A 92,234-nucleotide genomic window follows, 5' to 3' on the forward strand; every position below is an offset into this window, starting at 1 on the left:
GGACACGGTGCTGGCGAATACCGGAACATCTGGTTTGAGGTTTTCCTCTTTCTCCTTCAAACCGTAGAATTGCATTCTCAATTCGACTCGGCGGCTTGCCTCGTTGGTGTCTTTTGCGTTGTTGAAAGAAACACCACCCGCCAGGAACATCGATCTGATCTGCTGTTGCCTCTCAGCGGAAAGGCCAATTTGCAGAGGACTGCGACTATCAAGCAAGCTGCACATGACCCACTCGGATCGCTGCAATGATAGGTGCAGGTTGTACAAGTATGAGCCAACGGTATCGGTAAACCCCTCAATAACGACCTGTTTGAACCACTTGCGACCCTCTTCGCTATCTGCCGCATCAAGGATGAGCGGCACTACGCCCTGAAGGGCACTTTGACCCTCGTCGCTCAGTGAGTACTGGTTGTGCCCAAAACGTCCCGCCTCACCGAAACTGATGCGGTTGTCCTTGCAGTCGACAACGATGGTTGCATTCGAGCCCTTAGCCTTGAGCTGCAAATGCTCGCAAAGCTGGCTAATGTCGCGACTGCGCTGTTTCTCGCCTTGCTCCGCCTGATTGATTCTCTGGGTGACCGAACTCAGGGCCGCGACCATCACTACGAGAAACAGGATCATCATGGCCGTCATCAGGTCGGCAAAAGAAATCCAGAACGGTTTCTCCGCTTCATCCTTGGCTCGGGCCACCGAAGGCATTTGCTTACCAAACATATGTCAGCCTCCGTTACTGCCTAATTCGTTCCATGATGTCGCCGAAGTCTTCAATGCTTTCCTTCACACCGTCGACGCCGCCAGCCAGACTTTTAACAGCTTTATCCAGCTCCGTATCCAGACTACCCAACGTCTGCCGGAGTACCCTGTCCATGCCGTCACCAAACTCTTTGAAACCATCACCCAAAACACCACTGATGTTTTCCAGGTACTCATGAACCTCGCGATTGAGCGACTGCATGCGTTCCGATTGTTGCTTCAGATCCTGGAGGTATTGAGCACGTCCGCTGGCCTCAACTTGCGCGCTAGCCACCACACCTTCGATGACGGTTAGTGTTTTGCTCAACGATTCACGGTTGTTGCGATAGTCCGCGACGACGCTGTTCAACTCTCGTGAGGCCTGAGCAAGCTCGGTACCAGCCCCTTGAACAGTGCCCAACAAACTAGCCGTCGATTCACTGGCCTTCGATACACTCAGTCCAGCATTTTCAAAGCGCTCAGCTGCGGCTCTCATTTTGTCTGCACCTAGTTGCATGCTTTGCAGATGCTGTTCGGTTTGCGCGCTTAATGCCTTGACGTTGTCTTGAGAGGCTTTATTTTGTTCAGCGACAGACTGCAGCAGCGTTTTGACCTGCTCGTCCAACCCACCCACCAACTCGCGAGTGCCGTGATGAAGCTCAGCTTGTGCAACGCGAGTGGACTGATCCATTTGCTCGCGCCCACTTTCCAGTTTTTTGAAAACAGTAGATAACTGCTCGCCGAGCACTTCTACAGAGCCTGCAATCTTGGCCATGGTTTCTTGCTGACCTTGGCCCATGTTTTTTTGGATTGACTCGACAAACAACTGAAGACTCTCGGCCATCGCCAGCTGGCGCGCCTCGCTGTCGGCGAACATTTTTTCCAACTGCTGTGCCATACGAGCGCCAGCGTCTTCGCCCTCACTGCCGATGCGGGCGATGGACGACTGCAGATTTGTCAGCATCTCGTTCATACCAGCCTGCATGGCACTTTGGCCGGTCTGCATGTCGGTAAGCAGCTGTGCAATCATTGCTGAGCTGCTCTGATTCGAGTTTTCGCTAGCCGAGCGCATGTCTTGAATGAGGCTGGAGAATCCTTGCTGCATTGAATGCATGGCAGCGACGGACTGGCCCATCATTTCGTTCAGGCCGTTGAATTGCTGGCCGAAGGTGCCTTCCAGCTTGTTCATGAAAGCAACCAGAACATCCTGAAGCAGGTTCTGCACTTGGCCGGATTGATCGCCGCTCGCAGCCTGTACCGCCCCAGCAATCGCCTCCAATGGCGACTTCAAGCTGTTTTCAATGGCACTGCTGACCTGATCCGCTAACATCTGCCCGGAGTCACGATAGGTCGTAGATAACGTGTCTGCCAACTTGAGGCTTTCGCGGACCTGCGTATCGACCAGATTTTGCAGCATTTCCCGAAGATCCGTAACCAGACTGTCTTTCAGCTGGCGAGTCTGGACCGAATTTTCAGCACTGGACCTTACGAGCGCAGCAAGATATTCCTCACCAACTCCACTGTCGAATAGGCTATCGATCGCCTCATTCAGCGATTCAAGGTGCTTGTAACAGCGCCCCAATCGCCACTTTTCCGAGACAGTGACGATGATCGACGCCATGATGGAAAGGAATGAGCCGATAAAGGCAAAGAGTACGTCCTTCAGGAGTTTGTCGACGCTTGAGTTAACCAGCTCCGGAGTGCTTGGATCAAAGTGTTGCAACCCTAGCATCAGGCCAAAGAAGGTTCCCACAATGCCGACACCCGTCAGGATGCCCGGCAGGTGCTTGAAGAACTCAGTAGCCAGCGGTGTATCGACAATACTCTGACCGGTAAAAAAATTTGCCGCGACAGTGGTCGCACGGGAGCGCACCAGGCGCTCCTCGCCTTCGTGATATTCGAACTGATTGTGAAGGGTCTCTGAATACTCTTTCCAAAGATGCTTAAGTTTTGTCGCATTGAATACTTTCGACAGCTCTGCTTGAAGCTGATCAGGCGACTTTGCCTTGATAGTAGTAATGCTACTCGTAAGCGACTTGAGCCTTCTGCTCAATACGAACGATGGGATGAAATATCTTCCGATGTACCAAAGACACAAGACCGCCACGGCCACCATGACTACACGCGGAGCTATTAGCTGAGCAGTGCTGGCGTCGCCCCACAATTTCAATAATGTCGAAAAGTCCACACTTTGGCCTTAAAATTTATCTTTTACGCGCTAACAAGCGCTTACGCAGGAAGAAACGCGTGACTTGACGGCACGCTTGTTCCAACGATATTTTTTTGGATGTCTGGATGCCTGACCCTTCAGCAGAATGCTAAGGATATGCAGCGAAGAGATGGGCGCTTAGAGAAGAAACGTCATCCTGGCGAGGCAAATATCTATCCATGTCCTTTTGCCAGCACGATACGCTTCATTCCTCCATACGGTAAAGCCATATGCGAACGTCAGCCGACCAAGCGTGTCGCCTATAAGCACATGAAAACGAAATCCAACTCTAAGGGTCCCCGTGCCCGAGCGCGAATCACGCGACCACCCGAAGTCGAACTCACACCCCATTCAACATCTATCGAACACTTCTGTCTGCGCACTCAGCCCTATTAAGTCCAAGCGAGAGTCTTGTTCGCGACTTTCAGAGCAACGATTAACTGTTCGAGAACGGACAGCTCTGCGTAAACGTGCGTTCGGCCTGAAGGTCTGACTGGACGCATTGACGTGCTGCTTGTGCCTTCCGGGACAAACTCTGGCCTTTGTATCAGCTGAGGATTCCACCTAGAGCCAGTGGTTTTGTAGGGGTAAAAACGATGACAAATAAAAAGGGGTCGCGAGATAAAATCTCGCAACCCCTTGAAAAATATGGTCGGGACGGAGTGATTCGAACACTCGACCCCTAGCACCCCATGCTAGTGCGCTACCGGACTGCGCTACGCCCCGACTAGGCGTGTTACTGGGTTTGCTTCATAACGAAGCGACCCGAAATATACCGCAAGCTTTTGAAATGTGGAAGTATTTTAAAAGCTTGAATCACTTCTTCAAAACCACCAGCACATCTTCAAGCTCAGCGATCATCTGGCGGATCATTTGCTTGTATTGGGTGGTGTCGTCTTTGGCTTCATCACCGGACATACGCTGGCGCGCACCGCTGATGGTGAACCCCTGGTCATACAGCAACGCGCGGATCTGTCGGATCATCAGCACGTCCTGGCGCTGATAATACCGACGGTTCCCGGTGCGTTTGACGGGGTTGAGTTGAGGAAACTCCTGCTCCCAATAGCGCAGCACGTGCGGTTTTACCGCACAGAGCTCGCTGACTTCACCAATGGTGAAGTAGCGTTTGCCTGGGATGACGGGTAGCTCGTCGTTATGACTTGGTTCCAGCATAAGCCTCAACTCGGGCCTTCAACTTCTGCCCTGGACGAAAGGTGACCACACGGCGAGCCGTGATCGGGATTTCTTCTCCCGTTTTTGGATTGCGGCCAGGCCGCTGGCGTTTGTCCCGCAGGTCAAAATTGCCGAAACCGGACAATTTGACCTGCTCGTTGTCTTCCAGAGCGTGTCTGATTTCTTCAAAAAACAGCTCGACCAATTCCTTGGCCTCGCGCTTGTTCAGACCCAGCTCTTCGTACAGACGTTCCGCCATCTCAGCTTTCGTCAAAGCCCCCATACGTCACTTCCTTAACGTGGCGTTCAACCTTTGTTCGAGCGAGGTGAGGATATTTTGTGTCGTGGTATTCACCTCATCGTCATTAAGAGTGCGCGATGGATGCTGCCAGGTCAAGCCAACTGCGAGGCTTTTTCTATGCGGATCAATACCTTTACCCTGATAGACGTCAAATAGCCTGAGGTCCGTCAGCCATTCCCCTGCATTTTCACGGATTACATCCAGAACCGCAGTAGCGGCCACTTCACGGTCGGCGATCAAGGCCAGGTCGCGGCGCACTTCCGGGAAGCGCGACAGCTCGCTGAACTTCGGCATCTTGCCCGAGGCCACTTCCGCCAGGACCAGCTCGAACACGAACACCGGACGGTCAAGACCGAGGGTTTTCGACAGTTCCGGGTGGATGGCACCCACGAAACCAACCAGACGCCCCTCACGCTCGATGCGCGCAGTCTGGCCCGGGTGCAACGCCGGGTGGCTGCCTGGCAGGAAGGTGAAGGCATCCAGTGCACCGGCGAAACCCAGTACCGCTTCCACGTCAGCCTTGACGTCGAAGAAGTCCACGGCATCACGGCCCTGCGCCCAGCCTTCCGGCAGACGGCTACCGCACACCACCCCAGCCAACATCGGCTCTTGCTTCAGACCATCCAGCTGACCGACAAAACGCAGGCCGCTTTCGAACATGCGCACGCGGTCTTGCTGACGGTTCAGGTTGTGGGAAAGTGCTTTCACCAGGCCTGGCCACAGAGACGAACGCATGGCCGCCATGTCGTTGGAAATCGGGTTGGCCAACAACAGCGGCTCGACGCCCGGGTTGAACAGTTCGAACTGCTTCGGATCGATGAAGCTGTAGGTCACCGCTTCCTGGTAACCACGGGCTACCAGCAGGCGACGCAGCTCAGGCAGATGCGCACGCGCCTCGGCCTTCGGTTGTGGCGCCAGGCGCGCTTGCGGGTAACGAACCGGCAGGCGGTTGTAGCCGTACAGGCGCGCCAGCTCTTCGATCAGGTCAACTTCGAGACTGATGTCGAAACGATGGCTTGGCACTTCAACGTGCCACTGCCCTTCCCCACTGACGGAGATAGCCAGGCCCAGGGCCGACAACAGTTGCTCGATTTCCGCCGGCTCGATCACCAGGCCCAGCATCTGCTCGACGCTTTTGGCACGCAGGGTGATCGGCGCAACGGACGGCAAGTACTGCTCGCTGACGGTTTCGGTGATCGGGCCGGCTTCGCCGCCGGTGATTTCCAGCAGCAGGCCGGTGGCGCGCTCCATGGCTTCACGGGCCAGCTGCCAGTCCACGCCACGCTCGTAGCGGTGCGAAGCATCGGTGTGCAGGCCATAGGAACGGGCCTTGCCAGCGATAGCGATCTGGTCGAAGAACGCGCTTTCAAGGAAAACGTCGCGAGTGGTCGCGGACACACCGCTGTGCTCGCCACCCATCACACCGGCGATTGCCAGGGCGCGGGAGTGGTCGGCGATGACCAGGGTGTCGGCACGCAGGCTGACTTCCTGGCCGTCGAGCAGCACAAGCTTCTCGCCTTCTTCAGCCATGCGTACGCGGATGCCACCGTTGATCTCGGCGAGATCGAAGGCGTGCAGCGGTTGACCCAGCTCCAGCATCACGTAGTTGGTGATATCGACGGCAGCGTCGATGCTGCGTACGTCGGCGCGACGCAGACGCTCAACCATCCACAGCGGCGTTGGCTTGGACAGGTCAACGTTACGGATCACACGACCCAGGTAACGCGGGCAGGCATGTGGCGCCAGCACTTCAATCGGGCGCACTTCGTCGTGCACAGCTGGCACCGTGGCAACCACTGGACGGGTGACCGACGCGTTGTACAGCGCACCCACTTCACGGGCCAGACCGGCCAGGGACAGGCAGTCGCCGCGGTTCGGGGTCAGGTCGACCTCGATGCTCGCGTCTTCCAGTTCCAGGTAAACGCGGATGTCCTGGCCCACTGGCGCGTCGGCCGGCAGTTCCATCAGGCCATCGTTGCCCTCGCCTACTTGCAGTTCGGCTTGGGAGCACAGCATGCCGTTGGACTCGACGCCACGCAGCTTGGCCTTCTTGATCTTGAAGTCGCCCGGCAGCTCAGCGCCGATCATCGCGAACGGGATCTTCAGGCCCGGGCGCACATTGGGCGCTCCGCACACGACCTGGAAGGTTTCCGCGCCATTGCTGACCTGGCACACACGCAATTTGTCGGCATCCGGGTGCTGCTCGGTGCTCAGCACCTCGCCCACGACCACGCCGCTGAAAACACCGGCGGCCGGCGTAACGCTATCGACCTCAAGACCGGCCATCGACAGACGGGCAACCAGCTCGTCGCGACCTACCTGCGGGCTTACCCAGCCACGCAGCCATTGTTCACTGAATTTCATCCTGCTCTCCTAAAGATTCGTTACGACTAGCGAAATTGCGCGAGGAACCGCAAGTCGTTGTCGAAGAACAGACGCAAGTCGTTCACGCCGTAACGCAGCATGGCCAGACGCTCAACGCCCATGCCGAAGGCAAAGCCCGAGAATTCTTCCGGGTCGATCCCGGACATGCGCAGCACGTTGGGGTGAACCATGCCGCAGCCCATCACTTCCAGCCAGCCGGTCTGCTTGCACACGCGGCAGCCTTTGCCGCTGCACATCACGCATTCCATGTCGACTTCAGCGGACGGCTCGGTGAACGGGAAGAACGATGGACGGAAACGCACCGCCAGTTCTTTCTCGAAGAACACACGAAGGAACTCTTCGATGGTGCCCTTGAGGTCGGCGAAGTTGATATCGCGATCAACCAGCAGGCCTTCGACCTGGTGGAACATCGGCGAGTGGGTGATATCGGAGTCGCTACGGTACACACGGCCTGGGCAGACGATGCGGATCGGCGGCTTGTTCGCTTCCATGGTGCGGACCTGTACCGGCGAGGTATGGGTGCGCAACAGCATGTTCGCGTTGAAATAGAAGGTGTCGTGCATCGACCGGGCCGGGTGGTGGCCTGGGATGTTGAGCGCCTCGAAGTTGTGATAGTCGTCTTCGACCTCAGGGCCTTCGGCAATGCCGTAGCCGATATGGGTGAAGAACTGCTCGATACGTTCCAGAGTCCGGGTGATCGGATGCAGGCCGCCCGAGGCCTGGCCACGGCCAGGCAAGGTTACGTCAATGGATTCGGCGGCGAGTTTGGCCGCAAGATCGGCCTCCTCCATCGTCGCCTTGCGCGCATTGAGCACCTCTGTAACACGCTCCTTGGCGACGTTGATCAGCGCACCGACTTGCGGACGCTCTTCAGCCGGCAAATTCCCCAGGGTCTTCATCACCTGAGTCAATTCACCCTTTTTGCCAAGGTAGTGAACCCGGATTTGCTCCAGGGCATTGATATCTTCAGCGCTTTGCACAGCCTCAAGAGCTTGAGCGACGAGCGCGTCCAGGTTTTCCATGTACAGACTCCAGATACAAAATAGGGGAAGAGCTTGAAGGCTCTTCCCCTATTTAAGACGTTTACCACCTTGGGCTGCAGGAGCAACCCAGGGTGATTGTCGGGGGTACTTAAGCCAGAGTGGCTTTAGCTTTCTCGACAATCGCAGCAAACACCGCTTTTTCGTTCACTGCCAGTTCGGCCAGAACCTTACGGTCGATCTCGATGGAAGCTTTTTTCAGGCCAGCGATGAAACGGCTGTAGGACAGACCGTTAACACGTGCACCAGCGTTGATACGAGCGATCCACAGAGCGCGGAACTGACGTTTTTTCTGACGACGGTCGCGGTAGGCGTATTGGCCTGCCTTGATTACCGCTTGCTTGGCAACACGGAATACGCGTGAACGCGCGCCGTAGTAGCCTTTAGCAAGTTTCAGAATTTTTTTGTGACGTTTACGGGCAATGACGCCACGCTTTACACGAGCCATGAGTTACTTCCTCTAGTCTTGATCCAAAAATTAACGAAGGCGCAGCATGCGCTCGACTTTTGCCACGTCAGACGGATGCAGCAAGCTGCTACCGCGCAGTTGACGCTTACGCTTGGTCGACATTTTGGTCAGGATGTGGCTCTTGAAAGCGTGCTTGTGCTTGATACCGTTAGCAGTTTTCAGAAACCGCTTAGCAGCACCACTTTTAGTCTTCATCTTTGGCATGTTCGGATACTCCGCATTCAGTTGATAAACATAATCAGAAGGCCTGCCGTGCCCTGTTGATTACTTCTTCTTTTTCGGGGCGATGACCATGATCAGTTGGCGTCCTTCCATCTTAGGATGCTGTTCGACCGAACCGTACTCGAGCAGGTCAGCTTCAACCCGCTTGAGGAGTTCCATCCCCAGCTCCTGGTGGGCCATCTCACGGCCGCGGAATCGCAAGGATACCTTGGCCCTGTCCCCATCACTCAGGAAACGTACCAGGTTGCGCAGTTTTACCTGGTAATCCCCTTCCTCCGTCCCTGGACGAAACTTGATTTCTTTTACTTGAATCTGCTTTTGGTTCTTCTTCGCCGCAGCAATCTGCTTCTTCTTTTCGAAGATCGATTTGCCGTAGTCCATCACCCGGCAAACAGGCGGGACTGCGTCGGCGGAGATTTCCACCAGGTCCAATTTGGACTCTTCAGCGATACGAAGCGCTTCATCAATCGAGACGATGCCAATCTGCTCGCCGTCAGCGCCAATTAACCGAACCTCGCGTGCCGAGATATTCTCGTTGATCGGGGCTTTCGGTGCAGCTCGTTTATCTTGTCTCATTTCACGCTTAATAATAATTACTCCGAATCTGGGCGACCACGCCGGGAAACCGCTTGCGCGAGGAACTCAGCGAACTGGGCGACGGGCATCGAGCCCAGGTCAGCACCTTCACGAGTACGCACAGCGACAGTCTGCATCTCGACTTCCCGATCTCCGATAACCAAAAGATAGGGAACCTTGAGCAAAGTATGCTCGCGGATTTTAAAGCCGATCTTTTCATTTCTCAAGTCGGACTTGGCACGAAATCCGCTTTCGTTGAGAGTTTTTTCAACTTCAGCCGCAAAATCTGCCTGTTTATCAGTGATATTCATGATCACTGCCTGGGTCGGCGCCAGCCACGCAGGGAATGCACCCTCGTAGTGCTCGATCAGGATCCCGACGAACCGTTCGAACGAGCCGAGGATCGCCCGGTGCAGCATAACCGGGTGTTTACGGCTGTTGTCTTCGGAGACGTATTCGGCTCCCAGACGGATCGGCAGGTTAAAATCGAGCTGCAGGGTACCACACTGCCAGACGCGGCCAAGGCAATCTTTCAGCGAGAACTCGATCTTCGGGCCGTAGAAGGCACCCTCGCCCGGCTGCAGATCGTACGCAAGGCCCGCACTGTCTAGCGCTGCGGCCAGTGCAGCTTCGGCGCGATCCCACAACTCGTCGGAACCGACGCGTTTTTCTGGACGAGTGGACAGTTTCATCTCGACGTCGGTGAAACCGAAATCGCGATAGACATCCATGGTCAGCTTGATGAACGCGGCGGATTCAGCCTGCATCTGCTCTTCGGTGCAGAAGATATGGGCGTCGTCCTGGGTAAAGCCGCGTACACGCATGATGCCGTGCAACGCACCCGATGGCTCGTTACGGTGGCAGGCACCGAACTCGGCCAGGCGCATCGGCAACTCGCGGTAGCTCTTCAGGCCCTGGTTGAACACCTGCACGTGGCACGGGCAGTTCATTGGCTTGATGGCGTAGTCGCGGTTTTCCGACTGGGTGGTGAACATGTTGTCGGCGTAGTTGGCCCAGTGCCCGGATTTTTCCCACAGGCTGCGGTCAACGACCTGCGGAGTCTTGATCTCCAGGTAGCCGTTGTCGCGTTGTACTTTGCGCATGTACTGCTCAAGCACTTGGTACAGGGTCCAGCCATTCGGGTGCCAGAACACCATGCCCGGCGCTTCTTCCTGGAGGTGGAAGAGGTTCAGGCGCTTGCCGATCTTGCGGTGGTCGCGTTTTTCGGCTTCTTCGATGCGCTGGATGTAGGCGGCCAGCTGCTTCTTGTCAGCCCAGGCAGTGCCGTAGATCCGCTGCAGTTGCTCGTTCTTTGCGTCGCCGCGCCAGTAGGCACCGGACAGCTTGGTCAGCTTGAACGACTTCAGGAAGCGCGTGTTCGGCACGTGCGGGCCACGGCACATGTCGACATATTCTTCGTGGTAGTACAGGCCCATGGCCTGCTCTTCCGGCATGTCTTCCACCAGACGCAGCTTGTAGTCTTCGCCACGGGCGGTGAACACGTCGATCACTTCGGCGCGCGGCGTGACCTTCTTGATCACGTCGTAATCTTTTTCGATCAGCGCGTGCATACGCTGCTCGATCGCAGCCAGGTCGTCCGGAGTGAAAGGACGCTCATAGGCGATGTCGTAATAGAAGCCTTCGTCGATGACCGGGCCGATCACCATTTTCGCCGTCGGGTACAGCTGCTTGACCGCGTGGCCAATCAGGTGAGCACAAGAGTGGCGAATGATCTCCAGCCCTTCTTGATCCTTGGGGGTGATGATTTGCAGGCTGGCATCGGCGGTGATCAGGTCACTGGCATCAACCAGTTTGCCGTCGACCTTGCCGGCCACGGTGGCCTTGGCCAGGCCTGCACCAATGGATGCGGCGACCTCGGCTACGGAAACCGGATGATCGAATGAACGTTGACTGCCGTCGGGAAGAGTAATAGTTGGCATGGCGCCTCCTCTCCTAGTGGTGACCCCTACCAAAGGTCACGTGGGTTGGGATGAGCCAGTACAAGATCCAACACCAGGCCGTTCAGTGATGAACGCCTGCCTTACAGCGGCAGGAGCCTTTCGGCCAACCGATAATCGAACCAGAGTGACTGGAGTGAGCTAAAAAGAACATGGCAAGGCGGCAAATGGCGCACCTGGAAATAGCCAGGGCTGCGATGCTAGCACAGATGAACGGTCATCGCGCCGACGCCATGCCAGGTAATGACAAATTCCAGGCTTTGTCGCTGCAAAACGGAACTTGAGCTGTACGCAATGCCTCAAACCCACTGAGAATCGCCGTTCGTCCCCGACCCAAAGGAGCATCCCATGATGCGTTTCACCTCGACCCTCGCTCTCGCTGCCTCCCTGACCCTCCTGTCCCTCGGTGCACAGGCAGCGGCCCCGTCGAACTGGCCGGCCGGCGCCCGCGACAGCTTCGTCAACGACTGCAGCGCCGCCGCCAGCCAGAACGTAGATGCCAAAACCGCCAAAGACCACTGCGAATGCGGCGCTGACAAGATCAACGCCGAATTGACCACTGCAGAAATCACCGAGCTGATGAAAAACCCGAACGCCAAGCCTGAGCTTAAAAACAAAGCGGTCGCGGCTATTTCGTCGTGCAAAGTCGTGAAGAAAAAGTAAGAACGACCATAGATCAGGCGAGCGTTTCGCTAGAAAAACAGTCCAAAAACTGCCATTTCGCACAAATTACGCAGCTTTTACGGCTTTTTTTACCAGCTGATATTTCGCACCAAAGCCCCGTAAATCGGGGCTTTCAGCGAAGACAGGCACTAAACGCAACGCTATTGATTAGCAAACAATGCCTTGGGGGGGCTCCCAAGCCGAACATTTCGACTATGATAGCCCGGTGTGCCCAGTTGGCCTGAGCAGCACAGCACTACTGAAAATATATGTTTCTTGGAGATACACCATGTCTAATCGCCAAACCGGCACCGTTAAATGGTTCAACGATGAAAAAGGCTTCGGCTTCATCACTCCTCAAGGTGGCGGTGACGACCTGTTCGTACACTTCAAAGCTATCGAAAGCGACGGTTTCAAAAGCCTGAAAGAAGGCCAAACCGTTTCCTTCGTGGCTGAGAAAGGCCAAAAGGGTATGCAAGCTGCACAGGTTCGCGGCGAGTAATTCTCCGCTGAGCTAAAAAAACCCCGTCCATGTGACGGGGTTTTTTATGGGCACTGCAAAAGCTCGATACGATCAGCCGCAGTTGACGCGCGTGATCACCAGGTTGTCATCGGTGTTCAGGTTCAGGCGGTCGGAGCGGTACTCCAGGGTGATCATGTCGTTGGACTTGAGAATCCGCGCGTTCTGCGCGCCGGCGCGGGTGCGGGCCTGCTCCAGCAACTGAGGCGAGGCTTTCTGGCCGATCGTGAACTCTGCGGCCTTCGATTCGCAGCGGGTATGACCAGCATCGGCCATGGCGGCGTCTTTGGCTGGCTCAGAGGCACCCGGGGTGCTGCAACCCGCCAACGCGAGTGCTGCCAACAAAGTACCGAATGATGCGAGCTTCCAAGGCATGAAGCCTCCTATGATAAAAATGGACAGAGATCGTGCGACAGCGGTGAGGCGGATTGGTTTCAAGACGTAAACCGCCGGAGGGCAAGTCTGCCTGACTCTCGACCGGCATTCGCCCGATCAATCGTCACCAGATATGAACGTACTCAGTAGACGTCGATGTAGTCAAACGGCGGCTTCGGCCAGTTCTGCTTCAGCGCATTGAAGATCTGCATGACCCAGACTTCGTCACTGGCGGCCACATTGCCGACATAGCCCGCCCCCTTGGCCCAGGTCTCAAGGCGAAACAACAAGCCGTCTATGTCCACGCCCCCCACTGCTTTCCCGCAAGAGATATAGGCTATACCGGCCTTGGTGACCCGCAATTGGGTGTGTTCGTCGTCGCTGGCGCTGGCAATCAGTTGGCGCACGGCGGCCAAGGTCAGGTTCTCGGGGTTGTTCAAATCGATCTGCACGCGGTGTTCCCCGGCAATTAGACAGGCGGACAGTGTCGCACAGCGCTCGCCTCATCCCGAAGCGCCTTATGCCTAAGTATCAGTGCCAAAGTCGATACAAAATGGTTAACTGCCGGCGTAAGAAACGCGCTCCGGCGCACTGCCCAGCATTTCAGCCCCGTGAGACCTTCATGACCACCGTAACGCTGCAAGCCGACATCAAAGCCAAGTGGCCCCAAGGGCAAAGTTCCTACAGCCCCGGTAGCACGGAGGAGTTGGCGATCATCGGTATCGACCTGCTGGTCAAGGAGCTGGGCACCCAGGCAGCGCAAGCGTTCATCGCCCAGGTATTTGCAAAATACCCGGCCGATCACATGGGCGCGCACAACCCCGAGCGCGAATAAGAACCGGCCGGCGAACGCCGACCGGCAAGGGTTTTACTTCAGACGCGCGAGGCGCTCAGTCAGCAGATCGAAGAAGCCCTGGGCGTCGCCGTTCTCAACCCAGAACACATTCTTTTCCTGCTTGAGGCCATCGTACCAATCGACGATGGTCTGGCCGAAGGTCGGGCCTTCGCGGCTGTCCACCACCATATTGGCCTGACGACCGCTGAACAGCGAAGGCTTGAGCAAGTAGGCGATGACGGTGGCGTCATGCACCGGGCCGCCTGGGATGCCGTAGTGCTCCATGTCGCCCTTGACGTATTCGTTGAGGATATTGCTCACAACCTTGCTGGCGTTGCTGTTCAGGTCGGCAATCTGTTTCAGGCGCGCGTCACTGGTCAGTACCTTGTGGGTCACGTCCAGCGGCAAGTAGGTCAACTTCACGCCGCTCTTGAGCACGATCTCTGCCGCCGCCGGGTCGGCAAACAGGTTGAACTCCGCCACCGGCGTGATATTGCCGCCGTTGAAGTGTGCACCGCCCATCACCACCACTTCCTTGATGCCCTGGGTGATTTCCGGGGCCTGGGTCAATGCCAGCGCCAGGTTGGTCTGCGGGCCCAGCATGGCGATCGTGATGCTGTGGGGTTTGGCGGTGCTCAAGGTCTTGATCAGATAGTCAACGGCATTGCCGGCAGCCAGGCCTTTTTTCGGCTCATGCACGGTAACGCCGGAGATACCCTCCTTGCCATGGATGTTCTCGGCATAGATCGGCGTGCGCAGCAGCGGCTTGGGCGCGCCGGCGTAAACCGGAATATCCTCGCGCCCTGCCCACTCGCGGGCCAGGCGCGCGTTGCGCGAAGTCTTGTCCAGACGTACGTTGCCCGCAACGGTGGTCAGCGCACGAATATTCAACTCGTCCGGGGAGGCCATGGCGAACAGCAACGCCACCACATCGTCGGCACCAGGATCGGTATCAATGATCAGGTCGATTTTTTCCGCCGCGTGGGCGCTTGCTGCAGTGAGTGCGGACAAGAGCAGGACACTCCGAAACAGATTTCTCAGGGTTGGAAGACCACGTTGCATAAAACACTCCTTGTTGTTGGGACACTCTAGAAGGTTACGCCGGACACCAGCGCGATATTGCAATAGGGCTGGCACTCACCCGTACGCACCACGGCACGCGCCTTTCGGCTGAGATGCTTGAACTCTTCGTGGCTGAGCAGACGCCGCTCACCAAGCGCCGCCTGCTCGGCAAGCGCGTTCAGCTCAGCCAGCGCCGGCGGTTGCTTGTGCAGGATTTCTTGCGCCAACACGTGGCTTTCCACCTGCATTTCACTGAGCACAATGCGCAAGGTGCTGATGAAATCAGGAATGCCCTGGGTCAGCGCCAGGTCGATCAGCTCGACACCCGGCGGCACGGGCAAACCGGCATCGCCGATGACCAGGATGTCGCCGTGGCCCAGGGAGGCGATCACGCGCGACAGGGCGATGTTGAGCAATGGCGTCTTTTTCATGAGGGCACAAAACCTTGCACGTCGTGCAGCGTAGGAATGGAGGGTTGTGCACCGGCGCGGGTCACCGACAGCGCGGCTGCGACCTGGCCGAAACGGATGGCCTCGGCTTCACTTTTGCCGTTGGCCAGGGCGGCGGCAAAACCACCGACGAAGGTGTCGCCCGCCGCCGTGGTATCCACCGCCTTGACCTTGGGCGCCAGAAGATGCTCAAACGCCTGGCCGTCGGCAAACAGCGCGCCCTCGGAACCCAAGGTGATGATGACTTTGCCGGCACCCGCCTTGATCAGATGCGTCGCGGCCAGCTTGGCGCTGTCGAGGGAGTCGACAGTCACACCGCTCAGCGCCGTGGCCTCACTTTCATTGGGGATCAGGTAATCGATCAAGGCATACCACTCGGCGGGCAATGGGCCACTGGCTGGCGCGGGATTGAGGATCACGGTCTTGCCCAGCTCACGACCCCGCTTGAGTGTGTAGCCCACGGTCTCCATCGGTACTTCGAGCTGGCAGATGATCACGTCGGCCGCCTGCAACACCGTGTCAGCCGCCTGCAACGAGGCGGGTGTCAATTCGCCGTTGCTGCCAGCAACGATCACAATCGCATTCTGGCTGCTGTCATCCACCACGATCAACGCCACGCCGCTGGAGCCGTCCACACGGCTGACGGCCTGGCAGTCAATGCCCTCCACCAGCAGCGCATCACGCAACTGGACGCCATAGGCATCGCTGCCGACGCAGCCAACCATCGCCACCTCGGCGCCCAGCCGCGCGGACGCCACCGCCTGGTTGGCGCCCTTGCCGCCAGGCACTGTGGAGAACGCCTGGCCAACCAGGGTTTCTCCAGCGCGGGGCAACCGGCTGGCGCGGGTGACCAGGTCCATGTTCAAGCTGCCTACTACCACTACGTTTGCGCACATACATCAATACTCATCAATTCGGTTCAGCGGTATTGGGCAAACACACCGGCGACGGGGGCCGTGGACTCGCGCAACACAATGCTCGGCGTCACGATGCGTTGATCGATCGGCAGTTGGGGTGTCGCAATTCGTCGCAATAAAAGCTCCGCCGCCGTCTCGCCCAGCTGCACGATCGACTGCCCGACCGTGGTCAGCGCCGGGTACACGTAGCGGCCCATCTGAATATCATCGAAACCAATCACCGACAGCTCGCCAGGCACACGGATATTGCGCTCGGCGGCTGCACGCAACACGCCGAAGCCAATCATGTCGTTGCTGGCGAAAATTGCGCTGGGCGGATTGTGCGCCAGTAATTGCACAGCGGCAGCATAACCGCCGGTACTGGTGAAATCGCTTTCCTCGGTGCGATCGGCGGCCACCTCCACGCCCGCCTCACGCAGCGCACGGTGATAGCCCGCCAGGCGCATCTGCGCGACGCGGGTGTGAGCCGGGCCGCCGATGCAGGCGATGTCACGGTGACCCAGTTCAAGCAAGTGCCGGGTCGCCAGGTAACCGCCCTCCTCGTGATCGATGCGCACCAGATCGACATCGATGCCGTCCAGCGCCCGGTCGACAATGACCATCGGCGTGCGCACGGCGCTCAAGCCAGCCGCAAGGCCACTGTCATCGCCACCTACCGAGGTGACGATCAAGCCGTCGATGCGCTTTTCCAGCAGTACCCGCAAATAGTTCCGCTGTTTTTCCGCATTATCGTCGGAGTTGCACAGGATCACGCAGTAGCCGTTACGCTCGCAATAATCCTCGATGCCCCTGGCCAGCTCCGCAAAATACGGGTTGAGGCTGTTGGGCACCAGCAGGCCAATCGTGGCCGTGGTCTTGGCCTTGAGCGAGCGCGCGACAGCACTGGGCACGTAGTCGAGCTGCTTGATCGCCGCTTCGACCTTGATCCTTACTGGCTCACTCACGGGGCGCGTCTTGTTCACCACATGTGACACCGTGGTATAGGAAATGCCTGCAAGCGCTGCCACATCCTTGATCGTTGCCATGGTTCAGCCCCGCCGACTGGCGCGCTGGCTGCGGTAGGTATCGAGGACCACCGCAATCACAATCACCGCACCGGTGATGATGCGCTTGGTCGGTTCCGTAGCACCGATCTGCGCCAAGCCAGCGGCCAATACCGAAATAATCAACACACCAAAAAACGTGCTGATCACCGAACCGCGCCCACCCATCAAGCTAGTCCCGCCGATAACCACCGCCGCGATCACTTGCAGCTCCAGGCCGGAACCCGCGTTCGGGTCAGCCGCTTCCAATCGCGAGATCTGGAACAGCGCCGCCACACCCGCCAGCAGCCCCATCAGGCTGAACACCAGGATCTTGTAGGGTTTTGGATTGATACCTGCCAGACGCACCGCTTCTTCGTTGGTACCGATACCGATCAGGTAGCGACCGAACACCGTGCGGGTCAACACCAATTGCGCCGCGATGATGACCAGCAACGCAATGATGAACGACGGCGAAATACCAAAGGCCACCGGGTTGGACAGCCAGGCAAAAGAATCACCGATGTAGGCCGTGCGCGAACCGGTCATCTGGTACGCCACGCCACGGGCCATTTCGAGCACGCCGAGGGACACGATGAACGACGGGATCCGCCAAGCCACGGTGATCGATCCGGTGATCGTGCCCGCGAGCGCGGCACAGGCCATGCCGAGTATGGCGGCTGGCACAACGCTCCAGCCCCACCCCAGGATCGCCACGCTGACCGCCGACGCGGCCAATGCCAGCACCGAACCCACCGACAAATCGATACCGCCGATGATCAGGATAAAGGTCATGCCGACCGCGAGCACCATCAGGTCCGGGATCTGGTTGGCCAGGGTGCTGAAGGTGTCGTAGGACAGAAAGTGATCGCTGAGTACGGAGAACAGCGCGATCATCGCCAACAAGGCGCCCGCCAGGCCCAGGTAGGTGCCAAGCCCGTAGAAGTTGCCGCCCGCTTTACCGGGGGTAGTTGTGGTTTTCATGGGGTATCCCTAAGCACTGCGTCATTGAGCAGCGCATCACGTTTCTGATAGCCAGCAAAGGCGGCGGCAAGCAATTCGTCCTGGGTCCAGCTATCGCGTTCGAAGGTCTCGATCAGGCGCCCGGCAGACAACACACCGATGCGGTCGCAGATCAGCATCAGCTCACGCAGGTCGCTGGACACTACAACCAGCGCCTTGCCCTGGCGGGTCAAGTCGCCCAGCAAGGCATAAATGTCGAACTTGGCCCCTACATCGATGCCGCGCGTTGGCTCATCGAACAGCATCACCGCGCAGTCGCGCTCCAGCCAGCGGCCAATCACCACTTTCTGCTGGTTGCCGCCAGACAATTCGGACACCAACTGCGCGGGGCTGGAACTGCGGATGCGCATGGCGTCGATCTGACGCTTGGCCAAAGCGGTTTCATCACGACCGTTGACTACGCCACCGCCGGAAATTTCTGGCATGTTGCCCAGGGCGATATTGGCGCTGATGGATTGCGTCAGCAGCAGGCCCTCACCCTTGCGGTCCTCAGTGATCAAGGCAATGCCGTGGCCAACCGCGTCAACCGGCGAGCGGATGCTCACCACCTGGGCCGGCGAGCCGAGTGCCACGGTGCCACTGTCGGCGAGATCAGCGCCGAAGATCAGGCGCAGCAGTTCGGTACGGCCGGCGCCAATCAGGCCGGAGATGCCGTAGATCTCGCCGGCCCGCACTTCAAAGGACACATCGCGCACCTTGTCCGAGCGCGTCAGGCCTTTTACCGTCAGCGCAGGCGCGCCAAGGGTCCGTGGGCCCAGGTCGATCTGCTCACCCAGCTCGCGGCCGACCATCAAGGTCACCAGTTGCTCGCTGTTGTAGTTGGCCATCGGCTCGACGCACACCAGCTTGCCGTCACGCAGTACCGCAATGCGCTGGGCAACCCGGGCCAGTTCTTCCAACCGGTGCGAAATGTAAATGATCGCCACGCCCCGAGCCTGCAGGCGGGTGATCTGTTCAAAGAGCATCTCGACTTCACGGGCGGTCAACATCGCCGTCGGTTCGTCGAGGATCAGTACATGGCAATCGCCGATCAGGTTGCGCGCGATCTCGACCATTTGCTGATGGCCAATGCCCAGGCTGCCAACCAGTGTGTCCGGGTCGATGGCGTCCAGGCCGACTTGGGCCATGGCTTCGATAGCCGCCTTGCGCAGTTGCTTACGGCTGATCCAGCCACAGTGGCTGGGCAGGTTATCCAGGAACAGGTTTTCGGCCACGGTGAGCGTTGGCAGCAGGTTGAGCTCCTGCATGACCATGCGCACACCCAGCTCTTCAGCCTGGGTGCGACTGCCCGGGCGATAGTCGTGCCCGTTGAATTGCATGTGCCCGGTGGTCGGCGTGACCAGGCCGCCGATGATCTTCGACAAGGTACTTTTACCTGCACCGTTCTCACCGGTCAGCGCCAACACTTCACCGCGATTGAGCGTCAGGGTGATGTCGGACAGAACCGGTTGGGCATAGGTCTTGCCGATACCGCTGACCGAGAGGACAGCGTTCGGGGCGGAAGATGACATAGGAAAATCTCCAGGCGCCCGCTCACGATGAGCGGGCGCTGTTGGGTGCTGCCAGGATTACTTCTTGAGGACGAGTTCGACCGGGGTTTCGATCACGCCATCTTTGGCATCGACTTTCTCACCCTTGACCAGCTTCAGCGCGTTCTGGATACCGAACACAGCTTGCTGGGCCGCAGCCTGGTCGGCGGTCGCCAGGACACGGCCGTCTTGCAGCATCGGCTTGATGGCTTCGATGTTGTCATAGCCAACGACCAACACTTTGCCGGCCTTGCCTGCGGCGCGGACAGCCGAGACTGCACCCAGGGCCATATTGTCGTTACCGGCCAGCAGGGCCTTGATGTCCGGTGTCTCGCTCAGCATCGCCGCAGCGATCTTGTTGCCCTGGTCGATTTCCCAGTTACCGGATTGGGTGGAAACGATCTTCATGCCGGCCGCGTCCATCGCATCCTTGAAGCCTGCGGTGCGCTGCTGGGCGTTGGTGGTAGTCGGTACACCTTCAATGATGCCGACCTTGTCGCCCGCTGCCAGTTGCTTGGCCAGGTAGTCACCCACCAATTTGGAGCCTTTGCGGTTGTCGGGGCCGACGAAGGGAATATCGAGGTTTTTGCTTTTCAACACATCCGGATCGAGGCGGTTGTCGATGTTCACGACCTTGATACCGGCGTCGGAGGCTTTCTTCAGCACAGTGACCAGCGCCTTGGAGTCGGCGGGGGCGATGACGATGGCGTTAACTTTGGCGAGGATCATCTGATTGACGATGTCGATCTGCGCGGCGGTATCGGTTTCGTTCTTGATACCGTTGGTGATCATGTCGAAATCGGCGGCGTGGGACTTCTGATAGTCCTTTGCACCGTCCTGCATGGTGACGAAAAATTCGTTGGCGAGGGACTTCATCACCAGGCCAACCTTCGGTTTGGCGGCGTCATCGGCAAATGCAGAGGAGAGAGGTAAAGCAGCGGATGCGGCAGCAAGCACAGCGACAGCAAGAAGACGTCCAGCGAATGGCAGCTTCATGGGTTCACTCCGATCTTATGATTATTGTAAGCAACGCCTGCAACGAAACATCTCGCAAACGTTTGCGTTATTCAAACTATGAGAACCTTGTCGGGATTTGTCAACGGTCTCCAGCACGCTTTCATGCGCGCCCTCTGACCTCTGTCTTCACGTGCGCCCTTAAACATCGCCAATGCCTGGTCGTTCTCTAAAACGACAGGCCGCGAGGCTGTGTCGCACACACCCGGAGGAGAGATTCGATAATTTTTTCGGACAACCGAACGCGCTACCGCCCAATTGTTCGGAAAGTCGGACAACGTATCGCTGACGAAACTCAAAAAGACGGGTTTATTCCTTATAAATCAACATCTTATTTTATGGTTAAAAAATTGCTCCGGCTGGTACAGATCCTGCTCATTCCCTGCACCTCGCGGCGTTCAGAACCGCCCGGGCGCTCTAGATGAACCTGCACCAGCACTCATCAAAAACCAGAGAGAAAAATAATGAAATCTGCATTGAAGAACATTGTTCCGGGCGCGCTGGCCCTCCTGCTGCTGTTCCCCGTTGCCGCCCAGGCAAAGGAAGTTGAAACCAAGACCAAACTCTCCAACGTGGTGATCCTCGCCACCGGCGGCACCATCGCCGGCGCTGGCGCCAGCTCGGCCAACAGTGCCACCTACCAGGCAGCCAAGGTCGGTATCGAACAACTGATTGCTGGTATTCCTGAGCTTAGCCAGATCGCCAACGTGCGCGGCGAACAAGTGATGCAAATTGCATCCGAGAGCATCAACAACGACAACCTGCTGCAACTGGGCCGCCGCGTCGCCGAACTGGCCGACAGCAAGGACGTGGACGGCATCGTGATCACCCACGGCACCGACACCCTGGAAGAGACCGCCTACTTCCTGAACCTGGTGGAAAAAACCGACAAGCCAATCATCGTGGTCGGCTCCATGCGCCCAGGCACTGCCATGTCGGCAGACGGCATGCTCAACCTGTACAACGCCGTGGCCGTGGCCGGCAGCAAAGATGCACGCGGCAAGGGCGTGCTGGTAACCATGAACGACGAAATCCAATCGGGTCGCGACGTGAGCAAGATGGTCAACATCAAGACCGAAGCATTCAAGAGCCCATGGGGTCCACTGGGTATGGTGGTTGAAGGCAAATCCTACTGGTTCCGCCTGCCAGCCAAGCGCCACACCATGGACTCGGAGTTCGATATCAAGAACATCAAGAGCCTGCCTGACGTTGAAATCGCCTACGGCTACGGCAACGTGAGCGACACGGCCTACAAGGCCCTGGCCCAGGCTGGCGCCAAAGCCATCATCCATGCCGGCACCGGTAATGGCTCGGTGTCTTCCAAGGTTGTCCCTGCCCTGCAGGAACTGCGCAAACAAGGCGTGCAGATCATTCGCTCGTCCCACGTGAATGCTGGCGGTTTTGTTCTGCGCAACGCCGAACAACCTGACGACAAGTACGACTGGGTGGTTGCCCATGACCTGAACCCGCAAAAAGCCCGCATCCTCGCGATGGTCGCCCTGACCAAGACCCAGGACAGCAAAGAGCTGCAACGGATGTTCTGGGAATACTGATTCCTGGTGACACCCCGGCAGGGGCGACCTACCCGCCCCTGCCTCCCCTCGCAAATGCCCACCATTAGAACCGCCCCTTCCTACCTCAAACCGCGCAAGTCGGTATCAGAAGAACTTCCTGAATTTTAAGCAGTTGCGAAATTGCTCGCAGTTAAATACTGTATGCACGTACAGCTTATCTAAGGAGTCCCCCGTGGCAAAGTCCTCTTCCGCAGCACAAACCCCACCTGGTGCTTACGAACGCCTGGCCATTCGTGTGCAAAAGATCATCAATTCGACCAATGCCCAGAAAGCCAAGGCAGCCTTGATCTTCCGCCTGCCGGATGAGCCCGAGGATGAGTGGCAGCGCCTGCTGGAGGAAATCGCAGAGAACGACAACGTCACCCTCGCCTACCGGGATGATGGCGGCGTGCAGATTTTCTGGGTTGTGCCGAAGGAAGATTGATTCAATGAGTGCCCGCTTTATTGCTGTGTGTTGCCTGTTTCTTTCCATCACCGCCCACGCGCAAGCGCCTCGCACGTTCAGCGAAGCCAAGAAAGTCGCCTGGACACTCTACGCGCCGCAATCCACCGAGTTTTACTGTGGCTGCAAATACACTGGCAACCGTGTGGACCTGAAAGCCTGTGGCTACATCCCCCGCAAAAACGCCAGCCGCGCTGCCCGTATCGAGTGGGAGCATATTGTCCCAGCCTGGCAGATCGGGCATCAGCGCCAATGCTGGCAAAACGGCGGGCGCAAAAACTGCACGCGCCATGACGATGTATTCAAGCGCGCCGAGGCCGACCTGCACAACCTGGTGCCAAGCATCGGCGAGGTCAACGGGGACCGTAACAACTTCAGTTTTGGTTGGCTGCCCGTGCAACGCGGGCAGTACGGATCATGCCTGACCCAGGTGGACTTCAAGGCCAAGAAGGTCATGCCGCGCCCATCAGTTCGCGGGATGATTGCGCGCACTTATTTCTACATGAGCAAGCAATACGGTTTGCGCCTGTCGAAACAGGATCGCCAACTGTACGAAGCCTGGAACAAGACCTACCCGGTGCAAACCTGGGAGCGTCAGCGTAACCAGACGGTGGCCTGCGTGATGGGGCGCGGAAATGAATTTGTCGGCCCGGTAAACCTCAAGGCCTGTAGTTGAACGTGGGCGGGACTCCCGCCCAACCAGCCCTTATTGCGCAGCCTGGTGCTCGACAACCTGTGATTCGGTATCGGTTTTCTTGGCGCGGGCCATCTTCTCGTTGAGCAAGGCCTGCTTGGCCTCAGCCTCGGCCTTGCTTGCGAAAGGCCCCAGAAACACTTCGTCCTTGCCGTCGACCTTCACGATATAAAAATTGAAACCATGTTCCAGCAACCACGCGGTCAGGTCGGTAATCGCCTGCAACTTGTGGTCCGGCGGGCCTACGCGTACATCCCACTCCTGGGCGGCAATCGTACCGGCTTGAGGCTGGCTTTCGGTCACGGCAGGCTTGGCCTTGGGGGCATCGACACGTTTGCCTTCACCGCAACCGGCCAATGCCAACACCGCAATTGCCATCGCTACTTTACGCACTGCCCTGCTCCTTTAAAGGATAAAGAGGCAACTTTATCATTCACTGTCTATTCTGGCCGTCATAAACGTTGGCTTAAACAATGCGAATCATGTATCGCAGACCTGTATGATGCCGCCATGGGAATTAATGTCGCCTCTATGCGTCCTAAAAGAGGCAGTCACAGGGAAGCGCTTAGCAGTAAGCTACACACATCCGACACCTGCCCTGTCTGAAACATGTGTCCTTAAAAGTAATCAAGGAGAAGTCCATGCTTATACTCACCCGCAAAGTCGGTGAAAGCATAAACATCGGTGATGACATCACGATCACCATCCTGGGCGTTAGCGGCCAGCAAGTACGAATCGGCATCAACGCACCAAAGGACGTTGCCGTGCATCGCGAGGAGATTTACCAACGCATCCAGGCTGGGCTGACCGCGCCAGACAAAAACCAGACGCCTTGAAGCGCACTCAGTAGCCAGCCTTTTCGTTCACTGTAACGGCTGGCGAAAACCCCGAGTCCTGCTTGGGTTTTCCGTAAGTTCACATGCCGCGCCTGGTCATCCCTGCAAAGATGAAACTGTGCAGGCGCCTGGAACTTGTCGGCCAATACACAGCCGAATCTCCTGACCCTTTCCCCGCCATCAGAGTGCAGTCAGGAGCACGTCGATGAGGCGCACTGCAACGCAACCCTTTGCCACCCGTGCCTGGATAATCGCCCTGTTGATTGGGCTTGCCTTCGCAGGTCTGGAATATGGCCTGAGTCTGGAAGCCGAACAAGCCGCCAGCCCTGAAACCCGCTCATGGCTGGAACTTGGCTTATTCCTGTGTGCCTATCTGTTCGCGTTCTGCCTCAAGCCCATCCAGGCCACCGTCCAGCGCAGGCTATACCGCAGCGCGACCCAACAGCTGCAACGCAAAACGGCACGCTGATGACCTTCGTATCATTCGTCCCTGCCCTGCACGCACAGCAAGCCGTCGGCGCTGCGCCGGACTTGTAGTTTTTCATATCCGCTTATCGACGGATGCTTTGTCACCATGGGCTTGAGGTGTGTCGAGGTCACGACCATCACATCTGCACCCGCAGCCTCGCCCGCCCGAATGCCCACTGTTGCATCCTCGAACACCAGGCACTCCTGAACCGGCACACCCAGTCGCCGCGCACCCAAAACGTAGCAGGCGGGATCAGGCTTGCCGGTGACGACATCTTCGGCGGTCACCAACACAGCTGGTGGAGTAATTCCCGCAGCCTGCAGACGACGCAACGCCAACGTCCGAGGGGCAGACGTGACCAGCGCCCATTGATCGCCCGGCAAGTCGTTCAGGAAAGCAACGGCGCCAGGTATCGCGACAACACCTTCGACGTCGTTGATCTCGGCTTCGGTAATCCACTGCGCCTCGACCTCTGGATCGACGCCGGGCAATGCCTGGCGCGTGATCGTGTCAATCGCACGGGCGCCGTGAATGGTGGTCAGGAACGCCGCTACGTCCAGACCATGACGTTGCGCCCAAATGCTCCACACCCGCTCGGCAGCGGCGATGGAGTTGAGCAGGGTCCCGTCCATATCGAACAGAAAGGCGCGGTAATGTTGAGCTGCTGGGATGGACACTGCGTGGCTTCCTCATGGGCGGTAACAAATGATCGGCCCGAAGCAATCTACGGATGCCATCGATGCTTGTAAACGCTGGCTGCTCACCGAGCCGGGGGACTGAAAACCACAACCCAGAGCCACGGTGTTATTTTGCAAAAATTTGCCTGCCCCTGCTGGCTCGCACTCCTACTATTCTTGGTTCCGAAGCACTCACTCACATTGTTTGAAACGGATGTCACGCAGTGGAAAAAAGACAACATCAGCTCGGTGACGCGAACACCCTGAATGCTCTGGCTCAAGGCAGAATCGCTGGAGGTAACGACGGAGGTTCCGGCCTGGAAAAACGCTTGGGCTTACTGGAAAAGGGGTTAACAGAAATGAAAGAGAAGCTATTAACTGTTTCGAACAAGGCTGACTCCATTGAAAAACACTTCGCCACCCGGGCAGACCTGGCGACGACGGAGATGAACATCATCAAATGCTTCGTCGCTACCACGCTCGCAATGGCTGGACTTGCATGCGCTATCGCCTTCGGATTGATCCGATTGCATTCCAGCTAAGGCCAAGCGGACAGGTCAACTGACCTGTCCGCCGGCCTCCACCACATCCATGGGTGTACGCCACGCCGCCCGTACCGCAACCTGCAAGCCTTCAACCAGCATCGCCAAAGCCATCGAAGGCTGACCCGATCCAACCACCTGCTCCGGCATGGCGGGCACATGAATAAACCCACTGCGCACAGCTGTCCCGGCCAGCAGGTGCTGCAACCGATAAAACACCTGGTTGCATACAAACGTACCTGCGGTCTGCGAAACCGAGGCCGCGAGCCCTGCCTCGCGCACGGCCTTGACCATCGCCTTGATCGGCAGCGTGGTGAAGTAGGCTGCGGGACCACCCACAACCACCGCTGTGTCGATAGGTTGCGCGCCCAAGTTATCGGGGATGCGCGCATCGTTGACGTTGATCGCCACCCGCTCGATGGAAATATCGCTGCGCCCCGGACCGAGGCCAGTGGCAATGACCATCACCGGGGACAGCTCCGCGATCAATTGGGCCAGGTAGTCGCCCGCCGTGGCAAACGCGCAAGGCAACCGTCGCGCAACAATCCGCACATCGTCGTCCAGTTGCATGCCGTCCAGCTGGCGCACCGCCTCCCAGGATGGATTCACCAGGTCTCGATCAAAAGGTTCAAATCCTGTCAGTAGTATCGTTTCCATCTTGATCTCACATCAGCAGGTAAAGCAGGACGATATTGACCACCAACATCATCAACGCCGTAGGCAGTTGTGCCTTGATCACCGCGTTCTTGTCCGGCAGCTCCAGCAGCGCTGCCGGTACGATATTGAAGTTTGCCGCCATCGGCGTCATCAACGTACCGCAGTAGCCGGAGAACATGCCAATGGCCGCCATCACCGCCGGGTTGCCACCGTAGATCCCCACCAGTACCGGCACGCCGACACCACCGGTCATCACCGGGAAGGCCGCAAAACCGTTGCCCATGATCACTGTGAACAACGCCATGCCCAACACATAGACCATCACCGCCACCAACTTGTAATCCAGGTTGATATAGGTAGTGGTGACGTGGGCGACGGCCGTACCGACACCCGCCTCATTGAACAACAACCCAAGCATCGCCAGCATTTGCGGGAGCACCATGGCCCAGCCCAAGGCTTCTGTGAGGCGCCGGGATTCGCGCAGGGCTTGCACCGGCGTATCGCGAGTCAGCCAGCAGGCCAGGCCGAGGGCGATCAGGCAGCCGATGCCAAGGGACACAAAGGTGGTGTTTTTCGGGTCCAGCAGCGGTACGCCGCCGATCTCGGTGTGCTTGAGCAATACCGAGCCAATCACCGTGGTCAGCGGAATGGCCAGTGCAGGAATAAACAGCTTGTGCCCCAAGCGACCGGCGCTGGCGCGAGAGGCCTTGTCATGGAGTTCAGCGTGTTGGCCACGGCCAACACCGCCCATCCCGGCGATCAATGCCATCACCACGACCCCGGCACCGATAACTACCGACGGCAAGCGCTCACCAACCAGAAAGGGGATGGCAAACAGCAGCCAGAACAACGCGCTGGACCAGCGCTTGGGGTGGCTGCGATCCAGCACGATCATGCCTGCGGTGATCAGCAGCAGCACACCGGCCAACCAGTACAGATATTGAATAGAGATAATCATTGCACGGCCTCCACAGACGTAGCGGCCGGCGTCAGCTCGCGGGTGAGCCTGCGGTCAAACCGATGCAAACGGATCGCGTGGACGATAAAGGCGCAGATCGCCGTGGGAATGCCCCACACCGCAATGTGCAGTGGCTCCACATCAATGCCCGAGCCGAGCAGGAAAGTGTGCATCAGTGCAATCGCGCCAAAGGCGACAAAGATGTCCTCACCAAAAAACAACCCCACGTTGTCAGTCGCCGCACACATCGCCAGCACCTTGTGTCGTACCTTGTCCGGCAACTTGCCGTAGCGCTTTTCCGCCGCCCCTTCGGCCATCGGCGCCAACAGCGGACGCACCATCTGCGGATGCCCGCCCAGGCTGGTCAAGCCCATGGCCGCCGTGGATTCACGCACAAACAGATAGATGATCAACAAGCGCCCAACCGTCGCTCGCTCAAACCGTGCAATCCAGTTCTGCGCATGCAGGCGCAAACCATGGCGCTCCAGCAAGCCGATGACAGCCAGGGGCAACAAAAGGATCAATTGCAGGGCGCGGGTCTGAAGGAAACCATCCCCCATGGTGGCGAGGATTTTTTCCAAGGGGAAATGGGCAGCAAGCCCGGTGGCGATGGCGGCGGCGGTGACCACCAACAGTGGATTGAAGCGCAAGACAAAGCCAACCACGATGACAAGTACGCCGATCAACGGCCATAGGTTCACAACAGTTTGCATGACGGTGAAGTCCTTAAATGCGCGCTGCGGCGCCATTACAGCAGGATGTGAACAAAGGGTTCACAGCAAGAAGTGGCGTGCAGTCGGCTCGGTTTTTTATTGTTGACCCGGAAGGTCGAGCGTCAGTGGCGGCAACTTTGCTGCCTGGGGCGGGAGGTGTCCAACAAGAAAAATTGTTGCTGCAAACCAATAAATTTTGTGAGTGATTGGAGGCTGCGCTGAAGCCCGCTGGCGGTCATCAGCGCCCAGGGTTCTACGCGAAACGCTTCTGAAAAAAGAAGCGCTGATGACCCGGCGGGTAGTCGGCAACGTGACCAAACTCACTGAAACCCAGTTTTCGATAAAACCCGGGCGCCTGAAAGCTGAACGTATCCAGCCAGATCCCGACACAACCTCTTTGGCGCGCCAAGTCCTCAGCGGTACGCATCAACCGCGTGCCCGTGCCTTGGGTGCGCATCCGGTCCGGGATACTCAACAATTCAACGAACAGCCAACCGTAGGAAATCTTCCCGTAGAGCCCCCAACAACTTCTTGGCTGTCGGGGTCACGCAGTAAAATCCCGACGGTTTCGAAAGGCATTTCTCCGGTAACACTGAGGTTGTAAGCGCGCAGCGGCTTGAGGATTGCCTCGCGCTCCTGTTCAGATACGTTGAACGACACTTCCATTGCCAATTCCATTGCAACCTCCTGCATGAGACGAAAACGTCGCTCAGTATGGCGCCAACGATGAAAAAAGGGCCAACCGCCGGGTTGACCCCAATACTGCTCGTCGCGCCTGGTCGGCGTAACGATGAAGAATCTCACACAGCACCTATACTCATTCGTGCGGTAGCGCATTTCTGTGCATCGCTTAGCTGACAAAGAGGTAGTCCACTATGTACGCCGGACAAATGGGTATGGCGACAACAAATGGTGAGATTCGCTGCCAGATGGTTGTACAGATCATCTGCCTGCTATCGGTGGCTCAGCTTTTTTGCTGATTGATCAATACGCCCAGGCTATATGGATTCACCGCTGGAGTCGTTTTGACTCCACTTTCGTTTGCCCAGGATTTCCCCAACACCCAAAAAGGATTTTGTGGATGCCGTTTTCACCGGAAGAAAGATTTCTGCTGCTTGCGCTCAAGGGCGTAGGGCCGACCGTGATTGCTCGACTTGAACAGATGGGCATCGAATCCCTGGCCGAGCTCGGAGAATCGAACGTCAGTGACATTCTGGCGCAAGCCTCAGCCGCAGTAGGTTCGACCTGTTGGAAAAACAGCCCACAAGCCCGGGCCGCCATTACCGCGGCGGTTGGCCTTGCGAGAAGCACTATTGCGCGAGATCCAGCCTGACCAGTGGATTCGCACGCACAACGCCTGGTGCCAGGCTGCGGCCACGTGTAAATCCAGACAACAAAAAAAGGCCCACCTTTCGGTGAGCCTTTCTAGACCGCCCAGCAGAGCGGATTTTGTTTGGTAGGCGCGATTGGACTCGAACCAACGACCCCCACCATGTCAAGGTGGTGCTCTAACCAACTGAGCTACGTGCCTGCTGTGAGACGGCATTCTACGGAATTCCGGAGGGGTGTCAACATCTTTTTTGCAGCTAACCCTATGAATATGCGAATTATTTATTTGAGCTGGGGATACCCGTGGTTTTCGGGTGGCTGGCAGGCAATTTTCAACTCAGGTAGGATCGGGGCACTCGTAAAAAATATAAAACAGAGGTTCCAGGATGGCGAACACCCCCTACCCCCAGTCGTATTACGCCGCGTCCGCGAATGCGGTTCCGCCCCGCCCGGTGCTGCAAGGTGATGTCGAAACCGATGTGTGCGTGATTGGCGCCGGCTACACCGGCCTCTCCAGCGCGCTGTTCCTGCTGGAGAACGGTTTTCGCGTGACGGTGCTGGAAGCCGCCAAGGTAGGGTTTGGCGCGTCAGGCCGTAACGGTGGGCAGATCGTCAACAGCTATAGCCGAGATATTGATGTCATCGAGCGCAGCGTCGGCCCCCAGCAGGCGCAATTGCTCGGGCAGATGGCGTTTGAGGGCGGCCGGATCGTCCGCGAGCGGGTTGCCAAATATCAGATCCAGTGCGACCTGAAGGACGGCGGTGTGTTCGCCGCACTCAACAGCAAGCACATGGGCCACCTGGAGTCGCAGAAGCGCCTGTGGGAGCGCTACGGCCATACACAGCTGGAACTGCTGGACGAGCGCCGCATCCGCGAAGTCGTGGCGTGTGACAACTATGTGGGCGGCCTGCTGGACATGAGCGGCGGTCACATCCACCCACTCAACCTGGCCCTGGGTGAAGCGGCGGCAGTGGAGTCCCTGGGCGGCACGATCTACGAACAGTCGCCGGCGCTACGTATCGAGCGTGGCGCCAATCCGGTGGTGTACACCGCCGAGGGCAAGGTCAGGGCCAAGTTCATCATCGTCGCGGGCAACGCCTACCTGGGGAACCTGGTGCCGGAACTGGCGGCCAAGTCGATGCCATGCGGTACCCAGGTCATCACCACCGCACCGCTGGGCGACGAGCTGGCGAAGACATTGCTACCACAGGATTACTGCGTCGAAGACTGCAACTACCTGCTCGACTACTACCGCCTCACCAGCGACAAACGCCTGATCTTCGGCGGTGGCGTGGTGTACGGCGCGCGCGACCCGGCGAACATCGAAGCAATCATCCGCCCGAAGATGCTCAAGGCCTTCCCGCAGCTCAAGGACGTGAAGATCGACTACGCCTGGACCGGCAACTTCCTGCTGACCCTGTCGCGCCTGCCGCAGGTAGGCCGCCTGGGCGACAATATCTATTACTCACAGGGCTGCAGCGGCCATGGCGTGACGTACACGCACCTGGCGGGCAACGTACTGGCGGAGGCATTGCGAGGACAGGCAGAGCGTTTTGACGCGTTTGCCGACCTGCCGCACTACCCGTTCCCGGGCGGGCAATTGTTGCGTACACCGTTTGCGGCGCTGGGGGCTTGGTATTACGGGCTGCGAGACAAGCTAGGGTTCTGACCACAATCCAACTGTGGGAGCGGGCTTGCCCGCGATGGCGCCGGATCAGTCAACAAACTCACCAACTGATATACCGCTATCGCGGGCAAGCCCGCTCCCACACTTTTGACCTGTTGGTGTCACTGGACCAAATCGCAGGCACAAAAAACCCCGGTCTTTCGACCAGGGTCTTTGCTATCGGATCAAAGTAGCCAGAGGCTTTCTTTGTGCTTCAAGGCGTTCAGTGGGCCCTGGAGCAGATATGGCGCAGCGGACGGGACTCGAACCCGCGACCCCCGGCGTGACAGGCCGGTATTCTAACCGACTGAACTACCGCTGCGTATCGCTTGACTGGCTGGGTATAAACCCCCAACCGTCTTTAAACATCTGATCAACCAGCCTTGGCTGTTCGATCTCAAGCCTGACAGATCAGACCTGGAAAATATGGCGCAGCGGACGGGACTCGAACCCGCGACCCCCGGCGTGACAGGCCGGTATTCTAACCGACTGAACTACCGCTGCGCGTCGGTGCAACCTTTAACGTTGCGTCTTGCCCTAAGGCAAAACTCTCAAGAAGTGGTGGGTGATGACGGGATCGAACCGCCGACCCTCTGCTTGTAAGGCAGATGCTCTCCCAGCTGAGCTAATCACCCTTTGCTTCGTTGAGGCCGCGAAATTTACGCAGGTAACGGACCTAAGTCAATAGCCTGCTTGAAGTTTTTCTGAAAAAGACAAAAATGCTTCAAGACAGCTACCCGCCCTACTCGCTGTAAATCATCTTCTTGCTCATGCCACCGTCCACGACAAACTCTTGCCCGGTGACAAACCCAGCCTGGCGCGACAACAACCACGCCACCATTGCCGCCACATCCTCCACCGTACCGACCCTGCCCGCAGGATGCTGGGCATGGTCGACATCCGTCAAAGGCTCGGCACGCCGCGCAGCCGGATCACGCGCATCGATCCAGCCAGGGCTTACAGCGTTGACCCGCACTTCCGGGCCAAGGCTCATGGCCAGCGCGTGGGTGAGCGCCAGCAAACCACCCTTGCTCGCCGCATAGGCTTCGGTGTCCGGCTCGGACTGACGAGCGCGGGTTGAAGCCAGGTTGACGATGGCACCGCCATGGGCACGCAGGTACGGCGCACAGTGCTTGGCCAACAACATCGGCCCACTGAGATTCACCGCGAGCACACGGTTCCAGTAGGCCAGGTCGAGGCTTTCCAGGGTGATATTGCGCGGATCAGCCACCGCCGCATTGCACACTAAGGCATCCAGGCGCCCAAATTGCCCAAGCACCTCGGCAACGCCCTGGGCGACCTGCTTCTCATCGGCCACATCCATGGTGATAAACCAGGCGTTTTCCCCCAGCACCTTGGACACCTTGGAACCCCGCTCGCGGTCCAGGTCGGTCAACACCACCTGCCAGCCTTCACTGATCAGCCATGCGGCAATCCCGAGGCCGATACCACGGGCAGCACCCGTCACCAACGCGACGCGGCCGTTAGTGGCCGCCGCGCCCTCCTGGGACCATTCGATCACAAGGCCGCCAGCCCGCGAGCCAGGTCAGCCTGCAAGTCGGCCACATCTTCCAGGCCCACCGCGATACGGATCAGGCTGTCACGGATGCCCGCCGCCTCACGCTCTTGCGGCGCCAGGCGCCCGTGAGATGTGGTGCTCGGATGGGTGATGGTGGTCTTGCTGTCGCCCAGGTTGGCGGTGATGGAAATCAGGCGCGTGGCATCGATAAAGCGCCAGGCGCCGTCTTTGCCGCCCTTCACTTCAAAGCTCACCACTGCACCGAAACCACGCTGCTGGCGCTGGGCCAACTCGTGTTGCGGGTGGCTCTTGAGGCCGGCGTAGTGCACCTTCTCGATACCATCCTGCTGCTCCAGCCACTCGGCCAGTGCCTGCGCGTTGGCGCAATGGGCTTTCATGCGCAGGCTGAGGGTTTCCAGGCCTTTGAGGAAGATCCAGGCGTTGAACGGGCTCAAGGTCGGGCCAGCGGTGCGCAGGAAGCCGACGATTTCCTTCATCTGCTCGCCGCGACCAGCAACCACGCCGCCCATGCAACGACCCTGGCCGTCGATGAACTTGGTGGCCGAGTGCACAACGATGTCCGCGCCCAACTTCAGCGGCTGCTGCAATGCCGGCGTGCAGAAGCAGTTATCCACCACCAGCATCGCGCCCTTGGCGTGAGCCACTTCGGACAACGCGGCGATATCCACCAACTCGGCGAGCGGGTTGGACGGCGACTCGACGAACAACAGCTTGGTATTGGCCTTGATCGCTGCGTCCCAACCGGAAAGATCCGCCAGCGGCACGTAGTCCACTTCGATACCGAAGCGTTTGAAATACTTCTCGAACAGACTGATGGTCGAGCCGAACACACTGCGCGACACCAACACGTGGTCGCCGGCGCTGCACAGGCTCATCACCACCGCCAGGATCGCCGCCATGCCGGTCGCCGTGGCTACCGCCTGCTCAGCGCCTTCCAGGGCCGCGATACGCTCTTCGAACGCACGCACGGTCGGGTTGGTGTAGCGCGAATAGACGTTGCCCGGCACTTCGCCAGCAAAGCGCGCAGCCGCATCACCGGCAGTACGGAATACATAGCTGGACGTGAAGAACATCGGATCACCGTGCTCACCTTCCGGCGTGCGGTGCTGACCGGCGCGCACAGCCAGGGTATCGAAAGCTACGCCATCGAGGTCGCTGTCCAACCGACCGGCATCCCATTCCTGACTCATGCTGCCACTCCTTACTCGATTCTTTATTTAAGATACAAAACCGGCCCCTCAGGGCCGGTGTCTACTCAGTTGTTGTACAGATCGATGATCGCGCTGACCGCCTGGGTCTTGATCTTCGACGAGTCGTTGCGCGCCTGCTCGATCTTGTTCAGGTAGGCCTCATCGACATCACCGGTCACGTACTTGCCGTCGAACACGGCGCAGTCGAACTGCTCGATCTTGATCTTGCCACCACCCACGGCTTCGATCAGGTCCGGCAGGTCCTGATAGATCAGCCAATCGGCGCCGATCAGGTCGGCAACGTCCTGGGTCGTGCGGTTGTGGGCGATCAGCTCGTGGGCGCTCGGCATGTCGATGCCGTACACGTTCGGGTAACGCACAGCTGGGGCTGCGGAGCAGAAGTACACGTTCTTCGCACCGGCTTCGCGGGCCATCTGGATGATCTGCTTGCAGGTGGTGCCACGCACGATGGAGTCATCCACCAGCATCACGTTCTTGCCACGGAACTCCAGCTCGATGGCGTTGAGCTTCTGGCGCACCGACTTCTTGCGTGCTGCCTGACCCGGCATGATGAAGGTACGGCCGATGTAGCGGTTCTTCACGAAGCCTTCGCGGAACTTCACGCCCAGGTGGTTGGCCAGCTCCAGTGCAGCGGTACGACTGGTGTCCGGGATCGGAATCACTACGTCGATGTCGTGCTCAGGACGCTCGCGCAGGATCTTCTCGGCCAGCTTCTCGCCCATGCGCAGGCGCGCCTTGTACACCGAAACGCCATCGATGATCGAATCCGGGCGCGCCAGGTAGACGTGCTCGAAAATGCATGGGGTCAGTTTCGGTGCCACGGCGCACTGGCGGGTGTGCAGCTTGCCATCTTCGGTGATGTACACCGCTTCGCCCGGCGCGAGGTCGCGGATCAGGGTGAAGCCCAGCACGTCCAGGGACACGCTTTCGGACGCGATCATGTACTCGACGCCTTCGTCGGTGTGACGCTGGCCGAACACGATCGGACGGATGCCATGGGGGTCACGGAAGCCAACGATGCCGTAACCGGTCACCATCGCTACGACCGCGTAGCCACCGACACAACGGTTGTGCACGTCAGTGACGGCAGCGAACACGTCTTCTTCGGTCGGCTGCAGCTTGCCGCGCTGGGCCAGCTCGTGAGCGAACACGTTCAGCAGCACTTCCGAATCGGAGCTGGTGTTGACGTGGCGCAGGTCAGATTCGTAAATCTCCTTGGCCAGCTGTTCAACGTTGGTCAGGTTGCCGTTATGCGCCAGGGTGATGCCGTAAGGCGAGTTGACGTAAAACGGTTGAGCTTCGGCCGAAGTCGAGCTACCGGCAGTCGGGTAACGCACATGGCCAATGCCCATGTGCCCGACGAGGCGCTGCATGTGACGCTGATGAAACACGTCACGTACCAGGCCATTGTCCTTGCGCAGGAATAACCGGCCGTCGTGGCTGGTCACAATACCGGCAGCGTCCTGGCCGCGGTGCTGGAGGACGGTTAGCGCGTCATACAGCGCCTGATTGACGTTCGACTTACCGACGATACCGACGATGCCACACATGCGACGCAACCCCTACTTAATGAATCTTGACTGAACACAGCTTACTGCGGCGTTTTGGCCGGCAAGAGGTGTTCCTTGAACGGAAGATCAGCGGGTACGCTGATTCCGCTGGCCAGCCACTGACTGCTCCACCCCAGAATGAGGTTCTTGGACCAATCGGCAACCAATAGAAATTTTGGCACGAGTACCGACTCCTGCCACCACGAATCCTGCTGTACTGGCCCCAGGCTCAACAGCCCGACCGCCACAACCACCAGCAACGCGCCACGCGCGGCACCAAAGGCCATGCCGAGAAATCGATCGGTACCGGAGAGGCCGGTGACACGTATCAACTCGCCAATAAGATAATTGACCATTGCCCCCACCAGCAGCGTGGCGATGAACATGATGGCGCAGCCCGCGATGACGCGAGCCGAAGGTGTCTCGATGTATCCGGCCAGGTAGACCGACAGTGAACCACCGAACATCCAGGCTACGACTCCTGCGATGATCCAGGTCAGCAACGACAGAGCTTCTTTTACGAAGCCGCGGCTTAGACTGATCAAAGCGGAGATGGCGACGATTGCAACGATCGCCCAATCAACCCAGGTAAATGGCACAGTGCAGCCTACAGACAGATAAGGCGGCGCATTTTAGCAGAGCGCTGGGCTATCGGTAAGCGGTGATTGTGCGTGCTTTGCAAATCAGTAGTTTGTGATGGATTGATGCCATTTCAACCCCACCCCAAAAACAATGTGGGAGCTGGCTTGCCTGCGATGAGGCCGGCACATTCAACATCACTGTTGACTGCCCACCGCTATCGCAGGCAAGCCAGCTCCCACACTTGGCCTGCATTTCACTCGGAAACTGGCGGTAATCAGCCGCGTTCAGGCTGGAAACGCACCACAAAACCATTGAGGTTCTGCTGGCGCCCCAGCAAATCGCGCAGGCGATCCGCCTCGGCACGCTCGATCAGCGGCCCGATAAACACCCGGTTCTTGCCGTCGGCACTGCGGATGTAGGCGTTATAGCCCTGAGCACGCAGCTTTTTCTGCAAGGCGTCGGCGCTCTCGCGATTGGCCAGGCTGGCCAGCTGGATCGACCAACTGATCGGCAGGCCATTCGGATCGATACGGCTCTGTCCCACATCCGGCTTGCCCGGCGCGGCCGGTTGCGGCGCTACAGGCTTGGGCGCAGGAGCCGGCGCAGCAGGTTTGGCCGCCACAACGGGCGCCGGCGCTGGCTTGACCACCGGCACACTTGGCTGCACAGGCATCGACGGTGCGGTTTGCGCGGCGATTTCAGCATCGCTCGGCACCGGCTCTTCCTCAGGCAAGGCCTGCGGCTCTGGCACCACCACCGGCTCTACCTGCACCTGAGGCACCACAGGCATCTGCGGCGCAGCGGGCGCTTCAACCACGACCTGGCGTTGCTCATCCTGGCGGGAAAACAGCATCGGCAGGAAAATCACCGCCAACGCCACCAGAACCAGAGCTCCGACCATTCGCTGCTTGTATGCGCTATCCAGTAATGCCATGTGCAGCTTCCTCCGTGGAGCGCCGGGCCAACCACTCAAGCGCCTCGGCAACACAATAAAATGATCCGAACAACAGAATTTCGTCGTCAGGCGTGGCAACCGCGCACTGCGCCTCAAGGGCTGCAGTGACACTTGCATACGACGCCACGGACGCACCAAGGTTCTGCAACGCCGCCGCCAGCTCAACAGCCGGACGGCTGCGCGGCGAATCCAGCGGCGCGACCGCCCAGGCCTGGACATCATCCAGCAATGGCGCCACCACGCCGTCCAGATCCTTATCGGCCAGCAAGCCGAATACCGCAAGACGACGACCGACCGGCGGCGTACGCGACAGGCGCCGCGCCAGGTATTGCGCCGCATGCGGGTTATGCCCCACATCCAGCAGCAGGTTCAGGCGCTTGCCTTCCCACTCGAACGCACGGCGATCCAGGCGCCCCACCACCCGAGTGGCCTGCAGGGTCGCCGCAATCTGCCCGGCATCCCACGGCAGATCCAGCAACAGGTAAGCCTGCAACGCCAGTGCGGCGTTTTCCATCGGCAGGTTCAGCAGCGGCAGGTCGTGCAACTCCACCACCTGACCACGCGCATCACGCCCGCGCCATTGCCAGTGCTGCTCACCGACTTCAAGATTGAATTCGCGGCCCCGCAAGTAGAACGGGCAGCCCAGCTCGCGCACCTTGTCCAGCAAGGTATGCGGCGGGTCAATGTCACCACACAGCGCAGGCCTGCCCTGACGGAAGATCCCGGCCTTTTCATAGGCCACGGACTCACGGGTATCGCCAAGATAATCCGCATGGTCCACGCCAATACTGGTCACCAGCGCCAGGTCGGCATCCACCACGTTGACCGTATCCAGGCGCCCGCCCAAACCCACTTCCAGCACGACCACGTCCAGCTGCGCACGCTCGAACAGCCAGAACGCCGCCAGGGTGCCCATCTCGAAGTAAGTCAGGGAAATCTCGCCACGCCCGGCGTCGAGCGCGGCGAAGGCTTCGCAGAGTTGCTCATCCGTGGCTTCGACGCCATTGAGCTGCACCCGCTCGTTGTAGCGCAGCAGGTGCGGGGAATTGTACACGCCGACCTTCAGCCCTTGGGCTTGCAGCAGCGCGGCGACAAAGGCACAGGTAGAGCCTTTGCCGTTGGTGCCGGTCACCGTGATCACGCGCGGTGCCGGCCGGCCCAACCCGAGGCGGGCCGCTACCTGTTGCGAGCGCTCCAGGCCCATGTCGATGGCGGACGGATGCAACTGCTCAAGGTAGGCGAGCCATTCGCCCAGGGTACGTTGGGTCATAGGTTTGCTGGCACCGGCGGCACGACAATCGGTTCAACTTTAGGCGCGACGTACACGGGTGTCGGCAGGCCCATCATTTGTGCCAGCAGGTTGCCCAGGCGTGGACGCAGTTCACCGCGCGGGATGATCAGGTCGATTGCACCGTGCTCCAGCAGGAACTCACTGCGCTGGAAGCCTTCCGGCAGTTTTTCGCGCACGGTCTGCTCGATCACGCGCGGGCCGGCAAAGCCGATCAGGGCCTTGGGTTCGCCGACGATCACGTCACCCAACATCGCCAGGCTGGCGGAAACGCCGCCGTAGACCGGGTCGGTCAGTACGGAGATGAACGGGATGCCTTCTTCACGCAGACGCGCCAGCACCGCGGAGGTCTTGGCCATTTGCATCAGGGAGATCAGCGCTTCCTGCATGCGCGCACCACCAGAGGCGGCGAAGCAGATCATCGGGCAACGGTTTTCCAGGGCATAGTTGGCAGCGCGTACAAAACGCTCGCCAACGATGGCGCCCATGGAGCCGCCCATGAAGGAGAACTCGAACGCCGAGACCACAACGGGCATGCCCAGCAGCTTGCCGCTGACGGAGATCAGCGCGTCTTTCTCGCCGGTCTGCTTTTGCGCGCCGGTCAGGCGGTCCTTGTACTTCTTGCTGTCGCGGAACTTGAGACGGTCAACCGGCTCCAGGTCAGCGCCCAGTTCGGCACGGCCGTCGGCATCCAGAAAGATGTCGATACGGGCGCGGGCGCCGATACGCATGTGGTGGTTGCACTTGGGGCAAACGTCCAGGGTCTTTTCCAGCTCCGGGCGGTACAGCACCGCGTCGCAGGATGGGCACTTGTGCCACAGACCTTCAGGAACCGAGCTTTTCTTCACCTCGGAACGCATGATCGAAGGGATCAGTTTGTCTACTAACCAGTTGCTCATGCTTTCTTTCTCCAGTACCGGTGGCTTGAACACAGCCCCGCGTATGCCCTTGAGCTAAATTCATATGTGGCGATGACACATGCTGGACGGGGTCAGGCGTTCGACCAGCCATTTCCCGCATGCATCCTCAGCCTTCCAGACAACCTGCCAGTGCAGGGTTGCCACTTCATTTCCGGGCCACCCACAGGCGGCACCGGGCTGTTTTACACAGTGGTAGTTATGGACGGCGGCAGACTGCCAGCCGTCACATCCCGCGCACAGCCTGCATGAATGCGCGAATCTTGCTGTGATCCTTGATGCCCTTGCCCTGCTCCACGCCACCACTGACGTCCACCGCATAGGGGCGCACTTGCTCGATGGCTGCCGCGACATTCGCGGGGTTGAGCCCACCCGCCAGGATGATCGGCTTGCTCAGCCCTTCGGGAATCAGCGTCCAGTCGAACGCCTCGCCCGTACCACCCGGTACGCCTTCGACGTAGGTGTCCAGCAAGATCCCGCGAGCGCCCACATAGGCAGCGCAGGCGGCGGCGATATCGTCCCCTGCCTTGACCCGCAACGCCTTGATATACGGGCGCTGGTAGCTTTCGCATTCGTCAGGGCTTTCGTCACCATGGAACTGCAGCATGTCCAACGGTACGGCATCCAGGGTTTCGTTGAGTTCGCAGCGGCTGGCGTTGACGAACAGCCCCACAGTAGTGACGAACGGCGGCAGTGCGGCGATGATCGCCCGCGCCTGCAGCACGTTCACCGCCCGTGGGCTCTTGGCATAAAACACAAAACCAATGGCATCCGCCCCCGCCTCGACTGCCGCCAGCGCGTCTTCTATGCGGGTAATCCCGCAAATCTTGCTGCGAACGGCTGACATGTCGTGGAAACCTCAGGGTTGGGCCGAGAAAGTCCCGGATGGTAACAAAAGCTTTTCCGGGCGTCAGCCGCCAAGTTCGCTGAAACCTGTGAGGAAGTGTGGCCCGATGAAACGTTCCGGCAGCTCGAACTCGTCGCGGTACTCCACATCCACCAGGTACAGGCCAAAGGGATGGGCGGTGACACCGCCCGTACGGCGAACACGGCTTTCCAGCACTTCCTTGGCCCACTCCACCGGGCGCTCGCCCGTGCCAATGGTCATCAGCACGCCCGCAATGTTGCGCACCATATGGTGCAGGAACGCACCGGCGCGGATATCCAGCACGATCATCTTGCCGTGGCGCGTCACCCGCAGGTGGTGGACTTCCTTGATCGGCGACTTGGCCTGGCACTGGCCGGCGCGGAACGCGCTGAAGTCGTGCACGCCGACCAGATGCTGCGCGGCCTCGGCCATGCGCTCGGCGTCCAGCGGGCGGTGGTTCCAGGTGATTTCTTCGTTGAGGTGCGCCGGGCGGATCTGATCGTTGTAGATCACATAACGATAACGTCGGGCGATAGCCTTGAAGCGCGCATGAAAGTGCGCCGGCATGACCTTGGCCCAACTGACACTGACGTCATGGGGCAGGTTGATATTGGCGCCCATCACCCACGCCTTCATCGTGCGCTCGGCCTGGGTATCGAAGTGCACCACCTGGCCGCAAGCATGCACACCGGCGTCAGTACGCCCGGCGCACATCAGCGACACCGGTGAATCCGCGACTTTCGACAGAGCCTTTTCCAGGGTTTCCTGCACCGTCAGCACGCCCGACGCCTGGCGCTGCCAGCCGCGATAGCGCGAACCTTTGTATTCCACGCCCAGGGCGATGCGGTAAAAGCCTGCGGCCGCCATTTCGGCGGCCGCGTTATCTATATTTGCCAAGAACTGAGAGCCTGATGAGTTGCGCAAAGGCGGCCATTATAAAGAGGGACGCCCAAATGTGGGAGCGGGCTTGCTGTGGCGAGGGAGCTTGCTCCCTCACCAGAGCAAGCCCGCCCCCACAGTGGATTTTCGTTGTGCTTTAAATACGGCCGAGCATTTCCTTGGCTTCGCCGCGCTGCGACTCGTCACCTTCGGTCAGCACTTCAGAAAGGATGTCCCGCGCGCCATCCGCATCCCCCATGTCGATATAGGCCTGGGCCAAGTCCAGCTTGGTTGCCACCTCGTCGGTGCCGGAGAGGAAGTCGAATTCCGGCTCATCACCACCCAGCGCAGCGTCTTCTGCGGTAAACGACGGCTCGATGGACGGATGCTCCAGGCTCTGGGACAGACGATCCAACTCGGCATTGACGTCGTCCAGTTCGGACGCGAAGGCGTCCGGCTTGGTGGCCGCTTCTGGCTCATCGGCCAGGGACAGGTCGAAGTCTTCCGGCAGTTCGAACTCATCCAGCGCAGCAGGCGTCAGGGTTGGCGGCTCGACTGCAGGCACATCCTGCATCTGTTCTTCAAGACCGGAAAGGAAATCATCATCGGCCTGCGTGGACGCCGGCGCATCCAATTGCAGGTCAAGGTCGAAGTCCGACAGATCGTCCGGGCTGGCTTTCGCTTCAGCCTGCTGCTGCAGTACGGACTCGAAGGTCAGCACATCTTCAGGATTGACCTCGGCAGGCGATGCCGCCTCAAGATCATCCAGGCTCAGGTCGAAATCAGTGTCGAAGGCTTCCGGTTCTGGCGCCGGGGCGGCCGGTTTGTCCTCCAGCAGGTCCTTGACGTATTGCGCATCCAGGGCCGCCGCGGCCACCGCGGCACTCACGCCCGCCGCCAGCACCGCCATCGCCGGGAAGCGTGACTTGAGCAGCTCGACCTGGGCATGGTTGTCACCATTGGCCACCAGTTGGCGCTCCTGGGTGACGAAGCCGTCCTTGTCATTCTGCAGGCCGTAGACTTCCATCAGCTTCAACCGCAGGTCGCTGCGCTTGGGCTCTTGCTTGATCGCCTGCTCCAACACGTCGGCGGCCTGGTTCAGGTGACCGCGATCGACAAGGGATTGGGCTTGCGCCAGCGCATCATTGGAATTCATCGGGGCCACGGCCACTGCCAGGGGCGCGAGCACCGAAGCAACAGTCGGCACCACGACGGCCGGTTCAACCACTGGCGCCGGTACTGGAGCCGCCGCCAGCTTGACGCTCGGCGCCGGCACTTCCAGGCCTTCGAAGCTGTCCGGTGGCAGGTCCTGGTCGAGGTTCGAGGTGAACTCCGGCTCTTCAGCCAGGGCACGGGCCATGCGCAGGTGCTTTTCTTCTTCACGACGGGCGTTGCGATGACGCAGCACCAGCAGCAGCAGCAACAAAGCCACCAAGGCTGCGGCGCCACCCACTACGCCGAGGACCACCGGGTTGGTCAGCAGCTCATTGAATTTGCCATCGTTACTGGCAGGACCCGCTTCAGGCTTGACGGGTTCCGGGGCCGGAGCCGTCGGCGCAGGCGTGGCTGCCGGTGCAGAGGGAGCCGCCGGAGTTGCCGCCGCCGGATCACCGGCCAACTGGGCCGGAATCACCGCAGGCACAGCCGCTGGGTCGCCCTTTTCCGCTTGCAGGCGCGCCAGTTGATCGTTCTTCAGTTGAATCAGTTTTTGCAGCTTGTCCAACTGGCTTTGCAGGTCCGCCGCACGGCTTTTCAGCTCGGCGTTATCACGACGGGTGGTGTCCAGCTCTTCCTGGGTCATCGCCAGCTTGTCGCTCAGGGCACGGCCGTCAGCGGCCTTGCCTTTCGCGCCCTGCTTGGCGGACTCGGCCGAGACCAGGCTCAAGTTGTCCTTGGCATTGGTGCTCGACGGTGCATTGCCCGCCTGGGTGCGCTTGGTGGCATCCAGTTGCTGCTTGCCAGCGACCTGGTTGGTCGCCCCGCGACGTCCCTGGCGCCAGGCGGCGTTTTGCGCCGTCACTTCGGCAATCGCCTGGGGCTGTGGCAGTGCGGTGCTTTGTACGGTGTCCGGCAGACGCAGGACCTGGCCGGTTTTCAGGCGGTTGATATTGCCGTCGATAAAGGCATCGGGGTTCAGTGCCTGGATCGCCAGCATGGTCTGCTGGATCGAGCCGCCATTGCGGTTCTTCGCGGCAATTTCCCACAAGGTGTCGCGGGAAGTGGTGGTGTGCTGCGCCGCTTTGCTCGCGGCAGGCGCGGCAGGCGCGGGGCTGGCCGGCGCCAACACACGCGGTGCAGGCGCTGTTGCGGCCGGCTGGTCAAACTTGGCCGGGTCCAGCAGCACACTGTAGTCGCGCATCAGGCGGCCGTTGGGCCACTGCACCTGCAACAGGAAACGAACGTAGGATTCCGGCAACGGCTTGCTGGAGGTGACGCGCACCACACTGCGACCGCTGGGATTGATCACCGGCGTAAACACCAGGTCATTCAGAAACGCTTGGCGATCGACGCCCGCATCCACAAACGCCTGGGACGAAGCCAGGCTCGGCGTGATCTCGGAAGCCGTGAGGCCGCCGACATCGAGCAATTCGATTTCCACCGACAACGGCTGGTTCAACTGCGACTTGAGGGTCATTTCCCCCAGTTGCAGCGCCTGCGCCATACCGGAGGACAGCGCCGAGGCGGCCGCTATTGCTAACACCAGTTTGCGAACTTGAACCATAGCCTCATCCTTTGTTTGAACACTCCCCGGCCTGCGAGAAGGTTGGTAACCGCTGCCATAAGGCATGGCGAGCCGATAGGTCACCGACACGCTTCTGTTCCTGCTTGGGGCCAAGCATAGCGCCTGGTTAGAATCAATCTACAAATTGCCGCCAAGTATCTTTTACACAAGGTCTTTTATCAACAACTGCGCCAGCTGTACGGCATTCAGTGCGGCGCCTTTGCGTACGTTATCTGACGTCAGCCACAGATTTAGTTCCGCCGGATCGTCCACCCCGGCGCGAACCCGTCCTACATACACAACGTCTTGTCCTACTGCATCGCCAACCGCTGTTGGGTAGTCACCCTCCTCCACCAGCTCTATACCCGGCGCTGCGTCGAGTGCCCGGTTAACGAGGGCGAGATCCACCGGCGCAGCCAGCTGCAACGACACAGTCAGGCTATCGCCAAAAAACACCGGGGCTTGAACGCAGGTTGCGGAAATCTTTAGCAAAGGAGTTTCCAGCACGGCGCGCAGTTCGTGTACGAGACGTTTCTCCAAGGCTGTATGACCTTGGGCATCTGGCGTACCGACTTGTGCCAGCAGGTTGAAGGCCATCTGCCGATCAAAAAACTTCGGTTCCAGCGGACGCACATTCAGCAGCTCGGCGGTTTGTCGCGCCAGCTCGCTCACGGCTTCGCGCCCCTGGGCTGACACTGCCAGGTTGGCGGTAACGCTCACCCGCTGGATATCCAGCAGGCCGCGCAAGGGCGCCAGGACCACCGCCAGGTTGGTGGCGGACGGGCTTGGGCTGGCGAGCTGGAACGGTTTTTTCAGGCCGCCCAATACGTGCGCGTTCGCTTCCGGCACCACCGGTGGCGCTTGCTCAGCCGACAAGGCGCCGGACAGGTCGATCACCGCACAACCGGCCGTCGTGGCGCGCGGGGCGAAGCTCAAGGTCACTGCCGGCCCCGCGGCAAAAAATGCCAGTTGCACCTTTTTGAAATCGAACTCGTCGACTTCCTTGACCCGCAGGTTCTTGCCGCGAAACGGCACCGAGGCACCGGCCGAGTTATTGCCGGCCAGCAGGTACAGGGTGCCCACCGGAAAATCCAGCTCTTCGAGGATCTGCACCAGGGTTTCACCGACGGTGCCGGTGGCGCCGATCACGGCGATTTCAAAGGTCTGGGTCATGGGGGCTGCCTCGGGCATTGCGGGGGGAGCGGCACTTTACCGGGTGGTGGGGTAATTGGGCCAGTGTTTGTGGTGAAGCTGAGGGCCTCATCGCAGGCAAGCCAGCTCCCACACTTGAATGTATTCACACATCAAAATGTGGGAGCTGGCTTGCCTGCGATGCCCCTCTCAAGAACAACAAAAAACCCGCGCCTGTCACCAGAACGCGGGTTTCTTGATTGCCTCAAGCGATCAACGCTCCAGCAAGATCCGCAGCATGCGACGCAGCGGTTCAGCCGCGCCCCACAACAGCTGGTCGCCCACCGTGAACGCGCCGAGGAACTGGCTGCCCATGTTCAGCTTGCGCAGACGGCCCACCGGTACATTCAGGGTGCCGGTAACCTTCGTCGGGCTCAGCTCCTGCATGCTGATCTCGCGGTTGTTCGGCACCAGCTTGACCCACGGGTTGTGCGAGCTGATCAGCGATTCGATATCGGCGATCGGCACGTCCTTGTTCAGCTTGATGGTCAGCGCCTGGCTGTGGCAGCGCATGGCGCCGATGCGCACGCAGATGCCGTCCACCGGGATCGGGCTCTTGAAGCGACCGAGGATCTTGTTGGTCTCGGCCTGGGCCTTCCACTCTTCGCGGCTCTGGCCGTTCGGCAGCTCTTTGTCGATCCATGGGATCAGGCTACCGGCCAATGGCACGCCGAAGTTTTCGGTCGGGTACGCATCGCTGCGCATGGCTTCGGCCACACGACGGTCGATGTCGAGGATCGCGCTGGCCGGGTCGGCCAGTTGATCGGCAACAGCGGCGTGGGTCGCGCCCATCTGCTTGATCAGTTCACGCATGTTCTGCGCGCCGGCACCGGACGCCGCCTGATACGTCATGGCGCTCATCCACTCCACCAGGCCAGCCTCGAACAGGCCGCCCAGGCCCATCAGCATCAGGCTGACGGTGCAGTTGCCGCCGACGTAGTTCTTGGTGCCGGCGTCCAGTTGCTGGTCGATGACCTTGCGGTTAACCGGGTCGAGGATGATCACGGCGTCATCCTGCATGCGCAGGCTCGATGCGGCGTCGATCCAGTAACCCTGCCAGCCGGCTTCACGCAGCTTGGGGAAGACTTCGCTGGTGTAGTCGCCACCCTGACAGGTCACGATCACGTCGAGGGTCTTCAACTCTTCAATGCTGTAGGCGTCCTTGAGCGGAGCAATATCCTTGCCCACGGACGGCCCTTGGCCACCAACGTTCGAAGTGGTGAAAAACACCGGCTCAATAAGATCGAAATCCTGCTCTTCCAGCATCCGCTGCATGAGCACGGAACCGACCATACCGCGCCAACCGATCAGACCTACACGTTTCATCGCAACTACACCTTGTTAAAAAGTGGGCCGCCTTGCAGCAACAACTGCAAGCGGGCCCGAGAGATTACAGATTCCGCAGCGCGGCGACTACTGCGTCGCCCATTTCTTGCGTACCGACTTTGGTGCAACCCTGCGACCAGATGTCGCCAGTGCGCAAACCCTGGTCCAGCACCAGGCTTACGGCTTGCTCGATGGCATCGGCCGCGTCGCTCAGGTTGAAGCTGTAACGCAGCATCATCGACACCGACAGAATCGTCGCCAGCGGGTTGGCAATGCCCTGGCCGGCGATGTCCGGCGCCGAGCCGTGGCAAGGCTCGTACATGCCCTTGTTGTTGGTATCGAGGGACGCCGACGGCAGCATGCCGATGGAACCGGTGAGCATCGAGGCCTGGTCAGAGAGGATGTCGCCGAACAGGTTGTCGGTGACGATCACGTCGAACTGCTTCGGCGCACGCACCAACTGCATGGCGGCGTTATCGACGTACATGTGGCTCAGTTCAACGTCCGGGTAGTCCTTGGCCACTTCTTCGACGATTTCCCGCCACAGTTGGCTGGAGGCCAGCACGTTGGCCTTATCCACCGAGCAGACCTTCTTGCCACGCACGCGGGCCATGTCGAAACCGACACGGGCGATACGGCGGATTTCACTTTCGCTGTACGGCAGGGTGTCGTAGGCCTGGCGCTCGCCGTTTTCCAGCTCGCGCACGCCGCGTGGCGAGCCGAAGTAGATACCGCCGGTCAGCTCACGCACGATGAGGATGTCGAGGCCCGCGACCACTTCCGGCTTGAGGCTGGATGCGTCGGCCAGTTGCGGGTAGAGGATCGCCGGGCGCAGGTTGCCGAACAGGCCCAGTTGCGCACGGATTTTCAGCAGGCCGCGCTCAGGGCGGATGTCACGTTCGATCTTGTCCCACTTCGGGCCACCCACGGCGCCGAGCAGTACGGCGTCGGCCGCACGGGCGCGGTCCAGGGTTTCGTCGGCCAGGGGCACGCCGTGCTTGTCGATGGCCGCGCCGCCGATCACGTCGTGGCTCAGTTCGAAGCCCAGGCTGTACTTGCTGTTGGCCAGTTCCAGGACCTTGACCGCTTCGGCCATGATTTCCGGACCAATACCGTCGCCAGGGAGAATCAGAATCTGCTTGCTCATGCGTTCCTCATTTCATCAAGCGACCCGCCCGTGGGCAGGTCGGGAAAAATCAATCAGCGTTCGGCGAAGACCACCAGCACGTCGGTGCTGAAGGTGCCGTCGGCTTGAATTTCGTAGTAGTCGCGCACTTCCTGGCCCATCGCCTGTTGCAGCGCCAGGATCGCAGCGCGCAAGACTTCTGGCGTGCGCATGCGTTCGACCCAGGAGGTGTATTCCAGGCGCAGGCGCTGGCGGCTGCTGTTGCGTACGTGCAAACCGGACTCGCTGAGCTGCTGCATCCACTCGGCGGCGGCGTAATCGCGCACATGGCTGGTGTCGCGCAGCACTTCGACGGTTTGCAGGTAAGTGTCCAACAACGGGCTGCCCGGTGACAAGACGTCGACAAAGGCCGCCACGCCGCCCGGCTTGAGCACACGGCGCACTTCGCGCAAGGCCAGGCCGAGGTCGCTCCAGTGGTGGGCCGAGTAACGGCTGAACACAAAGTCGAACTCGCCGTCGGCGAACGGCAGGCGTTCGGCGGCGCCGTGGACGGTGCGGATGTTATCGAGGCCACGGTCGCTGGCAGCGGTCGCCACCACGTCAAGCATCTGCTGGGACAGATCGTAGGCGACCACTTCTTTCACCAGTGGCGCGACGTGGAAACTGACATGACCGGCGCCGCAACCCAAGTCCAGCAGTCGTGCACTGCCCTGCCCGGCCAGTTCGGCCTGGAGCAGCGCGAATTCGGTGCCTTGGGCGTGCACGGCACTGCTCAGGTAGGCCGAGGCTTGCTCGCCGAATTGTTTTTGCACGACTTGGGTGTGGGCGGTGCGGGTCATGGTGGTTTTCCTTGGGTTTTGGGTTGGCTGTACTGGCGCTATCGCAGGCAAGCCAGCTCCCACATTGATCGGTGTTCTCCTGAACAACTCGGTCAACTGTGGGAGCGGGCTTGCCCGCGATGGGGCCCGCACGGTTACCGCCAATCAGGCATCGCGAAACAACCAAGGCTGGCTCGCCCGGTGCTTGGCCTCAAACGCTGCAATCGCATCGCCGTCCTGCAAGGTCAGGCCGATATCGTCCAAACCATTGATCAGGCAGTGCTTACGGAACGCATCCACCTCAAAGTGATACACCTTGCCATCCGGGCGGGTCACGGTTTGCGCCGCCAGATCGACGGTCAACTGGTAGCCCACGTCGGCTTCCACCTGCTTGAACAACTCATCGACTTCTTCGTCGGTCAAGATGATCGGCAACAAGCCGTTCTTGAAGCTGTTGTTGAAGAAGATGTCGGCATAGCTCGGCGCGATGATGCTGCGAAAGCCATATTCTTCCAGGGCCCACGGCGCGTGTTCACGGCTGGAGCCGCAACCGAAGTTCTCGCGGGCGAGCAACACGCTGGCGCCCTGGTAGCGCTCGGCGTTGAGCACGAAGTCCTGGTTCAGCGGGCGCTTGGAGTTGTCCTGGTAGGCGTAGCCCACGTCCAGGTAGCGCCACTCGTCGAACAGATTCGGGCCGAAACCGGTGCGCTTGATCGACTTCAAGAACTGCTTGGGGATGATCTGGTCGGTGTCGACGTTGGCACGATCCAAAGGAGCGACAAGGCCGGTGTGTTGGGTAAAAGCACGCATCGGGTATTCCTCAGATCAATTCGCGAACGTCGATGAAACGACCGTTGACGGCAGCCGCAGCAGCCATGGCCGGGCTGACCAGATGGGTACGCCCACCGGCGCCCTGGCGCCCTTCGAAGTTACGGTTGGAGGTGGACGCGCAATGCTCGCCCGACTCCAAACGGTCCGGGTTCATCGCCAGGCACATCGAGCAACCCGGCTCACGCCATTCAAAACCGGCTTCGAGGAAGATCTTGTCCAGGCCTTCGGCTTCGGCTTGCGCCTTGACCAGGCCCGAACCCGGCACCACGATGGCCTGCTTGATGGTCGAAGCCACCTTGCGGCCCTTGGCGATCACCGCCGCAGCACGCAAGTCTTCGATCCGCGAGTTGGTGCAGGAACCGATGAACACGCGATCCAACTGGATGTCGGTGATCGCCTGGTTGGCCTGCAAGCCCATGTACTTCAAGGCGCGCTCGATGGAGCCGCGCTTGACCAGGTCGGTTTCCTTGGCCGGGTCCGGCACGTTCTGGTCAACGGCCAGGACCATTTCCGGCGAGGTGCCCCAGCTGACTTGCGGCTTGATCTGAGCAGCGTCGAGCTCGACCACGGTGTCGAACACCGCATCGGTGTCGGAGACCAGGTCTTTCCAGGCTTCGACCGCGGCATCCCAATCGGCACCGGCCGGTGCAAATGGACGGCCCTTGACGTATTCGACGGTCTTTTCGTCCGCCGCCACCATGCCGACGCGGGCACCGGCTTCGATGGACATGTTGCAGATGGTCATGCGGCCTTCGATGGACAGGTCGCGAATGGCGGTGCCGGCGAACTCGATGGCATGGCCGTTACCGCCGGCGGTGCCGATCTTGCCGATCACGGCCAGGACGATGTCCTTGGCGGTCACGCCGAACGGCAACTGGCCTTCGACCTTGACCAACATGTTCTTCATCTTTTTCGCGACCAGGCACTGGGTGGCGAACACATGCTCCACCTCGGACGTGCCGATGCCGTGGGCCAAGGCGCCGAAGGCACCGTGGGTCGAGGTGTGGGAGTCGCCGCAGACCACGGTCATGCCCGGCAAGGTCGCGCCCTGCTCCGGGCCGATCACGTGGACGATCCCTTGACGCACGTCATTCATCTTGAATTCGGTGATGCCATATTCGTCGCAGTAGTCGTCGAGGGTCTGCACTTGCAAGCGCGACACGGTATCAACGATGGCGTCGATGCCGCCCTTGCGCTCAGGGGTGGTGGGGACGTTGTGGTCCGGGGTGGCGATGATGGAATCGACGCGCCAAGGCTTGCGCCCGGCCAGTCGCAGGCCTTCGAACGCTTGGGGCGAGGTCACTTCATGGATGATGTGACGGTCGATATAGATCAGCGACGAGCCATCGTCGCGCCGTTTCACTTCATGGGAATCCCAAAGCTTGTCGTAAAGCGTTTTGCCGGCCATCAGTCGGTCCTCATCATCGGTCTTTCTATGCCCTGGGCATTTCAATAACCCTTTGGCTTGTGAGGCTGATGGTATGGCGCTACATTAAATAACTCAAATTCATATTTTTTATGCTTTGGATTACCAACTGGAATACCACAATGGACCTGGCCAACCTCAACGCCTTTATTGCCATCGCCGAGACCGGCAGCTTCTCCGGCGCCGGTGAGCGCCTGCACCTGACACAACCGGCCATCAGCAAACGCATCGCCGGGCTGGAGCAACAATTGAAGGTACGCCTGTTTGACCGCCTGGGTCGCGAAGTGGGTTTGACCGAAGCCGGACGGGCCCTGCTGCCGCGGGCTTATCAGATCCTCAATGTGCTCGACGACACGCGCCGCGCGCTGACCAACCTCACCGGCGAAGTCAGCGGGCGCCTGACCCTGGCCACCAGTCACCATATCGGCCTGCACCGCCTGCCGCCGATCCTGCGCACCTTCACCCGGGAATACCCGAACGTGGCGTTGGATATTCAGTTCCTCGACTCGGAAGTGGCCTACGAAGAAATCCTCCACGGCCGCGCCGAAGTGGCGGTGATCACCTTGGCGCCCGACCCCCATCACCTGGTGCGCGCCACCCCGGTGTGGGATGACCCGCTGGATTTTGTCGTGGCCCCCGAGCACAGCCTGATCAACAACGGCCACGTCAGCCTGGCGGATATTGCCGGCCACCCGGCGGTTTTCCCCGGCGGCAATACCTTTACACACCATATTGTCAGCCGATTGTTCGAGGCCCAGGGCCTGACGCCGAATATCGCGATGAGCACTAACTACCTGGAAACTATCAAGATGATGGTGTCCATCGGCCTGGCCTGGAGCGTTTTGCCGCGCACCATGCTGGATGATCAGGTGGCAAGTATCGCTTTGCCAGGCATACAACTCAGTCGCCAGCTAGGCTATATCGTGCACACCGAAAGGACGCTGTCGAACGCTGCGCGGGCTTTCATGAGCCTATTGGATGCACAGGTCGATCTGCCAGGGATACCGGCATGATGCTGTGCGGCCTCAAGGTTTAGCCAAAACCGCGCCTTACGCCCATCGAGCCAAGGCCCTTTGATAATGCGCAACCCCGTCGATTCCGTGCCACCGTTGCCCCGCATTTACGCCCTTGACCCCCAAGAGGCGGAACAGAGTTGGGACAGTGCGCCGCAATTGCTGGCCGCCCTGAATGCGGCCCGGCTGGGCGCATGGTGCTGGGAAATCGACACGGGAAAGATCAGCTGGTCACGGGGCACCCAGGCGCTGTTCGGCTTCGATCCGCGTACGCCGTTGCCCAAGGACCTGGATTACCTCGACCTGCTCGCCCCGGCTGACCGCGCCAAAGTCGTGCGCGCCTTCCATGCGGTGCTGGCCGGCGAGCCGCTCGAACAGGCGATGCGCCATCGCATCCAGTGGCCCGATGGCACCTTCCACTGGCTGGAAATCAACGGCAGCCTGGCGCCGGACAAGAGCGGACGCCGCCGAATGATCGGGGTGATCCGTGAGATCACCCACCAGCGTGAACGGGAAAACGCCCTCGGCCACTCCGAAAAGCGCTTCGCCACGCTGTTTCACCTGTGCCCGAACATGGTGCTGCTGACCCGCCAGGCCGACGGTCTGATCAGCGAAGCCAACCAGTATTTCGAGATTCACTTCGGCTGGCCGGTCGCCGACGCCATCGGCCGCACCACCCTGGACCTCGGCCTGTGGCGCCACCCCGAGCAACGTGCGCAACTGGTCAAGGCCACCCAGCGCAAGGGCGAACCCATCACCATGGAGGTGCAGTTCTGCGCCAGCAACGGCCAGATCCACGATGGCACCCTCAGTGCGCAGAAGGTCGAGCTGGATGGCGAGGCGTACCTGATCAGCACCTTTCTCGACACCACCGAACGCAAGAACGCCGAACAAGCCCTCAAGGACAGCCAGGAGCGCCTCGACCTGGCCCTGGACTCCGCGCAACTGGGCACCTGGGACTGGCACATTCCCACCGGCATGCTCTACGGCTCGGCCCGCGCCGCCCAACTCCACGGCCTGCCGCCCGAGCCATTCCACGAATCCTTCGATGCATTTTTCGAGGGCATGTCCGATGCAGACCGCGAAGGCATGCGCAACGCCTACCGCAGCCTGCGCGAAGGCCCAGACGGTAATTACCAATTGACCTACCGCGTGCAGGTCGAAGACGGCAGCCCGCGCTACCTGGAAAGCCGTGCGCGCCTCTATCGCGATGAAGCCGGCAAGCCGTTGCGCATGGCCGGCACCTTGCTGGACATCACCGACCAGGTCGAACGCGAACAACGCCTGAGCGCCTCCGAAGAGAAATTCGCCAGCCTGTTCCAGGCCAGCCCCGACCCCATCTGTGTCACCGCCCTGGACAGCGGGATGTTTATCGAGATCAACCCGGCCTTTACCCAGACCTTTGGCTGGGCCGCCGCCGAGGTCATCGACAAAAGCGCCGAACAGATCGGCCTGTGGGATGACTCCAGCAAACGCCTGCAACGTATCGAGCGGGTGATTCGCGAACAGTCATTGAGCAATGTGGCCATTGTCGTCCACCACAAGGACGGCCAGAGCCTGACCTGCGTGATCTCCAGCCGCTTGATCACGGTCAGCGACCAACCGTGCATCGTCACCACCCTGCGCGACATTACCCAGCAGCAACGCTCGGAAGCGGCGCTCAAGGCTAGCGAAGAGAAATTCGCCAAGGCGTTCCATTCCAGCCCCGACGCGATCTCCATCACTGAGCGCGACACCGGCCGTTATGTGGAGGTCAACGATGGCTTTTGCCGCTTGACCGGTTATCGCGCCGAAGAGGCCATCGGGCTCACGCTGTACCAGATCGGCATCTGGGCCGACGAGAACCAGCGTGCCGCACTGTTGGCCGAGTTGCAGATCAAGGGGCGCATCCATCACCTGGAAATGCTCTGGCACAACAAACGCGGCGACGTGCTGGCGGTGGAAGTCTCGGTCGAACCGATCACCCTCAATGAAATGCCCTGCCTGCTGCTGACGGCCCGCGATGTCAGCCTGCTGAAAAACGCCCAGGCGCAGATCCGCCACCTGGCGTACCACGACCCCCTGACCAACCTGCCCAACCGCGCCCTGCTGATGGACCGCCTGAGCCAGCAGATCGCCCTGCTCAAGCGCCACAACCTGCGCGGTGCACTGCTGTTCCTCGACCTCGACCACTTCAAGCACATCAACGATTCCCTCGGCCACCCGGTGGGCGACACCGTGCTGAAAATCGTCACCGCCCGCCTGGAAGCCAGCGTGCGCATGGAAGACACCGTGGCGCGCCTGGGCGGCGATGAATTTGTGGTGCTGCTCAGCGGCCTGGATGGCTCGCGCAACGAAGTCAGCAACCAGGTGCAGGAGTTGGCCGATACCCTGCGCGAGTTACTGTCGGAGCCGATGTTTCTCGACGGCCATCGCTTGCAGGTCACGCCGAGCATCGGCGTCGCGCTGATCCCCGACCACGGCTCCACCCCGGCCGACCTGCTCAAGCGCGCCGACATCGCCCTGTACCGCGCCAAGGACTCCGGGCGCAACACCACGCAGATGTTCCACAACAGCATGCAGAAAACCGCCAGCGAACGCCTGCGCATGGAAACCGACCTGCGCCTCGCCCTCTCGCGCGGTGAGTTCAGCGTGCATTACCAACCCCAGGTGGATGCGCGTGGCAACCAGATCATCGGCGCCGAAGCCCTGGTGCGCTGGCAGCACCCGCAACTGGGTGCGCAGTCGCCCACGGAATTTATCAAGGTCCTGGAGGACAGCGGACTGATCCTGGAGGTGGGCACCTGGATCCTCGACGAGGCTTGCGCGGCGTTCCAGCAATTGATTGCGGACGGCCTGATCGACCCGCTCAAGTTCAGCCTGTGCGTGAACATCAGCCCCCGGCAGTTTCGCCAGAACGACTTCGTCGAGCGGGTGGAACGCAGCCTCAATCAGCACGACCTGCCCTGCAGCCTGCTGAAACTGGAAATTACCGAAGGCATCGTGATCCAGAACCTGGACGACACCGTGGCCAAGATGCGCCGCCTGAAAAAGCTCGGCGTCAGTTTCGCGATGGATGATTTCGGCACCGGCTATTCATCGCTGACCTACCTCAAGCGCCTGCCGGTGGACGCGCTGAAGATCGACCAGTCGTTTGTGCGCGATGCGACCCACGACCCCAACGACGCAGAAATCATCCGCGCCATTGTGGCCATGGCCCGCAGCTTGAACCTGGAGGTGATTGCCGAGGGTGTGGAAACCCCGGAGCAACTGGCGTTCCTGCAAATGCTGGGGTGCCATGTGTACCAGGGGTACCTGCATAGCCGGCCGTTGCCGATCGAGCAATTCAGGCAACTGTTCAGCTAGCTGTCACACCAACTTCAACGCGCGCAACCCGCTGGTCATCCAGCGTGAGGATCCCAGGTCATGCTTTTCCCCATAGAAGTCGAGCACCCCGTTAACCACCACGACCGAGTGCCAGCTGTTGGCCAGGGTGCCAATCGCGCCGGCAGCCAGTTCGCGGGCATCACTTTCGCGAACATACCCAAAAAGCCCCAGCCGGCGTAACGCCTCACCTGGCCATTCGCCATCGTTGAGCGTGTCCATGGCCACGTCGAATCCCTGGTTGCCTCGGAAGTCGTTGTTCTCTAGTTGCGCACGCTTGGCGCTCACGGCATACAGGAAGTTGGCGTCGTCCAGAAGTGTCTGATCACTGCCGCGCAACAGGGCCCCGCGCCTGGCCCTGCTCAGTTCGTCGTGATTCACGGACACCCTGACGCCATCGCGCATGACTACGTCATAGCCCGAGGGCGTGGCGGCAACCTCTTTGTAGATGTCTGCGGGGCTCTGCCCGAACCGCATCATGGCTGCCTTGATCGCCGATACCGTGACGCAATTGCCCTGCGCGCCTTGATAGAAACCCGACCAGATATCCTCGGGTTTTGCTCCTACTCGCTGGCTGGACTCGGCCGCATTGTCTCTACCTTGCCGAGTCGCATCAGGCACAGCGTTATAATTGAACAGCCGATACCCGTACCCTTGGTCGGCATGACGCCTATCACCGTAGCTGTGCTTTACACCATCGAGCACAAACGCACTCCCCCGGCTATGGGTCTCCAACACACCCGCCACACCCTCACCTACCATCTCTTGTGCGGATACATATTGCGACAGCCCGTACACCCCCATCCCCTGCAGACATCTAAGGCTTGTCTCACCCTCCAGGGTTTTTGCCAGGGCCGCCTCGAAACTGGGATGCCCCCCCGACACTTGCTTGCGCTTTACGAACGCGGCAAACACGAAATTGGCATTGCTGACAGCCTCGGGGTCTGCACCACTGAAGCGCGATGCGAAGGATGCTTGCCGCAATTCGTCATGGGAGAGCTGTACCTGGAACTCGTCCTTCATGGTAATGGCAAAACCACCGGCAACAGGCCTGACCTGGTCAAACATATCCTGCGGCGTTTTACCAAAGGTCATCATCATCATTTTGATCACCGCGGCATGGGTGCTGCAGTCAAAACTCTCACCGAACCGCCGCTCGCTTGCGTTGAACGCGCGAAGGATGTCATCGTTTTTTTCCCCCGCACCGGCCTGATCAACCACAGGCGTGGTCCCAGGCTTTAGCGGTGGCGCGTAAACAGAAGGGCTATACATAGAGGTATTCATACAATGGGTTCCTACCACAAACAATAACGTCCCCTGTAAAACGTGCAGCCAGCACTAACACCGGCTGCTTGATACGTTCCACCTAAGGCAAACGACTGTCAGATCAAAGCGACCGCATCGCCTCGCCTCGGTGCTCCGCCCTTGCGCCCCCACAGCTCTTCACGACCATCAATCACCGCCACCGAGTGCCCCGTCCGGTTGCACATACCCACTTGGCCTCTGGCGAGTTCACCTACCGATACCCGCTTCATATGCTTGGTCAGCCCAAGACGCTTGAACCCCTCGCCCGGCCCCGTCTCATCCTCACCATTGTTGAGGCTGCTGATCGCTGCGTTGTAGTTGCGGCCCGCAGTGCGGTCGTTGTTCTCCATCTGGGCGCGCTTGGCACTGACGGCGAATAAAAACTGCGCATCCTTGAGCATCTCTTTATCGGGGCCGATAAATTGTGCACCACGTGCCCCTTGCTTCAACTCGAGGTCAGTCAGGGTGAGTGGGTAGTTGTCCCGCATGACCACCCGGTAGCCCCCGGCAATTTTTGTGACCTCCTTGTAAATATCCGTAGGGCTTTGCCCAAATCGGTGCATGGCCGCCTTGATGGCAGACACCGTCACACAGTTGCCGTCGGGGCCCTGGCGGAAGCCGCCCCAGATATCCCTGGGTTTTGTTCCATTGCGCGCGTTCGACAGGCCTGGAATATTCGCCTCGGGCTTGGGCCGTGGCGGCACTGGCACTGGGGTGACCTGAGGGGCAACCTCAGGCTTAGGCTTGGGCGCAATATCAACGGTGCGTGGATCTTTCTGTTCGCCCATCAAACCCATCAGCTGATTAAAGAACGCCGTAAACAGCATCGCCATTTTATTGAGCATATCGGTGTTGTTTTCAACAACTGCTGCCTCCACTCTGATCGCACCAGGCCGAGACTCCTTGTGCGGCTCGAGTACGGAGTTGCTTGCAACTAAAGATTCAACCGGTACTACCTGACGCACATCCATCACTGTTGAAATATTATTAATTGAACGAATAGACATAAAAGCTCCATGAGCAAATACCCCCCAACCCGGACTAACTAGAGAAGTACCCGCTGAATATTTTATCTAACCAGATGAAACGAAATGATTTAAAACGGGTACTTCTTACGTGTACCTGAATACCAGTCCCTGCGATCAAATATGTCCTGCGCAGGTCCCGGGCTCGTCAAGTCAGGCTCAGGCCTGGGCAACGGGGCATCAGGATCAACTTTGGGACGGGTTTCCGTTTCCGGTTTAACAGCCGGGGTTGGCATCGGTGCCACTGCGGGTAAAGGCGGCCTGTCAGACTTGGCGACCCAGTCGGGCTTGAGATCGGTTTTCGGTACAACCGTAGCCACGGGCGGCGAAACCACTTCGAGCTTGGGCGCGATATCAAGCTTGGGTACAACGCCAGGTGTGGTCTCGGGATGCGGCACGACCCTGGGCACCAGCGGCACGATCTCGGCTCTTGGATCCGTACCAGGCATGGGCCGTAAAACATTGAGATCGCTGCCACGTCGAACGTGAGTGCCTGGGCAATGACAATTGTTGACATTGACCTCAACCTTGACCTGCGAAGCAGCGTCATGGGCCATATTGACTTCTGGCTTGTGCACGTTTGGCGCAACCGGAACGACAGGGGCAGGCGTAATGGAAATAGAAGGCAATTTGCCCGCCTCAGGCATCACCTTCGGCTGGCTCTGTGCCTCGGGCTTTACCTTGAGCGCAGTGTCTGCGCCAGGTGCAACCTTCGGCAAATGCGTCGCGTCGGCGGCTATATTTTTTCCCGCGAACATATCGCGCACTGCCTTGAAAACAGCTTCGAACATGTCAAACAACTTGGCGAATGCATTGGCATTCAGCATCACATCGCCATGCGCCACCTGAGAACTGTCATGACGAAATGGCGCACGCCCCAAATGCGCAGTGGATGAAAATCTACCTCGGTGGGGGGTAACAGCGGATTGATCCAAGGTAGATGTATCAACTTTTACAGAAGGCGGATTGTTAACCGATAGAGACATTAGCATGGTCCTTTATTCAATGTACCTGCTTAAAAAAGCGGTCGAAGTGTCGAGAGTTTCAAGTTGACGGAAACAACACTCATTGCTTCGCAGTCCCTACCTTCGTGGAGGACGCCGTGATTGAGTTCCGATAATCGCAACTCATATAAAGAAACCAAACCAGCTTTTCGGATTTTGCCCCATCGCTTTTTTTGAAAACCGCAATTCAGACTGTGCTGACGGCCCTTTCACAGACACACTCGCTAATAAACCGCTGAGAAAGCAACTCACCGACATACTTCAAGAGCCAACGCGCCGACCTGGTGTGGTATTCCCGCGCACATAAATACCACCACCGGGTGCAGCCCCGAGTTCAAGCGCAAAAACGCAAAATGCCCCGAATCTTTCGATACGGGGCATTTTTTTGCACCTCAGGACGGATCTCACGGCACGCTGCATTGCCCCGGATGGGCCATACCCAACAGACGACTGACCTGCTCCAGGTCCGTCTCGCGGCGCATGGCCGTAAACAACTCGACCGCTTCCGGGTAATTGCGGGTCAACATGGCCAGCCATTGTTTCAAGCGGCCCGGCGCCTGGCGCTCAGTGAGCTGGGCCACCGACTGGGTCCAGAACTCTTGGAGCATCGGTTGCATCTGCGCCCAGGTCATTTCCACGACCTCTTCGCCTGCCCTTGCAGCTGCGATCTGCCGCGCCAGGTCAGGACGCGCCACCAGACCGCGACCGAGCATGATGTCTTCGGCGCCGCTGACTTCGCGGCAGCGCTTCCAGTCTTCGACGCTCCAGATATCGCCATTGGCAAACACCGGCACCTTGACCACGTCCTGCACCCGCGGAATCCACTCCCAATGGGCCGGCGGCTTGTAACCGTCAGTCTTGGTCCGCGCATGCACCACGATATGCGCCGCGCCGCCTTCCGCCAGCGCCGTGGCGCAGACCAGCGCGCCGTCCGGGCTGTCGAAACCCAGGCGCATCTTGGCGGTGACCGGGATATGCGCCGGCACCGCACGGCGCACATGCTCGACGATCTGGTTGAGCAACTCCGGCTCCTTGAGCAGCACCGCGCCGCCCCGGGATTTATTCACCGTCTTGGCCGGGCAGCCGAAGTTCAGGTCGATCACCTCGGAACCCAGCTCGGCGGCCAGCGCGGCGTTTTCCGCCAGGCACACCGGGTCGGAGCCCAGCAACTGCACGCGCAACGGCACGCCCGCAGCGGTGTGGGCACCGTGCAGCAGTTCCGGGGCGAGCTTGTGGAAATACGCCGGGGTGAGCAGGCGGTCGTTGACGCGGATGAACTCGGTCACGCACCAATCGATCCCGCCCACGCGGGTCAACACGTCCCGCAGGATGTTGTCGACCAACCCCTCCATGGGCGCCAAAGCAATTTGCATGGGAAACACTCAACAAAAATCGTCGCGCAGTTTACTGGGTTTCCTGCGGCAACCGTTAACCCCCTGTCAGGGCGGGGCCGTAACCGTCAAGAAACTCGGCGGGCATGCGCTTGGGCTTGCCGCTGGACAGTTCGATGCAGACAAAGGTGGTTTGCGCGCGCAGCAAGGTGGCGCCGTCGTGGGGGCGGACCAGCTGGAAGCGTCGGGTCATTTTCAGGCGCTGGTCCCAGTCGACGATCCAGGTGGCCAGTTGCAACTCGTCACCTTCGTAGCCAGCAGCGAGGTAGTCGATCTCGTGACGCACCACCGCCATGGCGCGGTCCAGGCGGCGGTACTCGGTGAGGTCCAGGCCCAGGCGCTGGGAATGGCGCCAGGCGCAGCGTTCCAGCCAGGACACGTAGACGGCGTTGTTGGCGTGGCCCAGGCCGTCGATGTCCTCGGCGCCGACCTGCAGGTCGATGATAAACGGCGTTGCCAGATCCCAGCCCATGCCTTGCTCCAGTCGATTGATCTCGGCCGGGCAGTGTATCAGGCGCTTTGTCGCGCCTGTAGACGACGGCCGGCCAGCAGCGCCAGCACGCCCTCGATCACCCGGGGATCGGCCAGCACTTTCTGGTGGCCGCCCTGTTCCAGGCGCAGCAGGCGGCTGTCGAACCAGGCTTCGTGGATGGCTTGGGCGGCTTTGACCGGGACGAAGGTGTCGTCTTCGGCGTGCACGATCAGGCCGGGCATATTCATCTGATAGTGGGCAACGTCCAGATGCTTCAGTGGCATGCCGAAGGTCTGTTCGACCTCGTGGATAAACGCCGAGCGGGCCCGTGCAGGCAACCCGACCATCTTGGTGAACCCACGCAGCACATCGAGGAAACGCGACGGCGCAGCGATGCTCACCAGCGCTTCGGTGCGCAGCCCCAGTTGCACGGCCAGCATCGCACTGGCACCGCCCATCGAGTGCCCGACCACCGCATGCAGCGGCGGCAGTTCGGCGGCCGCTTCCAGCATCGCCCGCGCGAACAGCAGCACATGCGCCTCACGCCCCGGCGAACGGCCATGGGCCGGACCCTCCAGGGCAATCACCGAGTAACCGTCATTGACCAGGGCGGTGATCAGGCTGGCGAACTGGGTGGGGCGCCCTTCCCAGCCGTGCATCAGCAAGACTGCCGGGCCTTGGCCCCAGCGCAGGGCCGACAGGCCGAAACGCAAGGTGATGCGTTCCGACTGCGCCAGCAGCGGCAACTCCCAGTCGCGGGGTGGCAGGTCGCGCGGCGTCATGAAGGCACGCCGCATCTTGTTGGCCACGGTGTGCGGCGCCAGATGCCCCAGGGTGCCGTTGAAGCGACGAATCCAGGTTAACGTGCCCATCCTTAGAGCCCTCTTCTAGCGCACGGCCGACTTGGCGGCGCGCAATACGCGGTCAGACAATTCACCTGGGCCCAATGCACGCGCCAGGGCCAGGCCACCGATCATCAGCGCCATGTCGGCCAGGGCTTTGTCGGTGTCTTCGGGGCTGGCGGCCAGTTGGGCGGCCATCAGCTCGCAGTGTTCGTTCAGCGCTTGGCGGAACTCGTCCGGCAGGCGGCTCATTTCGCCGACGGTCGCCGGGATCGGACAGGCCTGAACGCTGGAGTCGCGATGTTTGCGCGACAAGTAGAACGCCGCCACAAGGCCTCGGCGCTCTTCACCCGTCAACAGCGCATCCATATCGTCAATGGCCGCACGGCGCTTGGCCAGCAGTTCGGTGAACGCCTCCAGCATCAGCGCGTCCTTGCTTTCAAAATGTGCGTAGAAACCACCGACGGTCAGCCCCGCCGCGCCCATGACTTCGCCGACACTCGGCTCGGCCGGGCCACGCTGGATCAATGCCGCGCTGGCAGCCTGCAAAATGCGTTCGCGGGTTTGCGCTTTTTTATCGCTCATCAAAGCCTCCGGTTCTCATGGGTTGAATATTATTACCATAATAATATTTGGCAAGCGACAGGCACGACCATTGGTCTGAAGAGAAAGCAGGAAGGGAAGAAAGAATTGGCCAAACGCCAGACAAACAAAAGGGCCATTCAATAATTGAATGACCCTTAAAAATCCCGCAGAGCGGGTAATCGTGGCGTCCCCTAGGGGACTCGAACCCCTGTTACCGCCGTGAAAGGGCGGTGTCCTAGGCCACTAGACGAAGGGGACAAAACCTTCTGTACAACGTGATCAGCGCTGAGAGCTGATCGATTCAAGGACGGTGTGGCCAGACCTTGAACCTGTAAATTGGTGGAGCTAAACGGGATCGAACCGTTGACCTCTTGCATGCCATGCAAGCGCTCTCCCAGCTGAGCTATAGCCCCGGATTTTTCGCCTCGCGGCGCAGCAGACCTTTCGAGCTGCTTGTTGAAACTGGCGTCCCCTAGGGGACTCGAACCCCTGTTACCGCCGTGAAAGGGCGGTGTCCTAGGCCACTAGACGAAGGGGACAAAACCTTCTGTACAACGTGATCAGCGCTGAGAGCTGATCGATTCAAGGACGGTGTGGCCAGACCTTGAACCTGTAAATTGGTGGAGCTAAACGGGATCGAACCGTTGACCTCTTGCATGCCATGCAAGCGCTCTCCCAGCTGAGCTATAGCCCCTCATCGGTGAGGACGGGGCGAATCTTAATGGCGCTTTGGAAGTGTGTCAAATTTATTTTCAACATTTTCCAAAGTTTTTTGCCGGGATAACAATCACTTACCGGCGAAACCCCGGAAAACCGGGGTTTCGCCGTTGCAACGGGCTGATTAAGCGATAGCGCCCAGCAGCTTTTCCCACTCTTTGTTTTCTTTCTTCGAGACACCACCAAGCAAATCAAGGGCTTGGCGCAGACGGAAACGGGTGAGGTCCGGGCCGAGAATTTCCATCGCATCCAGCACCGACACCGAACTCGCCTGCCCGGTGATCGCGGCAAACATCAGCGGCATGGCGTCGCGCAATTTCAATTCGAGGGATTCCACCACCGCCTGGATCGTCGCGGTGATCGCATCCTTCTCCCACTGACGCAGGCTTTCCAGCTTCCACAGGATCAACTGCATCAACTGGCGCACCTGGTCGCCCGAGAGCTTCTTGGATTCGAACAACTTGGCATCCGGGTTCACACCCCCGGCAAAGAAGAAGCTGGCCAACGGCGCGACCTGGCTGAACGTCTCCACCCTGCCCTGCACCAGCGGCGCGATCTTCATCATGTACTCAGGGTTCAGCGCCCACTGCTGCACACGGCTGGCGAATTCTTCCACCGGCAGGTCACGCAGCCACTGGCCGTTGAGCCACGACAACTTCTCGATGTCAAAGATCGGCCCGCCCAGCGAGACACGGGACAGGTCGAAGTTATCGACCATTTCCTGCAACGAGAACTTCTCGCGCTCGTCCGGCATCGACCAACCCATGCGGCCCAGGTAGTTGAGCATCGCTTCCGGCATAAAGCCCATGCGCTCGTAGAACGTCACCGAGGTCGGGTTCTTGCGCTTGGACAGCTTGCTCTTGTCCGGGTTACGCAGCAGCGGCATGTAGCACAGCTGCGGCTGTTCCCAGCCGAAGTATTCGTAGAGCAGGATCAGCTTCGGCGCCGACGGCAGCCATTCTTCGCCGCGCAGCACGTGGGTGATGCCCATCAGGTGGTCATCGACCACGTTGGCCAGGAAGTACGTCGGCAGGCCGTCGGTCTTCATCAGCACTTGCATGTCCATGCGGTCCCACGGGATCTCGACGTCACCGCGCAGCATGTCCGGCACCACGCACACGCCTTCGCTCGGCACTTTCATGCGGATTACGTGGGGCTCGCCGGCCGCCAGGCGCTGCGCCACTTCTTCCTTGGACAGCAGCAGTGCGCGGCCATCGTAGCGCGGGGTTTCGCCGCGGGCCTGTTGTTCGGCGCGCATCTGGTCGAGTTCTTCAGCGGTGCAGAAGCATGGGAACGCATGGCCCATGTCCACCAGTTGCTGGGTGTACTGCTTGTAGATGTCGCTGCGCTCGCTCTGGCGATACGGGCCGTGGGGGCCGCCGACATCCGGGCCTTCGGCCCAGGTAATGCCCAACCAGCGCAGGGCATCGAAAATCTGCTGTTCCGACTCGCGGGTCGAGCGCACCTGGTCGGTGTCTTCGATCCGCAGGATGAATTCACCACCGTGCTGCTTGGCAAAGCAGTAGTTGAACAAGGCGATGTAGGCAGTGCCGACGTGGGGATCCCCAGTAGGCGATGGCGCGATGCGCGTGCGGACGGTGGTCATGGCGGGTCTCGAATGGGCGATAAAACTGGAATTGAAACAAGGGGCGAATGGTAACAGCCCTCGGCACTTGGGCTCCAGCACCCACCCTATCGAGCAGGGCATTTAGGCCAAGCTTCGGTCTCAACGCCAGTCATGGCTATTGGACAGATGCTTGGGTGGCTATATTCCATTACCTCTTGTTACAGACACTGCCCCCATGCCAGCCCCATTGAAGCGCCGCCTGTTTATCTTCGTGTTTATCGTGATCCTCATCGGCCTGGGCTTCTTCGCCCACTGGTTCTTCAAGGGCCGCTTCTATGAAAGCACCGACAACGCCTACGTGCAGGGCGAAATCACCCGCGTCTCCAGCCAGCTCGGCGCGCGCATCGTCGAGGTCAAGGTGGGTGACAACGAACACGTGGAAAAAGGCCAGCTCCTGGTGCAACTCGAAGGCGACGACTTCCACCTCGCCGTCGACCGCGCCAACGCCGCCCTGGCCATGCGCGAGGCCGAACGCACCCAGGCGCAGAGCAAACTCACCCAACAAGCCAGCCTGATCGCCGCCGGCGCGGCCAAAGTGGCGTCGAGCCAGGCCAGCCTGGGCCGCTCGCAGATCGACTTGTCCCGCGCGCAAACCCTGCGCAAACCGGGCTATGTCTCGGAAGAACGCGTGACCACCCTCTCCGCCGACAACCACATCGCCCGCTCCCAGGTGACCATGGCCGAGGCCGATTTGCAGGGCCAGCGCCAGCAGGTCAACGCCCTCAACGCCGAAATCAAACGCCTCGACGCGCTGATCGCCAACGCCAGGACCGACCTGGCCCAGGCCGAACTCAACCTCACCCGCAGCGAGATCCACGCGCCGATCAGCGGCCTCGTCGGCCAGCGCGCCGCGCGCAACGGCCAGTACGTGCAGGCCGGCGCCTACCTGCTGTCCATCGTTCCCGACCAGGACATCTGGATCCAGGCCAACTTCAAGGAGACCCAGATCGGCCACATGCAACCCGGGCAAAAGGCCCAACTGATTTTCGACGCCTACGCCGACACGCCCATCGACGCCCGAGTGGACAGCCTGTTCGCCGCCTCCGGCGCGCAGTTCAGCCTGCTGCCACCGGACAACGCCACGGGCAACTTCACCAAAGTCGTACAACGGATTCCGGTAAAACTCACGTTCGCCGCGGATAACCCGCTGCACGGCAAGATCCGTCCCGGCATGTCCGTGACCGTCAAAGTGAACATCCAAGACCAGCCCGATGGCCGGTGATCAACTGCTGCGCCCGGTCGGCGAACCGACCCGGCGCGACTGGATCGCGGTGATGAGCGTGATGCTCGGCGCGTTCATGGCGGTGCTCGACATCCAGATCACCAACTCGTCGCTCAAGGACATCCAGGGCGCGCTGTCAGCCACCCTGGAAGAAGGCTCGTGGATTTCCACCTCCTACCTTGTCGCCGAAATCATCATGATCCCCCTCACCGCCTGGCTGGTGCAGCTGCTCTCGGCGCGGCGGCTGGCGGTGTGGGTGTCGGTGGGGTTCCTGATCGCCTCGCTGATGTGCTCCATGGCCTGGAGCCTGGAAAGCATGATCGTGTTCCGCGCCCTGCAAGGCTTCACCGGCGGCGCGCTGATCCCGCTGGCGTTCACCCTCACCCTGATCAAGCTGCCCGAACACCACCGCGCCAAAGGCATGGCGATGTTCGCCATGACGGCCACCTTCGCCCCCTCCATCGGCCCGACCATCGGCGGCTGGCTCACCGAGAACTGGGGCTGGGAGTACATCTTCTACATCAACGTGCCGCCCGGCCTGCTGATGATCGCCGGGCTGCTCTACGGCCTGGAGAAAAAGGCGTCGAACTGGGACCTGCTGAAAAGCACCGACTACCTGGGCATCGTCACCCTCGCGGTGGGCCTTGGCTGCTTGCAGGTGTTCCTCGAAGAAGGCCACCGCAAGGACTGGCTCGAATCCAGCCTGATCGTCAGCCTCGGCAGCATCGCCCTGCTCAGCCTGATCACCTTTGTCATCGTGCAGCTCTCCAAGCCCAACCCGCTGATCAACCTGGGCATCCTCGCCAACCGCAATTTCGGCCTGTCGAGCATCGCCAGCCTGGGCATGGGCGTGGGCCTGTACGGCTCGATCTACCTGTTGCCGCTGTACCTGGCGCAGATCCAGAACTACAACGCGCTACAGATCGGCGAAGTGATCATGTGGATGGGCGTGCCCCAGCTTTTTCTGATCCCGCTGGTGCCCAAGCTGATGAAATACGTGTCGCCGAAATGGCTATGCACCGTGGGATTCGGCCTGTTCGGCCTGGCGAGTTTTTCCTCGGGGGTGCTCAACCCAGACTTCGCCGGCAGCCAGTTCAACCAGATCCAGATCATCCGCGCCCTTGGGCAGCCGCTGATCATGGTCACCATCTCGTTGATCGCCACCGCCTACATCCTGCCCCAGGACGCGGGTTCGGCGTCGAGCCTGTTCAATATCCTGCGTAACCTTGGCGGCGCCATCGGCATTGCGCTGCTGGCGACCTTGCTGGATGCGCGGACCAAGACCTACTTCGATTATTTACGCGAGGCACTGGTGCCGACCAACCCGCAGGTGGCGGAGCGCTTGGCGACGTTGGCGCAGACGTTCGGCAGCGACACGGCGGCGCTGGGCAAGCTCAGTGAGATAGCGCACCAGCAGGCGCAGATCATGGCCTACAACGATGCGTTTCACTTTGTCGGGTTGGCGTTGGGGATCAGCATGGTTGCGGTGTTGTTGACCAAGGCGTTGCCGGCGGGGTTGAAGGCTGGGGAGAGTCATTGAGACCGAGTTGCCTCCATCGCAGGCAAGCCAGCTCCCACATTTGACTGCATTTCAAAGTTAGAACACGGTCAACTGTGGGAGCGGGCTTGCCCGCGATGAGGCCAGCCCAGTCACTACAAATCAAACAGCCAGCAGCCGCTCCCGCAACTTGCCAATCTCATCCCGCGTCTGCGCCGCCGCCTCAAACTCCAGATCCCGCGCCAACTGGTACATCTTCTCTTCCAACTGGCGAATCCGCTTGGTGATCTCACTCGGCGAGCGCAGTTCGTTCTCGTACTTGGCGCTTTCCTCGGCGGCCTTGGCCATGCCCTTGCGCTTCTTGCTGCGCGAGCCCGGTACGACGGCGCCTTCCATGATGTCGGCGACATCCTTGAACACGCCCTTGGGCGTAATGCCGTTGGCCAGGTTAAAGGCAATCTGCTTGTCGCGACGGCGCTCGGTCTCGCCAATCGCGCGCTCCATGGAGCCGGTGATGCGGTCGGCGTAGAGAATCGCCCGGCCATTGAGGTTACGCGCCGCGCGGCCGATGGTCTGGATCAGCGAGCGCTCGGAGCGCAAGAAACCTTCCTTGTCGGCATCGAGGATCGCCACCAGCGACACTTCCGGCATATCCAAACCTTCCCGCAGCAGGTTGATCCCCACCAGCACATCAAAGGTGCCCAGGCGCAGGTCGCGGATGATTTCCACGCGCTCCACGGTGTCGATGTCCGAGTGCAGGTAGCGCACGCGCACGCCGTGATCGGCCAGGTAGTCGGTCAAGTCTTCGGACATGCGCTTGGTCAGCGTGGTGACCAGCACCCGCTCCTCCAGGGCCACGCGCTTGTTGATTTCGGAGAGCAGATCGTCGACCTGGGTCAGCGCCGGACGGATTTCGATCTGCGGGTCCACCAGGCCGGTCGGGCGCACCAACTGCTCGATCACCCGGCCGGCATGCTCGGCCTCGTAGTTGCCCGGTGTGGCGGAAACAAAGATGGTCTGCGGGCTGATGCTTTCCCATTCGTCGAAGCGCATCGGCCGGTTATCCAGCGCCGACGGCAGGCGGAAACCGTATTCCACCAGCGTCTCTTTGCGCGAGCGGTCGCCCTTATACATCGCGCCGACCTGCGGCACGCTGACGTGGGATTCGTCGATCACCAGCAACGCGTCGGCCGGCAGGTAGTCATACAAAGTCGGCGGCGGCGCACCCGACTCGCGGCCCGAGAGGTAGCGCGAGTAGTTTTCGATGCCGTTGCAGTAACCCAGCTCCAGGATCATCTCCAGGTCGAAGCGGGTGCGCTGCTCCAGGCGCTGGGCTTCCACCAGCTTGTTGTTGGAGCGCAGGTATTCGAGGCGCTCGGCCAGTTCCACCTTGATGTGCTCGACGGCGTCCATCAAGGTTTCACGCGGGGTGACGTAGTGGCTTTTCGGATAGAAGGTGAAGCGCGGCAGCTTGCGGATCACCTCGCCGGTCAACGGGTCGAAGGCCGACAGGCTCTCGACTTCATCGTCGAACAGTTCGATGCGGATCGCTTCCAGGTCGGATTCGGCCGGGTACACGTCGATCACATCGCCGCGCACGCGGAAGGTGGCGCGGGCAAAATCCATGTCATTGCGGGTGTACTGCAAATCCGCCAGGCGGCGCAGCACTTCGCGCTGGTCGAGTTTGTCGCCGCGATCCACGTGCAGCACCATCTTCAGATAGCTTTCCGGGCTGCCCAGGCCGTAGATGCATGACACCGTGGTGACGATGATCGCGTCCTTGCGCTCCAGCAGCGCCTTGGTCGCCGACAGCCGCATCTGCTCGATGTGGTCGTTGATCGACGCATCCTTCTCGATAAAGGTATCGGAGGACGGCACATAGGCTTCGGGCTGGTAGTAGTCGTAGTAGGAAACGAAGTACTCGACGGCGTTGTTCGGGAAGAACGACTTGAACTCGCCATACAACTGCGCGGCCAGGGTCTTGTTCGGCGCCAGCACCAAGGTGGGCCGGTTGACCTGGGCGATCACGTTGGCAATGCTGAAGGTCTTGCCCGAACCGGTCACCCCGAGCAGCGTCTGGTGGGCCAGGCCGGCCTCGATGCCCTCGACCATCAGGCGAATCGCCTCGGGTTGGTCGCCGGCGGGTTCAAAGCGGGTGACGAGTTGGAAATCCGACATAACGTACCTCTTGAAATCACCCCAGACTGTAAACCCGTCGGGAACGAAAAAGACCGCTGCCCGCGAAAAATCAGAGCCGGCAGCAGGAAAAAACCATGATAGCCGTAGAAGTGGTGGCGAATGTGACGGGTTTCAAGGCAATCGTCCTACACGCCCTGAACGGTCAATGTTGCAATAAGACTAACGGTCAGCAAATAAACCGAAAAACTTGGCCGAAAAGCCGTTTCGGTTGTCGCCTCAGGCGGTGATGGCCTCTATACTAGCTCCCCGTTTGTGCACCGCTCTAGTGCATTCGGCTGGAGCGCGGCACGTCCCTCCTTTCCCCCATAGAGCTGCCGCAAAAATGAGCCTGTTCTCCGCTGTCGAAATGGCACCACGCGATCCTATCCTGGGCCTCAACGAAGCATTCAACGCCGATACACGAACCACCAAGGTCAACCTTGGCGTAGGCGTTTACTGCAACGAGGAGGGGAAGATTCCACTCTTGCGTGCCGTTGCCGAAGCGGAAGCCATTCGCGTGGCGCAACACGCCGCCCGTGGCTACTTGCCAATCGACGGCATCGCGGCCTACGACAAGGCCGTGCAAACCCTGCTGTTTGGCGCTGAATCGCCGCTGCTGACCGCTGGCCGCGTCACCACCGTGCAAGCGGTTGGCGGCACCGGCGCACTGAAAATCGGCGCTGACTTCCTCAAGCAACTGCTGCCGGACGCCGTCGTAGCGATCAGCGACCCAAGCTGGGAAAACCACCGCGCGCTGTTCGAAACCGCCGGCTTCCCGGTGCAGAACTACCGCTACTACGACGCCGCGACCCACGACGTCAACCGTGCCGGCCTGCTCGAAGACCTCAACGCCCTGCCGCCACAATCCATCGTGGTACTGCACGCCTGCTGCCACAACCCGACCGGCGTCGACCTGAGCCCGGCCGACTGGCAGAACGTGCTGGACGTGGTCAAGGCCAAGAACCTCGTGCCGTTCCTCGACATGGCCTACCAGGGCTTTGGCGACGGCATCCACGAAGACGCCGCCGCGGTGCGCCTGTTTGCTGAATCAGGCCTGACCTTCTTTGTGTCCAGCTCGTTCTCCAAGTCGTTCTCGCTGTACGGCGAACGCGTCGGCGCGCTGTCCATCGTCGGCGAGTCCAAGGAAGAAAGCGCGCGCATCCTGTCCCAGGTCAAACGCGTGATCCGCACCAACTACTCCAACCCGCCAACCCACGGCGCGGCGATTGTCGCTGCCGTGCTGAACAGCCCTGAGCTGCGCGCCCAGTGGGAAGCCGAACTGGCTGAAATGCGCCTGCGCATCCGTGGCATGCGTGAGCAAATGGTGTCGGAATTGGCCAAGGCCGCTCCGGGCCATGACTTCAGCTTTGTCGGCCGCCAGCGTGGGATGTTCTCCTACTCCGGCCTGAGCGTTGAGCAAGTCACCCGCCTGCGCAACGAGTTCGGCATCTACGCCCTCGACACGGGCCGTATCTGTGTGGCGGCGTTGAACCAGTCGAACATCGATGCGGTCACAAAGGCAATCGTTCAGGTGTTGTAAGCCGGTCACCGTTGCACAGAAGGGGAAGCCGATGGCTTCCCCTTTTTTGTCGCCAGCCCCTAGACTGAACCTTGCCCGCCCCTTTGCTGTGAGAGCCTTATGAGAAACGACGACCTGGACCTGCGTGCCGACCGCGATGAGCTGGATGACTACACGCCGCGTGCGCCGCAGGTTAAGCGGCAGAAGAGTTTGGTGTTGCAGGTGGCGCTGGGTGTGTTCCTCGGTGGCCTGGCATTGTGGCTGGTGCAATTGGGTGCGACAGCACTGATGACCAAGCTCGCCATGGGCACCCTGCAATTCGGCGGCTAGCACCGATCAAACTGTGGGAACTGGCTTGTGTGGGAGCTGGCTTGCCTGCGATGCAGGCACCTCGGTACATCAGGCACACCGAGTCGATGCCATCGCAGGCAAGCCAGCTCCCACATTAGATTCAGGTTGCGACCAGATTGCGTTCTTCCAACAGCCTCACAAAGCTGTTCAGGCTCTGCGACACCGTCCCCCGCCGCCAGATCAGCCACGTGTGCAACACCCGAAAGCTGTCCATCAGCGGCCACACACTCACCGCCGCAAACCCCGGCATGCTTTCCAGCATGCTGCGCGGCATCAGGGCCAAGCCCGCGCCGGCGCTGACGCAGGCGAGCATGCCGTGGTACGACTCGATCTCGAAGATCTTGCCCGGTACCGCGCTGTCCTGGGAGAACCAGCGCTCAAAGTGGTGCCGGTACGAGCAGTTCGAGCGAAAGGTGTAGATGTTCTCGCCATTCACATCCTGGCCCCGGGTGATCGGCGCGTGATGCAGCGGCGCGATCACCACCATCTCTTCTTCAAACACCGCCACGCCTTCCAGCGTTGCATGCAACACCGGCCCATCGACAAACGCCGCCGCCAGGCGCCCCGACAGTACGCCTTCGATCATCGTGCCCGACGGCCCGGTGCTGAGGTCCAGTTCGACCTTGGTGTGTTTCTGGTTGTAGGCCGCGAGCAAGGCCGGGATGCGCACCGCCGCGGTGCTTTCCAGTGAGCCGAGGGCAAACGCGCCCTGGGGCTCCTCCCCCGCCACCGTCGCGCGGGCTTCCTGCACCAGGTCGAGGATACGCCGCGCGTAGCCAAGGAAGTTCCAACCCGCCGGCGACAAACGCAGGCGGCTCTTCTCGCGGATAAACAACTCCACGCCCAGGTCCTGCTCCAGTTGCTTGATGCGGGTAGTCAGGTTCGACGGCACCCGATGAATCAATTGCGCGGCAGCGCTGATGCTGCCTTGCTCGGCAACGGCCTTGAAGATCTCCAGCTGCACCAGGTCCAAGTCATTCTCCAATCGTGAACGTATTGCTTAATATTATTCAGTTTCCAGAAAAGATCTAGCCCCGTAGGCTGAACCCCACTTACTCATTCAGCAGGACGGTGCCATGAACGCGACCACCCACGCCCTCTCGATCAACCCGGCCAACGGCGAAACAGTCGGCAGCTACCCGTACGAGTCCGAGTCACAACTGGACGCCGTCCTCGACCGTTCCACCGCCGCCTTCCGCACCTGGCGCCGCCAGTCGGTCAGCCAGCGCGCCGAGCTGTTGCTGGCCCTGGCCACCGCCCTGCGCGAACAAGCCGAAGACATGGCGCAGATGATCACCCTGGAAATGGGCAAACCCATCGCCCAGGCCCGTGCCGAAATCGAAAAATGCGCCCAGCTCAGCGAGTGGTACGCCGCCCAAGGCCCGGCCATGCTCACGCCGGAGCCGACCCTGGTGGACAACGGCAGCGCCCAGATCGAATACCGCCCGCTGGGCCCGATCCTCGCCGTGATGCCGTGGAACTTCCCGGTCTGGCAAGTGCTGCGCGGCGCCGTGCCGACCATGCTCGCCGGCAACACCTACGTGCTCAAGCACGCACCCAACGTGATGGGCAGCGCCTACCTGATCCTGCAAGCCTTCAAAAAGGCCGGCTTCGCTGACGGTTTGTTCGAAGTGCTCAACGTGACTCCGGACGGTGTGTCCAAAGCCATCGCCGACCCACGCATCGCTGCCGTCACCCTCACCGGCAGCGTGCGCGCCGGTATCGCCATCGGCTCCCAGGCCGGTGCCGCGCTGAAAAAGTGCGTGCTGGAACTGGGCGGCTCCGACCCGTTCATCGTGCTCAACGACGCCGACCTCGACGCCGCCGTACAAGCTGCGTTGATCGGCCGCTTCCAGAACAGCGGCCAAGTCTGCGCTGCCGCCAAGCGCCTGATCATCGAAGCCGGCGTGGCAGAAGCCTTCACCGCCAAGTTCCTCGAAGCCAGCCGCGCGCTGGTGATGGGCGACCCGACAGACGCCAGCACCTACATCGGCCCGATGGCCCGCTTCGACCTGCGCGACGAGCTGCACGGCCAGGTCCAGGCCACCCTGGAAGAAGGCGCGACCCTGCTGCTGGGCGGCAACAAAGTCCCAGGCGCAGGCAACTACTATGAGCCCACCGTACTGGCCAACGTCACCGACCAGATGACCTCGTTCAAACAGGAACTGTTCGGCCCCGTCGCCTCGATCATCACCGCCCGCGATGCCGACCACGCCGTGGCACTGGCGAATGACAGCGAGTTCGGCCTGACCGCGAGCATCTTCACCACCGATGCGGCGAAAGCGCGCGATATCGCCAACCGCCTGGAAACCGGTGGGATCTTCGTCAATTCGTTCAGTGTCTCCGACCCTCGGGTCGCGTTTGGCGGGATCAAGAAGAGTGGCTTTGGCCGGGAGCTGTCGCACTTTGGCGTGCGCGAGTTCTGCAATGCGCAGACTGTGTGGCTGGATCGTAAATAAACCAGGCAACCAGTGCCGCCGCCTTCGCAGCCTCGCTGGCGCTCGACAGCTCCCACAGGGATTGGCTGTGTCCGTGAGACCTGGGTCCGAACACTGTCAGCCCTACCAACACAGTCCAACTGTGGGAGCTGGCTTGCCTGCGATAGCGGTCTGTCAGTTAAAGAGATGCAAGCTGACCCGCCGCCATCGCAGGCAACCCAGCTCCCACACAAGCCAGTTCCCTCAGAGATCGCATTTGTTCTGCGATTTCCCCGTTGCAACTCCCCCTTCGCAGCCTGATCGACTACCATGGCGCGCCGGTTCCCGAAGGGGACTAACAGGGAATCCGAAGCGCGCCCCATCGCGCCAATCGGAACTGCCCCCGCAACTGTAGGTGCCGAGCCTGCTCCCCACTGCCACTGGACACTGTCCGGGAAGGCCGGAGCGAGGCGACGACGCACCAGTCAGGAGACCTGCCGGCCCAGCGTTATCACCAACCGGCGGGGTGTCCGGGAAGGACATCCTTGCGCGGCCCCGGCGGCCGTATCCGTGGGTGTATTTCCACTACCGTACCTCCCCAGTCCACTGTACGGTCCCAACGGAGATTGCCCCATGCTGCCACGCGTTACCGCCCTGCTCACCGGCCTGGGTTTCTGTGCCCTGGCCCACGCCGCGCCGACCCACTACCCGCTGACGCTGGAAAACTGCGGCAGCACCCTCACCTTCCAACACGCCCCCGCGCGCAGCGTGACCATCGGCCAGGCCGCCACCGAGATGCTCTACGCCTTGGGCGTGGGCGAGAAAGTGGTCGGCACGTCGCTGTGGTTCAACAACGTACTGCCGCAGTTCAAGACCCTGAACGACGGCATCGAGCGCCTGGCCAATAACGAGCCGAGCTTCGAAGCGGTGATCGCCAAGCGCCCGCAACTGGTGGCCGCCGAGCTGGAATGGGTGGTCGGCGCGCAAGGCGTGGTGGGTACCCGCGAGCAATTCCATGAGCTGAAAATCCCCACCTACCTGCTGCCCTCCGACTGCGAAGGCAAAGACAACCTGGTGGGCGCCGACGGCACGCGGCTGGAACCGTTTCGCATCGACACTATCTACAAGAGCATCAGCCAGCTGGCGGCGATTTTCGACGTACAGGATCGTGGCCAACAGCTGAACGACGAGCTCAAGGCGCGCCTGGCCAAGTCCGTGGCCACCGTGCAGAGCAAGGGCCTCAAGCAGGCCAGCGCGCTGGTGTGGTTCTCCAGCGCCGAGATGGCCAGCGATCCGTACGTGGCTGGGCACAAGGGCATCCCCGAATTCATGCTGCAAACCCTCGGCTTGCATAACGTGGTGCAGTCCGATGAAGAATGGCCCGCCGTTGGCTGGGAAACCATCGCCAAGGCCAACCCGACCTTCCTCGTCATCGCCCGCATGGACCGCCGCCGCTACCCCGCCGACGACCATGAAAAGAAACTCGCCTTCCTGCGCAGCGACCCGGTCACGCGCAATATGGACGCGGTGAAAAACAACCGCATCATCATCCTCGACGCCCTGGCGTTGCAGGCCAGCATCCGCATGTTCGATGGCCTGGAACAACTGGCCACGGCCATCGACGGCTACGACCTGCCGCAATGATCCGTCCCCTGATCGCCCTGGCCCTGCTGTTGCTCGCCGTACTCGCCGGCGTGGCCATCGGCGAAACCGCCATCTCGCCGCAGGTCGTGCTGCAGGTGCTGGCCAATAAACTGTGGGGCGCCGGCTACGTGCTGGACCCCATCGACGAAGGCGTGGTGTGGAACTACCGCCTGACCCGCGCCCTCGTCGCCGCCGCGTGCGGCGCCGGGCTGGCGACCTGCGGGGTGATCTTGCAGTCGCTGCTGCGCAACCCATTGGCCGACCCCTACCTGCTGGGCATCAGCGCCGGGGCCTCGACCGGTGCGGTCTTGGTGGCGTTGATCGGCGTGGGCGGTGGCTTGATTTCGTTGTCGGCGGGTGCATTTGTCGGCGCCATGGCCGCGTTCGCCCTGGTGATATTGCTCGCGCGGGCCAGCGGTTCGTCCAGCGGCACCGGGCAGATCATCCTCGCCGGTATTGCCGGTTCACAGCTGTTCAATGCGCTGACCGCGTTCCTCATCACCAAATCCGCCAGCTCCGAACAGGCGCGCGGCATCATGTTCTGGCTGCTGGGTAACCTCAGCGGCGTGCGCTGGCCGTCGGTATGGCTGGCGGGGCCGGTGGCGCTCGTGGGCTTGGCGGTGTGCCTGTGGCACCGTCGTGCGCTGGATGCGTTCACCTTTGGCAGCGACTCGGCGGCGTCCCTCGGCATCCCGGTGCGGCGCGTGCAGTTTGTGCTGGTGGGCTGCGCGGCGCTGGTGACGGCGGTGATGGTGTCGATTGTCGGCTCCATCGGTTTTGTCGGGCTGGTGATTCCCCACGCGGTGCGCCTGTTGCTGGGCACCGGGCATTCGCGCTTGCTGCCGGCCAGTGCGCTGGGCGGTGCGCTGTTCTTGATTGCGGCGGATGTGCTGTCGCGCACCTTGATCAAGGGCCAGGTGATTCCGGTCGGCGTGGTCACCGCGCTGGTCGGCGCGCCGGTGTTTGCGCTGATTCTGATCGGGCGGAGGAACGCACGATGAGCATGCTCAGTTGCCGCGGCCTGGGCTTCAAGGTGCGTGACGCCGAGTTGCTGAGCGATATTCATCTGGACGTGGCGCGAGGGGAAACCCTCGGCATTGTCGGGCCGAACGGTTCCGGCAAATCCACCTTGCTCAAGCTGCTCGCCGGGTTGCGCACGCCAGCATGCGGCGAAGTGCGCCTGGGCGGCCAACGCCTGGGTGAGCTGTCCCGCCGCGCCATCGCGCAACAACTGGCGGTGGTGGAGCAACAAGCCGACACCGACGACGCCATCCGCGTATTCGACGCCGTGGCCCTGGGCCGCACGCCCTGGCTGTCGGCGCTGAGCCCGTGGTCCGCTGACGACGACAGCATCGTGCGCCAGGCCCTGCACGACGTGGACGCCACCCACCTGAGCCAACGTGCGTGGCGCAGCCTCTCCGGCGGCGAGCGCCAGCGCGTACACATCGCCCGCGCCCTGGCGCAGCGGCCGCAGATTCTGTTGCTGGATGAGCCGACCAACCACCTGGATATCCAGCATCAGCTGGCGATTTTGAAAGGTGTGCAGGCGCTGCCGGTGACGACGTTGATTGCGCTGCATGATCTGAACCAGGCGCTGACGTGTGATCGCCTGGCCGTGCTGGATCGCGGGCGGTTGGTGGCGTTGGGCAAGCCTCTGGACGTGCTGACGCCGCAGCGGTTGCAGGAGACGTTTGGGGTGCAGGCGCATTACCTGACGGACCCGTTTGATGGGGCGCAGATCTTGCGGTTGCGTTCGAACTAAAGGCTTCACACCATTCAAAATGTGGGAGCTGGCTTGCCTGCGATAGCGGTCTATCAGTTAAAGAGATGCAAGCTGACCCGCCGCCATCGCAGGCAAGCCAGCTCCCACATTAGATCTGCGGTGTTCGTTGCATATGCGTTGTCTGCCAAACCGGATCGACCTCGATGTCGATTACTTCAAACCCCTGCCGAAGCCAAAAATCAATCGCCCCCGGCAAAAACGGGTGGGTATGCAAATACATCACCTCCACCCCCTCCGCCTGCGCCGTTGCCTCCAATGCGCGATATAACGCCCCCGCCAAGCCAAAGCGCCGAAACGCCGGCAGCACAAACAAGCGCACCACTTCCACCGTCTTGCGGCCCAGGTAATTGAGCTGGGGAAACCGGTTGTCATACGGCAGGTAGCCGACAGCCGCGACGATTTGACCGTCATGACAGGCGATCAGAAAGCGCCCGTCACCTTGAAGGTAGGTCGCCTCAAATTGCGCCAGATCATTCGGCGTACTGGAATCGCTGAGCTTGGGAAACATCTCGGCGCGGGCCTGTTGTACAAAGGCCAGCACCTCTGAAACATCATCCGCTGCAACCGGGCGGATGCTGAAAGGGTCTTCAATGGAGGTCTTGCCCACTATCCACTGGCGCCCATGAGCCAACACCTTACTCGCCATACCCACCGGAAAATGAATAAACCCATGGGCCGCCTCCGGCACCAGGTGTACCTGCGCGCCCGGCCATCGCTCAGCGATCAGCAGCGTGTCGTCCTTGAGCGGGTCCAATTCCCCCACAAACATCAACGCCGGCGGCAAGCCGGTGAATTCGCCATACAGCGGTGACAACGGCGGCTGCCGACGCTCATCGTCACTCAGCCCCGGTGTGAGCAGGCGCAGCGCGTCGACCATGCCGGGGCCGTCCAGCAGCAACGTGTCGGGTCCTGCGGCGCGCACGCTGGGCGTGCCCGTGAGGTCGTAGACGCCGTAATACAGCAGTGCGCCGCGGACGCGCTTGAGCAACTCCGGCCATTGCTTCAACGCCAGCAACGTCGCCACCGCCAGGTGCCCGCCGGCCGATTCGCCGACGATGATCACCGGCAGCCCCGCAAACTCATCGGCGCTCAGCAACCAACGCGCGGCCGTGAGGCAATCGTCCATCACGCCTTGCACCGGCGTATCCACCGCCAGCCGATAATCCACCGACACCACTGCCACGTCGCAGGCGTTGACCATGCCCAGGTTGAGGTCGTCATCCATCTGCGCATTGCCGATCACCCAGCCGCCGCCGTGAATATCCAGCACCACGCCCCTGGGTTTGCCGCTGGGGCGCAGGATGCGCACGGGCACCGAGCCGGCGTGCCGGGTTTCAGCCGCAGGGGCGCGCTTCAACCGTTGACCGGCACGCAGCAACGCCTGGATCACACGCGGCGTCACGCGATTGCGGATCTTGAAGCGCGGCAACCAGGCGAGCTTCTTGTTGAAGCGGCGCATCTCGGCCAGTTCGGTTTCGCTGGCGGGCCAGAAGTTGTGAGTCATCAGCGGTTATTTCTCAAAATGGAGAAATTCAACGCCGCCGCCACACACAGCCACGCCAGATACGGGAACAGGATCAACCCGGTGATCAGATCCAGGCGCACCGCCAACACCACCATCGCCGCCACGGTCAGCCACAGCACCGCCAGAATCACCATCCCCGCGAGGATGCGGTGCGCGCCGAAGAACACCGGCGTCCACAACGTGTTCAAGGCAATCTGCGCCGCCCACAGCGCCAGCACCACTTGGCTGTCCGGGATCAGGCTGAGGCGGTAGCCGGCCCAGGCCAGCAGCAGGTAGATCAGCGTCCACGCCACCGGGAACAACCAGTTGGGCGGGGTGAAGCTGGGTTTGACGAGGGATGCGTACCAGGCGCCGGGTTTGAACAGCATACCGGTGCTGGCGGCAGCGGCGCAGGCGAGCAGGAAGATGAAGAAGGTCATGGTCGGTCCTTGGCTGGGCGTTTCAACTTGGACGTGTGGGGGGCGGGTAAAAGTTCATTGCCGATTGGGGCTGGGGCGGGTTGTGATGTTGCCTGGGCTGGCGCCATCGCAGGCAAGCCAGCTCCCACATTTAGCGGTGTTCACAGATCAAAATGTGGGAGTTGTCGAGCTTTAGCGAGGCTACGAAGGGATCACCGCGCACTATCTGCCGCCCCCCCCTACCCGCATCGCCCTCGGTGCTAAGTGGCCCCCACAATCCTGAGCCAAGGCCACCGCTCCTGATAACTCCTGGCCTTGCGCGCAAACAATTCCGGCTCCGGGTGCAACGGGTTGATCCGCAGCACACCCTGCTCCACATCCGCCAACCCATACGGCGCATACACCTCGCCCGTCGCCACTTCCAGCCCGATACAGGTGCCCGCCACCAGGTAGCGATCAATCCCCTGCCGGGCCGTGAGCAATTGCGGATACGGCCGGCCAAACCGCTGGTCATACCAAAGATGCACCCGCGCTTGGTTCTTCACTTCAACGTTGACGCCCAGATCCTTGAATAACCCCTCAGCCGCGCGAATCACCACGTCCTCGGCTTCGTAGGACAGGTCTGTGTCGAAGTAGAAAACGTCGTAGTCCTTTACGCCCTGGGCAGCAGGCAGGTTCGACTGGTGATTCCACACCGCCTGAAACAGGCAGCCTGCGGTGAGAAAACACTGGTCCAGGCCAAGGGCCGGCAGGCGTGCAGTGATCTCGGCGTTGATCGGGTTGGCCATGGCCAGGTCGAGCAGGGTTTTGACGGTCAATGTCATGTGTACTCCTTGGACACTTTATGTGTTGGAGCCTGCGACGCTACACCACCGCGTGGAAGTTTTCGTTACGGTAAGACGCCGCAGCTTCCCCTGTGGCGAGGGAGCTTGCTCCCGCTGGGGTGCGAAGCGCCCCCATCGGCCACTGAGGTGGGTGATTTAGCCCTTCAACTCACTGGCCCGATGCGCCGCCGCATCGTCATACGCCACGTACAACGCCTCGGCGATCTGGCTTTTGATGGCCTTGGTCGATTCCAGACCGAGCACAAACCCTTCGGCCTTGCCGCCCGCGCGGTTGAGTTCTTCATGGGTGGAAGCGCCGGTGATGGCGTCCAGCAGCTTGCTGGCGTGTGGGCCTACGCCTTTGGGCAGGCTGATTTGGTCGATGGACATGGGCGGTGCCTTTATAAAGAAGGATCGGTAGCACGTGGAACCGCTGCCGGGGGTCGCATGGTAGACCGATATAGGCCTCAAGGGGGTGTTTTCATGAACCCGGTGATTGCGCAGACGTTTGAGCTAGAAGAGGTGCAGGAGGCCCATCGGTATTTGGAGGCAAATCAGCAAAGCGGCGAGATTGTGGTGACGGTTTAGGCTTCTGCGGTTAGCTGGGCTGCCAGCCGTGCCACTGTGAGCGGTACGGCTGCTTTCACAACGCGTATAGAACGTAACGAATCCCCATCCACATAAATATTTGAAGCCAAAAAAGCTCCGGCCATATCACCCAGCGCTTGAGAGAAAGAGGAACTGAAGCGATCTCCTTTTCGCTCACATCGCCTAGCCGGATATAACTTTTTGGAAACGTCAAAAAGCAGGAAATCTGCCCCATGCGCAGTGCTTTATCCATCGGCCGATTGCCCGGCCAACGTTGCTTGTTCAGTTGAACAATTTCATTGTTCTCAAAATACTTCTCCAGCATTTCAAGCTTGAAATAGTGCGTGTACAGCAGCAACGCCACACCAATGAGTGACTCAACGCCCACGAGCCAGGTGATGAACCTGTAGCCGGCTATATCCATAGATCAACACCTAAATACAGTTCGATGGCGGCTGCGCGCCGGGGCGCCCTTGGGCGCACCGGCTTTAGGCTCCACCGGTCTTCACAGCTTGTACAAGACGTAATGAAGCCCCATGCACATAAACATTTGGTACAAAAAGTAATACGGCCACGTCGCCCAACGCTTGAGGGAGAGTGGAACGGAGGCAACCTCCTCTTCAGTCACATCCCCTAAGCGGATATAGCGCTTGGAAAGCGACAGAAAGTTAGAAATCTGCCCCATACGGAATGCTCTATGCATCGGCAGTTTGCTGGGCCAACGTGTTTTGTTGAGCTGGACGATTTCGTTGTCTTCAAAGTACTTTTCCAGCTCTGGAAGCTTCACGTAATCCGCGTACAGCACCAACGGGATCGCAATCAGAAACTCAACACCAATGAGCAATGTGATGAGCTTTTCGCCTGTCAGATCCATAAGTCGACACCCATGTACAGCACTGTTGCCAGCCGTGCCACTGTGAGTGGCACGGTTGCGAACGTTGTTATTACAGCTCGTAAAGAACGTAACGAATCCCCACCCACGCAAATGCCTGTATCACAAAGTAATCCGGCCAAGTCGCCCAACGCTTTAGGGATAACGGAACGGAGGCGATCTCTTCTGCGCTGACATCGCCTAACCGGATATAGCTTTTTGGAAAAGTCAGGAACAGCGAAATTGGCCCCATCCGCATCGCCCTATCCATGGGCCGATTGCCCGACCAAATACGATTGTTGTATTGAACCACTTCATTGTTCTCGAAATACTTTTGCAGCTTTTCAAGCTTGAAGTAATGCGAATACAGCAGCAGCGCACAACCGATGATGATCTCGATAAAGGCGAGGATGGTGATGAATCGGTAGCCGGCTATATCCATAAGTCATCACCTACATACAACGCGTCGCCGAACTCAGCGCCAAAGCCGCCGAATGTCTTCCCTCCCGAATACCCGCCCGCTGCACCACCTATTACTCCGCAAGTCAGTGCCCCAGCCCCTCGGGTAGCAATGCCCAAAAAGATGCGGCACAACGCTGGCCCAACCCGACCGCCGATCGCGCCACCGGCAGCTGCCCCAGCAACTCCACCCACTAGTCGGCCTCCTTCAACAAACTGTGCCTTGCGACACTGCGCCTCCCGCCCCAACGTACACGCCTCCTTCACCTCCAACCCCGCCACCGTCATATCCAACGCCAACCCGATATAAGTTCCCTTGCGCAAATGCCGCGCCACGCCCGCCATACGTTCAAGACGCTCCGCATAACCCCTAATCTCCCCTTTATCCAAAAAACGCTTGGTAGAGATCCCCAGAATCCACTTCAACGAACTCCCACCGCGCAACCCCGTGCCCAACCGCGCCGCGCCCTGGAGCTGGTTATTCAACTGTTTCAACAACACTTCGCGCTGCCGAAAAAACGTCTCCCGGTCCACCCCGCCACTTTTGTACCGCGCGTAAGCCTGCTGAATCTGCTCCATGGTGTGGCGCACGTCTTTGAGATGCGTACTCCAGGCCGACGCCGCACTGCCGACGCCCAACGACGTGTAACCCAATACGCTTTGCAGCAAATCGTATTCACCGGCGGTGATCTCCGTCACGTACGGGTCAAGCTCCAGCGAGCGGCTGATCCTCTGCGCTTCCTTCATGTGCCAGGCCTCTTCGGCCGTGCTTTCCAGGGTCGTGTTGCTCGGCACGATGATCATGTGGCCGGCGTCGACAAAAAGCCTGGGCAGGTGCGCGTTCAGCGCATCGAACTTGCGCACGGCCATCGGCGATGCCCCGCTGAGGTACCTGGCCTTGAGGCTCGCGTGGTCGCTGAGTCGCGGGTTGATATGGGTCTTTAACATGGCGCAATTCCAACCTCGAAATAACGGAGAGGTCGGAATATAAAAGCGGCGTTTTCTGATTGGGCGGGGATTGGGGGGCGGGGTTGAATTTCAGAAAGGGGCTACAGGGAGCCCGACCAATACCTACAGCAATGGCGCAAAAACTCAGCCACTGAGCCCAGCATTTGCGCAGTTGAAGCAAGGATAAGTCCCAAAGCCATCCGGCACCTTGCTCCGTTGCCTACGCCTGCGTCAGAATCCGCCGGCTTGTGCGCTGGGGTGGTCGAATCTAAGGTTGCGCGGTCGCTGAATTTCTCGGTGATCGGGTTTAGTAGCCCGGATCGGTTATCTACATGTGCACAAGCTTCATCAGTCAGACATTGCGTCTGTGCTTGATGGCGGCTGTACGCAGGGCGTCCTCGGACGCGCCGGCTTTAGATATCCACCGGTCTACTAACCTGCGTACAGCTGCCACCCACTCGTTTAGTAGCGGGGAGGTGGTGGCATAAGCCAGGATATCTTTTATGACTAATGTCGCACCGGATCCAACTGCTCTCTTCTGCGTTGCTCCAGACGCACGCAATGAAGCCCTCATTACCAATAGTTATGAGATCTTTAGTTCGGTCAGCACCCTTTTGCTCGACCTTTCCGAAGACCTGAGTGGTAAACACCGTGACATTGCGCTAGCGATTCACCAACTGAGTGAACTGGGGGTATTGCTCACTGCTCGACTCCTTGACCACAATTCACCCTCCACAGACTAGTTACCAGCCTCCAAATTCGCCCCACAGGTCGCCGAGTCATCGCATGCATCGCGGTGACTCGGCGATTTTTTATTGGGTGAACGCCCCTAAGGGTCCTAAATCGATGTTCACAGCGGCATAGTTAAAATTTCCTAACCGGTCGCGCCTATTCATTTGCCCCCCCAAAAGTAGCGATCCGTTCGGCCCAGCTCCAAGCCTCTCGTCAGGAAATGGGCTGCTCATTCTTACATCGTATAGACACCGATGATGTCAAAATGATAGCGTCCAAAAACCTAATATGGAGATTGGCCTGTGAGCATAAAAGTTTGTTTTCCACTGAACAGTTCCACTACTAGCGAAGATGTATTTCAAGAGTGCATTAACTGGATACTCGACTCACCATATACAAACTTCGCACAAGAAGAACTTTCAAAACTAGTAAGCTCCGAAGACTTTACTCATATCAAAAACCAAGAACATATTGAGTACTCCAGATCCGAAACCTCAGACCTTTTCGTCTCATCGCTGCGCTACATAAAATCTACTGATGTAGCTCAGTGGACAACCGAGATATCCTCCCGAGTTGAAAAAGACCAACATTGGATAAATGTAATTGCGAGTATAGTCACAAATACGGCTTCAAAGGAGCAGCCCGAAATCAAAAAGCCATTGATCGTTATCCGACTGATAAATCGTTTCGGAGGTGGCGATGATGGAGGAGTCCCAATAAGCATAAATCCAATTCTTCTGGACGAAACAAAAAACGGCAACGAAATCGCGACTGCAATCATCACAGCCAACAACACCTGCACTCTACCTATTGCCTACGTAAGCTCCACGAACAACGACAGGCATACTATTATCCCCGACAGACTCGCTAGAGCTTTGAGCGGTATGGCTCATATTGTGGTGGAGCCTAGCAGAGCTTTTTCACACAACCTCAGAAAAGATGTCGCTTCAAGAAATGTGTACGGTGGAGTAGTTGGGATTTACTGGCCAAAAGGGAGTGAGGTGACTCTGTTTCGAAGAGGAACTACAGACATAAAGACATTTGAAAAAGATATTTTCTCCACTATTTGCGAAGCCCTATCTGTCCTAATTTCTCCAAAAAAATGCAGCTGGGAGGAAGTTATCCTTGTCAAAAACAGAATTGCTATCGAAAACTTAAAAAGAGAAGGGATAAATGCAACTGAAGCCAACGACATTGTTTCACTATACGAACTAGAACTAACAGAAAAAACTGAAAACATTCAAGCACTAAATCGAGAAATAGATCGTCTCAGCGCACTACTACGAACACGAGAGGCTAAAACCCCCGTACAAGGTGGAATACTTATTGACACCGGAGACGAGGATGACTATTTCAATGACGAAATTCTAGCTATAGCGCTACATGCTTTTAAGGACTACGCTCAGAAAGGGGTACATCCAAATTCCCGGCGAGAACATGTTCTAAAAGCGATAATAAATAGCAACACCGCAAGTAACGCGCACGAACAAAGAACAAAATCACTCAAAGAAGTTCTGCGCGACTACCGCGACATGAATAAAAAAGTCAAAACAACCTTTGAAGGCCTTGGCTTCTCGATTAGCGCCGATGGCAAACATTGGAAAGTCACGTATCAAGACGACGAGAGATACACTTATATACTACCCAAGTCCGGCAGCGACTATCGTGGAGGCCTAAACGCCGCAGCAGATATCGCAAACATCGTTTATTAAAGTATTACTACCAGACATAAAACAGCTCACCATTATATAGGTGAGCTGTTTTATGTCTGCAGAGGCAGAGAAACCTTGACTACCTCCCCAACAACTCCCTAACCCTCCCCCCCAACACCTCCACCGCAAACGGCTTCGTCAACACCCCCATCCCCGCCCCCAACTGCCCATACCCCATCACCGCATTCTCCGCATACCCGGTAATAAACAACGTCTTCAACCCCGGCCTTAGCTCCATCCCCGCCTCGGCCATCTGCCGCCCATTCATCCCGCCCGGCAAGCCCACGTCCGTCACCAGCAGGTCAATATGCACATCCGAGCGCAGCAGTTTCAGTCCCGCCGCGCTGTCCGCCGCTTCAATCACGGTGTAGCCCAATTCCCCGAGCACATCCGCGAGCAGCATGCGCACGGTGGATTCGTCGTCCACCAGCAGCACGGTTTCGCCATGTTGGGCGACTTCAATCGTGGTCTGCCCCGGCGTCAGTTCATCCCCCGGCGCCGCGCCGTGGTGGCGTGGGAGGTAGAGGGACACGCAGGTGCCCTCGCCCACGGCGGACTGGATATGCACCTGCCCGCCCGACTGTTGGGCAAAACCGTAGATCATGGACAGGCCCAAGCCGGTGCCTTGGCCGATGGGTTTGGTGGTGAAGAAGGGCTCGAACACGTGGGCCATGATGTCTGGCGACATGCCGGTGCCGGTGTCGCTGACGCTCAGGCGCAGGTAGGGGCCTTCGGTTAGGTCGTGGGCGCGGGCGGTGTTGGCGTCGAGCCAGTGGTTGCTGGTTTGCAGTTGGATGCGCCCGCCTTCGGGCATGGCGTCGCGGGCGTTGATGCACAGGTTGAGCAGGGCATTTTCCAGTTGGCTGACGTCGACGAAGGCGGTCCAGGCGTCAACGGCGCCGAGGGTTTCGATCTGGATGCCGGGGCCGGCGGTGCGTTGGATGAGTTCGGCCATGCCGTACATCAGGGTGTTGACGTTGGTGGCGCGCGGTTCCAGGGTCTGGCGGCGGGAGAAGGCCAGCAGGCGTTGGGTGAGGACGGCGGCGCGTTTGGCCGAGCCTTGGGCGGCGACCATGTATTTGTCGACATCGCTGAGGCGGCCTTGGCTGATGCGCCGGTTCATCAGTTCGAGCGCGCCGGAGATGCCGGCGAGCAGGTTGTTGAAGTCGTGGGCGAGGCCACCGGTGAGTTGGCCGACGGCTTCCATTTTCTGTGACTGGCGCAGCTTTTCTTCGGCCTGCATGAGCATGGCGGTGCGTTCGGCCACGCGTTGTTCAAGGGTTTCGTTGAGGGCGCGCAGTTGGGCTTCGGCGTCGCGCAGGGCTTCGTCGGCGATGGTGCGTTCCAGCAGGTCGGCGGCTTGGCGGGCGAGGATGTCGAGCAGGCGCAGGTCGCGTTCGGACGGTTGGTGCGGCGCGCTCCAGTGGGTGGAGATCATGCCGAGCAGGCGCCCGTCGCGCGAGCGCAAGGGGGTGGTCTGGGCCGAGCGGATGCCCGCGCGACGGAAGGCGATCAGGTCTTCGGTGCCGGCAATGTCGGCCCATTCTTCGAAGTCGGGGATGATGGCGCGCTGGCCCAGTTGCAGGGCCATGGTGCAGCTGCTGTAGGCCATTGGGCTCACCCATTGCCAGAATCCTACGGCCTCGGGCGGCAAGCCCCGTGAGCACAGCAGTTGCAGTTCGCCGCCATGGCCGGAGGGATGGCCTTGGGGGCAGAGCAGCTGCATGGTGCCGAATTGCGAGCCGGTGATGGACACGGCGGCATCGACGATCTTGCCATAGAGGGCCTCGAGGTCTTGCTCGCCGATCAGGTCCAGGCTGATGCGGTGCAGGAACTCGATGTCCGACAGCGCGGTTTCCGAGTCGCGGGAAGATCCACGGGGGAAAGCGGCCGGGAAGGCGGTGCGTAGGGTTTTCATGGGTGGGCTCCGGGGAGCTGGCGTTGAGCTATCAGCAGGTTATCAGCAAAGCTGTGACCGCGCGAAACAGGGAGACGTTCGGCGGTGCACCCTTTCTTTTGCCCTGGCTCAACTGTGGATCGGCAACGCCAACCCAAACACCACGAAGAACCCACCACACACCTTATTGAACCGCCGTCCGGTTCGTGCCAACCAAGGCCGCACGCGGTGGGCAGCGCTGGCCACCAGGTATTCAACGCAGAATTCCACCACGGCGTAGGTCAGGGCAATGGCCGCCGTCTGTGCGATAAGGTTTCTGTGGGGGTCGAGAAAAGGCGGAATAAACGCCGTAAACAGCAGCAACGCCTTGGGATTCGAAAGGGCCGACACCAATCCTTGGCGGAACAGCGACCAACGCCGCAAATGAGGCATGCCGGCCATCTCCAGGCTGACGGGCGCGGATCGCCACAGCCCGAAGCCCAGCCACACCAGATACAGCCCGCCCCCAATCTTCAAGGCCGTGAACCAGCCGGCCGAAGCCTGGATCAACGCGCCAAGGCCCAACGCGCACAGCGACAGCACAAAGGCAAAGCCGAGCACGCCGCCGCTGATGGTGAACAGCGTCCGGCGTCGCCCGTGAATCGCGCCGTGGGTCAGCGCCAGCAAGGCATTGGGCCCCGGCACGACCGCGATGCCGCAGCAGGTAATCAGGTACAGCAACCAGGTGTCGAAGGGCATGATCAGGTCCGATAGAGGTCGATTTATGCCCGCATCTTGCAAGCGAACAACTACCCTGAAAAGCGCATAATTCACACTTCAGTCATTCGATTAACGAATAGAGGTCCGCGCGATGCCTTCCAGCGATTTGCAGATTGATTGGCTCAAGTGTTTTGTCGCCGTGGTGGACGCCGGTTCGCTGTCGGGCGCGGCCCATGAGGTCAACCGTTCGCAGTCGGCCGTGAGCATGCAGATGAAAAAACTCGAAACCGCGCTGGGCCGGCCCCTGTTGAACCGAGGCCCACGCCACTTGCAACTGACCGATGATGGCCAGACGCTGCTGGGCTACGCGCGGCGCATGCTGGCGCTGCACGCCGAGACCCAGGCGGCGTTTCACGGGGAGGCGTTGACGGGGCGCATCCGCCTGGGCGTGGCCGAGGACTACGCCGCCAAATACCTCACGCCGCTGCTCAAACGCTTTGCGCCGCGCCACGCGGGCGTAGACATCGAACTGACCTGCGAACAATCGACCGCACTCATCCCACGGCTGCGCAGCGGCGATCTTGATCTGGCGCTGGTGTCCAGGGACTCGCCGCAAAGTGGCACGTTTCTGTTCCATGAGCCGATGGTCTGGGTGGGTTCCCCGCAGTTTGAACTGTGGCGGCGCGACCCGGTGCCGATTGCCGTGTACGAAAGCGCCAGCCTGGCGCGGCGTTATGCGGTGAACTCACTGGCCCAGCAGGGTCGCCAGTTCAAGGTGGTGTACAACAGCTCCAGCCTGGCTGGCCAAGTGGCGGCCGTTGAAGGCGGGCTGGCGATTGCCGCAATCACGCAGTGCACCGTACAGGCATCGCTTCAGGTCTTGGGCAGTGAGCACGGCCTTGGAAACATCGACCCCATGGAGGTGTCGATTCTACGCAGCCGAGCCTCGCGGGGGGCCAAGGCGGTCAATAGCCTGCATGCATTCATCATCAGCGCGCTGAGGCAGCATGGGTGATGCCCGAACGCCTGCCCGCTATTTCGGGCAGCTTCCGACAACAAGTACGCCGCCGCAATTATTCAGGTCACGCACCTTATCAATGGGCACGTTATAGCTGCCATCGGTGGCCCGGCTGTATTCAAAAACGCTGGGAAGTGCATTGGTTTTCGGCGATTTTGGGCCTCCACCCTCGGCACAGCTTTGCCGAAGCGTGCACATATCGCCTTGCCGTTCCGTCCACCCCCAGCCAGCGCATGTTGCGTAAGCCTGGCTTTTGTACCATGCGTCTTGACACGCCTTATCGTGGGTCTCCCCAAACCCGAACGCTTGCGAGGCCATCAGAACCAAGGGGGTTGCACCTACTGTCAGCAAGATTTTTACGCGCTTCATATTTATCCACCCGGCTAAGTAGCAACGATGTCTTCCTGGTCAGGGTATTCATGACCCCAGCAAGGCGCTCTACAACTAATTGGAAATTCGTCGCGGCTGAAACTGCCCCCAGACCCTGCTAACCTGCGGCCCTTGCCTTCAACTGGAGCTTTCCGTGGCCCTCTCAAAACGCGACAGCGCCCGTATCGAACGCGGCCTGGTCGCCGCGCTCACCGAAGCTTGCGAAACCGCCAAAGCCGAAATCCCCGGGTTCGACTGGCTGACCCACACCGTCAACTACGCCGACTTCCCCCAAAGCCTGATCATCACCTGGGTCTTCGACACCCGCGCCAACAAGGATCACGCCCTGGCCACCGGTGTGGATGCACGCATCCGCGAACTCACCGCCATCGCCCTGCTGGCCGCCGATATTCCGCCTGTGCCGCTGAAGCGTTGCGTACAACTCGACTCGGAAGAGGCGTGCCAATCCCAGCACGGCGGCAACTGGCGCTTGCGCTTGACCCGCTCAGCCAACTAGAGCCCGTCGCCCAACGCCTGGGCAATACCTCGCCATTCGCCAAGGAAATCCCGCCCCATGAAGTTGCCGTTTTCCGCCGCTGCCCTAGCCGCCACCCTGCTGCTGCCCACCCTCAGCCACGCCGCCGATGCCGCGTTGACCGACACGCTCAAGGCCTTCACCCGCTGCGATGCGAGTTTCTTCAGCAGCCTGAACACTCACCGTGACGCCTGGCAGGCCTACGCGCCGCTCAAGCAGGAAAAAACCTTCACCTGGATCGCGGTCAGAAACCGTACCGATCACAAGGCCAGCTTGGTGCCGATCAGCGCGCCGCCCATCGCCGGCTTGAAGCTGTTGTCTTATTACGACGAAGTCACCGACCTCGGACCGCTGGGACTGTTTTATTACTGGGGCTTTATTGTCGACGGCGGTGTGAACGAGGTCGCCCAGCGCCTCGCGCCGCTGCTGGAGCAACCCGGCGCGCTGCAAAAAGGCGACGGGGAATACACCCGCAGCGAACTCAAGGTGGGCGAAGGCTGGCAGTTGATCAAACCGCAGCCGGGCAAGGCACCGGGGATACGCCAGGTGGAACGGGTTCTGATCGTCGAGCCGGAGGGCAAGCAAGGCACGCAGTCGCGGGTGAGTTGTTCGGTACAGGGTGGCGTCAACGCCGGGCTGCTGGCGCGGTTGCGGCCGGACATCGCGCCGGTGGATTACCCGCGCACGCAAGCCGAAACGAATATCGGCGATGTCGAGGTGCCGGCCAGCGTGCTCCAGCAGCTTGGCGCACCGCTGCTGCAACCGAAATTCAAGACGCTGAGCTACACCTACCTGTCGAAGAAAGGCGACGGCAGCAAGGACCTGCCGACGTCGGTCACGTTCAAGGCCGAGGGTGGTTTGCTGGTGAAGAACGAGGTCTATGGCCAGACCTTCAACGTTGATCGCCTGACCCAAGCAGACCTGATCCAGCTGAAATCAAAAATGAACGGCGTCGGCGATGGCCGCGTGCTGCAAACCCGGGAAGCCGAGCTGCACGTGCCGGCCAGCTGGACGCCGGGCCAGACGCTGACGGCGCAATTGCGCATGGTCAACCTGCCCGCCCGGCCCACCGACAAGCCCATCGAAACGTCGTTGACCTGCACGATTGGCGCACGCATTCCGGCACGCCAGGTGTTTGCCGCGTTGACGGGCGACGCGATCAAACTGGCCTGCGACCAGGGCGACTACAAGACCTCACGCGTATTTATCGAAGACCTGGGCATTGCCCTGACATTGGAATCGACGTCGAGCCAGACGCATTATGTGAACCAATACACGGCGTTTGACGTGGTGCGTTAACCGGCCGTTTTCTCAACCCAGCCTCTGAAGCGAGTATCAACCTTGGAACGATATGAAGCGCTGGTCATCGGCCTTGGCGCCATGGGTGCCGCCACGGTGTACCAACTGGCCAAAGCCGGGGCAAAGGTCGCCGGCATCGACCGTCACCACCCGCCCCACACGCTGGGCTCAAGCCATGGCGACACGCGCATCACCCGCCTGTCGGTGGGCGAAGGCGCGCAGTACGTGCCGATCGTGCGTCGCTCACATCGCATCTGGCGCGAGCTGGAGACGTTGTCCGGGGAGGCCTTGTTCGAGCAGTCGGGGCTGTTGGTGCTGACGTCCCACGCGGATTTCGACCCCAGCGATGCCAACGACTTCACCCTGCGCACCCTTGGCCTGGCGCAAACCTACGGGATCGCCCACGAGGTGCTGGACGCCACGCAGATCCGCCAGCGCTTCCCGCAATTTGCCCAGGTCACGGACAACGCCATCGGCTACTACGAGCCCGAAGGCGGTTTTGTAAGGCCTGAGCGCTGCATCGACGTGCAACTGCGGCTGGCCGAGCAACACGGGGCAACGCTGTACAAGGGCGAGACCGTGACCGATATCCGCTCGGATGCGCACGGCGTCACGGTGACCACCGACCAGCGCACCTTGCAGGCCGACAAGCTGGTGGTGAGTGCGGGCAACTGGGCCGGCGGTTTGCTCGGTGCGCCGTTTGACCGGCTGCTCAGCGTGTATCGCCAGCAGTTGTTCTGGTTCGCAACCGAGCCCGACGCGCAGCTGGTGGGGGCGTCGCCGACATTTATCCTCACCCATGGCCAGGACCAGACCAACTATGGTTTCCCGGCCTTGCCTGGCGAGGGCAGCTTGAAGGTGGCTACGGCGCAGTATCACACCGCTTCGACGCCCGAGACCCTGGACCGCAGCGTCTCGCCTGCGCAAGCGCGCGAGATGTATGAGCAACAGGTGCAAGGGCGCATTGCCGGGCTCACGGCCGAGGTGGTCAAGGCGGCGGTGTGCGCCTACACGGTGACGCCAGATCATCACTTCATCATCGACGCGCACCCGACATTGCAGCACACACTGGTGGTGTCGCCCTGCTCGGGGCATGGCTTCAAGCATTCGGCGGCGCTGGGCGAGGCGTTTGCGCAGTGGTGCATGCGCGGGGAGAGTGAGCTGGATTTATCGTCGTTTTCGTTGCAGCGTTTCGACGATCAATAAGTGCGGGGAATGGGGGCACATTTGCCCCCTGAACCGCCTTACTTGGCGAACGCGTACTCGCCGCCCTGCTCCACCGCTTTGCGATAAGCCGGCCGCGCCTGGAATTTCTGCACCCAGGCGGCCAGGTTCGGATACGCCGGCAACTTGCCCTGGGCCCCGGCGACTTCGCCGATAAAGCTCATCTGGATATCCGCACCGCTCAACTCATCCCCCATCAGGTAGGGCGACTCGCCTAGGACGTCGTTCAAGTAGCCCAGGTAATTGGCCACTTCCGATTCGATCCGCGGATGCAACGGCGCACCCGCCTCGCCCAGGCGGCCGACGTAAAGATTGAGCATCAACGGCAGCATGGCCGAGCCTTCGGCGAAGTGCAGCCATTGCACGTACTTGTCGTAAGTGGCGGTGGCCGGATCGGGTTGCAGGCGACCTGCGCCATGGCGGCGGATCAGGTAATCGATGATCGCCGCGGACTCGATCAGCACCTGGCCGCCGTCTTCAATCACCGGGGACTTGCCCAGCGGGTGGATGGCTTTGAGCTCAGGCGGGGCGAGGTTGGTTTTCGGGTCGCGCTGGTAGCGCTTGATCTGGTACGGCAGGCCGAGTTCTTCGAGCAGCCAGAGGATACGTTGCGAGCGGGAATTGTTGAGGTGGTGGACGGTGATCATGGCAGGGCTCCGCAGGGCGAATGAAAGGGAGTGCAGCAGGAGACTACGCTATCTACCGGCCATTGAAGATCTAAATGTGGGAGCTGGCTTGTGTGGGAGCTGGCTTGCCTGCGATAGCGCCGTATCAGGCGACATCTTTGTCAGCAGTGCTGCCGCCATCGCAGGCAAGCCAGCTCCCACAGGGAATCACGCCAGCCGGAATCGCGCGGTGTTGTCACTTAGGGCCCGGCTGCCCTTGCACAAGGTATCTGAACAACGAAGATCAAAATGT

General features: G+C 60.1%; 89 protein-coding genes, 9 tRNA genes, 2 pseudogenes and 1 riboswitch (1 of these 101 only partly in view). Of the genes and pseudogenes, 28 read left to right on the top strand and 72 right to left on the bottom strand.

What is annotated here, in order from left to right; all coding sequences use genetic code 11:
- From zorB1 to thrS, 11 genes are all read right to left on the bottom strand, one after another.
- Positions 1-714 carry the 5' portion of a type I Zorya anti-phage system protein ZorB1 gene (gene zorB1 / locus B348_RS0119830; protein WP_017737819.1) on the bottom strand. It extends 30 nt beyond the left edge of the window, so the window shows 714 of its 744 coding nt (coding positions 1-714); it begins with the start codon at positions 712-714; the stop codon falls past the left edge of the window.
- 13 nt (positions 715-727) lie between these two features.
- Positions 728-2,920: a type I Zorya anti-phage system protein ZorA1 gene (gene zorA1, locus B348_RS0119835; RefSeq protein ID WP_017737820.1), complete on the bottom strand. Its 2,193-nt coding sequence runs from the start codon at positions 2,918-2,920 to the stop codon at positions 728-730.
- A gap of 670 nt (positions 2,921-3,590) precedes the next feature.
- Positions 3,591-3,667: transfer RNA gene (locus B348_RS0119840), tRNA-Pro, on the bottom strand.
- A 90-nt stretch (positions 3,668-3,757) separates the two neighbouring features.
- On the bottom strand, positions 3,758-4,114 hold the full coding sequence (locus tag B348_RS0119845) for a MerR family transcriptional regulator (RefSeq protein ID WP_010209127.1): 357 nt from the start codon (positions 4,112-4,114) through the stop codon (positions 3,758-3,760).
- Complete coding sequence (ihfA, locus tag B348_RS0119850) at positions 4,095-4,397, bottom strand: integration host factor subunit alpha (protein ID WP_002553164.1); 303 nt, start codon at positions 4,395-4,397, stop codon at positions 4,095-4,097. Before ihfA ends, B348_RS0119845 begins: the two co-directional genes overlap by 20 nt.
- 3 nt (positions 4,398-4,400) lie before the next feature.
- Positions 4,401-6,779, bottom strand: coding sequence for a phenylalanine--tRNA ligase subunit beta (pheT, locus tag B348_RS0119855; protein ID WP_017737821.1), 2,379 nt, complete (start codon positions 6,777-6,779; stop codon positions 4,401-4,403).
- A gap of 26 nt (positions 6,780-6,805) precedes the next feature.
- Positions 6,806-7,822 carry a phenylalanine--tRNA ligase subunit alpha gene (pheS, locus tag B348_RS0119860; RefSeq protein ID WP_017737822.1) on the bottom strand — a complete coding sequence of 339 codons (1,017 nt, stop codon included), beginning with the start codon at positions 7,820-7,822 and terminating at the stop codon, positions 6,806-6,808.
- A 109-nt stretch (positions 7,823-7,931) separates the two neighbouring features.
- Positions 7,932-8,288: a 50S ribosomal protein L20 gene (gene rplT, locus B348_RS0119865; RefSeq protein ID WP_003174975.1), complete on the bottom strand. Its 357-nt coding sequence runs from the start codon at positions 8,286-8,288 to the stop codon at positions 7,932-7,934.
- A 30-nt stretch (positions 8,289-8,318) separates the two neighbouring features.
- The gene (rpmI, locus tag B348_RS0119870) at positions 8,319-8,513 is read right to left on the bottom strand and encodes a 50S ribosomal protein L35 (protein ID WP_002553160.1); all 195 of its coding nucleotides are present in this window, start codon (positions 8,511-8,513) and stop codon (positions 8,319-8,321) included.
- A gap of 60 nt (positions 8,514-8,573) precedes the next feature.
- Positions 8,574-9,125 (bottom strand): translation initiation factor IF-3, encoded by a 552-nt coding sequence (gene infC, locus B348_RS0119875; protein WP_169850653.1) that lies wholly within the window; start codon positions 9,123-9,125, stop codon positions 8,574-8,576.
- Positions 9,125-11,047, bottom strand: coding sequence for a threonine--tRNA ligase (thrS, locus tag B348_RS0119880; RefSeq protein ID WP_017737823.1), 1,923 nt, complete (start codon positions 11,045-11,047; stop codon positions 9,125-9,127). Before thrS ends, infC begins: the two co-directional genes overlap by 1 nt.
- 366 nt (positions 11,048-11,413) lie before the next feature.
- Between thrS and B348_RS0119890 the strand changes: the two genes are divergently transcribed.
- Both B348_RS0119890 and B348_RS0119895 read left to right on the top strand, forming a co-directional pair.
- The gene (locus B348_RS0119890; protein WP_017737825.1) at positions 11,414-11,728 is read left to right on the top strand and encodes a hypothetical protein; all 315 of its coding nucleotides are present in this window, start codon (positions 11,414-11,416) and stop codon (positions 11,726-11,728) included.
- A gap of 289 nt (positions 11,729-12,017) precedes the next feature.
- Positions 12,018-12,230: a cold-shock protein gene (locus B348_RS0119895; protein ID WP_003234260.1), complete on the top strand. Its 213-nt coding sequence runs from the start codon at positions 12,018-12,020 to the stop codon at positions 12,228-12,230.
- A gap of 72 nt (positions 12,231-12,302) precedes the next feature.
- Here B348_RS0119895 and B348_RS0119900 read toward each other — a convergent pair whose 3' ends face one another.
- Both B348_RS0119900 and B348_RS0119905 read right to left on the bottom strand, forming a co-directional pair.
- Entirely contained in the window at positions 12,303-12,623 is a 321-nt protein-coding gene (locus B348_RS0119900) for an I78 family peptidase inhibitor (protein ID WP_017737826.1), read from the bottom strand.
- 143 nt (positions 12,624-12,766) lie between these two features.
- A complete protein-coding gene (locus B348_RS0119905; RefSeq protein WP_017737827.1) occupies positions 12,767-13,075 on the bottom strand; it encodes a hypothetical protein in 309 nt (102 codons plus the stop codon).
- Positions 13,076-13,245: 170 nt separating this feature from the next.
- Between B348_RS0119905 and B348_RS0119910 the strand changes: the two genes are divergently transcribed.
- Complete coding sequence (locus B348_RS0119910) at positions 13,246-13,458, top strand: hypothetical protein (protein WP_017737828.1); 213 nt, start codon at positions 13,246-13,248, stop codon at positions 13,456-13,458.
- 33 nt (positions 13,459-13,491) lie between these two features.
- Here the strand turns inward: B348_RS0119910 and B348_RS0119915 are convergent, their stop codons facing one another.
- Genes B348_RS0119915 through B348_RS0119945 form a run of 7 tightly spaced genes read right to left on the bottom strand, consistent with a single transcriptional unit; the run spans position 13,492 to position 20,456 of the window.
- Entirely contained in the window at positions 13,492-14,520 is a 1,029-nt protein-coding gene (locus tag B348_RS0119915; RefSeq protein ID WP_017737829.1) for a nucleoside hydrolase, read from the bottom strand.
- 26 nt (positions 14,521-14,546) lie between these two features.
- A complete protein-coding gene (gene rbsD / locus B348_RS0119920; RefSeq protein ID WP_017737830.1) occupies positions 14,547-14,951 on the bottom strand; it encodes a D-ribose pyranase in 405 nt (134 codons plus the stop codon).
- Positions 14,948-15,865 carry a ribokinase gene (gene rbsK / locus B348_RS0119925; protein WP_026136925.1) on the bottom strand — a complete coding sequence of 306 codons (918 nt, stop codon included), beginning with the start codon at positions 15,863-15,865 and terminating at the stop codon, positions 14,948-14,950. Before rbsK ends, rbsD begins: the two co-directional genes overlap by 4 nt.
- A 23-nt stretch (positions 15,866-15,888) precedes the next feature.
- A complete protein-coding gene (locus B348_RS0119930; protein WP_017737832.1) occupies positions 15,889-16,911 on the bottom strand; it encodes a LacI family DNA-binding transcriptional regulator in 1,023 nt (340 codons plus the stop codon).
- Positions 16,912-16,914: 3 nt separating this feature from the next.
- A complete protein-coding gene (locus B348_RS0119935) occupies positions 16,915-17,892 on the bottom strand; it encodes an ABC transporter permease (RefSeq protein ID WP_017737833.1) in 978 nt (325 codons plus the stop codon).
- A complete protein-coding gene (locus tag B348_RS0119940) occupies positions 17,889-19,442 on the bottom strand; it encodes a sugar ABC transporter ATP-binding protein (protein ID WP_017737834.1) in 1,554 nt (517 codons plus the stop codon). Before B348_RS0119940 ends, B348_RS0119935 begins: the two co-directional genes overlap by 4 nt.
- A gap of 57 nt (positions 19,443-19,499) precedes the next feature.
- Positions 19,500-20,456, bottom strand: a complete 957-nt coding sequence (locus B348_RS0119945) for a sugar ABC transporter substrate-binding protein (protein WP_026136926.1) — start codon at positions 20,454-20,456, stop codon at positions 19,500-19,502.
- Between the two features lie 482 nt (positions 20,457-20,938).
- Between B348_RS0119945 and B348_RS0119950 the strand changes: the two genes are divergently transcribed.
- The 3 genes from B348_RS0119950 (at position 20,939) to B348_RS0119960 (ending at position 23,166) form a co-directional block, all read left to right on the top strand.
- Positions 20,939-22,027: an asparaginase gene (locus B348_RS0119950; RefSeq protein ID WP_026136927.1), complete on the top strand. Its 1,089-nt coding sequence runs from the start codon at positions 20,939-20,941 to the stop codon at positions 22,025-22,027.
- Positions 22,028-22,220: 193 nt separating this feature from the next.
- Complete coding sequence (locus B348_RS0119955) at positions 22,221-22,472, top strand: DUF1654 domain-containing protein (RefSeq protein WP_017737837.1); 252 nt, start codon at positions 22,221-22,223, stop codon at positions 22,470-22,472.
- Positions 22,473-22,476: 4 nt separating this feature from the next.
- Entirely contained in the window at positions 22,477-23,166 is a 690-nt protein-coding gene (locus tag B348_RS0119960; protein ID WP_017737838.1) for an endonuclease, read from the top strand.
- A gap of 30 nt (positions 23,167-23,196) precedes the next feature.
- Here the strand turns inward: B348_RS0119960 and B348_RS0119965 are convergent, their stop codons facing one another.
- Positions 23,197-23,562 carry a hypothetical protein gene (locus B348_RS0119965; protein ID WP_017737839.1) on the bottom strand — a complete coding sequence of 122 codons (366 nt, stop codon included), beginning with the start codon at positions 23,560-23,562 and terminating at the stop codon, positions 23,197-23,199.
- Between the two features lie 263 nt (positions 23,563-23,825).
- Between B348_RS0119965 and csrA the strand changes: the two genes are divergently transcribed.
- Positions 23,826-24,020, top strand: coding sequence for a carbon storage regulator CsrA (gene csrA / locus B348_RS0119970; RefSeq protein ID WP_003192511.1), 195 nt, complete (start codon positions 23,826-23,828; stop codon positions 24,018-24,020).
- A 205-nt stretch (positions 24,021-24,225) separates the two neighbouring features.
- Entirely contained in the window at positions 24,226-24,489 is a 264-nt protein-coding gene (locus B348_RS0119975; protein WP_017737840.1) for a hypothetical protein, read from the top strand.
- Between the two features lie 11 nt (positions 24,490-24,500).
- Here B348_RS0119975 and B348_RS0119980 read toward each other — a convergent pair whose 3' ends face one another.
- On the bottom strand, positions 24,501-25,166 hold the full coding sequence (locus tag B348_RS0119980; protein ID WP_017737841.1) for an HAD-IA family hydrolase: 666 nt from the start codon (positions 25,164-25,166) through the stop codon (positions 24,501-24,503).
- 224 nt (positions 25,167-25,390) lie between these two features.
- Between B348_RS0119980 and B348_RS0119985 the strand changes: the two genes are divergently transcribed.
- Positions 25,391-25,708 (top strand): hypothetical protein, encoded by a 318-nt coding sequence (locus B348_RS0119985; protein WP_017737842.1) that lies wholly within the window; start codon positions 25,391-25,393, stop codon positions 25,706-25,708.
- A gap of 15 nt (positions 25,709-25,723) precedes the next feature.
- On the opposite strand, the gene pcp is transcribed toward B348_RS0119985, so the two are convergent.
- The 4 genes and pseudogenes from pcp to B348_RS01000000130160 form a co-directional block, all read right to left on the bottom strand.
- Complete coding sequence (gene pcp / locus B348_RS0119990) at positions 25,724-26,365, bottom strand: pyroglutamyl-peptidase I (protein WP_026136930.1); 642 nt, start codon at positions 26,363-26,365, stop codon at positions 25,724-25,726.
- Between the two features lie 7 nt (positions 26,366-26,372).
- A complete protein-coding gene (locus B348_RS0119995) occupies positions 26,373-27,323 on the bottom strand; it encodes a DUF979 domain-containing protein (RefSeq protein WP_017737844.1) in 951 nt (316 codons plus the stop codon).
- The gene (locus B348_RS0120000; RefSeq protein ID WP_026136931.1) at positions 27,320-28,036 is read right to left on the bottom strand and encodes a DUF969 domain-containing protein; all 717 of its coding nucleotides are present in this window, start codon (positions 28,034-28,036) and stop codon (positions 27,320-27,322) included. The genes B348_RS0119995 and B348_RS0120000 overlap by 4 nt, the downstream gene beginning before the upstream one ends.
- 253 nt (positions 28,037-28,289) lie before the next feature.
- A pseudogene (locus tag B348_RS01000000130160) lies at positions 28,290-28,714 on the bottom strand (GNAT family N-acetyltransferase).
- 403 nt (positions 28,715-29,117) lie between these two features.
- Here B348_RS01000000130160 and B348_RS0120010 point away from each other — a divergent pair.
- The gene (locus B348_RS0120010; RefSeq protein ID WP_017737846.1) at positions 29,118-29,369 is read left to right on the top strand and encodes a Pathogenicity locus; all 252 of its coding nucleotides are present in this window, start codon (positions 29,118-29,120) and stop codon (positions 29,367-29,369) included.
- A gap of 121 nt (positions 29,370-29,490) precedes the next feature.
- On the opposite strand, the gene B348_RS0120015 is transcribed toward B348_RS0120010, so the two are convergent.
- A tRNA-Val gene (locus B348_RS0120015) sits at positions 29,491-29,567 on the bottom strand.
- A gap of 184 nt (positions 29,568-29,751) precedes the next feature.
- Here B348_RS0120015 and B348_RS0120020 point away from each other — a divergent pair.
- The gene (locus B348_RS0120020) at positions 29,752-31,035 is read left to right on the top strand and encodes an FAD-binding oxidoreductase (protein ID WP_017737847.1); all 1,284 of its coding nucleotides are present in this window, start codon (positions 29,752-29,754) and stop codon (positions 31,033-31,035) included.
- Positions 31,036-31,277: 242 nt separating this feature from the next.
- Here B348_RS0120020 and B348_RS0120025 read toward each other — a convergent pair.
- From B348_RS0120025 to leuC, 19 genes are all read right to left on the bottom strand, one after another.
- Positions 31,278-31,354 (bottom strand) — tRNA-Asp (locus B348_RS0120025).
- Between the two features lie 105 nt (positions 31,355-31,459).
- Positions 31,460-31,536, bottom strand: a tRNA-Asp gene (locus B348_RS0120030).
- A gap of 55 nt (positions 31,537-31,591) precedes the next feature.
- Positions 31,592-31,667: transfer RNA gene (locus B348_RS0120035), tRNA-Val, on the bottom strand.
- Positions 31,668-31,774: 107 nt separating this feature from the next.
- The gene (locus tag B348_RS0120040; protein WP_017737848.1) at positions 31,775-32,554 is read right to left on the bottom strand and encodes an SDR family oxidoreductase; all 780 of its coding nucleotides are present in this window, start codon (positions 32,552-32,554) and stop codon (positions 31,775-31,777) included.
- The gene (locus B348_RS0120045; protein ID WP_017737849.1) at positions 32,551-33,762 is read right to left on the bottom strand and encodes an O-succinylhomoserine sulfhydrylase; all 1,212 of its coding nucleotides are present in this window, start codon (positions 33,760-33,762) and stop codon (positions 32,551-32,553) included. Before B348_RS0120045 ends, B348_RS0120040 begins: the two co-directional genes overlap by 4 nt.
- A 65-nt stretch (positions 33,763-33,827) precedes the next feature.
- A complete protein-coding gene (gene purF / locus B348_RS0120050) occupies positions 33,828-35,333 on the bottom strand; it encodes an amidophosphoribosyltransferase (RefSeq protein ID WP_017737850.1) in 1,506 nt (501 codons plus the stop codon).
- A 41-nt stretch (positions 35,334-35,374) separates the two neighbouring features.
- Positions 35,375-35,932, bottom strand: coding sequence for a CvpA family protein (locus B348_RS0120055; RefSeq protein WP_003192538.1), 558 nt, complete (start codon positions 35,930-35,932; stop codon positions 35,375-35,377).
- Positions 35,933-36,189: 257 nt separating this feature from the next.
- Positions 36,190-36,849: an SPOR domain-containing protein gene (locus B348_RS0120060; protein WP_026136932.1), complete on the bottom strand. Its 660-nt coding sequence runs from the start codon at positions 36,847-36,849 to the stop codon at positions 36,190-36,192.
- Positions 36,833-38,140: a bifunctional tetrahydrofolate synthase/dihydrofolate synthase gene (folC, locus tag B348_RS0120065; RefSeq protein WP_017737852.1), complete on the bottom strand. Its 1,308-nt coding sequence runs from the start codon at positions 38,138-38,140 to the stop codon at positions 36,833-36,835. Before folC ends, B348_RS0120060 begins: the two co-directional genes overlap by 17 nt.
- Positions 38,137-39,057 (bottom strand): acetyl-CoA carboxylase, carboxyltransferase subunit beta, encoded by a 921-nt coding sequence (gene accD / locus B348_RS0120070; RefSeq protein ID WP_017737853.1) that lies wholly within the window; start codon positions 39,055-39,057, stop codon positions 38,137-38,139. Before accD ends, folC begins: the two co-directional genes overlap by 4 nt.
- A 244-nt stretch (positions 39,058-39,301) precedes the next feature.
- On the bottom strand, positions 39,302-39,922 hold the full coding sequence (locus B348_RS0120075; RefSeq protein WP_017737854.1) for a phosphoribosylanthranilate isomerase: 621 nt from the start codon (positions 39,920-39,922) through the stop codon (positions 39,302-39,304).
- 63 nt (positions 39,923-39,985) lie between these two features.
- The gene (gene truA / locus B348_RS0120080) at positions 39,986-40,810 is read right to left on the bottom strand and encodes a tRNA pseudouridine(38-40) synthase TruA (protein WP_017737855.1); all 825 of its coding nucleotides are present in this window, start codon (positions 40,808-40,810) and stop codon (positions 39,986-39,988) included.
- Positions 40,811-40,979: 169 nt separating this feature from the next.
- Positions 40,980-43,544 (bottom strand): FimV/HubP family polar landmark protein, encoded by a 2,565-nt coding sequence (locus B348_RS0120085; RefSeq protein WP_017737856.1) that lies wholly within the window; start codon positions 43,542-43,544, stop codon positions 40,980-40,982.
- A 162-nt stretch (positions 43,545-43,706) separates the two neighbouring features.
- Complete coding sequence (locus tag B348_RS0120090; protein WP_017737857.1) at positions 43,707-44,717, bottom strand: aspartate-semialdehyde dehydrogenase; 1,011 nt, start codon at positions 44,715-44,717, stop codon at positions 43,707-43,709.
- Positions 44,718-44,948: 231 nt separating this feature from the next.
- Complete coding sequence (gene asd / locus B348_RS0120095; RefSeq protein ID WP_017737858.1) at positions 44,949-46,061, bottom strand: aspartate-semialdehyde dehydrogenase; 1,113 nt, start codon at positions 46,059-46,061, stop codon at positions 44,949-44,951.
- Between the two features lie 64 nt (positions 46,062-46,125).
- Entirely contained in the window at positions 46,126-47,208 is a 1,083-nt protein-coding gene (leuB, locus tag B348_RS0120100; protein ID WP_017737859.1) for a 3-isopropylmalate dehydrogenase, read from the bottom strand.
- A 53-nt stretch (positions 47,209-47,261) separates the two neighbouring features.
- Complete coding sequence (locus tag B348_RS0120105) at positions 47,262-48,026, bottom strand: class I SAM-dependent methyltransferase (protein WP_017737860.1); 765 nt, start codon at positions 48,024-48,026, stop codon at positions 47,262-47,264.
- Positions 48,027-48,170: 144 nt separating this feature from the next.
- Complete coding sequence (leuD, locus tag B348_RS0120110) at positions 48,171-48,815, bottom strand: 3-isopropylmalate dehydratase small subunit (RefSeq protein WP_017737861.1); 645 nt, start codon at positions 48,813-48,815, stop codon at positions 48,171-48,173.
- A gap of 10 nt (positions 48,816-48,825) precedes the next feature.
- Positions 48,826-50,244, bottom strand: coding sequence for a 3-isopropylmalate dehydratase large subunit (leuC, locus tag B348_RS0120115; protein WP_017737862.1), 1,419 nt, complete (start codon positions 50,242-50,244; stop codon positions 48,826-48,828).
- A gap of 140 nt (positions 50,245-50,384) precedes the next feature.
- Between leuC and B348_RS0120120 the strand changes: the two genes are divergently transcribed.
- On the top strand, positions 50,385-51,275 hold the full coding sequence (locus B348_RS0120120) for a LysR family transcriptional regulator (RefSeq protein ID WP_017737863.1): 891 nt from the start codon (positions 50,385-50,387) through the stop codon (positions 51,273-51,275).
- A 66-nt stretch (positions 51,276-51,341) separates the two neighbouring features.
- Positions 51,342-54,620, top strand: coding sequence for an EAL domain-containing protein (locus B348_RS0120125; RefSeq protein ID WP_017737864.1), 3,279 nt, complete (start codon positions 51,342-51,344; stop codon positions 54,618-54,620).
- A 3-nt stretch (positions 54,621-54,623) separates the two neighbouring features.
- Here the strand turns inward: B348_RS0120125 and B348_RS0120130 are convergent, their stop codons facing one another.
- The 12 genes from B348_RS0120130 to gltX all read right to left on the bottom strand — a co-directional run bounded on the left by B348_RS0120130 (position 54,624) and on the right by gltX (position 63,585).
- Entirely contained in the window at positions 54,624-55,922 is a 1,299-nt protein-coding gene (locus B348_RS0120130) for a hypothetical protein (protein ID WP_017737865.1), read from the bottom strand.
- A gap of 98 nt (positions 55,923-56,020) precedes the next feature.
- Complete coding sequence (locus B348_RS0120135) at positions 56,021-56,950, bottom strand: hypothetical protein (protein WP_157356532.1); 930 nt, start codon at positions 56,948-56,950, stop codon at positions 56,021-56,023.
- Positions 56,951-57,039: 89 nt separating this feature from the next.
- A complete protein-coding gene (locus tag B348_RS0120140) occupies positions 57,040-57,954 on the bottom strand; it encodes a hypothetical protein (protein ID WP_157356533.1) in 915 nt (304 codons plus the stop codon).
- Between the two features lie 422 nt (positions 57,955-58,376).
- Positions 58,377-59,345: a tRNA-dihydrouridine synthase gene (locus B348_RS0120145; RefSeq protein WP_017737868.1), complete on the bottom strand. Its 969-nt coding sequence runs from the start codon at positions 59,343-59,345 to the stop codon at positions 58,377-58,379.
- A gap of 55 nt (positions 59,346-59,400) precedes the next feature.
- Positions 59,401-59,835, bottom strand: a complete 435-nt coding sequence (locus B348_RS0120150) for a thioesterase family protein (protein ID WP_017737869.1) — start codon at positions 59,833-59,835, stop codon at positions 59,401-59,403.
- A 38-nt stretch (positions 59,836-59,873) separates the two neighbouring features.
- Positions 59,874-60,707 carry an alpha/beta fold hydrolase gene (locus tag B348_RS0120155; protein WP_017737870.1) on the bottom strand — a complete coding sequence of 278 codons (834 nt, stop codon included), beginning with the start codon at positions 60,705-60,707 and terminating at the stop codon, positions 59,874-59,876.
- 15 nt (positions 60,708-60,722) lie between these two features.
- A complete protein-coding gene (locus B348_RS0120160; RefSeq protein ID WP_017737871.1) occupies positions 60,723-61,262 on the bottom strand; it encodes a TetR/AcrR family transcriptional regulator in 540 nt (179 codons plus the stop codon).
- Between the two features lie 182 nt (positions 61,263-61,444).
- Positions 61,445-61,520, bottom strand: a tRNA-Glu gene (locus tag B348_RS0120165).
- A gap of 79 nt (positions 61,521-61,599) precedes the next feature.
- Positions 61,600-61,675 (bottom strand) — tRNA-Ala (locus B348_RS0120170).
- A 50-nt stretch (positions 61,676-61,725) separates the two neighbouring features.
- Positions 61,726-61,801 (bottom strand) — tRNA-Glu (locus B348_RS0120175).
- A 79-nt stretch (positions 61,802-61,880) separates the two neighbouring features.
- Positions 61,881-61,956 (bottom strand) — tRNA-Ala (locus tag B348_RS0120180).
- 147 nt (positions 61,957-62,103) lie between these two features.
- On the bottom strand, positions 62,104-63,585 hold the full coding sequence (gene gltX / locus B348_RS0120185) for a glutamate--tRNA ligase (protein WP_017737872.1): 1,482 nt from the start codon (positions 63,583-63,585) through the stop codon (positions 62,104-62,106).
- Between the two features lie 196 nt (positions 63,586-63,781).
- Between gltX and B348_RS0120190 the strand changes: the two genes are divergently transcribed.
- Together B348_RS0120190 and B348_RS0120195 are read left to right on the top strand one after the other, a co-directional pair.
- On the top strand, positions 63,782-64,828 hold the full coding sequence (locus tag B348_RS0120190) for an HlyD family secretion protein (protein WP_017737873.1): 1,047 nt from the start codon (positions 63,782-63,784) through the stop codon (positions 64,826-64,828).
- A 49-nt stretch (positions 64,829-64,877) separates the two neighbouring features.
- Positions 64,878-66,368: an MDR family MFS transporter gene (locus B348_RS0120195; protein ID WP_177325343.1), complete on the top strand. Its 1,491-nt coding sequence runs from the start codon at positions 64,878-64,880 to the stop codon at positions 66,366-66,368.
- Between the two features lie 120 nt (positions 66,369-66,488).
- Here the strand turns inward: B348_RS0120195 and uvrB are convergent, their stop codons facing one another.
- Positions 66,489-68,504, bottom strand: coding sequence for an excinuclease ABC subunit UvrB (uvrB, locus tag B348_RS0120200; RefSeq protein WP_017737875.1), 2,016 nt, complete (start codon positions 68,502-68,504; stop codon positions 66,489-66,491).
- A 343-nt stretch (positions 68,505-68,847) separates the two neighbouring features.
- On the opposite strand from uvrB, the gene B348_RS0120205 reads away from it, so the two are divergent.
- Complete coding sequence (locus tag B348_RS0120205; RefSeq protein ID WP_017737876.1) at positions 68,848-70,044, top strand: amino acid aminotransferase; 1,197 nt, start codon at positions 68,848-68,850, stop codon at positions 70,042-70,044.
- A 99-nt stretch (positions 70,045-70,143) separates the two neighbouring features.
- Complete coding sequence (locus tag B348_RS0120210; RefSeq protein ID WP_017737877.1) at positions 70,144-70,353, top strand: hypothetical protein; 210 nt, start codon at positions 70,144-70,146, stop codon at positions 70,351-70,353.
- A 121-nt stretch (positions 70,354-70,474) separates the two neighbouring features.
- Here the strand turns inward: B348_RS0120210 and B348_RS0120215 are convergent, their stop codons facing one another.
- Positions 70,475-71,347 carry a LysR family transcriptional regulator gene (locus tag B348_RS0120215; RefSeq protein ID WP_017737878.1) on the bottom strand — a complete coding sequence of 291 codons (873 nt, stop codon included), beginning with the start codon at positions 71,345-71,347 and terminating at the stop codon, positions 70,475-70,477.
- A gap of 103 nt (positions 71,348-71,450) precedes the next feature.
- Here B348_RS0120215 and B348_RS0120220 point away from each other — a divergent pair, with 103 nt between their 5' ends.
- The 4 genes from B348_RS0120220 to B348_RS0120235 all read left to right on the top strand — a co-directional run bounded on the left by B348_RS0120220 (position 71,451) and on the right by B348_RS0120235 (position 76,197).
- Positions 71,451-72,833: an aldehyde dehydrogenase family protein gene (locus B348_RS0120220; RefSeq protein WP_017737879.1), complete on the top strand. Its 1,383-nt coding sequence runs from the start codon at positions 71,451-71,453 to the stop codon at positions 72,831-72,833.
- Positions 72,834-73,113: 280 nt separating this feature from the next.
- A riboswitch (cobalamin riboswitch) is annotated at positions 73,114-73,308 on the top strand.
- A 116-nt stretch (positions 73,309-73,424) separates the two neighbouring features.
- A complete protein-coding gene (locus B348_RS0120225) occupies positions 73,425-74,435 on the top strand; it encodes an ABC transporter substrate-binding protein (RefSeq protein WP_017737880.1) in 1,011 nt (336 codons plus the stop codon).
- Entirely contained in the window at positions 74,432-75,436 is a 1,005-nt protein-coding gene (locus B348_RS0120230) for an iron ABC transporter permease (RefSeq protein WP_017737881.1), read from the top strand. Before B348_RS0120225 ends, B348_RS0120230 begins: the two co-directional genes overlap by 4 nt.
- Positions 75,433-76,197, top strand: coding sequence for an ABC transporter ATP-binding protein (locus B348_RS0120235; protein WP_017737882.1), 765 nt, complete (start codon positions 75,433-75,435; stop codon positions 76,195-76,197). The genes B348_RS0120230 and B348_RS0120235 overlap by 4 nt, the downstream gene beginning before the upstream one ends.
- Before the next feature lie 109 nt (positions 76,198-76,306).
- Here B348_RS0120235 and B348_RS1000000132020 read toward each other — a convergent pair whose 3' ends face one another.
- The 5 genes and pseudogenes from B348_RS1000000132020 to B348_RS0120255 all read right to left on the bottom strand — a co-directional run bounded on the left by B348_RS1000000132020 (position 76,307) and on the right by B348_RS0120255 (position 79,355).
- Positions 76,307-76,810, bottom strand: coding sequence for a GNAT family N-acetyltransferase (locus B348_RS1000000132020; protein ID WP_371105907.1), 504 nt, complete (start codon positions 76,808-76,810; stop codon positions 76,307-76,309).
- 6 nt (positions 76,811-76,816) lie between these two features.
- Positions 76,817-77,722, bottom strand: a pseudogene (locus B348_RS1000000131425) (alpha/beta hydrolase); the annotation flags it as partial.
- A complete protein-coding gene (locus tag B348_RS0120245; protein WP_017737884.1) occupies positions 77,722-78,162 on the bottom strand; it encodes a TspO/MBR family protein in 441 nt (146 codons plus the stop codon). The gene B348_RS0120245 and the pseudogene B348_RS1000000131425, both read right to left, overlap by 1 nt.
- Positions 78,163-78,401: 239 nt before the next feature.
- Positions 78,402-78,965: a nucleotidyltransferase family protein gene (locus B348_RS0120250; RefSeq protein ID WP_017737885.1), complete on the bottom strand. Its 564-nt coding sequence runs from the start codon at positions 78,963-78,965 to the stop codon at positions 78,402-78,404.
- 156 nt (positions 78,966-79,121) lie between these two features.
- Positions 79,122-79,355: a hypothetical protein gene (locus B348_RS0120255; RefSeq protein ID WP_017737886.1), complete on the bottom strand. Its 234-nt coding sequence runs from the start codon at positions 79,353-79,355 to the stop codon at positions 79,122-79,124.
- Positions 79,356-79,448: 93 nt separating this feature from the next.
- Between B348_RS0120255 and B348_RS1000000132025 the strand changes: the two genes are divergently transcribed.
- Complete coding sequence (locus tag B348_RS1000000132025) at positions 79,449-79,553, top strand: zinc-binding dehydrogenase (protein WP_256204486.1); 105 nt, start codon at positions 79,449-79,451, stop codon at positions 79,551-79,553.
- Positions 79,554-79,608: 55 nt separating this feature from the next.
- Here the strand turns inward: B348_RS1000000132025 and B348_RS0120265 are convergent, their stop codons facing one another.
- The 4 genes from B348_RS0120265 to B348_RS0120280 all read right to left on the bottom strand — a co-directional run bounded on the left by B348_RS0120265 (position 79,609) and on the right by B348_RS0120280 (position 81,831).
- Positions 79,609-79,977, bottom strand: a complete 369-nt coding sequence (locus B348_RS0120265) for a hypothetical protein (RefSeq protein WP_017737888.1) — start codon at positions 79,975-79,977, stop codon at positions 79,609-79,611.
- An 81-nt stretch (positions 79,978-80,058) separates the two neighbouring features.
- Positions 80,059-80,427, bottom strand: coding sequence for a hypothetical protein (locus B348_RS0120270; RefSeq protein ID WP_017737889.1), 369 nt, complete (start codon positions 80,425-80,427; stop codon positions 80,059-80,061).
- Positions 80,428-80,497: 70 nt separating this feature from the next.
- A complete protein-coding gene (locus B348_RS0120275; protein ID WP_017737890.1) occupies positions 80,498-80,866 on the bottom strand; it encodes a hypothetical protein in 369 nt (122 codons plus the stop codon).
- On the bottom strand, positions 80,857-81,831 hold the full coding sequence (locus B348_RS0120280; protein ID WP_017737891.1) for a hypothetical protein: 975 nt from the start codon (positions 81,829-81,831) through the stop codon (positions 80,857-80,859). Before B348_RS0120280 ends, B348_RS0120275 begins: the two co-directional genes overlap by 10 nt.
- Positions 81,832-82,334: 503 nt before the next feature.
- Between B348_RS0120280 and B348_RS1000000132030 the strand changes: the two genes are divergently transcribed.
- On the top strand, positions 82,335-82,574 hold the full coding sequence (locus tag B348_RS1000000132030) for a DUF6124 family protein (RefSeq protein ID WP_017737892.1): 240 nt from the start codon (positions 82,335-82,337) through the stop codon (positions 82,572-82,574).
- A gap of 291 nt (positions 82,575-82,865) precedes the next feature.
- Positions 82,866-84,275, top strand: a complete 1,410-nt coding sequence (locus B348_RS1000000131620; RefSeq protein WP_157356535.1) for a hypothetical protein — start codon at positions 82,866-82,868, stop codon at positions 84,273-84,275.
- 79 nt (positions 84,276-84,354) lie between these two features.
- On the opposite strand, the gene B348_RS0120295 is transcribed toward B348_RS1000000131620, so the two are convergent.
- Together B348_RS0120295 and B348_RS0120300 are read right to left on the bottom strand one after the other, a co-directional pair.
- Complete coding sequence (locus B348_RS0120295) at positions 84,355-86,193, bottom strand: ATP-binding protein (protein WP_017737894.1); 1,839 nt, start codon at positions 86,191-86,193, stop codon at positions 84,355-84,357.
- 108 nt (positions 86,194-86,301) lie between these two features.
- A complete protein-coding gene (locus B348_RS0120300) occupies positions 86,302-86,910 on the bottom strand; it encodes a LysE family translocator (RefSeq protein ID WP_017737895.1) in 609 nt (202 codons plus the stop codon).
- A 112-nt stretch (positions 86,911-87,022) separates the two neighbouring features.
- Here B348_RS0120300 and B348_RS0120305 point away from each other — a divergent pair, with 112 nt between their 5' ends.
- The 4 genes from B348_RS0120305 to solA all read left to right on the top strand — a co-directional run bounded on the left by B348_RS0120305 (position 87,023) and on the right by solA (position 91,298).
- A complete protein-coding gene (locus tag B348_RS0120305) occupies positions 87,023-87,886 on the top strand; it encodes a LysR family transcriptional regulator (RefSeq protein WP_017737896.1) in 864 nt (287 codons plus the stop codon).
- Positions 87,887-88,412: 526 nt separating this feature from the next.
- Positions 88,413-88,775, top strand: a complete 363-nt coding sequence (locus B348_RS0120315; RefSeq protein WP_017737898.1) for a hypothetical protein — start codon at positions 88,413-88,415, stop codon at positions 88,773-88,775.
- Positions 88,776-88,832: 57 nt separating this feature from the next.
- On the top strand, positions 88,833-90,092 hold the full coding sequence (locus B348_RS0120320) for a hypothetical protein (protein WP_017737899.1): 1,260 nt from the start codon (positions 88,833-88,835) through the stop codon (positions 90,090-90,092).
- Positions 90,093-90,134: 42 nt separating this feature from the next.
- Positions 90,135-91,298: an N-methyl-L-tryptophan oxidase gene (gene solA, locus B348_RS0120325; protein WP_026136933.1), complete on the top strand. Its 1,164-nt coding sequence runs from the start codon at positions 90,135-90,137 to the stop codon at positions 91,296-91,298.
- Positions 91,299-91,336: 38 nt separating this feature from the next.
- Here solA and B348_RS0120330 read toward each other — a convergent pair whose 3' ends face one another.
- Positions 91,337-91,963, bottom strand: a complete 627-nt coding sequence (locus B348_RS0120330) for a glutathione S-transferase family protein (protein ID WP_017737901.1) — start codon at positions 91,961-91,963, stop codon at positions 91,337-91,339.
- Positions 91,964-92,234: the final 271 nt, after the last annotated feature.

Source organism: Pseudomonas sp. CBZ-4, assembly GCF_000346755.1.
Classification (GTDB): Bacteria; Pseudomonadota; Gammaproteobacteria; order Pseudomonadales; family Pseudomonadaceae; genus Aquipseudomonas.

Excerpts from the sequence above, each read along its gene's own strand:
- B348_RS0120330 (WP_017737901.1), bottom strand. The coding sequence starts at position 91,963 with ATGATCACCGTCCACCACCTCAACAATTCCCGCTCGCAACGTATCCTC.
- B348_RS0120085 (WP_017737856.1), bottom strand. The coding sequence starts at position 43,544 with ATGGTTCAAGTTCGCAAACTGGTGTTAGCAATAGCGGCCGCCTCGGCG.
- B348_RS0120105 (WP_017737860.1), bottom strand. The coding sequence starts at position 48,026 with ATGACCCGCACCGCCCACACCCAAGTCGTGCAAAAACAATTCGGCGAG.
- B348_RS0120130 (WP_017737865.1), bottom strand. The coding sequence starts at position 55,922 with ATGAATACCTCTATGTATAGCCCTTCTGTTTACGCGCCACCGCTAAAG.
- B348_RS0120300 (WP_017737895.1), bottom strand. The coding sequence starts at position 86,910 with ATGCCCTTCGACACCTGGTTGCTGTACCTGATTACCTGCTGCGGCATC.
- B348_RS0120190 (WP_017737873.1), top strand. The coding sequence starts at position 63,782 with ATGCCAGCCCCATTGAAGCGCCGCCTGTTTATCTTCGTGTTTATCGTG.
- B348_RS0119965 (WP_017737839.1), bottom strand. The coding sequence starts at position 23,562 with ATGGCAATTGCGGTGTTGGCATTGGCCGGTTGCGGTGAAGGCAAACGT.
- csrA (WP_003192511.1), top strand. The coding sequence starts at position 23,826 with ATGCTTATACTCACCCGCAAAGTCGGTGAAAGCATAAACATCGGTGAT.
- B348_RS0120270 (WP_017737889.1), bottom strand. The coding sequence starts at position 80,427 with ATGGATCTGACAGGCGAAAAGCTCATCACATTGCTCATTGGTGTTGAG.
- B348_RS0119975 (WP_017737840.1), top strand. The coding sequence starts at position 24,226 with ATGAGGCGCACTGCAACGCAACCCTTTGCCACCCGTGCCTGGATAATC.
- B348_RS0119945 (WP_026136926.1), bottom strand. The coding sequence starts at position 20,456 with ATGAAGCTGCCATTCGCTGGACGTCTTCTTGCTGTCGCTGTGCTTGCT.
- B348_RS0120230 (WP_017737881.1), top strand. The coding sequence starts at position 74,432 with ATGATCCGTCCCCTGATCGCCCTGGCCCTGCTGTTGCTCGCCGTACTC.
- B348_RS0119845 (WP_010209127.1), bottom strand. The coding sequence starts at position 4,114 with ATGCTGGAACCAAGTCATAACGACGAGCTACCCGTCATCCCAGGCAAA.
- accD (WP_017737853.1), bottom strand. The coding sequence starts at position 39,057 with ATGAGCAACTGGTTAGTAGACAAACTGATCCCTTCGATCATGCGTTCC.
- folC (WP_017737852.1), bottom strand. The coding sequence starts at position 38,140 with ATGACCCAACGTACCCTGGGCGAATGGCTCGCCTACCTTGAGCAGTTG.
- B348_RS0120060 (WP_026136932.1), bottom strand. The coding sequence starts at position 36,849 with ATGGCATTACTGGATAGCGCATACAAGCAGCGAATGGTCGGAGCTCTG.
- B348_RS0119900 (WP_017737826.1), bottom strand. The coding sequence starts at position 12,623 with ATGCCTTGGAAGCTCGCATCATTCGGTACTTTGTTGGCAGCACTCGCG.
- B348_RS0120255 (WP_017737886.1), bottom strand. The coding sequence starts at position 79,355 with ATGTCCATCGACCAAATCAGCCTGCCCAAAGGCGTAGGCCCACACGCC.
- B348_RS0119910 (WP_017737828.1), top strand. The coding sequence starts at position 13,246 with ATGACCACCGTAACGCTGCAAGCCGACATCAAAGCCAAGTGGCCCCAA.
- B348_RS0120160 (WP_017737871.1), bottom strand. The coding sequence starts at position 61,262 with ATGAGCGATAAAAAAGCGCAAACCCGCGAACGCATTTTGCAGGCTGCC.
- B348_RS0120090 (WP_017737857.1), bottom strand. The coding sequence starts at position 44,717 with ATGACCCAGACCTTTGAAATCGCCGTGATCGGCGCCACCGGCACCGTC.
- B348_RS0120235 (WP_017737882.1), top strand. The coding sequence starts at position 75,433 with ATGAGCATGCTCAGTTGCCGCGGCCTGGGCTTCAAGGTGCGTGACGCC.
- B348_RS0119915 (WP_017737829.1), bottom strand. The coding sequence starts at position 14,520 with ATGCAACGTGGTCTTCCAACCCTGAGAAATCTGTTTCGGAGTGTCCTG.
- B348_RS0120225 (WP_017737880.1), top strand. The coding sequence starts at position 73,425 with ATGCTGCCACGCGTTACCGCCCTGCTCACCGGCCTGGGTTTCTGTGCC.
- B348_RS0120250 (WP_017737885.1), bottom strand. The coding sequence starts at position 78,965 with ATGACATTGACCGTCAAAACCCTGCTCGACCTGGCCATGGCCAACCCG.
- B348_RS0120145 (WP_017737868.1), bottom strand. The coding sequence starts at position 59,345 with ATGCAAATTGCTTTGGCGCCCATGGAGGGGTTGGTCGACAACATCCTG.
- B348_RS0120320 (WP_017737899.1), top strand. The coding sequence starts at position 88,833 with ATGAAGTTGCCGTTTTCCGCCGCTGCCCTAGCCGCCACCCTGCTGCTG.
- pcp (WP_026136930.1), bottom strand. The coding sequence starts at position 26,365 with ATGGAAACGATACTACTGACAGGATTTGAACCTTTTGATCGAGACCTG.
- B348_RS0120120 (WP_017737863.1), top strand. The coding sequence starts at position 50,385 with ATGGACCTGGCCAACCTCAACGCCTTTATTGCCATCGCCGAGACCGGC.
- B348_RS0119895 (WP_003234260.1), top strand. The coding sequence starts at position 12,018 with ATGTCTAATCGCCAAACCGGCACCGTTAAATGGTTCAACGATGAAAAA.
- B348_RS0120205 (WP_017737876.1), top strand. The coding sequence starts at position 68,848 with ATGAGCCTGTTCTCCGCTGTCGAAATGGCACCACGCGATCCTATCCTG.
- leuD (WP_017737861.1), bottom strand. The coding sequence starts at position 48,815 with ATGCGTGCTTTTACCCAACACACCGGCCTTGTCGCTCCTTTGGATCGT.
- B348_RS0120295 (WP_017737894.1), bottom strand. The coding sequence starts at position 86,193 with ATGAAAACCCTACGCACCGCCTTCCCGGCCGCTTTCCCCCGTGGATCT.
- B348_RS0120135 (WP_157356532.1), bottom strand. The coding sequence starts at position 56,950 with ATGTCTATTCGTTCAATTAATAATATTTCAACAGTGATGGATGTGCGT.
- leuB (WP_017737859.1), bottom strand. The coding sequence starts at position 47,208 with ATGAGCAAGCAGATTCTGATTCTCCCTGGCGACGGTATTGGTCCGGAA.
- B348_RS0120020 (WP_017737847.1), top strand. The coding sequence starts at position 29,752 with ATGGCGAACACCCCCTACCCCCAGTCGTATTACGCCGCGTCCGCGAAT.
- thrS (WP_017737823.1), bottom strand. The coding sequence starts at position 11,047 with ATGCCAACTATTACTCTTCCCGACGGCAGTCAACGTTCATTCGATCAT.
- B348_RS0120000 (WP_026136931.1), bottom strand. The coding sequence starts at position 28,036 with ATGCAAACTGTTGTGAACCTATGGCCGTTGATCGGCGTACTTGTCATC.
- B348_RS0120220 (WP_017737879.1), top strand. The coding sequence starts at position 71,451 with ATGAACGCGACCACCCACGCCCTCTCGATCAACCCGGCCAACGGCGAA.
- rbsK (WP_026136925.1), bottom strand. The coding sequence starts at position 15,865 with ATGTGCGCAAACGTAGTGGTAGTAGGCAGCTTGAACATGGACCTGGTC.
- truA (WP_017737855.1), bottom strand. The coding sequence starts at position 40,810 with ATGGCGGCCGCAGGCTTTTACCGCATCGCCCTGGGCGTGGAATACAAA.
- B348_RS1000000132025 (WP_256204486.1), top strand. The coding sequence starts at position 79,449 with ATGAACCCGGTGATTGCGCAGACGTTTGAGCTAGAAGAGGTGCAGGAG.
- pheT (WP_017737821.1), bottom strand. The coding sequence starts at position 6,779 with ATGAAATTCAGTGAACAATGGCTGCGTGGCTGGGTAAGCCCGCAGGTA.
- ihfA (WP_002553164.1), bottom strand. The coding sequence starts at position 4,397 with ATGGGGGCTTTGACGAAAGCTGAGATGGCGGAACGTCTGTACGAAGAG.
- B348_RS0120125 (WP_017737864.1), top strand. The coding sequence starts at position 51,342 with ATGCGCAACCCCGTCGATTCCGTGCCACCGTTGCCCCGCATTTACGCC.
- rpmI (WP_002553160.1), bottom strand. The coding sequence starts at position 8,513 with ATGCCAAAGATGAAGACTAAAAGTGGTGCTGCTAAGCGGTTTCTGAAA.
- B348_RS0119930 (WP_017737832.1), bottom strand. The coding sequence starts at position 16,911 with ATGGCAACGATCAAGGATGTGGCAGCGCTTGCAGGCATTTCCTATACC.
- B348_RS0119995 (WP_017737844.1), bottom strand. The coding sequence starts at position 27,323 with ATGATTATCTCTATTCAATATCTGTACTGGTTGGCCGGTGTGCTGCTG.
- B348_RS0119950 (WP_026136927.1), top strand. The coding sequence starts at position 20,939 with ATGAAATCTGCATTGAAGAACATTGTTCCGGGCGCGCTGGCCCTCCTG.
- B348_RS0120140 (WP_157356533.1), bottom strand. The coding sequence starts at position 57,954 with ATGTCTCTATCGGTTAACAATCCGCCTTCTGTAAAAGTTGATACATCT.
- B348_RS0120045 (WP_017737849.1), bottom strand. The coding sequence starts at position 33,762 with ATGAGTCAGGAATGGGATGCCGGTCGGTTGGACAGCGACCTCGATGGC.
- B348_RS1000000132030 (WP_017737892.1), top strand. The coding sequence starts at position 82,335 with ATGACTAATGTCGCACCGGATCCAACTGCTCTCTTCTGCGTTGCTCCA.
- B348_RS0120245 (WP_017737884.1), bottom strand. The coding sequence starts at position 78,162 with ATGACCTTCTTCATCTTCCTGCTCGCCTGCGCCGCTGCCGCCAGCACC.
- rbsD (WP_017737830.1), bottom strand. The coding sequence starts at position 14,951 with ATGAAAAAGACGCCATTGCTCAACATCGCCCTGTCGCGCGTGATCGCC.
- uvrB (WP_017737875.1), bottom strand. The coding sequence starts at position 68,504 with ATGTCGGATTTCCAACTCGTCACCCGCTTTGAACCCGCCGGCGACCAA.
- B348_RS0120150 (WP_017737869.1), bottom strand. The coding sequence starts at position 59,835 with ATGGGCTGGGATCTGGCAACGCCGTTTATCATCGACCTGCAGGTCGGC.
- B348_RS0119890 (WP_017737825.1), top strand. The coding sequence starts at position 11,414 with ATGATGCGTTTCACCTCGACCCTCGCTCTCGCTGCCTCCCTGACCCTC.
- B348_RS0119940 (WP_017737834.1), bottom strand. The coding sequence starts at position 19,442 with ATGTCATCTTCCGCCCCGAACGCTGTCCTCTCGGTCAGCGGTATCGGC.
- asd (WP_017737858.1), bottom strand. The coding sequence starts at position 46,061 with ATGAAACGTGTAGGTCTGATCGGTTGGCGCGGTATGGTCGGTTCCGTG.
- pheS (WP_017737822.1), bottom strand. The coding sequence starts at position 7,822 with ATGGAAAACCTGGACGCGCTCGTCGCTCAAGCTCTTGAGGCTGTGCAA.
- leuC (WP_017737862.1), bottom strand. The coding sequence starts at position 50,244 with ATGGCCGGCAAAACGCTTTACGACAAGCTTTGGGATTCCCATGAAGTG.
- B348_RS0119960 (WP_017737838.1), top strand. The coding sequence starts at position 22,477 with ATGAGTGCCCGCTTTATTGCTGTGTGTTGCCTGTTTCTTTCCATCACC.
- B348_RS0120075 (WP_017737854.1), bottom strand. The coding sequence starts at position 39,922 with ATGTCAGCCGTTCGCAGCAAGATTTGCGGGATTACCCGCATAGAAGAC.
- B348_RS0120280 (WP_017737891.1), bottom strand. The coding sequence starts at position 81,831 with ATGTTAAAGACCCATATCAACCCGCGACTCAGCGACCACGCGAGCCTC.
- B348_RS0120265 (WP_017737888.1), bottom strand. The coding sequence starts at position 79,977 with ATGGATATAGCCGGCTACAGGTTCATCACCTGGCTCGTGGGCGTTGAG.
- B348_RS0120155 (WP_017737870.1), bottom strand. The coding sequence starts at position 60,707 with ATGGGCACGTTAACCTGGATTCGTCGCTTCAACGGCACCCTGGGGCAT.
- B348_RS0120305 (WP_017737896.1), top strand. The coding sequence starts at position 87,023 with ATGCCTTCCAGCGATTTGCAGATTGATTGGCTCAAGTGTTTTGTCGCC.
- rplT (WP_003174975.1), bottom strand. The coding sequence starts at position 8,288 with ATGGCTCGTGTAAAGCGTGGCGTCATTGCCCGTAAACGTCACAAAAAA.
- B348_RS0120210 (WP_017737877.1), top strand. The coding sequence starts at position 70,144 with ATGAGAAACGACGACCTGGACCTGCGTGCCGACCGCGATGAGCTGGAT.
- B348_RS0120010 (WP_017737846.1), top strand. The coding sequence starts at position 29,118 with ATGCCGTTTTCACCGGAAGAAAGATTTCTGCTGCTTGCGCTCAAGGGC.
- gltX (WP_017737872.1), bottom strand. The coding sequence starts at position 63,585 with ATGACCACCGTCCGCACGCGCATCGCGCCATCGCCTACTGGGGATCCC.
- B348_RS0120275 (WP_017737890.1), bottom strand. The coding sequence starts at position 80,866 with ATGGATATAGCCGGCTACCGATTCATCACCATCCTCGCCTTTATCGAG.
- B348_RS0119935 (WP_017737833.1), bottom strand. The coding sequence starts at position 17,892 with ATGAAAACCACAACTACCCCCGGTAAAGCGGGCGGCAACTTCTACGGG.
- purF (WP_017737850.1), bottom strand. The coding sequence starts at position 35,333 with ATGTGTGGCATCGTCGGTATCGTCGGTAAGTCGAACGTCAATCAGGCG.